Origin of the sequence: Providencia rettgeri, from assembly GCF_013702265.1 — a bacterium.
GTDB classification, from domain to species: Bacteria; Pseudomonadota; Gammaproteobacteria; order Enterobacterales; family Enterobacteriaceae; genus Providencia; species Providencia zhijiangensis.
Window position 1 is genome coordinate 1 of record NZ_CP059348.1, and the last position, 115,343, is coordinate 115,343.

General features: G+C 44.8%; 87 protein-coding genes, 2 tRNA genes, 2 rRNA genes and 7 pseudogenes (1 of these 98 running past the window's edge). 46 read left to right on the forward strand and 52 right to left on the reverse strand.

Annotated features, from left to right (window positions below):
• The first annotated feature begins 401 nt into the window (after nucleotides 1-401).
• The 5 genes from dnaA to H0913_RS00025 all read left to right on the forward strand — a co-directional run bounded on the left by dnaA (nucleotide 402) and on the right by H0913_RS00025 (nucleotide 9,677).
• Nucleotides 402-1,793 carry a chromosomal replication initiator protein DnaA gene (gene dnaA, locus H0913_RS00005; protein ID WP_181477752.1) on the forward strand — a complete coding sequence of 464 codons (1,392 nt, stop codon included), beginning with the start codon at nucleotides 402-404 and terminating at the stop codon, nucleotides 1,791-1,793.
• Between the two features lie 5 nt (nucleotides 1,794-1,798).
• The gene (gene dnaN, locus H0913_RS00010) at nucleotides 1,799-2,899 is read left to right on the forward strand and encodes a DNA polymerase III subunit beta (protein ID WP_132496996.1); all 1,101 of its coding nucleotides are present in this window, start codon (nucleotides 1,799-1,801) and stop codon (nucleotides 2,897-2,899) included.
• A 9-nt stretch (nucleotides 2,900-2,908) separates the two neighbouring features.
• Complete coding sequence (gene recF, locus H0913_RS00015; RefSeq protein WP_036950667.1) at nucleotides 2,909-4,003, forward strand: DNA replication/repair protein RecF; 1,095 nt, start codon at nucleotides 2,909-2,911, stop codon at nucleotides 4,001-4,003.
• 18 nt (nucleotides 4,004-4,021) lie between these two features.
• On the forward strand, nucleotides 4,022-6,436 hold the full coding sequence (gyrB, locus tag H0913_RS00020) for a DNA topoisomerase (ATP-hydrolyzing) subunit B (RefSeq protein ID WP_036950665.1): 2,415 nt from the start codon (nucleotides 4,022-4,024) through the stop codon (nucleotides 6,434-6,436).
• A 253-nt stretch (nucleotides 6,437-6,689) separates the two neighbouring features.
• A complete protein-coding gene (locus H0913_RS00025; RefSeq protein ID WP_181477753.1) occupies nucleotides 6,690-9,677 on the forward strand; it encodes an autotransporter domain-containing protein in 2,988 nt (995 codons plus the stop codon).
• Nucleotides 9,678-9,811: 134 nt separating this feature from the next.
• On the opposite strand, the gene asd is transcribed toward H0913_RS00025, so the two are convergent.
• Complete coding sequence (gene asd / locus H0913_RS00030; RefSeq protein WP_154603205.1) at nucleotides 9,812-10,918, reverse strand: aspartate-semialdehyde dehydrogenase; 1,107 nt, start codon at nucleotides 10,916-10,918, stop codon at nucleotides 9,812-9,814.
• Nucleotides 10,919-11,243: 325 nt separating this feature from the next.
• Between asd and H0913_RS00035 the strand changes: the two genes are divergently transcribed.
• Complete coding sequence (locus H0913_RS00035; protein ID WP_154603206.1) at nucleotides 11,244-12,428, forward strand: MdtL family multidrug efflux MFS transporter; 1,185 nt, start codon at nucleotides 11,244-11,246, stop codon at nucleotides 12,426-12,428.
• Nucleotides 12,421-13,386, forward strand: a complete 966-nt coding sequence (gene yidZ, locus H0913_RS00040) for an HTH-type transcriptional regulator YidZ (protein ID WP_181477754.1) — start codon at nucleotides 12,421-12,423, stop codon at nucleotides 13,384-13,386. The genes H0913_RS00035 and yidZ overlap by 8 nt, the downstream gene beginning before the upstream one ends.
• A gap of 106 nt (nucleotides 13,387-13,492) precedes the next feature.
• Here the strand turns inward: yidZ and ykgO are convergent, their stop codons facing one another.
• The gene (ykgO, locus tag H0913_RS00045; RefSeq protein WP_006660624.1) at nucleotides 13,493-13,618 is read right to left on the reverse strand and encodes a type B 50S ribosomal protein L36; all 126 of its coding nucleotides are present in this window, start codon (nucleotides 13,616-13,618) and stop codon (nucleotides 13,493-13,495) included.
• Between the two features lie 195 nt (nucleotides 13,619-13,813).
• On the opposite strand from ykgO, the gene nagK reads away from it, so the two are divergent.
• The 5 genes from nagK to H0913_RS00070 all read left to right on the forward strand — a co-directional run bounded on the left by nagK (nucleotide 13,814) and on the right by H0913_RS00070 (nucleotide 23,670).
• Complete coding sequence (gene nagK / locus H0913_RS00050; protein WP_181477755.1) at nucleotides 13,814-14,725, forward strand: N-acetylglucosamine kinase; 912 nt, start codon at nucleotides 13,814-13,816, stop codon at nucleotides 14,723-14,725.
• A gap of 395 nt (nucleotides 14,726-15,120) precedes the next feature.
• On the forward strand, nucleotides 15,121-15,759 hold the full coding sequence (locus H0913_RS00055; protein WP_154637885.1) for an OB-fold-containig protein: 639 nt from the start codon (nucleotides 15,121-15,123) through the stop codon (nucleotides 15,757-15,759).
• A 74-nt stretch (nucleotides 15,760-15,833) separates the two neighbouring features.
• Nucleotides 15,834-18,035 carry a flotillin family protein gene (locus tag H0913_RS00060; RefSeq protein ID WP_154603209.1) on the forward strand — a complete coding sequence of 734 codons (2,202 nt, stop codon included), beginning with the start codon at nucleotides 15,834-15,836 and terminating at the stop codon, nucleotides 18,033-18,035.
• Between the two features lie 119 nt (nucleotides 18,036-18,154).
• A complete protein-coding gene (locus tag H0913_RS00065) occupies nucleotides 18,155-23,092 on the forward strand; it encodes a DNA repair ATPase (protein WP_181477756.1) in 4,938 nt (1,645 codons plus the stop codon).
• Nucleotides 23,092-23,670, forward strand: coding sequence for a rhomboid family intramembrane serine protease (locus H0913_RS00070; protein WP_181477757.1), 579 nt, complete (start codon nucleotides 23,092-23,094; stop codon nucleotides 23,668-23,670). Before H0913_RS00065 ends, H0913_RS00070 begins: the two co-directional genes overlap by 1 nt.
• On the opposite strand, the gene H0913_RS00075 is transcribed toward H0913_RS00070, so the two are convergent.
• Nucleotides 23,662-24,333 carry a helix-turn-helix transcriptional regulator gene (locus H0913_RS00075; protein ID WP_154603214.1) on the reverse strand — a complete coding sequence of 224 codons (672 nt, stop codon included), beginning with the start codon at nucleotides 24,331-24,333 and terminating at the stop codon, nucleotides 23,662-23,664. The genes H0913_RS00070 and H0913_RS00075 overlap by 9 nt on opposite strands.
• A gap of 74 nt (nucleotides 24,334-24,407) precedes the next feature.
• Between H0913_RS00075 and H0913_RS00080 the strand changes: the two genes are divergently transcribed.
• Nucleotides 24,408-25,838: an MFS transporter gene (locus H0913_RS00080; RefSeq protein ID WP_181477758.1), complete on the forward strand. Its 1,431-nt coding sequence runs from the start codon at nucleotides 24,408-24,410 to the stop codon at nucleotides 25,836-25,838.
• A gap of 30 nt (nucleotides 25,839-25,868) precedes the next feature.
• Here H0913_RS00080 and H0913_RS00085 read toward each other — a convergent pair whose 3' ends face one another.
• Nucleotides 25,869-27,368, reverse strand: coding sequence for an MFS transporter (locus tag H0913_RS00085; RefSeq protein WP_181477759.1), 1,500 nt, complete (start codon nucleotides 27,366-27,368; stop codon nucleotides 25,869-25,871).
• A 93-nt stretch (nucleotides 27,369-27,461) separates the two neighbouring features.
• Here H0913_RS00085 and H0913_RS00090 point away from each other — a divergent pair, with 93 nt between their 5' ends.
• Together H0913_RS00090 and H0913_RS00095 are read left to right on the forward strand one after the other, a co-directional pair.
• Complete coding sequence (locus H0913_RS00090) at nucleotides 27,462-28,001, forward strand: TetR/AcrR family transcriptional regulator (protein WP_154603219.1); 540 nt, start codon at nucleotides 27,462-27,464, stop codon at nucleotides 27,999-28,001.
• Between the two features lie 69 nt (nucleotides 28,002-28,070).
• Nucleotides 28,071-28,940 (forward strand): hypothetical protein, encoded by an 870-nt coding sequence (locus tag H0913_RS00095; RefSeq protein WP_181477760.1) that lies wholly within the window; start codon nucleotides 28,071-28,073, stop codon nucleotides 28,938-28,940.
• A gap of 75 nt (nucleotides 28,941-29,015) precedes the next feature.
• Here the strand turns inward: H0913_RS00095 and H0913_RS00100 are convergent, their stop codons facing one another.
• A complete protein-coding gene (locus H0913_RS00100; protein WP_036950634.1) occupies nucleotides 29,016-30,092 on the reverse strand; it encodes a nitrilase-related carbon-nitrogen hydrolase in 1,077 nt (358 codons plus the stop codon).
• 559 nt (nucleotides 30,093-30,651) lie between these two features.
• On the opposite strand from H0913_RS00100, the gene H0913_RS00105 reads away from it, so the two are divergent.
• Nucleotides 30,652-31,944, forward strand: coding sequence for an MFS transporter (locus H0913_RS00105; RefSeq protein ID WP_154603226.1), 1,293 nt, complete (start codon nucleotides 30,652-30,654; stop codon nucleotides 31,942-31,944).
• 53 nt (nucleotides 31,945-31,997) lie between these two features.
• Here the strand turns inward: H0913_RS00105 and H0913_RS00110 are convergent, their stop codons facing one another.
• The 3 genes from H0913_RS00110 to H0913_RS00120 form a co-directional block, all read right to left on the reverse strand.
• Nucleotides 31,998-32,642, reverse strand: coding sequence for a 3-keto-L-gulonate-6-phosphate decarboxylase UlaD (locus tag H0913_RS00110; RefSeq protein ID WP_154603227.1), 645 nt, complete (start codon nucleotides 32,640-32,642; stop codon nucleotides 31,998-32,000).
• Between the two features lie 50 nt (nucleotides 32,643-32,692).
• Entirely contained in the window at nucleotides 32,693-33,160 is a 468-nt protein-coding gene (locus tag H0913_RS00115) for a PTS sugar transporter subunit IIA (RefSeq protein WP_154603228.1), read from the reverse strand.
• 66 nt (nucleotides 33,161-33,226) lie between these two features.
• Nucleotides 33,227-34,999, reverse strand: a complete 1,773-nt coding sequence (locus H0913_RS00120; protein ID WP_154603229.1) for a PTS ascorbate-specific subunit IIBC — start codon at nucleotides 34,997-34,999, stop codon at nucleotides 33,227-33,229.
• Nucleotides 35,000-35,426: 427 nt separating this feature from the next.
• Between H0913_RS00120 and ulaR the strand changes: the two genes are divergently transcribed.
• The 5 genes from ulaR (at nucleotide 35,427) to H0913_RS00145 (ending at nucleotide 39,460) form a co-directional block, all read left to right on the forward strand.
• The gene (gene ulaR, locus H0913_RS00125; RefSeq protein WP_036950625.1) at nucleotides 35,427-36,182 is read left to right on the forward strand and encodes an HTH-type transcriptional regulator UlaR; all 756 of its coding nucleotides are present in this window, start codon (nucleotides 35,427-35,429) and stop codon (nucleotides 36,180-36,182) included.
• 115 nt (nucleotides 36,183-36,297) lie between these two features.
• Nucleotides 36,298-37,365: an L-ascorbate 6-phosphate lactonase gene (gene ulaG, locus H0913_RS00130; RefSeq protein ID WP_154603230.1), complete on the forward strand. Its 1,068-nt coding sequence runs from the start codon at nucleotides 36,298-36,300 to the stop codon at nucleotides 37,363-37,365.
• Between the two features lie 161 nt (nucleotides 37,366-37,526).
• Nucleotides 37,527-38,213, forward strand: a complete 687-nt coding sequence (locus tag H0913_RS00135) for a hypothetical protein (protein ID WP_154603231.1) — start codon at nucleotides 37,527-37,529, stop codon at nucleotides 38,211-38,213.
• Nucleotides 38,214-38,228: 15 nt separating this feature from the next.
• Nucleotides 38,229-38,753: an RNA polymerase sigma factor gene (locus H0913_RS00140; RefSeq protein WP_181477761.1), complete on the forward strand. Its 525-nt coding sequence runs from the start codon at nucleotides 38,229-38,231 to the stop codon at nucleotides 38,751-38,753.
• On the forward strand, nucleotides 38,738-39,460 hold the full coding sequence (locus H0913_RS00145) for a hypothetical protein (protein ID WP_181477762.1): 723 nt from the start codon (nucleotides 38,738-38,740) through the stop codon (nucleotides 39,458-39,460). The genes H0913_RS00140 and H0913_RS00145 overlap by 16 nt, the downstream gene beginning before the upstream one ends.
• Nucleotides 39,461-39,517: 57 nt before the next feature.
• Here the strand turns inward: H0913_RS00145 and H0913_RS00150 are convergent, their stop codons facing one another.
• The 3 genes from H0913_RS00150 to H0913_RS00160 form a co-directional block, all read right to left on the reverse strand.
• On the reverse strand, nucleotides 39,518-40,813 hold the full coding sequence (locus H0913_RS00150; protein ID WP_154603233.1) for an SLC13 family permease: 1,296 nt from the start codon (nucleotides 40,811-40,813) through the stop codon (nucleotides 39,518-39,520).
• A 413-nt stretch (nucleotides 40,814-41,226) separates the two neighbouring features.
• Nucleotides 41,227-42,051: a hypothetical protein gene (locus H0913_RS00155; RefSeq protein WP_181477763.1), complete on the reverse strand. Its 825-nt coding sequence runs from the start codon at nucleotides 42,049-42,051 to the stop codon at nucleotides 41,227-41,229.
• 203 nt (nucleotides 42,052-42,254) lie between these two features.
• On the reverse strand, nucleotides 42,255-46,118 hold the full coding sequence (locus H0913_RS00160; protein WP_181477764.1) for a hypothetical protein: 3,864 nt from the start codon (nucleotides 46,116-46,118) through the stop codon (nucleotides 42,255-42,257).
• Between the two features lie 312 nt (nucleotides 46,119-46,430).
• Here H0913_RS00160 and H0913_RS00165 point away from each other — a divergent pair.
• A pseudogene (locus H0913_RS00165) lies at nucleotides 46,431-47,512 on the forward strand (IS3 family transposase).
• Between the two features lie 902 nt (nucleotides 47,513-48,414).
• The gene (locus H0913_RS00170; RefSeq protein ID WP_001353740.1) at nucleotides 48,415-48,654 is read left to right on the forward strand and encodes a BrxA family protein; all 240 of its coding nucleotides are present in this window, start codon (nucleotides 48,415-48,417) and stop codon (nucleotides 48,652-48,654) included.
• Between the two features lie 187 nt (nucleotides 48,655-48,841).
• Here H0913_RS00170 and intI2 read toward each other — a convergent pair.
• Nucleotides 48,842-49,819 (reverse strand): annotated as a pseudogene (intI2, locus tag H0913_RS00175) (class 2 integron integrase IntI2).
• A 385-nt stretch (nucleotides 49,820-50,204) separates the two neighbouring features.
• On the opposite strand from intI2, the gene lnu(F) reads away from it, so the two are divergent.
• The 6 genes and pseudogenes from lnu(F) to H0913_RS00205 all read left to right on the forward strand — a co-directional run bounded on the left by lnu(F) (nucleotide 50,205) and on the right by H0913_RS00205 (nucleotide 54,300).
• Nucleotides 50,205-51,050: a lincosamide nucleotidyltransferase Lnu(F) gene (gene lnu(F) / locus H0913_RS00180; protein WP_070342364.1), complete on the forward strand. Its 846-nt coding sequence runs from the start codon at nucleotides 50,205-50,207 to the stop codon at nucleotides 51,048-51,050.
• Complete coding sequence (gene dfrA1 / locus H0913_RS00185; protein WP_000777554.1) at nucleotides 51,047-51,520, forward strand: trimethoprim-resistant dihydrofolate reductase DfrA1; 474 nt, start codon at nucleotides 51,047-51,049, stop codon at nucleotides 51,518-51,520. Before lnu(F) ends, dfrA1 begins: the two co-directional genes overlap by 4 nt.
• Nucleotides 51,521-51,536: 16 nt before the next feature.
• Nucleotides 51,537-52,375: pseudogene (gene aadA1 / locus H0913_RS00190) on the forward strand (ANT(3'')-Ia family aminoglycoside nucleotidyltransferase AadA1).
• Nucleotides 52,376-52,491: 116 nt separating this feature from the next.
• On the forward strand, nucleotides 52,492-52,839 hold the full coding sequence (locus tag H0913_RS00195) for a quaternary ammonium compound efflux SMR transporter QacE delta 1 (protein WP_000679427.1): 348 nt from the start codon (nucleotides 52,492-52,494) through the stop codon (nucleotides 52,837-52,839).
• Nucleotides 52,833-53,672 carry a sulfonamide-resistant dihydropteroate synthase Sul1 gene (gene sul1 / locus H0913_RS00200; RefSeq protein ID WP_000259031.1) on the forward strand — a complete coding sequence of 280 codons (840 nt, stop codon included), beginning with the start codon at nucleotides 52,833-52,835 and terminating at the stop codon, nucleotides 53,670-53,672. Before H0913_RS00195 ends, sul1 (H0913_RS00200) begins: the two co-directional genes overlap by 7 nt.
• A gap of 127 nt (nucleotides 53,673-53,799) precedes the next feature.
• Nucleotides 53,800-54,300 carry a GNAT family N-acetyltransferase gene (locus H0913_RS00205; RefSeq protein WP_000376623.1) on the forward strand — a complete coding sequence of 167 codons (501 nt, stop codon included), beginning with the start codon at nucleotides 53,800-53,802 and terminating at the stop codon, nucleotides 54,298-54,300.
• A 175-nt stretch (nucleotides 54,301-54,475) separates the two neighbouring features.
• On the opposite strand, the pseudogene istB reads toward H0913_RS00205, so the two are convergent.
• Nucleotides 54,476-55,045, reverse strand: a pseudogene (gene istB / locus H0913_RS00210) (IS21-like element IS1326 family helper ATPase IstB); the annotation flags it as partial.
• 52 nt (nucleotides 55,046-55,097) lie between these two features.
• Nucleotides 55,098-55,802, reverse strand: coding sequence for an IS6-like element IS26 family transposase (locus H0913_RS00215; protein ID WP_001067855.1), 705 nt, complete (start codon nucleotides 55,800-55,802; stop codon nucleotides 55,098-55,100).
• Nucleotides 55,803-55,858: 56 nt separating this feature from the next.
• Here H0913_RS00215 and H0913_RS00220 point away from each other — a divergent pair.
• Nucleotides 55,859-56,149, forward strand: a pseudogene (locus tag H0913_RS00220) (helix-turn-helix domain-containing protein); the annotation flags it as partial.
• Nucleotides 56,150-56,338: 189 nt separating this feature from the next.
• On the opposite strand, the gene H0913_RS00225 reads toward H0913_RS00220, so the two are convergent.
• From H0913_RS00225 to H0913_RS00235, 3 genes are all read right to left on the reverse strand, one after another.
• Nucleotides 56,339-57,223, reverse strand: coding sequence for an Mph(E) family macrolide 2'-phosphotransferase (locus H0913_RS00225; RefSeq protein WP_000155092.1), 885 nt, complete (start codon nucleotides 57,221-57,223; stop codon nucleotides 56,339-56,341).
• Between the two features lie 55 nt (nucleotides 57,224-57,278).
• The gene (msr(E), locus tag H0913_RS00230; RefSeq protein WP_000052512.1) at nucleotides 57,279-58,754 is read right to left on the reverse strand and encodes an ABC-F type ribosomal protection protein Msr(E); all 1,476 of its coding nucleotides are present in this window, start codon (nucleotides 58,752-58,754) and stop codon (nucleotides 57,279-57,281) included.
• 449 nt (nucleotides 58,755-59,203) lie between these two features.
• Nucleotides 59,204-59,908 (reverse strand): IS6-like element IS26 family transposase, encoded by a 705-nt coding sequence (locus tag H0913_RS00235; protein WP_001067855.1) that lies wholly within the window; start codon nucleotides 59,906-59,908, stop codon nucleotides 59,204-59,206.
• 220 nt (nucleotides 59,909-60,128) lie between these two features.
• Between H0913_RS00235 and H0913_RS00240 the strand changes: the two genes are divergently transcribed.
• On the forward strand, nucleotides 60,129-60,884 hold the full coding sequence (locus H0913_RS00240; protein WP_012372818.1) for a 16S rRNA (guanine(1405)-N(7))-methyltransferase RmtB1: 756 nt from the start codon (nucleotides 60,129-60,131) through the stop codon (nucleotides 60,882-60,884).
• A gap of 80 nt (nucleotides 60,885-60,964) precedes the next feature.
• Here the strand turns inward: H0913_RS00240 and H0913_RS00245 are convergent, their stop codons facing one another.
• The 4 genes and pseudogenes from H0913_RS00245 to H0913_RS00260 all read right to left on the reverse strand — a co-directional run.
• A complete protein-coding gene (locus H0913_RS00245; RefSeq protein WP_181477765.1) occupies nucleotides 60,965-61,273 on the reverse strand; it encodes a hypothetical protein in 309 nt (102 codons plus the stop codon).
• A 210-nt stretch (nucleotides 61,274-61,483) separates the two neighbouring features.
• Nucleotides 61,484-63,025 carry an IS91-like element ISCR1 family transposase gene (locus H0913_RS00250; RefSeq protein ID WP_000050481.1) on the reverse strand — a complete coding sequence of 514 codons (1,542 nt, stop codon included), beginning with the start codon at nucleotides 63,023-63,025 and terminating at the stop codon, nucleotides 61,484-61,486.
• A gap of 404 nt (nucleotides 63,026-63,429) precedes the next feature.
• Nucleotides 63,430-64,269, reverse strand: a complete 840-nt coding sequence (gene sul1, locus H0913_RS00255) for a sulfonamide-resistant dihydropteroate synthase Sul1 (RefSeq protein ID WP_000259031.1) — start codon at nucleotides 64,267-64,269, stop codon at nucleotides 63,430-63,432.
• Nucleotides 64,263-64,421: pseudogene (locus H0913_RS00260) on the reverse strand (SMR family transporter); the annotation flags it as partial. The pseudogene H0913_RS00260 and the gene sul1 (H0913_RS00255), both read right to left, overlap by 7 nt.
• 457 nt (nucleotides 64,422-64,878) lie before the next feature.
• Here H0913_RS00260 and H0913_RS00265 point away from each other — a divergent pair.
• Nucleotides 64,879-65,754: an extended-spectrum class A beta-lactamase CTX-M-3 gene (locus H0913_RS00265; RefSeq protein WP_011091028.1), complete on the forward strand. Its 876-nt coding sequence runs from the start codon at nucleotides 64,879-64,881 to the stop codon at nucleotides 65,752-65,754.
• A 46-nt stretch (nucleotides 65,755-65,800) separates the two neighbouring features.
• On the opposite strand, the gene H0913_RS00270 is transcribed toward H0913_RS00265, so the two are convergent.
• From H0913_RS00270 to H0913_RS00280, 3 genes are all read right to left on the reverse strand, one after another.
• On the reverse strand, nucleotides 65,801-66,277 hold the full coding sequence (locus H0913_RS00270; RefSeq protein ID WP_013023839.1) for a WbuC family cupin fold metalloprotein: 477 nt from the start codon (nucleotides 66,275-66,277) through the stop codon (nucleotides 65,801-65,803).
• Between the two features lie 258 nt (nucleotides 66,278-66,535).
• Entirely contained in the window at nucleotides 66,536-67,396 is an 861-nt protein-coding gene (locus H0913_RS00275) for a broad-spectrum class A beta-lactamase TEM-1 (RefSeq protein WP_000027057.1), read from the reverse strand.
• A 182-nt stretch (nucleotides 67,397-67,578) separates the two neighbouring features.
• A complete protein-coding gene (locus tag H0913_RS00280; RefSeq protein ID WP_001235713.1) occupies nucleotides 67,579-68,136 on the reverse strand; it encodes a recombinase family protein in 558 nt (185 codons plus the stop codon).
• A gap of 163 nt (nucleotides 68,137-68,299) precedes the next feature.
• Between H0913_RS00280 and H0913_RS00285 the strand changes: the two genes are divergently transcribed.
• Complete coding sequence (locus tag H0913_RS00285) at nucleotides 68,300-71,305, forward strand: Tn3-like element Tn3 family transposase (protein WP_001143760.1); 3,006 nt, start codon at nucleotides 68,300-68,302, stop codon at nucleotides 71,303-71,305.
• A gap of 303 nt (nucleotides 71,306-71,608) precedes the next feature.
• Here the strand turns inward: H0913_RS00285 and H0913_RS00290 are convergent, their stop codons facing one another.
• The 4 genes from H0913_RS00290 to aac(6')-Ib form a co-directional block, all read right to left on the reverse strand.
• Nucleotides 71,609-72,061: an NAD(+)--rifampin ADP-ribosyltransferase Arr-3 gene (locus H0913_RS00290; protein ID WP_001749986.1), complete on the reverse strand. Its 453-nt coding sequence runs from the start codon at nucleotides 72,059-72,061 to the stop codon at nucleotides 71,609-71,611.
• Nucleotides 72,062-72,145: 84 nt separating this feature from the next.
• Nucleotides 72,146-72,778 carry a type B-3 chloramphenicol O-acetyltransferase CatB3 gene (locus H0913_RS00295; protein ID WP_000186237.1) on the reverse strand — a complete coding sequence of 211 codons (633 nt, stop codon included), beginning with the start codon at nucleotides 72,776-72,778 and terminating at the stop codon, nucleotides 72,146-72,148.
• A gap of 137 nt (nucleotides 72,779-72,915) precedes the next feature.
• Nucleotides 72,916-73,746, reverse strand: coding sequence for an oxacillin-hydrolyzing class D beta-lactamase OXA-1 (locus H0913_RS00300; protein ID WP_001334766.1), 831 nt, complete (start codon nucleotides 73,744-73,746; stop codon nucleotides 72,916-72,918).
• Between the two features lie 130 nt (nucleotides 73,747-73,876).
• Nucleotides 73,877-74,431: an AAC(6')-Ib family aminoglycoside 6'-N-acetyltransferase gene (gene aac(6')-Ib / locus H0913_RS00305; protein WP_064765190.1), complete on the reverse strand. Its 555-nt coding sequence runs from the start codon at nucleotides 74,429-74,431 to the stop codon at nucleotides 73,877-73,879.
• 291 nt (nucleotides 74,432-74,722) lie between these two features.
• Between aac(6')-Ib and intI1 the strand changes: the two genes are divergently transcribed.
• Nucleotides 74,723-75,736: a class 1 integron integrase IntI1 gene (gene intI1, locus H0913_RS00310; RefSeq protein ID WP_000845048.1), complete on the forward strand. Its 1,014-nt coding sequence runs from the start codon at nucleotides 74,723-74,725 to the stop codon at nucleotides 75,734-75,736.
• Nucleotides 75,737-76,010: 274 nt separating this feature from the next.
• Here the strand turns inward: intI1 and H0913_RS00315 are convergent, their stop codons facing one another.
• Nucleotides 76,011-76,715 carry an IS6-like element IS26 family transposase gene (locus tag H0913_RS00315; protein ID WP_001067855.1) on the reverse strand — a complete coding sequence of 235 codons (705 nt, stop codon included), beginning with the start codon at nucleotides 76,713-76,715 and terminating at the stop codon, nucleotides 76,011-76,013.
• 24 nt (nucleotides 76,716-76,739) lie between these two features.
• On the opposite strand from H0913_RS00315, the gene H0913_RS00320 reads away from it, so the two are divergent.
• Nucleotides 76,740-78,314, forward strand: coding sequence for a PAS domain-containing methyl-accepting chemotaxis protein (locus H0913_RS00320; RefSeq protein ID WP_071538080.1), 1,575 nt, complete (start codon nucleotides 76,740-76,742; stop codon nucleotides 78,312-78,314).
• 188 nt (nucleotides 78,315-78,502) lie between these two features.
• Here H0913_RS00320 and H0913_RS00325 read toward each other — a convergent pair.
• The 19 genes and pseudogenes from H0913_RS00325 to asnC form a co-directional block, all read right to left on the reverse strand.
• Nucleotides 78,503-79,114, reverse strand: a pseudogene (locus H0913_RS00325) (TniQ family protein); the annotation flags it as partial.
• A 2-nt stretch (nucleotides 79,115-79,116) separates the two neighbouring features.
• Entirely contained in the window at nucleotides 79,117-80,784 is a 1,668-nt protein-coding gene (locus H0913_RS00330; RefSeq protein ID WP_001276994.1) for an AAA family ATPase, read from the reverse strand.
• Complete coding sequence (locus H0913_RS00335; RefSeq protein ID WP_000267723.1) at nucleotides 80,781-82,889, reverse strand: DDE-type integrase/transposase/recombinase; 2,109 nt, start codon at nucleotides 82,887-82,889, stop codon at nucleotides 80,781-80,783. The genes H0913_RS00330 and H0913_RS00335 overlap by 4 nt, the downstream gene beginning before the upstream one ends.
• Complete coding sequence (locus tag H0913_RS00340; RefSeq protein ID WP_001029679.1) at nucleotides 82,876-83,697, reverse strand: TnsA endonuclease N-terminal domain-containing protein; 822 nt, start codon at nucleotides 83,695-83,697, stop codon at nucleotides 82,876-82,878. Before H0913_RS00340 ends, H0913_RS00335 begins: the two co-directional genes overlap by 14 nt.
• Nucleotides 83,698-83,856: 159 nt before the next feature.
• A complete protein-coding gene (gene glmS / locus H0913_RS00345; RefSeq protein WP_181477766.1) occupies nucleotides 83,857-85,689 on the reverse strand; it encodes a glutamine--fructose-6-phosphate transaminase (isomerizing) in 1,833 nt (610 codons plus the stop codon).
• A 256-nt stretch (nucleotides 85,690-85,945) separates the two neighbouring features.
• Nucleotides 85,946-87,316: a bifunctional UDP-N-acetylglucosamine diphosphorylase/glucosamine-1-phosphate N-acetyltransferase GlmU gene (gene glmU, locus H0913_RS00350; RefSeq protein ID WP_181477767.1), complete on the reverse strand. Its 1,371-nt coding sequence runs from the start codon at nucleotides 87,314-87,316 to the stop codon at nucleotides 85,946-85,948.
• 123 nt (nucleotides 87,317-87,439) lie between these two features.
• A complete protein-coding gene (locus H0913_RS00355; RefSeq protein ID WP_006660646.1) occupies nucleotides 87,440-87,865 on the reverse strand; it encodes a F0F1 ATP synthase subunit epsilon in 426 nt (141 codons plus the stop codon).
• Between the two features lie 21 nt (nucleotides 87,866-87,886).
• Nucleotides 87,887-89,269: a F0F1 ATP synthase subunit beta gene (atpD, locus tag H0913_RS00360; RefSeq protein ID WP_006660647.1), complete on the reverse strand. Its 1,383-nt coding sequence runs from the start codon at nucleotides 89,267-89,269 to the stop codon at nucleotides 87,887-87,889.
• Between the two features lie 34 nt (nucleotides 89,270-89,303).
• Nucleotides 89,304-90,167, reverse strand: coding sequence for a F0F1 ATP synthase subunit gamma (gene atpG, locus H0913_RS00365; RefSeq protein ID WP_006660648.1), 864 nt, complete (start codon nucleotides 90,165-90,167; stop codon nucleotides 89,304-89,306).
• A gap of 55 nt (nucleotides 90,168-90,222) precedes the next feature.
• Nucleotides 90,223-91,764: a F0F1 ATP synthase subunit alpha gene (gene atpA / locus H0913_RS00370; RefSeq protein ID WP_132496978.1), complete on the reverse strand. Its 1,542-nt coding sequence runs from the start codon at nucleotides 91,762-91,764 to the stop codon at nucleotides 90,223-90,225.
• 14 nt (nucleotides 91,765-91,778) lie between these two features.
• The gene (gene atpH, locus H0913_RS00375) at nucleotides 91,779-92,312 is read right to left on the reverse strand and encodes a F0F1 ATP synthase subunit delta (RefSeq protein ID WP_036950613.1); all 534 of its coding nucleotides are present in this window, start codon (nucleotides 92,310-92,312) and stop codon (nucleotides 91,779-91,781) included.
• A gap of 12 nt (nucleotides 92,313-92,324) precedes the next feature.
• The gene (gene atpF, locus H0913_RS00380) at nucleotides 92,325-92,795 is read right to left on the reverse strand and encodes a F0F1 ATP synthase subunit B (RefSeq protein ID WP_181477768.1); all 471 of its coding nucleotides are present in this window, start codon (nucleotides 92,793-92,795) and stop codon (nucleotides 92,325-92,327) included.
• 57 nt (nucleotides 92,796-92,852) lie between these two features.
• The gene (atpE, locus tag H0913_RS00385; protein ID WP_004246596.1) at nucleotides 92,853-93,092 is read right to left on the reverse strand and encodes a F0F1 ATP synthase subunit C; all 240 of its coding nucleotides are present in this window, start codon (nucleotides 93,090-93,092) and stop codon (nucleotides 92,853-92,855) included.
• Nucleotides 93,093-93,139: 47 nt separating this feature from the next.
• Nucleotides 93,140-93,958 (reverse strand): F0F1 ATP synthase subunit A, encoded by an 819-nt coding sequence (gene atpB / locus H0913_RS00390; RefSeq protein WP_006660652.1) that lies wholly within the window; start codon nucleotides 93,956-93,958, stop codon nucleotides 93,140-93,142.
• Nucleotides 93,959-93,991: 33 nt separating this feature from the next.
• Complete coding sequence (gene atpI / locus H0913_RS00395; protein WP_181477769.1) at nucleotides 93,992-94,366, reverse strand: F0F1 ATP synthase subunit I; 375 nt, start codon at nucleotides 94,364-94,366, stop codon at nucleotides 93,992-93,994.
• A 590-nt stretch (nucleotides 94,367-94,956) separates the two neighbouring features.
• Nucleotides 94,957-95,580 carry a 16S rRNA (guanine(527)-N(7))-methyltransferase RsmG gene (rsmG, locus tag H0913_RS00400; protein ID WP_181477770.1) on the reverse strand — a complete coding sequence of 208 codons (624 nt, stop codon included), beginning with the start codon at nucleotides 95,578-95,580 and terminating at the stop codon, nucleotides 94,957-94,959.
• Between the two features lies 1 nt (nucleotide 95,581).
• Nucleotides 95,582-97,471, reverse strand: a complete 1,890-nt coding sequence (mnmG, locus tag H0913_RS00405) for a tRNA uridine-5-carboxymethylaminomethyl(34) synthesis enzyme MnmG (protein WP_181477771.1) — start codon at nucleotides 97,469-97,471, stop codon at nucleotides 95,582-95,584.
• A 376-nt stretch (nucleotides 97,472-97,847) separates the two neighbouring features.
• Complete coding sequence (gene mioC, locus H0913_RS00410) at nucleotides 97,848-98,294, reverse strand: FMN-binding protein MioC (protein ID WP_154603239.1); 447 nt, start codon at nucleotides 98,292-98,294, stop codon at nucleotides 97,848-97,850.
• 91 nt (nucleotides 98,295-98,385) lie between these two features.
• Nucleotides 98,386-98,847 (reverse strand): transcriptional regulator AsnC, encoded by a 462-nt coding sequence (gene asnC / locus H0913_RS00415; protein WP_036950600.1) that lies wholly within the window; start codon nucleotides 98,845-98,847, stop codon nucleotides 98,386-98,388.
• Nucleotides 98,848-99,008: 161 nt separating this feature from the next.
• Between asnC and asnA the strand changes: the two genes are divergently transcribed.
• Complete coding sequence (gene asnA / locus H0913_RS00420; protein ID WP_181477772.1) at nucleotides 99,009-100,001, forward strand: aspartate--ammonia ligase; 993 nt, start codon at nucleotides 99,009-99,011, stop codon at nucleotides 99,999-100,001.
• Here the strand turns inward: asnA and viaA are convergent, their stop codons facing one another.
• Nucleotides 100,002-101,459, reverse strand: a complete 1,458-nt coding sequence (viaA, locus tag H0913_RS00425; protein ID WP_181477773.1) for an ATPase RavA stimulator ViaA — start codon at nucleotides 101,457-101,459, stop codon at nucleotides 100,002-100,004.
• Nucleotides 101,456-102,979, reverse strand: a complete 1,524-nt coding sequence (gene ravA, locus H0913_RS00430) for an ATPase RavA (protein ID WP_154603242.1) — start codon at nucleotides 102,977-102,979, stop codon at nucleotides 101,456-101,458. The genes viaA and ravA overlap by 4 nt, the downstream gene beginning before the upstream one ends.
• Before the next feature lie 392 nt (nucleotides 102,980-103,371).
• Between ravA and rbsD the strand changes: the two genes are divergently transcribed.
• The 6 genes from rbsD (at nucleotide 103,372) to rbsR (ending at nucleotide 109,240) form a co-directional block, all read left to right on the forward strand.
• On the forward strand, nucleotides 103,372-103,791 hold the full coding sequence (gene rbsD / locus H0913_RS00435) for a D-ribose pyranase (protein WP_108479112.1): 420 nt from the start codon (nucleotides 103,372-103,374) through the stop codon (nucleotides 103,789-103,791).
• Nucleotides 103,792-103,798: 7 nt separating this feature from the next.
• A complete protein-coding gene (gene rbsA / locus H0913_RS00440) occupies nucleotides 103,799-105,313 on the forward strand; it encodes a ribose ABC transporter ATP-binding protein RbsA (protein ID WP_181477774.1) in 1,515 nt (504 codons plus the stop codon).
• Nucleotides 105,310-106,272, forward strand: a complete 963-nt coding sequence (gene rbsC, locus H0913_RS00445; protein ID WP_181477775.1) for a ribose ABC transporter permease — start codon at nucleotides 105,310-105,312, stop codon at nucleotides 106,270-106,272. Before rbsA ends, rbsC begins: the two co-directional genes overlap by 4 nt.
• Nucleotides 106,273-106,311: 39 nt before the next feature.
• The gene (rbsB, locus tag H0913_RS00450) at nucleotides 106,312-107,202 is read left to right on the forward strand and encodes a ribose ABC transporter substrate-binding protein RbsB (protein WP_108479110.1); all 891 of its coding nucleotides are present in this window, start codon (nucleotides 106,312-106,314) and stop codon (nucleotides 107,200-107,202) included.
• Between the two features lie 103 nt (nucleotides 107,203-107,305).
• Nucleotides 107,306-108,229, forward strand: coding sequence for a ribokinase (gene rbsK, locus H0913_RS00455; protein WP_154637906.1), 924 nt, complete (start codon nucleotides 107,306-107,308; stop codon nucleotides 108,227-108,229).
• 9 nt (nucleotides 108,230-108,238) lie between these two features.
• Nucleotides 108,239-109,240, forward strand: coding sequence for a ribose operon transcriptional repressor RbsR (gene rbsR / locus H0913_RS00460; protein ID WP_181477776.1), 1,002 nt, complete (start codon nucleotides 108,239-108,241; stop codon nucleotides 109,238-109,240).
• Here rbsR and mdtD read toward each other — a convergent pair.
• Both mdtD and H0913_RS00470 read right to left on the reverse strand, forming a co-directional pair.
• Complete coding sequence (gene mdtD, locus H0913_RS00465; RefSeq protein WP_154603247.1) at nucleotides 109,237-110,643, reverse strand: multidrug transporter subunit MdtD; 1,407 nt, start codon at nucleotides 110,641-110,643, stop codon at nucleotides 109,237-109,239. The two genes, rbsR and mdtD, sit on opposite strands and share 4 nt — an antisense overlap.
• 45 nt (nucleotides 110,644-110,688) lie before the next feature.
• Nucleotides 110,689-111,381 (reverse strand): FadR/GntR family transcriptional regulator, encoded by a 693-nt coding sequence (locus tag H0913_RS00470; RefSeq protein ID WP_154603248.1) that lies wholly within the window; start codon nucleotides 111,379-111,381, stop codon nucleotides 110,689-110,691.
• A 522-nt stretch (nucleotides 111,382-111,903) separates the two neighbouring features.
• Here H0913_RS00470 and H0913_RS00475 point away from each other — a divergent pair.
• From H0913_RS00475 to H0913_RS00490, 4 genes are all read left to right on the forward strand, one after another.
• A 16S ribosomal RNA gene (locus H0913_RS00475) occupies nucleotides 111,904-113,443 on the forward strand.
• 65 nt (nucleotides 113,444-113,508) lie between these two features.
• Nucleotides 113,509-113,585: transfer RNA gene (locus H0913_RS00480), tRNA-Ile, on the forward strand.
• Nucleotides 113,586-113,718: 133 nt separating this feature from the next.
• Nucleotides 113,719-113,794 (forward strand) — tRNA-Ala (locus H0913_RS00485).
• A gap of 201 nt (nucleotides 113,795-113,995) precedes the next feature.
• Nucleotides 113,996-115,343, forward strand: a 23S ribosomal RNA gene (locus tag H0913_RS00490); it runs 1,553 nt beyond the window's last position.
• Together the 16S and 23S rRNA genes with 2 tRNA genes alongside form the textbook arrangement of a ribosomal RNA operon.

The following is a 115,343-nucleotide window of genomic DNA, read 5'->3' on the forward strand; positions in this document are numbered from 1 at the left end:
GGATCCGAAAATATTTTTTGATCTTGGGAGATTATTTCTATATATAGGCTAAAGTTATCCCCAGACATGTGGAAAATTTGTCGTTGCCCGCGATCACCCAGCAAAATTCTCCCCTACCAGAGCCGCCTTATCACATTTGCCTGTGGATAAAAAGCATAAAAACTGTGTAAAAGAATGGAGATCTTGAGTGAATTTTGCGGTATGATCGCAGGTCTATTTCTGATCGGAGGATCAGGAATATGCTGTGGATAGATATGGTGAGTAAAAGTTAGTCAAACACCTTCTCTGGCCCCCTATTCTCTTAGTGACCACGAAAAGTGACTAATGGAATAGTTGCCAGTAAAAAATTCTTAACGAAATCCGTAATTCTTGTTTCATTGACCTTGTTAGGGGAGTCCAACGTGTCACTTTCGCTTTGGCAGCAATGTCTTGCCCGATTGCAGGATGAACTACCTGCCACAGAATTCAGTATGTGGATACGCCCTCTTCAAGCTGAATTAAACGATAATACACTGGCACTGTATGCCCCGAATCGTTTCGTCCTTGATTGGGTGAGAGATAAGTACATCAATAATATCAATGAATTATTGAATGACTTTTGCGGTTCTGATGCCCCTGCTCTACACTTTGAAGTAGGCAACAAACCGATGACCATCGCGCCGGTGAGCCCTCAAGTACGTACTAATAATGAAATGCCTGCGTTCGCCGCGCCATCAGCACCAGTAAAACCAAGTTGGGATAACTCAACTAAAGTTCAACCAGACGTGTCATACCGTTCGAATGTGAACCCAAAACACACGTTTGATAACTTCGTTGAAGGTAAATCAAACCAACTGGCTCGTGCGGCAGCGAGGCAAGTTGCTGAAAACCCTGGCGGCGCATATAACCCACTGTTCCTTTATGGTGGAACGGGTTTAGGTAAAACACACTTATTACACGCCGTGGGTAATAGCATTATGCAGCACAAGGCCAACGCCCGCGTGGTCTATATGCATTCTGAACGATTTGTACAAGATATGGTCAAAGCATTGCAGAATAACGCCATTGAAGAATTCAAACGTTATTACCGTTCTGTTGATGCCTTACTGATTGATGATATTCAATTTTTTGCCAACAAAGAGCGTTCACAAGAAGAATTTTTCCATACATTCAACGCCCTGCTTGAAGGCAATCAACAAATTATTTTGACCTCCGACCGTTATCCAAAAGAGATCAACGGCGTAGAAGATAGATTAAAGTCCCGTTTCGGCTGGGGTTTGACCGTTGCGATTGAACCACCCGAGTTAGAAACCCGTGTGGCTATTTTGATGAAAAAAGCCGATGAGAACGAAATCCAACTGCCCGGTGAAGTGGCATTTTTCATCGCAAAACGCTTACGTTCTAATGTGCGTGAGTTAGAAGGTGCATTAAACCGCGTTATTGCTAACGCGAATTTTACCGGTCGCGCTATCACTATCGATTTTGTTCGAGAAGCGTTACGTGACCTATTAGCACTGCAAGAAAAGCTGGTAACTATTGATAATATTCAGAAAACTGTTGCTGAGTACTATAAAATCAAAGTCGCTGATTTACTTTCTAAACGTCGTTCTCGTTCTGTCGCTCGTCCGCGTCAGATGGCAATGGCACTGGCGAAAGAGCTGACAAACCATAGTTTACCTGAAATCGGGGATGCTTTTGGCGGTCGTGACCACACCACGGTGTTGCACGCTTGTCGTAAAATTGAACAATTACGAGAAGAAAGCCATGACATCAAAGAAGATTTTTCAAATCTAATCAGAACATTATCATCTTAATTGCTATGAAATTTATTATAGAACGCGAGCAGTTATTAAAACCGTTACAACAGGTTAGTGGCCCTTTAGGTGGACGTCCAACGTTGCCTATTTTAGGAAACCTTTTACTTCACGTAAAAGAAGGTGCCCTGCAACTGACGGGAACCGACCTAGAAATGGAGATGATGGCCAATGTTCCGCTCACTCGTGAGCATGAAATTGGTGCCACCACGGTGCCTGCGCGCAAGTTTTTTGATATTTGGCGTGGTTTACCGGAAGGTTCTGAAATCCAAGTCGAGCTTAATGATGACCGACTGCTTGTCCGCTCTGGGCGCAGCCGTTTCTCATTATCTACTTTACCTGCTGCTGACTTCCCGAACTTAGATGACTGGCAAAGCGAAGTCGAATTTTCTCTGCCTCAATCCATACTGAAACGTTTAATTGAAGCGACCCAGTTTTCAATGGCACACCAAGACGTTCGTTATTACCTGAACGGCATGCTGTTTGAAACTGAAGGGCAAATGCTGAGAACTGTCTCCACAGATGGTCACCGCCTTGCAGTTTGCTCAATGGATATTGGTCAAGAATTGCCATCACATTCTGTGATCGTACCTCGCAAAGGTGTCATGGAATTGATGCGCCTACTCGATGGCGGCGACGCATTATTGCAGCTACAAATTGGTAGCAACAATATTCGCGCCCATGTTGGCGACTTTATCTTTACCTCTAAACTCGTTGACGGTCGTTTCCCTGACTACCGCCGCGTTCTGCCAAAGAATCCAGATAAAACCTTAGAAGCTCGCTGTGATTTGCTCAAACAAGCCTTCTCACGCGCAGCAATTTTGTCTAACGAAAAATTCCGTGGCGTGCGCTTATTCTTCAGTGAAAACCAATTACGCATCACGGCGAATAACCCTGAGCAGGAAGAAGCGGAAGAAATTGTTGATGTTAATTACCAAGGTGGTGAGATGGAAATTGGCTTTAACGTCAGTTACATCCTCGACGTCTTGAACGCGCTGAAAAGCGAAAATGTCACACTGTTTTTAACGGATGCCGTTTCTAGCGTACAAATTGAAGACTCAGCAAGCCGCTCTGCGGTCTATGTTGTTATGCCAATGCGTTTGTAATCAGTCCGTATGATCCTTTCGCGTTTATTGATCCGCGATTTTCGTAATATAGAAGACGCCGATCTCTCCCTTGCAACTGGGTTCAATTTTTTAATTGGGCCTAATGGGAGTGGCAAAACCAGTGTACTGGAAGCAATTTATACACTTGGACATGGACGGGCCTTTCGCAGCATTCAGGCGAACAGAGTTATCCGTCATGACCAAGAACAATTTATTTTACATGGTAAACTGGGACACTCAGACACCGAACGTAAAACATTGTCGCTGGGTTTGAGTAAAAACCGCGAAGGCGACAGTAAAGTCCGAATTGATGGTACCGACGGGCATAAAATTGCAGAACTCGCAAAGTTATTGCCAATGCAGCTCATTACCCCTGAAGGGTTTACCTTGCTGAACGGCGGTCCAAAATATCGACGTGCGTTTATCGATTGGGGATGCTTTCATAATGAAGCCCTCTTTTTCTCGACGTGGTCGGACTTAAAACGTTTGTTAAAGCAGCGAAATGCGGCTTTACGACAAGTGACTCGTTATGAGCAAATTCGCCATTGGGATCAGCAACTCGCTCCAATTTCCGAACAAATTAGCCAGTGGCGCGGCGAGTATATTGCAGGTATCGCAGAAAATATTGAGCAAACCTGCAAACAATTTTTACCCGAATTTTCACTTTCAGTCTCTTTCCAACGTGGTTGGGACAAAGAAATTGATTATTCAGAACAGTTAGAGCGGCAGTTTGAGCGCGATAGAGCGTTAACCTACACCGCATCGGGGCCACATAAAGCTGACCTGCGAATTCGAGCCAACGGCATTCCCGTTGAAGATATGCTCTCTCGCGGCCAACTGAAATTATTAATGTGTGCACTCAGGTTAGCGCAGGGTGAATATTTCACCCAACAGAGCGGGCAACAATGCCTGTATCTACTGGATGATTTTGCTTCAGAACTTGATTCTGGTCGCCGGCAATTATTAGCGGCTCGACTCAAAGCTACGCAAGCACAAGTGTTTGTAAGTGCTATTACACCGGCGCAAGTCAATGATATGATTGATGCCAACAGTAAGATGTTTAGTGTAGAGCAAGGCAAAATAGAAGTTCAACCTCAGGAATAGAAAGAGCAGGAAACGTTGATGTCGAATACATATGACTCCTCAAGTATCAAGGTATTAAAAGGACTGGATGCGGTGCGTAAGCGCCCTGGCATGTATATCGGTGATACCGACGATGGAACAGGTCTTCATCACATGGTCTTCGAGGTTGTGGATAACGCTATCGATGAAGCCTTAGCAGGTTTCTGTGACGATATCGTCATCACTATCCATGCCGATAACTCCGTCTCTGTCCAAGATGATGGACGTGGTATCCCTACTGGCATCCACGAAGAAGAAGGTGTCTCCGCTGCAGAAGTTATCATGACCGTTCTGCACGCTGGCGGTAAATTTGACGACAACTCCTATAAAGTTTCCGGTGGTTTGCACGGTGTAGGTGTTTCGGTTGTTAACGCCTTATCTGAAAAACTTGAATTAGTGATCCGCCGTGACGGTAAAGTCCACGAACAAGTGTACAAACACGGTGAACCACAAGGTCCTCTGACTGTCGTCGGTGAAACTGACCAGACAGGGACTCGCGTACGTTTCTGGCCAAGCATGGATACCTTCAAAGGTGTCACTGAATTCGAATACGACATTCTGGCAAAACGCTTACGTGAACTTTCATTCTTAAACTCAGGGGTTTCCATCCGTTTAATTGATAAACGTGATGGCAAAGAAGACCATTTCCACTACGAAGGTGGGATCAAGGCCTTCGTTGAGTACCTGAGCCGCAACAAAACCCCAATTCACCCATCCGTATTCTATTTCTCCACTGAGAAAGACGGTATTGGCGTGGAAGTTTCCATGCAGTGGAACGACGGTTTCCAAGAGAATGTTTACTGCTTTACTAACAACATTCCTCAGCGCGATGGCGGAACCCACTTAGCGGGCTTCCGTGCTGCGATGACCCGTACCCTAAACAACTACATGGAAAAAGAAGGCTACCAGAAGAAAAGCAAAGTCAACGCAACAGGTGACGATGCGCGTGAAGGCTTAATTGCCGTTATTTCTGTGAAAGTGCCAGATCCAAAATTCTCTTCTCAGACCAAAGAAAAACTCGTTTCTTCAGAAGTGAAAACCGCTGTAGAAACCATGATGAACGAGAAGCTGGTTGAGTATTTATTAGAAAATCCAAACGACGCTAAAATCGTTGTGGGCAAAATCATTGATGCTGCGCGTGCCCGTGAAGCTGCACGTAAAGCGCGTGAAATGACCCGCCGTAAAGGGGCATTAGATTTAGCAGGCTTGCCGGGTAAACTGGCAGACTGCCAAGAACGTGACCCTGCATTATCTGAATTATACTTAGTGGAAGGGGACTCTGCGGGCGGCTCTGCAAAACAAGGTCGTAACCGTAAGAACCAAGCAATTTTGCCACTGAAAGGTAAAATCCTGAACGTGGAAAAAGCGCGTTTCGATAAAATGCTCTCTTCTCAAGAAGTTGCGACACTGATCACCGCATTAGGCTGTGGTATTGGTCGTGATGAATATAACCCAGACAAACTGCGTTATCACAGCATCATCATCATGACGGATGCCGACGTCGATGGTTCGCACATTCGTACGTTACTGTTGACCTTCTTCTACCGCCAAATGCCAGAAATCGTTGAACGTGGTCATATCTTTATTGCTCAGCCACCACTGTATAAAGTGAAACGCGGTAAACAAGAGCAATACATTAAGGACGACGAAGCGATGGATGACTATTTGATCTCTATCGCGCTGGATGGCGCTGAGCTGCACTTAAGTGCAGAAGCCCCAGCCATGAAAGGTGAACAACTGGAAAAACTGGTTGTTGAATACAATGCAGCGCACCGTATTATCCGCCGTCTTGAGCGCCTGTACCCACAAGCGCTGCTGAACAGCTTAGTGTATCAATCCACACTGACTGAAGAAGCACTGAAAGATAGTGCGCAAGTTGAAGAGTGGGCGAAAACCTTAGTGGCGCGTTTAGAAGAGAACGAGCAAGCGGGTAGCTCTTACAGCTATATCATTCACGAAAACCGCGAGCGTCAGCTATTCGAACCAACCATTCGTATCCGTACCCATGGTGTTGATAGCGACTACAACCTCGATTTCGACTTCGTTCATGGTAGCGAATACCGCCGTATCACCGAATTAGGTGACATCATCGGTGGATTAATCGAAGAAGGTGCTTATATTCAACGCGGTGAACGTCGCCAGAATATCGACAACTTCGAGCAAGCATTAGATTGGTTAAGCCGTGAATCTCGTCGTGGTTTATCCGTGCAGCGTTATAAAGGCCTTGGTGAAATGAACCCAGAACAACTTTGGGAAACCACCATGAACCCCGAAACTCGCCGCATGATGCGTGTGACGGTCAAAGATGCCATTGCAACTGACCAGCTGTTCACTACCCTGATGGGGGATGCGGTTGAGCCTCGCCGTGCCTTTATCGAAGAGAACGCCTTAAAAGCCGCGAACATCGATATTTAATCGATTTTCCAGCCAAGTCATTGAATAACCCTATACTTCGGTATAGGGTTATTTTTTTATTTAATTTTAATCTTAAATATCTATTTATTATTAATTCCAATTTGAATTTAATTAAATAACTAAATGAATTTAATTAATAGAATGAAGAATAAAAATAAAGTTTGTCTCATTTTATTTTCTATTTATAGAAAATAAAAAATAGCGCATTAAGATGAAATAGATTTTATCCTCTCTAAAAATCTATAGGTCTATAATGAATAAAATAACTCCCGCGGTATCGCTCGGTCTATTTGCTCTATTTAACGCCCAAATTACCTTTGCAAACTCAAATTATATTGATGCCAGTGAACTCATCATTAATCAGCGAAATCAGCGACTTGAAGAACTAAGGGATCAGGTAATACCACCATACCCAGCCCCGCAATCTCAAGCGGCGCAATGGGATAAAGATGTTAGCCAGCAGGCAACCCAATTAACGGGAAAACGTAAAAAGAATGCAGAAAAAGACAAAAAAAGTACGCCAGAATATCTTTTTAATATTTACCGAGAATACGTATTTAATCAAAAAGGATTTAATTATAATGATTTTAAAGAAATTAAAGCCTATAAACGTTTAGATAATTTATTCCATTTAGCCACCTTTGCAAATGACCCAATTCAAAATCGAACTCGCTCAATGGATTTTATTCTCAAAGACTATTATTTACGTGGTCGCCCAAATCAAGTACTCGATGATAAAGGTGAATATCTCCCAAACTATGTCGATATTACAGGCTCCTCTTACCCAAGCGGACACACTTGGAATGGATTCAAACAAGCCGCTATCTTTGCCACGATTTATCCAGAAAAAGGCGCTCAATTCTTTGATAGAGCCATAGGCTATGGAGAAAGCCGCGTGATTGTCGGCGCACATTTCCCAACTGACACCATTGCCTCACGGGCAGCCAATTATTATCTTCTCGCCCATTTACTAAAAGAGGATAAAACCGCCAATATACTGATTAGCCACGCCAAAGAAGTACGCCAAGAGCTAAACAATCAATGCACCATCAGTGATAAGAAATGTAAACCGCCAATAGGCTCTCTCCCCTCTTTTAATGAAAACCTAGGTTATTACGCTCAGCAGAGTGAACAGCCTTCCCTAGCACTCCGCGTTGACCAAATTCCCGCTGATGCTGCGTATTTGCTACGCTCTCGCTTTGCCTATCTTAACAAATCACAGTGGCAGCAGATTATTGCAGGCACCGCTTATCCTACAAACTCTTTAGCAGGCTGGGGCGTTAAGCCGGATCAACCGGAAAGCTATTGGGGACTGATTAACTTATCCAAAGCTTACAAAGGGCCTACGCATTTCGCTGAAGATTGGGTCGTCAATCAACGGGTAACTCAAAATGACGTTGCAAACGTCGGCATTACTGATATTTGGAGCAATGACATCGATGGCAAAGGGCGATTAATCAAACAAGGGGATGGCTCATTAACCTTAGCTGGAATTAACCGTTTTGCAGGGCTTGAAATACAGCAAGGTCGTGTGGTTTTAACGCAAGAAAACCACTTAACAGGCCCCGTCAATGTCAATGGTGGAAAGCTTGAGGTCAAACACATCCTACATGCGCCAGTTGACGTCACCAATGGCACATTACAGCTCAGTCACAGCATCAAAAATACGGTGACATTAAACCAAGGAGCCCGATTTATAGCTTCTGGCACGGTTGATGACTTAGTGGTTAACAGCGGCGCTATCTTAGCCCCTGGAGATAATACTAGAGACCCGACAAGGCATATCAGGGTGAATAACACCGCCATATTCCAGCCCGGCAGTGAATTCCATGTGAGTATTCAAAAAGATGTAATACAGGAATTTGACGCCCTACATGCTGGCGGTACAGTGACCATCAACGGGGGCAAGGTCAACGTGTTCTTCGCTGAAGAATCAGAACCATTCAATGAACGGATACCTAGTCAAGATGAAATTCAGGGTCGATTCCGCACTCAATATGAAATTATTCGCGCCCCCAATATTCAAGGGAAATTTGACAGTATCGAACCTAACTATCTATTTATTGGTACTACATTAAATTATGGTGCAGATCCTCGTTCACCCACGATGCAACGTGTCACACTCAACGTCGGTCGTAGTGGCCTGACTTTTGATGCCTTTGCAAAGACGCCAAACCAAACCGCCATTGCTCACGCCCTTGAAGATCTCCCATTGAATAACACCCTGTATAAACGTTTAATCCTCAGCCAAACCACCGCAGGGGTTAACGATCTTCTTCGAACCTTATCCCCACAAATTCATATTGATACCCTTGCTAGCCAGTTAAATAACCATCGCCAATATCACGGTACGCTGCTGCAACAAACACGCGCATCAGAAAATATCGTCAAAGAGCGTGGCGATAACCGCGGTAACGTCTGGGTAAACGTGCCTTATCATTGGGATAGAACCCAAAGCGACGGCAACGCATCCGGCTTTACCAATAGCAATTATGGGGTGTTCTTAGGAGCAGATAAGCATTTCTTTAATGATGACTTTATCTTTGGAATGAGCTCCGGTTTTACCAAAAACTCCGTATCAGGCGGTGTCGGTCATAGCCATAGCAACAACTATTATTTAACAGCTTATGGCTCATTAAAATTAGCGCCAATCACCTTACGCGCAGGGCTTGGGCACACATGGCACACCATCAAAACGGATAGAACAGTCACCTCATCCATCTATTCCGATCACAATACCGCCGATTATAAAGGCAAAACCAACCACCTGTTTATAGAGGCAACTTATCCGTGGAAATCGGCATTCATCAATGCCGAGCCGTTTGCCAACTTTGCCTTTACCAATGCAGAAAGCCATGGATTTAGAGAAAAAGGAGAAAAAGCCTCGTTCGTTACAGGTCGCCAATCCCTTGATGCCACCACCACAACGCTGGGATTACGTTTAGATAACCAGTGGAAAGTGGGTAAATCATCCTCAATCGATGTACATGGGGAACTCGGCTGGCAACATCAATATGACAAGCGGGAGCGTGAAATGGCATTTAGATTCTCCCAGCGCGACCTACTTGCGTCACCGCTTAACTATCATGGTGTGAATGCACCGCAAGATGGGATGGCACTCAAGCTAGGATCGAATATTCAGATTACCGACAATACCAAGCTATCCGTGGATTACAGCCAATTTACGGCCAAGGGATATTTAGAAAATAATCTTGATGCCAAATTGTTAGTATCGTTTTAATTCGTTAGTCTCGTTGTAATTCATCAACACGATAATTATCAACACAGTAAGCATCAATACAATAAAGCAAAATGGCACCGGAGCGTTGAATCACTCCGGTGCCATTCCTATTTAGGTTCGTTAAGAAAAGCGAACTACAGCAGAATTCTCAACATGCGGCGCAGAGGCTCCGCAGCACCCCATAGCAACTGGTCACCCACAGTAAATGCGGACAGATACTCAGGGCCCATATTCAATTTACGCAGACGCCCTACTGGTGTGCTCAGAGTGCCTGTCACTGCTGCAGGAGTCAGTTCACGCATCGTGATTTCACGGTCATTTGGCACCACTTTCACCCACTCATTATGGGAAGCCAGCAGCTGCTCCACTTCATTCAGTGGCACATCTTTTTTCAGTTTCAGCGTGAACGCTTGGCTATGGCAGCGTAATGCGCCCACACGAACACATAAGCCATCAACCGGAATAATATTGCTACCCGTTGCCAGAATTTTGTTGGTTTCCGCCTGACCTTTCCACTCTTCGCGGCTTTGGCCATTTTCTAACGCTTTATCAATCCACGGGATCAAACTACCCGCTAACGGAACGCCAAACGCGTCCGTTGGCATGGAACCACTACGCGTAAAGTCTGTGACTTTTTTCTCGATTTCTAAGATAGCCGATGCCGGATTTTGCAGCTCTTTCGCCACTTGCGCATGTAAAGAACCCATTTGTGACAGCAGTTCACGCATATTACGCGCACCCGCACCGGATGCCGCTTGATACGTTGCAACAGAAGCCCACTCAACCAAGTTATTTGCAAATAGGCCGCCCAGTGACATCAGCATTAAACTCACCGTACAGTTACCGCCGACGAAGGTCTTAATGCCTTTATTTAAGCCGTCTTGGATATGCTGGTGGTTCACTGGATCTAAAATAATAATCGCATCGTCTTTCATACGCAGTGCAGACGCGGCATCAATCCAGTAGCCTTTCCAGCCTGCTTCACGTAATTTTGGATACACTTCATTAGTATAATCGCCACCTTGGCAGCTAATAATAATATCCAGTGCGCTCAGAGCATCGATATCAAATGCATCTTGCAACGTGCTGCGATGACCACCAAAAACAGGCGCTTCAGCCCCGTGTTGGGAGGTGGTAAAAAAGACCGGGTGAATAACGTTAAAATCCCCTTCTTCTACCATTCTTTGCATCAATACGGAACCGACCATTCCACGCCAGCCAATAAACCCTACATTTTTCATTCTCTTCACCCTGTCTGTTTACATACATCACCCAAAAAATTTCTACCTTCGACTTTCACTTTGCCAATCGAAGCGGGAAATTTTTCGGAAAGATGAAATTCAGAAACCATCAATCAACCGTATTAAACGTGACAAAATATGAACCAGTGTGCAAGTGAATTTCATCACTAATAGCAAGAAGATTAGTAATAACGCTAATAATTAGTAAAAACTTATTGATTGATAATTTCCATTTTGGAAAATACTATTTTCCAATTAATCCATACATTCCATCACTCAACCCAATTAAGATTAGCGGGTTAATCCTCACAAAGTAGCGTATCTCATGACCAAATATGTCCTTTTTAGTTTCTGGATCGTCCTTATCTATCCTTTGGGCGTCGACCTCCATTTAACCGGTATTCCTTATATTGCCGCCGATTTAAATGCCAATGAAAGCCAGCTCCATGTGGCATTTTCTATCTATTTAGCGGGTATGGCATCCACCATGTTAATTGCCGGATGGTGCGCCGATCATATTGGTCGAAAACCAGTCGTTTTAGTTGGTACGATGGTATTTGCCATCGCCTCTGTTATCGCCGGAAATGCCACATCCATCGATACCTTCTTAATAGCACGATTCTTCCAAGGGATTGGTGCAGGCTTTTGTTATGTCGTGACCTTCGCTATTTTGCGTGATGTATTGACGCCGCAGCGACGCACCAAAGTGCTCGCCGCAATGAATGGCGTAACCTGTATTGCGCCCGTGTTAGCGCCTGTCATTGGATTTGCCATTTTACTGATCTACCACTGGTCTGTGATGTTCTACTTTATGGCCGGTTATGCGGTGATCAGTATGCTATTTTGCTTAATCTCAATTAAAGAGACAAAGCCCTCTTCAGCATCACCAACAGAGCAATCGAATACCCAACCAGCCACAGAAGAAAAGTTATTTAGCACCTTCTTTGTCACACGCTTGATTATTTCCTGCTTCGGCATGGGTGTGATCCTGACTTACGTTAACGTCGCCCCAATTATCTTGATGGAAAACCTCGGTTTCACAACCGGTCAATACTCAACCGCCATGACCTTGTTGGCGATGGTGAGTATGGGAACCTCATTCTTGATGCCAAAACTGATTTCGACATTTAATAGCCGAACCTTACTGAATACCGCGTTAAGTCTATTTTTGGTCAGTGGCGTCCTGCTTTCCATCTATCTATTTGCCTTCCCATATTTGGCGATGCTGTACATCGTTTTCGCCTTCTGCGGTGTTGGTTTCTCAATGCAGTTCGGCATTATCATGAGCCAAGCGCTATCGCCATTTGCCAAAAAAGCGGGTATTGCCAGTTCTGTATTGGCCATCTCACAATTAAGCTGCGCCTCGGCGTATATTTGGGTGATGGGTGTGATGGGCGTTCCATCAATCAGTATGTTGTTAATTATCTTGCTTGCAGCGGGAATGATTGGCATGGTGTTGCTAAGAGTACCCACCACGCAAGTCAACCAACAGGTCGCTACATGTGAATAAGCAACTGCATCGATTAGACTTAAATTTACTGGTTATTCTGCAGTATTTGATGGAAGAACGCAGTGTTAGCCTTGCGGCTAAGCGCTTGGCAATCACCCCATCTTCGGTCAGTAAATCCTTGGCAAAATTACGCCAATGGTTTGATGACCCCCTATTTATCCGCAGCCCGCAAGGGCTGCTTCCTACCCCACTCATGCTACGCATTGAAAAATCACTGCCTGAGTTTTTAAATCTCTCACACTATATTGCTGAAATTCGTGATACCGAGAAACCCAGCGGGATGACTTTCCGCTTAATGATGGAAGCCCCGTTAAACTTAATCATGCTTCACGATTTATCCCTGAATATCCTCAATCAATACCCAGAATCGGAGGTTATTGTACGGGATTGGGATTATAACTCGTTGGCAGCACTGATTGCGGGGGATGCGGATATCGGGTTAGTCGGTCGTGAAAGTTTTCATTTATCCAGAGAGTCGATAAGCCAACTCCCCGATATTCTAAATTTTGAAGTGTTATTCACCGATAAACCGCTGGCGTTTATCCGCAGTGACCACCCGATTTTGCAAGAAGAATGGACACTAGCGAATTACTTAAAGTACCCGCATATCAGTACTGAATTTGGCAACCGTATTCCGTGGGCGCTCGATGATTTACTGGAAACCATGGGATTACATCGCCAAATCCATTTATCCTTTTCGACCTTTGAACAATCCCTCTTAATGGCGTCTCGCCCCGATCATAACCTGATCACAAGCTCCCCCGGCTATTGCCAACACTATGTTAATGATTTCAATCTTGATTTAGTCTGCCTTCCTCTTCCTGTTGATGACATTCTCTACCAGCAGCTCGAAATTCCTTTTTTAATGCTGTGGCACAAGCGCAATTCCTATAACTCAAAAACTCTGTGGCTCAGAGAACAGATCAAAAACAGTACGCTTGAATTTGTGAAACCCTGACTTTGTGAAACTTTAAGCTTGTAAAACCCTAAAAAAACGCCCTAGCAAGGAGTATGAATTGCTAGGGCGAAAGCAAGGATGCGAAGAAACAGAGACTAACGGAATACTAACCTTGTACAGCTTTGAAACGAGGATTGGTTTTACAAATCACGTAGATACGACCACGACGGCGCACAACTTGGCAATCAGGGTGGCGCTGCTTAGCGGTTTTTAATGAACTGAGAACTTTCACGGTAACTCCTAATAACAGTTTAGTGTGAATAAAAATCAATGTAATGTTATAATATAACAATAAAGGAATTCCAATTATCCCGCAATCATTTTCTGGGAAACTTTTGTATAATTAAGCTATTACTGACTTCCCGTCATTACTTATCAAATAGATACATTTCTATTTAATGAAATAGACCAATTTGAGGAAGATGAAATGTATTACGGCTTTGACATGGGCGGCACCAAAATTGAGCTAGCAGTGTTTGACCAAGCGCTCAATCAAGTGTGGCAAAAACGTGTTCCAACCCCCAAAGATGACTATCTCGCATTGCTCAATGCTTTTCGTGATTTAACAGCTGAAGCGGATGCGCAGTTTAACTGCCAAGGTAAAATTGGTATTGGTGTTCCGGGGATCGTCAATCACTCAGAAGGCGTGGTATTTACGACCAATGTCCCAAGCGCACAATACAAGCCTTTCATTCATGACCTAACCAAGCTGTTAAATCGTCCAGTTAAAGTTGAAAACGATGCCAACTGCTTTGCCCTATCAGAAGCGTGGGATCCTGAATTCAAGCGTTATCCTAGCGTTTTAGGTTTGATTCTGGGTACTGGTGTTGGTGGCGGTTTCGTCATCAACGGCAAGGTTTTATCGGGAAAAAATGGCATTGCAGGGGAAATCGGGCACATGAATATGAGTGTTCGTGCGGCAAAATATCTCGGGGACACCGTACCTGAAATTGTCTGTGGTTGTGGTCAAACCGCCTGTTTTGAAACCTACCTTTCAGGCCCCGGCTTCGAACGCATCTATGCTGCATTTGCCGGTGAGAAGCGCTCTGCCATCGAGATTATTGAACGTTATCACAACGGTGATATTGCCGCTAAACAGCATGTTGAACGCTATATGATGGTGCTGGCGATGTTTATGGGGCAAGTTATCACCGTCTTTGATCCTGACTTAGTGGTGATTGGTGGCGGTCTGTCGCAATTTGATGAGATTTATCGCCTATTACCGGAAATAGTACCTCAATATCTTTATGGCATTGCGAAAATGCCAGCTATCGAAAAAGCCCGTTACGGAGCCTCTGGCGGCGCCCGTGGCGCTGCATTTTTGAATCTCGTCGACTAATTTTCCGCACATTATTATTTCCGCATATTGTTCCACAATCGCATCTCTACTCTTTCGACTTATCGAGAGTAGAGATGACCAATACCTCAAAATTACCAAAATATAATTGAGAATGGTTATCATCTTTGTTAAATTTAATTAAATTGACTAATAATCAATAAGTTGAACCTATTTTTCTTTTTCAGATTAACTACAGAAAATTAACCATAGAAATCAGCGAGATAATCTAGAAACTAGACTTGTCCTATATTGTTCATTTGAAAAGCGCTTATGATAGATTCAGTTCTGCTCATTTTTTGATAGGTGAGTAATAAAAACACAATTAAAGGTCATATTCGCAGCCGACAGATACCCGCTAAAGTCACATTCAGCCACTTAACTAAAGAGAAAAATAAATGAATTTGTTTTTAGAAAATTGCTTGGCTTTTCCGACCATTATCTTTAGCGGTTTACTGATTATTGTTCTTTTTTACTGGCTCTGTGCCGCTTTTGGCCTGTTAGATATTGATTTATTTAATATCGATACCGAATTGGATGCTGATGGCCTCGATCTTACTGGCTTTGCTGGCTGGCTAACAAAACTCGGTTTAGCTGGTATCCCCGTCACCATTATCTTGACATTATTTACCCTCTTCGGCTGGTTGATTAGCTACTTTGCTGCGCATTTATTCCTACGTTTCATTGATATGACCTTGCTGCGTTACGCCGTCGGCGTCACATCACTGGTGATCACCGCCTTTATCTCCCTGCACTTAACCGCCATTTGCTTAAAACCAATCCGTAGCCGATTGGTTAACTTTAATAAACCCAAAACGGTTCATCAGCTAATGGGAAAATTGGCAACAGTGCGCTCAGGGACAGTCACTGAACAAAATGGGGAAGCCACCTTAGAAGATGGTGGTGCAGGGCTGATTTTGCAGGTTAGAGCACCTAGTGCTGAAAATATTAAACGCGGAGATCGCGTCGTTATCATCAGTTATGACCCACAATCCCACAGCTACCAAGTTGTCACCGAAAACGAATTCAGGCAGTAAACACAAAAAATAAACTACCTACTTTGCTAATTAATAAAGAATGACGATATCGTCAGAACCCATGGAGAAGAAATATGGATTTGGCTGAATACATGCCTTTTTTAACGGTTGTTGGGGGAGTGATCATCATCATTCTTGGGTTCTTTGGTTTATTTAAAGCCTTCTACATCAAAGTCCCTCAAGGTACCGCTCTGATTGTCAACGACATGTCCTCACAACCCAAAGTGCATTTTACGGGTGCATTAGTGTATCCCGTTATCTACAAAAAAGAGTTTATGCGCATTTCGCTACTGACTCTGGAAGTGGACCGCCGTGGTAAAGATGGCTTAATTTGCCAAGATAACTTACGTGCCGATATTACCGTTGCCTTCTATCTACGTGTGAATGAAACCACCGAAGACGTATTAAAAGTAGCTAAAGCTATCGGTGTTGAGCGCGCATCTGACCATCAAGCCGTCAGTGCTCTATTCAGTGCTAAATTCTCAGAAGCCCTGAAAACCGTAGGTAAGCAATTAGAATTAGCCAAACTGTTCGAAGACCGCCAAAGCTTCCGTGATCGTATTGTGGACGTGATTGGTAAAGATCTTAACGGTTATGCGCTAGAAGACGTGGCAATCGACTATTTAGAACAAACGCCGAAATCTGCCCTCGACCCAAATAATATTTTCGACTCCGAAGGTATTCGCAAAATCACCGAAATTACCGCTATCCACAATATCGAAACTAACCAAAAAGAGCGCGACCAAGAGTTAGCTATCAAAAAGAAAAATGTGGAAACTCGTGAAGCGAGTCTGGCATTAGAGCGCCAACAAGCCGATGCGGAAGCCCGTCAAAAACGCGAAATTGATAATATTCGTGCGCGTGAACAAGCCGAAACGCTACGCGTTCAAGAAGAAGAGCGCCTCAAATCCGAACAAGCTCGCATTCAAACTCAGCAAGAAATTGAGATCCGCGAAGAAAACCGCATGCGTGAAGTGGAAGTGGCTCAACAGAACCGCACCCGCGCCGTGGCTATCGAAGAAGAGCGCGTAAACCGTGCTCGCGAGCTCGAAATTGTCGCCCGTGAACGTGAAGTTGAACTCCAACGAATTGAAAAAGAAAAAGCATTAGAAGAAGAACGTAAGAATATTTCTAACGTGATCCGCGAACGCGTCGCCGTTGAAAAAACCGTTGCTCAAGAAGAAGAACGCATCAAGGAAGTCCGCGAAATTTCAGAAGCTGAGCGTATGAAGCAAGTTACCGTGATCAACGCCCAAGCAGAAGCAGAAGAAGCGTTAGTTCGTCAGGTGAAAAAAGCCGAAGCTGATGAAGCCAGTGCCAAACACCGTGCAGAAGAAATCAGCACCATGGCACAAGCCGAATTGGAAGCGTCCGCCAAACAGGCTGAAGCCAAAAAACGCTTAGCGGAAGGGATTGAAGCAGAACATGCCGCACTTGGTTTAGCAGAAGCCCGCGTTCGCCAAGCGACCGCTGAAGCTGAAGAGAAAGAAGGTCTGGTTCAAGCCAATATCACCGCAGAAAAACTGTTAGCCGAAGCCCGTGGTCTGAAAGAAAAAGGCTTAACCGAAGCGCAAGTGATGGAAGCCAAAGCCAATGCCGAACGCGAACAAGGTTTCGCCGAAGCGAAAATTCTGGAAGAAAAATTGGCAGCGCAGGCGCGTGGTGAAGAGCAACAAGCCAATGCGAAAGAAAAACTGGGCTTGGCGGATGCCAAAGTCTTGGAAGAAAAACTGGCAGCCCAAGCTCGCGGTGAAGGCCAATTAGGCGCAGCGCAAGCTGAAGTTATCCGCCAGCGTCTGAAAGCGGAAGCTGACGGTCTGACTGATAAATTCCAATCAATGGATCACCTCAGTGACACAGCGCGTTCACACGAAGAATTCCGTATGCGCCTTGAGAAAGAGTTCGAGCAATCCATGGCATCCATTGAAGCGAACAAAGAAATTGCTCGCGAACAAGCGGATGTACTGGCTGCAGCGCTCAGCAAAACCAACATCGAAATTGTGGGCGGCGATGGCGACTTCTTTAACACCTTCTCCAAAGCACTAAGCTTAGGTAAAGCCGTTGATGGGTTTATGGATAAAAGCAGCTTTGCCAAAGATAACCTTGAAAAGTTAGTCAATCGCGTCACAGAAGAGAAGAAAATTGATATCGCATCCTTACTGCAACACCCTGAAGTCAAAGAGTTAATCAATGGCTTTATGGCAGCAAAAGGCGCGCCACAAACAGCGAAAAACATCGTGAGCAAACCCGTGTCTTACGATGATAACCAAAGCTAATTCATCAATATTCAGGCTTTTCAGGTAAGTTTTATACCTCATCCCGCCAAGTTGCAGCACACAGGCAACTTGGCGTTTATGAGCGTATCTCTTTTTAAGACCAAGGAAATTCGTTAAACATGTCAGAAACCCAAGATGTGAATCGCGAACAGGAAATTCTCGACAGTGCCGTCGCAGAAGGTGGCGCGTACGAAATATTACGCAAGCGCCTAACCGAACAAGGGCAGCAACTTCACCAAAAAGCAGCTCAACTCAACGACAGCCGGTTGACTGAATTTGGTCAAAGCCAGATGGACATCATCGGGCGTATCCGTATTCGTACCGAAAATAATTGCCAAGCAAGGGACATTGTCCGTGTCGGTGATTGGCTGCTATTTGGCTATAACGTTTTTCTGGGTCTGAAAAAAGAAACTCACATTGAAGATGTTTTTTCACTATATCAACTGACTGAAAATGAAGGTGATTTTGATGTAATCTCTGTCCCTTACGAAGAGACATTCCTCAATGACACCCGCTTTGTTCAAGATTTTACTGAGCTGTATACCTATTACAAAAACACGCAATTACTGCAATTGGTCGAGCGTGATGGCAAGCTGTTAGCCAGCTTTCAAATTGGTGATCGGTTAACCGATGTGCGTGTTTTCCGCTGGTCAATTTCCAGCGATAAATCCCGCATCGAATACATAGATAACCGTGGCGAACGCGATATTGCCCTGCCGCCAACCAATGATTTCGAATGGGTGCGCACCACGCGGGAAAACACCGTTAATGGTCGCTATCCTCACATTAATATACTCGATACCGTCTTTGTGGAAACCATCGGCGGCGACCTAACCATCAAATGTGAAAATAATACCGAAGATGGGTTAGGCATCTACCGCGAAGCGGTACTCGATAAAAACCAATCCCTCGATGACGCCCAGATTGAATATGCGCAGACGGGCAGCCTGATTTTACTCAAAATCTTGCCATACCGCGAAGAAAGCTGGCGCTATCTGGTTTACAACATTCTCAACCAAACCGTTCAACGCATTGATGCCATTGGACAAGCATGCGTGCAGTTGCCGGAAGATCACGGCATTATCTTCCCAGGGGGTTACTACCTGCAAAATGGGGAGTATAAAACCTTCGAGCAACCAATGGATGGCATGCGTTTTCGCCGCCTGCGTCGTTCGCCTAACGGGGAGGATGTGCTGTATGTATTTTATTCCCCAAACCAAGGTCGTATCGCCCTTTTCAATTACAACCTGATTGAACGTAAACTCGCTGTACCATTAATCGGCCACGGTTATGCCATGCTCGAAGATGGCAAAATGGTACTGTTCGAAGGGGAAGGCGATGAAGCCACCCGCGTACACCCAATGCAGGTGTGGCAAACCCCATTCTATTCTGATGAATTTGCTGATAAGCAACCTCCACGGGGTGGGTTTCTTGGGCGTATCGGTAATGCCGATTTAGTCCGTGGGATTTCCGAGATTCTCCATGTCGCCAAAGAAATTGAAGGCAACCAAGTTTCCGTTTCTCGATATGAACAACTCAGCCAGCAACCGAAAAACTTGCTGGATATTTTCTATTGGTTTAATGACGACCAATGCTTAGGCATTGGCAAACTCTTAAAAGAGATCGCCCAAACCAGTGAGCTGGTGCTCGACGAATACGAAAAAGTCGAAAGCATCCGCCAACAATCCGTCAAATCCATGAATGAGGCGGTCACTCGCCAACGCTCTTTACTGTCCCTCACATTGCCGGAGGGATGGACGGATATTCAACAATTTGTGGATGGGCTAAACGCCTTAAACGCCCAACAAGGGCACCTGATTTCATTGCGAGAATTTCGCTATATGGATCTCACAAAACTCAGTGAGATGGAAAATGAAATCACCGAAGCACAGCAACGCGTCTCCCAAGGTACTGCGCAGTTTCTTGCCAGCGACAAAGCTCTGCAACCGTTTAAAACTCAGCTCGCTACCTTTGAAGAGTTAATTGAAAAGGCACAAACTAGCGCTCAGTTAGATGTCCCAATGAATGACATGGAAAAAATGTCAGCGGATTTGGATATGCTCTCTAACTTAATGGCTTCCTTGAGTTTTGATGATGTCACTTTACAGACCCATATCATCGATGCCATTTCGCACATTTATGCCCAATTAAACCAATCTCGCGCCCGTTTACAGCAAAAACGCAAATCCCAAACCAGTGTTGAGAGCGTGGCGCAATTTGGGGCGCAGTTCCGCCTATTTAGCCAAGGGATCACTAACGCACTATCCCTCGCGACTGACCCGGAACGTTGTGATGATCAGTTATCCCGATTACTGGTTCAATTAGAAGAGCTAGAAAGTCAGTTTAGTCATCATGATGAATTTCTTGATGATATTCTGGCAAAACGTGAAGAACTACTGGAAACGTTTGAGTCCCATAAACAAGTTCTGATTGATGACCGCCAGCGCCGTTCGCAGAATTTATTAACCGCCGCCGACCGCTTGTTAGAAAGCCTTCAACGCCGCACTGTACGCTTACAAAACCAAGATGAACTGAATGCGTTTTTTGCCACCGACCCACTCGCGCAGAAAACCCGTGAAATCATCGAAAAACTTCGGGAAATCAACGATAACGTTAAAGCCGACGATATCGACGCCAGACTCAAAGCCTCTCGCGACCAAGCCATTCGTATTTTGCGAGATAAAACCGACATCTTTGAAGATGGTGGAAACATTATTAAGCTGGGTCGCCACCGTTTCAGTGTGAACACCCAAGAGCTTGACCTGACTATATTGCCAAAAGATAACCAGCTGTGGGTGTACCTCACCGGAACGGATTTCCAAGAACCGATTGATAATGCTGAACTTGCTGAATTACAGCCTTATTGGACCGCTAATCTTGAGTCCGAATCTGATACCGTTTATCGTGCTGAATACCTTGCGTATTCCATCATTTATGCCGCGGCAAAACGCCAAGATGGCTTGGATTACGACACCTTAAAAAGTGCTCTGTCTGCTCCTGAGAAAATCGATAAACTGGTGCGTGATTTTTCGGCGCCACGCTACAAAGAAGGCTACGAAAAAGGGATCCACGACCACGACGCTATCGCGATATTGAAAAAGCTGATCCCGATTGGTGAAAGCGCGGATTTACTGCGTTTCAACCCAACGGCTCGCGCTATCGCGACGATTTTCTGGCATCACATTCAAAACAACGAATACCCTGCCCAATGGCCAGAACGTGCCAGAACCGCGATGAATATCCGCCAGCTATTCAATAACGATGATGCCCTTTTAGATCTTCAAGCGGAGATCGAAGCCGATATCAGCTTATTCCTGCAAGATAACCCAATTAATTGCCAAGCTCATGAGCAAGCTCAAGCCGCGGAATACCTCAGTTTTGCATTAGCAAGAACGCCGATTGAATTGGTGTACAGCAAATATGCACGGGACTTAGTGGCAGCACTACAAACGCGCTTAGAAGACGCCCATATGTGGCTAGACTTCAATCATTCACAGCAAAACCTTGGCACTCGCTATGCTCAGCGCTGGGCGCTGTTGCAAAATTGGCTGCAAGGGCTGTGTTCTATTGATGAATTTACACACTTACGCCCGTACATTCCGGGCGCCATCGCCATTATTATCTTAGATAAAATGGCATCGGCACGTTATAGCGAAGCCGATTTATACTTTAAGGTTACTGGATTACTGGGGGATCACCCCACAATCCACAACCAAACTCTCTCGTTAAGTTTGGATGACTTTTTCAGTCGAATGCGCGAACAGCGCAAGCAATTTATTCCGGCCTTCCGTCAATACCAAGCGCTACGTCAACGCATTGTGAGTGAAGAGCGCAGCCGCCTAAAACTCCATGAGTTCAAAGCTAAGCCACTGAGTTCATTTGTGCGTAACAAGCTGATTAATGATGTTTATTTACCGATTATCGGTGACAACATGGCGAAGCAAATTGGTGCTCTAGGCGAAAACAAACGTACCGATTTAATGGGCTTGTTACTGATGATCTCCCCGCCAGGTTACGGTAAAACCACCCTGATGGAGTACGCGGCTGACCGTCTTGGTCTAATCTTTATGAAGATTAATGGTCCTGCACTTGGGCATGATGTGTTGTCCCTCGACCCAGAGCAAGCCCCGAATGCTACCGCCAGACAAGAGCTGGAAAAACTCAACCTCGCCCTCGAAATGGGCAACAACGTGATGCTGTATGTGGATGATATTCAACATACTCACCCTGAGTTTTTACAGAAATTTATCTCCCTGTGTGATGGAACCCGTCGCATCGAAGGGGTATGGAAAGACAAAACCAAAACCTACGATATGCGCGGTAAAAAATTCTGCGTGGTAATGGCGGGTAACCCATATACCGAATCTGGCGAAGTGTTCCGTATCCCTGATATGCTCGCCAACCGTGCGGATATTTATAACCTGGGTGAAGTGCTCGGTGGGATGGATGAAGCCTTTGCGTTGAGCTATATAGAAAATAGCCTAACCTCAAACCCAGTATTGGCACCGTTGGCGCTGCGCGATTTAAACGATTTGTACTTGCTAGTGGATAAAGCCATGGGCAAATCAGTCTCCACTAACGCACTCAGCTACCCGTACTCTGATGCAGAAGTCAATGAAATTACTGCGGTTATTTCCCGATTACTCAACCTGCGTGATGTGGTACTGAAGGTAAACCAGCAGTATATTGCCAGTGCAGCACAGTCAGACAAATACCGAACTGAGCCGGCATTCCGTCTGCAAGGCAGTTACCGAAATATGAACAAACTCAGCGAGAAAGTCTCTTCCGTTATGAATGATGATGAATTGGAGAGATTGCTGGATGACCATTATCTTGGGGAAGCGCAATTATTAACGACCGGTGCTGAAGAGAACTTATTGAAGCTGGCAGAATTACGCGGAAGGCTGAATGAGAAAGATGCCGCTCGCTGGCAGCAAATCAAGAAAGACTTCTTGCGTAACAAAGCATTAGGTGGTGATAATGCCAATGTGGGCGATCGCGTTGTGACTCAGCTCGCCCAACTGGTTGAAAGCGTACAATCTCTCGGACATCGATAATGCAAACTTGGCTAAGCCCGCGAATTAAATTACTGATTACCCTTGCGGGTTTGCTGATCACGATCCAAATCGCCAATAGTTTAAGTGGCTACGCGCTTGTTGGGTTCGGTATCCAACCCAGAACGCTGCACGGGCTGGTGGGGATTATCTTCGCCCCACTGCTCCACGGGGATTGGGCGCATCTTCTGAGTAATCTGCCGCCATTACTGGTGTTAAGCGCCCTACTGCTACATGATTCCATTCGAAAGTACGCTTACGCCAGCGCCTTTATTATTGTGGTTGGCGGCTTGATTGTCTGGCTAGTGGGCAGAAATGCACTGCACATTGGCGCTAGCGGCTGGATTTTTGGGCTTTGGGGTTTATTGATTGCCCAAGGTTTTTTCCGCCGCAAACTATTAGATATCATTATCGCCCTGTTGGTACTGTTCTATTTTGGCGCGATGGCAAGCGGGTTATTGCCTGTTCATCAACAAATATCGACAGAATCCCATATTGCTGGTGCCATCGCCGGAATTGCTTATGCGTGGTTTGCCAATAAAAAACTAAGAACAACACCAACAACTACACGTTCAAAGTAACTCGCTACACACTGTAACCCTATACACACAACGCCCTGCGCCATCAAGCAGGTATTGTTCCCGCTCAACATTCACTTGGCTCCCTAATACTTCTCGAAATAGCGCCAATTCCGAACGACAAAAGTTTTGGCACGCGGTTGCCGCCGCGCAGATAGGGCAATGATTTTCGATAAATAACCAGCTATCGCCTTCCTGCTCAACCTTCGCCATATAGCCCTCTTCGCTACGAACCTCGGCGAGTGCAGCTAAACATTTTTCCAATGGCAACCCTTGGCAACGCTCTAAATATTTACTGCGGCTTTCCGCCTCTCGCTGTTCAATCAGTTTTTCTAGCCCCGCATCACCAAAAATGGTTTTCACTGAATCAATGAGCTGCAAAGCCAGCTGGGCATGAGTATCGGGAAAACGTTGATGTCCCAGTTCCGTTAATACCCAGTTTTGTCGAGGACGCCCAGCACCTGATTGAGCGGTACACTGGACACCTTCCACCAGCCCCAGAGATGTTAATTTATGGATATGCTGGCGGGCTGCTTCCCCCGTTAAACCCAGGTCATGAGCAATCACAGCCGTGGAAACGGGTCCTTTGGTTTTGATGCAAAACAGCACCTTATCCACTGCTTGAGTGAGATTTAGATTATCAAAGTATTTACTTGCTTTATTCATAGTGTGATTTTATTATCCAAGCAAATACTTGGATAATACCCTTTTCTTTACTCTTTCGTCCAGCAGGTCTGCGTATGAGCAACAAAACTGTCTCCGAACCCAATGAAACAGGCACAGAACATCAAGGAAAATGGGCCGATTTACTCAGCGGCACTAATGCATTATTGACGATAGCCCTCACAGGTGGCGTCGCACTTCATGCTATCAATATTTATATTGTCACCACGATTTTACCAAGCGTCGTCAATGATATTGGAGGTCTTGAATATTATGCGTGGAACACCACGCTGTTTGTGGCAACGTCCATTATTGGTTCCGCATTATCCAGGAAAGTACTGGATAGCCTAGGGCCTAAACTTGCCTATCTTAGCGCCCTCACACTATTTTCCTTGGGCGCCATTTGGTGTGCATCCTCACCGTCCATGCTCACCTTATTGGGTGGACGTGCCTTGCAAGGGCTTGGCGGCGGAATGTTATTCGCGCTTAGCTATGCGCTGATCCGCATTGTCTTCACGCCAAACTTGTGGTCTCGCGCCATGGGGGTGATATCCGGTATGTGGGGGATCGCCACTTTGTGTGGTCCTGCTATTGGCGGTATTTTTGCTCAAGGGGGTCATTGGCGCTGGGCTTTTTGGGCTTTATTGCCCGTGGCGGTTGTTCTGGCAATGATTGTTATCAACCAATTGCCAGGGAAAAAATCTCAGCAAGCCCAAACAACAAAAATTCCAGTTCTGGCGATTTCACTGCTGGTTATCTCCGTACTTGCTATCTCAATCGGTAGCTTATCAGAAAGCTTGCTCAGTAATCTTGTCGGGTTACTCATTGGTATTGCCTTGCTCATCACCATTGCGTTTATTGATGGCAAGAACGGGAAGCGTTTACTCCCTACAGGGGCTTACTCCCTGAAAACTCAACTTGGGGTTATTTTCCTGACAATGTGTCTGCTAGTGGGGGGAATGACCACCGAAATTTATGTCCCTTACTTCCTGCAAACCATTCACCAGTTTTCACCGTTGATGGCGGGTTATTTAACCGCCGTGATGGCAGCTGGGTGGACGGTGGGTGCTTTACTCAGCGCCAATAAAACAGGCACCATCGTTTTACGTATTCTCAAGATAGGCCCTGTTATCATATTGGTATCATTGGTTATTCTCGCGATACTGACCCCTAACCTTGCCTTAGTCACCTCCATTTCTTTATTTATTCTCTATTTAATCGCCATGATGGGGGTTGGATTGGGGATTGGCGTTTGCTGGCCTCATTTAGTTCTGCGGGTCTTTAATGCGGCGCCTAAAGGAGAGGAAAACTTAGCATCCTCTTCAGTGATTACGATCCAATTGTATGCAACCGCCTTATCTGCGGCATTAGTGGGCGTGGTGGTGAACAATAGCGGGTTGATTAATCCTGGCGGGTTAGTTGGTGCTCAACAAGCCTCTGTCTGGCTATTTACCTTGTTTGCTATTAGCCCATTCTTGGCAGCAGTTTTAATTCGCAAAGTTAAGTAATAAAAAAGGAGCCACTGGCTCCCTTTTTATTTAGTAAGCGGTATTGACATTTTTACTGCGAAAGAAAAAAGGTAACACAACAATACTCACCACCAGCACGATTATCGTCGCCATCATGACAGACATAAATGCGCTATCAAATGCCATACTCGCCTGATTTACTAAAAGATTTGCACTATCTTGCGGTAACCCTTCCGCCACAATTAACGCTTCATCAAGGCTATCATAGGCTTTGTCTGCTACCATTAAACCTGCCGGTAATACCAGCTTGGCAGTATAAACCGCACTCATCAAGCCACCCATAAATGTTACGCCGAGCACGCTACCTAGCTCGTAAGCCACTTCTTCAATCGAGGCTGCCATTCCTGCTTTTTCATCTGGCGCGTTTAACATGATGGTGGTTGATGCTGTGGTAAAAATGGCACCTAACCCGAACCCAATACAGAATAGAAATGACAGTAATACCAAGCCAGTTGAGGTTTTGAATACCCACGCAACCCCAATAACCCCCACTAATGTGCAAGCAAACCCTAAAATCATCATCAGCTTAGCGCCGACTTTATGCAAATACATGCCCGCTAATGGAGCCGCTAACACGGACGCAATCGGGATCGGAATAATGTATAACGCCGCCTCGAATGGGGTATAACCTAATACCAACTGCAAGCGCTGACTTAGCAGAAGTTCGACACCGACGATAATCACGATGGATAAAATCGCCATCATAATGCCCGCAAAAAACCGTGAGTCGCCAAGTAATTTGAAATCAATCATTGGCGATTCTGATGCTAATTGTCGACGGCTAAAAATAACCAAAAAGACAATGCCGATCGCACCAGCAATGAGTAACGTGAACCAATCAATATTGGCTTTTCCAAGCTCTTTCAAGGCGTAAATTGAACCAATCAATCCCACCAGAATAAATAAAGAACCTAAATAATCAATTGGTTGCTGCGAATTTCTCGTACTTTTTGGTATTAAAGAAAGTGCAAATGGGATCACCAACAGCACCACCGGCACGTTGATTAAAAAGACAGAACCCCACCAAAAATGATTGAGTAACACGCCGCCGACTAATGGCCCAATTGCAGCACCGCCCGATGCCACCGCAGACCAAATACCAATCGCCAGCGCTCGTTCTTTCGGGTCTAAAAAGACTTGGCGAACAATGGCTAATGTCGCCGGCATACTAATCGCGGCACCCACCGCTAAAAATCCGCGAGATAAAATTAAGCTCAATGCGCTCGGTGAAAATGCTGCGCACAAAGAGGCCAATGCGAATAAGGGCAACCCTAGTACAAACATTCGCTTATGACCCACTTTATCACTTAACATTCCCGCTGCAGGCAATAGCCCCGCCACGACTAACGGATAAGCATTCATGATCCATAATTTTTCAGACGCTGTTGCGCCTAGGTCATGAGTGAGCTTAGGCAGTGCGGTATATAGCACGGTAACATCAATGACGATGAGAAATAAAACACTCGATACTAAGAGTAGGATAATCCAACGTTTATAATCTGCTATCATAAAATCTTCTCAACTTGTTTAATTGATCACCTTTATGGATGATCGTGCTATAATATAATTCCATACGTACGTATTGAAAAGAGGTTTTTTTAAATGGGACGTCAACGAACAATCGATCGCGAAAAAGTACTAGAAGCAGCGGAAGAGATTGTCATTAATCAAGGTGCTACCGCGCTAACGATTGATGCAGTCGCCAAATCAATGGGGATTTCGAAAGGGGGAGTCCAATACTGCTTTGGTAATAAAGAGGCCTTAATTGATGCTATGTTTGAGCGCTGGAGCCACTCTTACGATGAGATTTTCAGCCGCATGATTGCTCAAGATAATTCCCCAGAAGGCCATGTAGTTGCCCATATGAAAGCCACAGCGGAGCACGATAAAACCAGTATCGCCAAGGGTGCTGCGTTAATGGCTTCTTTGCTGCAAACACCCGAATATTTAGAAAGTACCCGTAAATGGTATCGAGAACGCATTGCTAATTTAGACTTATCAACCGAAAGCGGCAAGCGAGCTCGATTAATGTTTTTAGCCACTGAAGGTACTTTTATTTTGCGCCATTTTGGTTTGATGGATATTGATGATGCAGAATGGCAGTCAATCTTCAGTGATATCGAAAACACCTTTAAATTTTAGGTGAAAATCCATTTTTGATATCTCTAACACTCTCTTTTTTATATTTTTATCTAAAAAGGAGAGTATTCAATGAATAGAATAAATAATGGGTGCAGAGATAAAGTATCTCAGTCATATATTGAACAAAACCAATCCACTTTAGCGCAACCTAAAAATGGAAAAAACCTGTTTATAGAGAGACTAAACAGATTATTTAATACCGGATTGTTCAATAAATTGCTAAAACATCCCAAGAAAACAAAAAATACCAAAATAATCCCTCTCCATCAGGGTTTCGTAAAGCTGGCAATACCTGAAGTTATCCCTCTAAAGACACTCAAAAATACGAATTTAGCACCGAATAAAGTACATATTGAGCCTATAATCGCGAAAACGGCACCAAGCGAAATAGACCAATTCACAGAAAAATTACATCGCCTCAATATCATCTTTAAAAATGATGCGTTCGGCGCTGATCATCGACCTACCTTTTTAGTCAAAAATAACCCTACATGTCGCACAATCACCCTCAACAGACATAATTATCTTGGTAAGGGGGAATATGGAACCGCCTATCGCATTGGTGACTTTGCGATTAAAATTCCTCATCGCGATTTAATATTTAAATACAATAAATATGCGGAGTACGATCGCTGCGTCAGAGTATTAAATGAAATAAATCAAGATATTAATTTTGCTCGCTCGACTACGTTAGCAAACGGCAATGTTGTTTTAGTCACTAAGTTTATTGATGGGAAATCGATAAAAGGCAAGGAAGCTTTTGATTTTGTTAAATCAAGAGGACGCACTCTTTTTGATCCTGGCTCCGAAGGTAACGTAAAAAAAGACAGGCACAATAATCTGTTTTTAATTGATGCTGATTTTGCTGCCCAGCCTAAACAGCTAAATCGCACCCTGTCTATAGGTACCATTGAAATCTATAAGCGTTATAGAAAATAGCGATACCCGTTAGCTTAGAATTAAAAAAAACCAACAACGTAATACACGCTGTTGGTTTTTGATTAATCGCGGTCGTTATTGCTTATCATACACACTCGGCACAAACACATTTCGCTCGATCATTTTCTCGATTTGCTTATTTAAAATAGTCTCTCGATAGTGTTTATGATTGCCTTGTGGCTCATGTAAGTAGGTATTTTTCGGGTAAATTGGTGTTTCATAAATGAGCTGAGCGCATTCAGTTCGAATATCTTTCAGCCAGTTACTCACCGAGGCATTTGCGCGGTGATGGCGCATCGCTTCAATATCAATCACCCCATAAACATAGGTTGAACCGTTAGTATCCTCTTGTTTACCCACAATTTTACCCTTGTAGTCCACAATCAGTGAGCGACCACCGCCACAGTCAATTGGTGCTTGTGTAGTCGGGAACATATACATTGAGCCAATATTCGGTGCCACAACATAGAAGTTATTTTCCAACGCACGGGCGCGGTTAGAAATTTCAAACAGGTCATTTTCAGTAAATGGTGTCGGTAATGAGGCGCGATACACCACCTCTGCCCCATTTAATGCCAGACCACGACCGTTTTCAGGGAAGTTGCCTTCCATGGCCATCATTACCCCTAATCGACCAATTTCAGTATCAACAACTGGCCAAAAAGATTGTAATGAGCGCCCATATTTTTTTATCCACTCATCGTACAGATCATGAGGCGATGCCGAACGCTCACACGGCAGCAAAGAGGACATTTTATGGTGTTTCAGGATAATGTTGCCTTTGGGATCAATAACAAACCCAACGTTAAACATAATTCCCGGCCAATCAGGATCACGGGTTTTCGCTTGCGCCATGATGTACACATTTTGAGATTTAGCTAACTCTCCCAGCCTGTCAGTCTCTGGGCCAGGGATATCAATGGCGCCATCTTTTAAAAATTCAGCAATCGGTAAATCTAGGGCTTCATCGTTGAAACCTTGTAAAGCCCCTTCAGGAAGAACGAGTAAACGAACAGGGAGATCCAATGAAGATAGCCACAGCGCACCATGAGATAGCTCTTCAAGATGGTCGATATTTTTCATAATATCGCTACGCGTTTTTATTCCCCACGTTGTTGGCACTAAACCCACTACACCATATGGCTTTATCATAATAATTCTCCGATTCTATTTTCGATTTACCTGCATTTGGTATTGTTCAAAAATCAAACTTATCGAATATTATTCACATGTTAAATTTATGTCAAATAAATATTAAATTTCATTTTTTGGATATTCACTCTTAATCTGTTCAATATTTAAGACTAATATTTAAAATAAAAAATCAGGCTATAAACATATTAACAATCTAGCAATTATCTTATTAATTATAAATATAACCTTGCGTTATTTTATTTTAAAATCATTTAATATCAATATCATGCAATTTTGTTATTATTTTTAATTTCCGCTTAAAACTAATATAGGAAAGCATTTTCATTCTTAAAAATAGAAACAAAAATAGTGAGTAAATATAAGATTTATTAATATTTAATCCAAAAACAAAAACTGCAATAAATATCCTATTCCTGCATTTATTGTACATTTCATTAACATTTCTATTGTGATTTAACTTAAAAAAGTAAAGTGTAATGTCGGCTTTTCAGATTTAAAAAATATACGTACTTGCCATTAAAAAAATATCGGTCGAATAACGATTAGAGAGTGATTTATGACAATACAAACATCTGAAATTACATCTGTCTCCTCAAAGCGCACGACCTTCAAAGTCATGCTGGTTTGCTGGCTAAGCATTTTATTTGAAGGTTATGACGTGGGGGTGATGGGTGCTGTTTTACCGACACTCTCTGAATATAAAGAGTGGAATTTAACCCCTATTGAATTAGGCGCCTTGAGCAGTTACACCCTCGTGGGAATGTTCTTTGGTGCTTTTATTATTGGAACATTAAGCGAGTTATATGGTCGACGACGCATGCTATTAATCTGCGTTACGCTATTTTCGTCCACCATGTTAGCCACTGCTTTAGCGCCAACACCTTGGTTTTTTGGATTAATGCGTTTTATCGGCGGAATCGGACTTGGGGGCGTGATCCCTGTCGCAGCCGCGCTCACCATTGAATATTCACCAACCGAAAAACGGTCGTTTAACTATGCCATTATGTACTCAGGCTACTCTCTGGGTATCTTATGTGCCGCCTTAGTCGCGATTGCTATTCTTAGTCAATTTGGTTGGCGTGGTGTGATGATAGTTGGGTCGTTGCCCTTATTATTAATTTGGCCAATGTCCCGCCTGTTACCAGAGTCAATTGAATACCTCAATAACCGAGGGCAACACGAAAAAGCGAGAAAACTGGCGGAGAAACTTGAAGTCACCTATCACGAACCCGTGAAGCTAGAAAAGCAGGCTTCTCGTAGCCTAAAAGAAGTCGTCGCGATTATCTTTTCCAAAGATTACCTGCGAGCAACTTGCTGTTTTTGGGTCGCGCTGTTCTGTGGAGGCTTCATCGTTTACGGCTTAAATACGTGGCTGCCATCCATCATGCGTAAAGAAGGTTATGATCTTGGCTCCAGCTTAACGTTCTTAGTGGTGTTCAGTTTATCTTCTGCGCTAGGCGGGTTATTCCTTGGGAAAGTCGCCGATAAATGCGGCGCTCGCGGCACAGTTGCATTCTTCTTTATGCTCGGTGCTATGGGGATTGGATTGATGGTCTTCAAGCAAAATATCTATATGAATTATTTGCTTGTTGGTCTCGCGGGGATTGGCTGTATTTCTGCACCATTAATTTTGACCGGCTATGTCGCCCATTTCTATCCATCCAGTGTGCGAGCTTCTGCAACAGGTTGGACAATGAGTATCTCCCGTGTCGGAGCCATGTCAGGCCCTATGTTTGGTGCCTATATTGCCAGCCTTGGGGTCACCAGTAGTTGGAACTTTGCCGCGTTCTCTGCGGTAACGGTAATAGGCGGTATTGCCGTAATGCTACTGCCAAGTAAACGCTTATAAACCCAAAAACAAAATCCCCTCGGTAATTTCGAGGGGATTTTTATCAATACCAATTACCAGAAACGAGCAATTTGTTCACGCAGTGCTTCTGCGGTGGCTTTTCCTTTTTCCCCAACCAATGCACGCCCAGCAATAAAGGCTTTAGCTTTGATATCTTCGAAAAGGTGAATATCTTCTGGCACAATCCCGCCAGTTATCGACAGTTCGAGTCCTAAATCAGAAAGTTGGCGCATTTTAGTGAGATCTTCAGGTCCCCAGCCCACGCCAGCGAGCTCAGCATCACGAGAACGGTGGTAAATCGCCTGTTTGATCCCTAAGTCTACCCAGCGCTTCGCATCGTCTAATGTCCAGTTACCATACAGTTCAATTTGGATTTCACGACCAAATTCATCCGCTACTTTTTTACATGCCGTGATAGTGGCAATATGCGCCGCTGCCGAAACCGTGATCCAATCCGCGCCTGCTTCGAACGCCATTTTCGATAAAATCGCACCGCCGTCCGTGGTTTTCATATCGCAAACAATAATGTGTGATGGATGATTTTTACGTAGGGTTGAAACCGCATTCATGCCTTCCGCAAAAGCCAAAATAGTACCAATTTCAATCACATCAACAAAAGACTCCACATTGTCAGCAACCGCCAGCGCATCTTTCAGATTGGTTTGGTCTAATGCAATTTGAATTAAAGGTTTAGTCATTTGATTATCCTAGTGTTTTAGATTAAATCGGGTATCTGGTGAATAATGGCCTAAGCCAATGCCGCATCAATCACCTGATAGACCTCATCTGCACTGGTGCAGCGGCGAATTTTATCGAGGTCAATCCCCGTTTCGCTCTCTTCATCATCCAATACTTGAGTCACTTCCATTAAGCCTTCCATATGTTCATCAGAAGAACTTCCCGCGAGTGTAATGAGGACATCCACAGGCTCACTTTCCCCATCAAATAAAATCGGTTCTTTTAATGTCACCAAGGCAAATGCGGTTTTTAAAACACCATTTTCTGGGCGGGCATGAGGTAAGGCTAAATTAGGTGCAATACAGATATAAGGGCCTAACTCTTTGACGCTGCTAATAATGGCTTCATGGTAATCCGGCAAAATCGCCCCAGATGCGATGAGCATATCGGTGCCAATCTTAATTGCATCCTGCCAATTATCCGCTGAGGCATGTAATTTAATGGAATTGTTATCCATTAGAGATTGTTTGAAACCCATGGCATTGCTCTCCTATCGTCATGGGCATACATCACTGAATCCCCATGACAAATTTAGTTATTGGATTTATTTCGATTCACTAAAGTTATTATGAATAATCGCCAGTAATTCATCGCCAAATGAATTAGGATTTAACATATTCTGCACACCCAGTACGAATTTACCTTCCCCCGCATCCATTTCAGAAGAGAGATGCTTGGAAGAGACAATAATGTCTGTATTCGCCAATTTTGATTTGTAATCAGAGACGGCGCAGGAATCCATCACATGAGGAATGCCTTTACCTTCAAGGTACTTAGCAATTTTCATTTTCATCATCATCGATGAACCTTGCCCATTACCACATACCGCGAGAATACTGACGGGTCTAGCTCCCGTTGAAATAGGCTGTTCTGTCGCTTCAACTGACGTATTTTCAACACTCAGCTCCACTTGTGGCTCTGCTGCCGCAGCGGCTTGTGCATCTTCTTCCGCACGCAATCTTTTCGACGCAAAGTACATGTAAACAAACGACAGTCCAATCAAGACAAAGAAGAAATATTTGGAGAAGGAAAGCCCCTGCATCACTGGTGGGAAAACTAACGCCCAGTCGGCCATGCCCATCCAACCGCTAAAATCCGTTCCTTGCTGGCTAAATAATGAAATTGCCCATGCAGACCCAACAACTTCAATAATTCCCATCACGAAACAGATTTTCATGACCGCTTTCCAGCCACCGAAATGGTTGGCAAATACCCCAATTGTCGCATTGGAGAAGAACATCGGGATAAAACCGGGAATAATCATGATCGGGGAACTTAATCCCAACATAATCAATACCGCAGTAAACTGTCCCAACGCCCCCCACATAAAGCCGAATACCATGGCATTAGGAGAGAAAGCGTAAATTGCGGCACAGTCAATGGCGAGTACCGCGTTAGGAATAACGCGCTCGGAAATCCCTTTAAACGCTTCAGAAAGCTCAGCAACAAACATCCGCACGCCAGTAACAATAATCTGAATGGCAACCGCGAATTTCAAACCCGTTTCGAGAATATAGATAGTCCAATGGGTTTTCCCTGCCATTTCTTGTAAGTTAGTTAACCCAAAGGAAAGAAGAATAATGCCGAAGAAAACGGTCATCACAATCGCGGTGGCAGCGATGCTATCATGGAAAATATGCAGCCATTTCGGTAGTTTAAGATTATCAACGCTATCGTTTTTATCACCGAGTTTATGGGCAATTTTAGTGGCAACCCATGATGCGACTTGCTGCTGGTGACCGATTGAAAACCCTGCTCCACCTGTAACAGATTCCGTTGGCTTAAACATAATATTGGATGAAATGCCCCAATACAGCGCCATGAGAACGGCTGAGTAGATAATGGTTTCCCACATGCTGGTGCCCAGCACAAAATAGAATACGGCGATCAATCCCGCTTGCTGGAACATGATATGCCCCGTCAGCATTATGGTGCGGATCCCCGTAATACGGCGGAAAAGTACCAAAAGAATATTAATCGCCAATGCAATCAGAACCGTATATCCAACCCATGAATAGTTATCCCCCATGGTTTCCATGGTGGCCATCATTGAGGTGTATGGGTCGATAACTGAACCGGTAAGGTGATGATACTCTGACATTTTTGCAATGACAGGTTTGAAGCTGGAGACTAATGTATCGGCTCCCACTTGCACTAACATAAAGCCGACAATCGTTTTTATGGTTCCCTTCAGGATGGTTGTGCCATCTCTCTTTAGAAGCCAGTAGCCAATCAATGTCACTAATCCCAGTAATAACGGGGCTTTGGTCATCACTTGGCTGTAAAAAATATAGAATGAGTCATACAGAAAATCCATATTTTTACCCCTAAATCAAATTTAGTGTGAATTATTATCTTATTTAAAATTACATTACCCTGATCACAGACAAGCATTCTCACGCTATAATCAAACAGTTCATCAATTTAATCACTCAAACACATTTTGTAATCATAAGTAATCACAATTTGCTCATTTATGATTATTTGAAGTGACACTTTTTGACCAGTAAAAAACCCTACATTTGTTGAGTCGATCACAACAAATATAGTAAAAATCAATATTTACATATAGTTAAAGAATTAATTTGGCATGGGTAATTTTTGAATTTAGTGAGTTGACAATTTTCACCATGATCATATAGAATCAAATTCAATCATTTTAAATCAAAAGTTGTCATGATACTGTGATTATAATAATCATCACTAAAGACGAAAAATGATTATACAGAAATAAGGCGCTACACATGAATGAGACACAAAGACATCATGAAATTTTGTCTTTATTGAAAGAAAATCAAATCATTAACGTATCTTTTATCACAAAACATTTTGATATCTCGCCTGCAACTGCTCGCCGAGATATCGCCAAGCTGGACGAGCAAGGCAAACTCAAAAAAATACGTAATGGTGCAGAGCGCATTGAAGAAAAAAGACTCAGATGGTCACCGCTGAATATCAACAGCACCGACCATTATGAGGAAAAATCACAAATCGCCATGAAAGCGGCAGAACTTTGCCAACCGGGAGATAGCGCCGTTATCAACTGTGGATCCACCGCATTTTTGCTAGGACAGCAACTGTGTGGAAAAGGCGTCCAGATAGTGACGAACTATTTCCCTCTCGCCAGCTATTTGATTGAAGAAGAACATGAAGATGTGGTTCTGATTGGCGGGCAATATAACCGAACACAAGGTATTTTCCTCAATCCAGCATTAAGCACATTGATGGGATATGCCGGAAACTGGATGTTTACTTCAGGGAAAGGTTTAACCGAAACAGGGCTGTACAAAACAGATATGCTGACTGCGGTCGCGGAGCAACAGATGCTCGATCGTATTGATAAATTGGTTGTTGTTGTGGATAGCTCAAAAGTTGGAAGTCGAACAGGCATGTTATTTTGCCCTGCCGAAAAAATTGACTATCTCATCACTGGTAAGAACGCCGACCCGAAAATTATCAAAGCCATCGAAGCCCAAGGCACGCAAGTCATCCTTGTATAATTAGATTAACTATCTAATTCAACGAATTAACAAATTTATTCTGTATTTCGCCTTATTTTCATGAATAAGGCGCTAATCCCTTACATTTGAAATTCTGGATAGGAAAGGTGTTGCTATGAGTAAAGTAAATGAAATTACCCGTGAATCTTGGATTTTAAGCACATTCCCTGAGTGGGGAACCTGGCTCAATGAAGAGATCGAAAAAACCGTCGTAGAACCCAACACATTTTCTATGTGGTGGCTGGGCTGTACAGGTATTTGGTTGAAAAGCGAAGGTAACACCAACATTTCCATCGATTTTTGGTGTGGAACTGGCAAAAAAACCCAGAAAAACCCACTGATGAATCAGCAGCATCAAATGATGCGTATGGGTGGTGTTGAAGCCCTGCAACCCAACTTACGTACCTCAATTTTTCCGCTCGACCCATTTGCGATTAAAGATGTCGATGCCATTTTGGCATCCCATGACCACGCTGACCATATTGATGTCAACGTTGCGGCAGCAGTACTACAAAACTGCGGAGACCACGTTAAATTTATTGGTCCACAAGCCTGCGTCAACCTATGGACAGGTTGGGGTGTACCGGAAGATCGCTGCATTGTGGCCAAAGTGGGCGATGTGATTGAAGTCGGCGATATGAAAATCCGTGTTTTAGACTCGTTCGACCGTACAGCGCTAGTGACCTTACCAAAAGGCGTTTCTTCCTATGACAAAGCCATTTTGGACGGTATGGATGAGCGTGCAGTAAACTATTTGATTGAAACCACTGGTGGCTCGCTGTATCACTCTGGGGATTCTCACTATTCCAACTACTATGCGGCGCACGGCAACCGCTACAATATCGATGTTGCCCTGCTTTCTTACGGCGAAAACCCGCGCGGTGTCACCGACAAAATGACCTCTTCCGATATTTTGCGTGCCGCAGAATCACTAGATTGCACGACGGTTATTCCATTCCACCACGATATTTGGGCTAACTTCCAAAATGACCCTCGTGAAATTGAAGTGCTATGGAATATGAAAAAAGAGCGTCTGCAATATAAATTTTCCCCATTCTTCTGGCAAGTTGGCGGGAAATATACCTACCCAACCGATAAAGGGCGCATGCATTATCAGCATTTCAGAGGCTTCCAAGATATCTTTAAAAACGAACCTGAATTGCCGTACAAAGCCTTTTTGTAAGATTGTTCACATCGTTTTATTGCGCTTTTTAGACCTGATAATCAACATTATCAGGTCTTTTTTAATCAAAAAACGCCCTGAAAATTATTTTCAATTCCCTGCATCCAAATTCATTTCCTTGTCGTCTCTCTTATTGATACCCATACAACAAGGAAATAATAATGAACATTCGCATCGCAGCCACGCTGTTAAGCCTGTTTGCCTTTTCGGCAGCAGCCTCCGATATTTCAACCCAACAAACCGCGTTGGGTCAGGTTTATACCAATAACCAAGGTATGACGCTCTATTACTTTGACAATGATAAACCCGACCAATCCGTTTGCTATGATGATTGCGCCAAACTCTGGCCACCATTATTAGTGAACGATGAAACATCATCCCTACCCGGTTTAAATAAAATCCAACGTAAAGATGGAAAAATGCAGTGGACAATGAACCACCAGCCTCTCTATTTGTGGAGCAAAGATCAAAAGCCCGGTGATGTCACAGGTGCAGGGGTTAAAAATATTTGGTCAATTGCTCGAGCAGACAGTGTCCCCGTTAATGTATATAGCACCGATAACGGTAAAATTTTAACCAATAAAGCGAAGATGTCGCTCTACACCTTCACTAAAGACAGTGATGGACTATCATCATGTAATGGTGATTGCGCAATTAAGTGGCCACCATTAGCGGCACAACAAGGTGATGTAGCCAGTGCTCCATTTAGCGTTATCACTCGCCAAGATGGTTCCTATCAGTGGGCTTACCAAGGCAAGCCATTGTATACATGGATAAACGATCAGAAACCAGGTGATATCACAGGCGATAAAGTGGCAAATGCTTGGAATTTGGTTATTTTGCCATAACGTTATGAGGTGAACGTGAGCGCAGAAAACAATGAGCTAGAAACGTTATTTTCGCAGATAAAAATGGGAGATCAGCACGCTTTTGAGCGCTTTTATGGCCTAACAAATCGTAAGTTATATGGGCTGCTGGTCAATATCGTTGCTGACAGAGATATCGCGGCGGATCTCCTGCATGAGGGATATCTCAAGATCTGGTTCTCAGCATCGAGCCATTATGTAATATCGCCTTGGGCATGGTGCTGCCAGTTAATGCGTAATTTAGCGATAGATCATGTCAGAAAACAGAGGCGCATGCCGAAGTTTGAAGATATCGAGCTCTCCCCAGAGATTGCTATTGATGACCCTGTTTCTGAGGATTCACAGAAGCTCGACCGCTGTTTTCTCGCGCTCACCACTGAAAAACAGCAAGCCATAAAGCTTGCTTATATTCATGGTTATTCTCATGAAGAAATCGTGAAGCGCCTTGCTCACCCTCTAGGCACTATCAAATCATGGATACGACGAGGCTTAAAGGAGCTAAAACAATGCATAAGCGCCTAACACCGCTTCGTTATAGCAACCCAGCCATACGCGAACATTTGGTGAGCCAGTATGTGCTCGGCACATTATCAACCAACGCCAGAAAGCGCTTAGAATCCTTGATGGCTAGCGATACCTCTTGGGCTGAATTAGTCGCTCAGTGGCATGCATATCTTTATAGGCTAGAACCAATGGCAGTTGATAAGCCACCATCATGGGTATGGAAAGATATTGAATCGGTGATCAGTAAAAAAGAAAAAATACCGTTTTATCACCGTGTTTGGCAATACAAATGGTCACTCATCCCATGGAGGTGTTCTCTCTTTTTGTTCGTTTTTTCCAGCGTGATGTTACTGCAACCAACCCCTCAAGTTGCTACGCCGAGCTATATCGCGACCATGTCATCTCAAGAGAGAAATGACCATTTTGTACTAATGGCATACAAAGGGGATAAACCCGGAAAATCTCGCCTTCAATTGGAATGGAACAGCCAATATCCATTACCAGAAGGTAATCTGGGAAATGCAATGATTTGGGCTAAGGACAAGGTAACTGGGGAAATTTCATTGCTGGGGCGTTTTAATGAATTGCAATCCACTCGCTTACTCACCCCTACCGAGTGGAAAATGATCAAAAACAGTAGTGAGCTGTTGATCACCGAAAATAGTGAGCCAAATAGCACTGTCTTATTTAAAGGGGCCTGTATTGAGTTACTCAGTTCCACTTAATACCGCCACACTTCATTGAAAAAAGTCAGCATTTTTTACGATGCTGACCTTACTCCATTAAGGGATCACACCCAGCAATTTAAACCAGAAATAATCCAGCGGCACCAAGAGGAAAAAGGTCAAAATAAACAAGATTAGACATAACCTTACCCCATCCATTAACGGCACTTTCCCCATTCCCATCGCAACAACAATCGGAGACGCTTGATAAGGTAATAAAGGTGTCGAATAACCGATAACTTGTACCATGAGAACCGCAATCAGCGGTAAGCCCGTGGCATTAGAGAGCGATTCCGCTAACGGGGTATATAGCGCAGGAACACCGTTTGCCGTCACCACAAAGTTTAAGCCGCTGGTCAGTCCCACTAAGCTACCAAAATCCATAAATGGGCTATTTGGGTCAAGTGGCAGCATCTTTTGTAAGTAAGTACCAACCACCATCCCAACATTGGAATAACTCACCAATGTTGCTAGGCTCAAAATCCCTGCGACATAAATACAAGTGCGGATATTCACAGCTTTAACAAACTCGTCATTAGTGACAAAACCGACTTTAGGTAGCAAGCAGAAACATGCCGCGACTAACCCCACCCATGCCGGTGAAATACCGTGTGTGGTATCCGTTATCCAGAAAAGCAAGGTGACTGCCAACACAACACCGAGCTTTTTCTCATCGCGGCTCATAGGTGGTAAGGTTTTTTGCTCAACCACCTGCTGCAATTTGGCGGGAAACAGGAAATAGATACACAACACCACCAGCGCACCTTTAATCAGTCCCAAGATTGGCATGTGCAAGAACAGGTAATTTAAATAGGAAAGTTTAAGGTGATAAGTGGTTTCTATCGCCCCCGCCATAACAAGGTTGGGAACGTTTGCAGGCAGCACGGTTGCAGAAAGTTGGAAGGTACCAAAACCGACCGCCAACGCTAACCCGATGCGCCCTCGGCTGCCACTTTCTAGCCCGACTTTATCCGCGATTGCCATTACAATCGGCATCAGTAACGCAATTCGTCCCATATTCGACGGCATAATAAATGCCAACCCATACGCGAGGATCACCACGCCAATGATCAATGAGAGCCAAGATTTGGTAAAACGTCCTGAGATATGCTGCGCAATACGTTCCGCCAGCCCCACTTTATTGATGGCAAACCCAAGAATAAAGCCGCTTAAAACGAGCCAAAATGCTTCTGAGGTGAACCCCGAGAAAATCACATTGGTTGGCGCTAAATGTAAACATGCCGCTGCTGCTAAAAACAGTAGTGCTACTAAATATTCTGGTAGTTTTCCTGTCGCCCAAAACCCTATTGTGATTGCGATGACAACCGCACTTAACCATTCAATCTCTGCCATCCACGTAACCTTCTGCTGATTTTTATTGTTGTTTATTATTGCTCAATACTGCATCAAGAAAATTAAGTATACGTGAAATTGAGAGCAAATAGATGCATACCCAATCACCTAATTAACATCGGATTGTTATAGTTCAGCGGGGGAATTTTAATGGCGAGTAAAGGATCGTGGGACAATAAAAAGCCGGTGTACTTTTACAGGACACCGGCTGGTGTATGAGAGTAATAAAGTTTCATACTAATTCAACCTACCTTAGATAATCATTATTTAAGGTAAATAATTTATAGCTTATTAAACTTAAGTAAATTTTTTGTTATAGCTTGGGGAAGTTCTACCCTGAGTAGGAGGTGAGCATAAATATGCTCACCTCCGACAGCACCTCGCCCCCATATAGGGTCCAGGGAGTTGCTCATTCACAACCTTCGTAAAGGGTCAGGTTGTGGTTGTGCATTTGGAGCTTTTAACTTCGTGTGACCGTCACATATTTCAAAGTTATTATTTCTCCAAGAAATACTATCTAAATGTCGTAGATTGTCGATGTGTGCACCTAGGAAGTATCGTCGATTTTTATGTATGACACCGAAAGTTTGCGCAACTGAATCAGGTTTACGAATGATTCCTACAAGTTGTGGAGCACCGCCCACAGACAATTCTGTTGTATGACCTAGTGTATCACAAAAGCAATGAAAAACAGCACGGCTTGTACCCGAATTAGTACCTTCACTATAACGTTTTAAGTTTTCCTCAAAGTGTTTTGCTCCCGTGCCTAGAACAAATAGAACTTCAGATTTAGAGGGAAACTCAACCTCCGTACCGTACCATCCCTTCTTTTTTGACCATCTATAACTATGGCAGAAGAATTTTTTGTGATCAACTTGATCACGAGAACAATGTATTATACTAAGAGAACTCTCTGCTATCCCTGAATGGAATTGTGGATACTCGCGGAAAAGATCATTTAATTTGTCAGCTATAGCTTGAAACTTTTGCTTACAAGTAAAAGTTTTTTCAAAAAGTAATCCAGCATCTGCCAAATTAACAATTTGGTTCAAAACGATTGATGGAAACAAAACATCTCCACAATAGCCTAGAATATCTGGCCATTTCTGAAAAGCAAAAACTTTTCTTCCGAAATCGAAACTAGCTCCAGCCTTCCAAGAAATTCGGCTATCACTTGCAATGTAAACTGAAGATGGACCATGTGTATCAATGCCAGCCCAAGCAACTAATAATGTCATTCACTACTCTCTTACCTTAAAAATAATTATTTAATTATAGCTTCTACTAATAACTGGGTTAGCAAATAGTGCGTTTTACATTAATTTTTGCTAATCATTCGTATGAGTTAACAAGTATATAATTCAATATCTTATAAAAATCAATAGTAAGTAACATTACTATTGACATGTGTGAGCTAAATTATTTTTTTAAATTCGTAGTTTTACTCCGCTAATTTCATTTGAAACCAGTTATCTAGAGCATCAATTTGAATAAAATTAATATCAACCTGTATAGGAGGGTTTCTAAACCACCAATATGTATTTATAGAAATATATAAATTTAATATTTGAGGTGAATGTTGACATGAACTTTCAGGCCATTTTAGTAAACCACGAACATATTCTAAATTGTTTTCTAAATATTCAGCTCTTTTTTGAATTTTGCTAATATGACTTTGTCTAGTACCTTCACCCAAAAATACAGTATTTCTTAACCTTTTCATGTCTTTTAGACAATAATAAGGTTTGTTGTACTTACACTCTAAATTGATCCAAATATTTTTTTCTGGAATATAAGCTAACACATCAAAATCGCCAATATCAGGGACATCCTCTTTAAGAAAACGCTTTCTTAAATCAATCCCTCTCTCAGTGAGTTTGATAAATCTTTTTGTAACCTCTCCCGCACGGACCTCAAGTTCCTTTTCTACGCCTTCTTTTAATTTACGAACATAGCTATTAACCGACTTCCAATTAAAATCAGCAGGTAAATAACCGTTGGCAATATGGTTAAACCATATAGTTAAACTACGGTGGCAAGCAGCAGGCCCCCAAATTAAATTACCATCTGCTAATTCAATAATAGGTCTAATATTTAATCTATGCTCACGCTTGTTATGATCAGATACAGGCACATCAAACTCTAGAGTATCTTTACCTAATAAACGTTTAACTTTAGAGCCATCTAGTATCAGGAAGCTTAAAATTTTTCTAATCTCATCCAAATTAGTATCAACAAGTATTTCATTACATTTATTTTCAATATTTTCTAAATTATCTTGATAAATAGGTTGCGGTGCAATTTTAGTGTAACTAGCCCAATTAGAAAGTATATCAAGTATTGTTAAAAGTTGAGAAAACTTAAAGCTAAGGTCTGTTTGGAAGACCTTATCTATTGGATCAAAATTCCCATCAAACAATGAAGACGTGACCTCATCCTCAGAACTGATACCTTCGCGAGATAGATGGTAATTTGCTTGCTCATTCGTAAATTCTACTTCTGCATCTTTACGAGTAGGATTATAGAAAATTTCTGGAATATACTCAGAATCTATATTTAACCCCCCCACTTCAATATCATTATGAAGAGTATCACTAGCTTCATATAAGACCAATAACCAATCAATATGTGCAATTAAATATAAAGCAGAATCTTCTGAAAACCATTTATTATTTTTATTCTCAGAGGATTTTATTGCTTCTATTAAATATCGGTAATTTTTTGAATTCCTTATAAAATTATTTTTAATCTCTGTAAATCTTTCTTCTCTATTGTAAGTGACTTCATGTTGTAAACTCAGCTTTAATCTAGTATTTTGGATATAATTTTCCGATATATAGGCATCATGATTCACAAGGGAAAATTTTAGTAACAAATCATGATCAATATTATGGATTTTGTAATAAATTATATCTTTATATTGATTAGAAATTTCGTTGATAATTTCTTTGGCTTCAGTTAACTCATATCTTCCTGGTTCAATATTATTACTTTTAAACAATAATGCTAATTGCTTCCTTGCATGCAGATATTGTGTACTAGTAGGTTCTATTGGTTTACTATTATGTGAGTCAAAAGGTTGAGTTTCATGAGTTAATTGAACTCTTTTTGGCCATTTTCTAGTCTCATTTAGTTCATTTATAATCTTAGACTCAATGCTATTTTTAGTTATATCTACAATCTTTGCTAATACTTCTATAAGAATTTCTACTTGGGCATTTGCTCCCGATGAACTTTTTAATAAATAACAAAAAGCTTTTAAGTTTATAAATAATCCAATATCTAATAAACCTTGTTCATCATGTTTTCTGTATTTTAAAAGGTTTGCACTAGTAATAATCTCTTGCTTGATAAGTGGTGACCTTTCCTCTAACTCTAGATAGCTTTGTGGATCTGGTAAGATATGGAAAGTAATTCTACTAAAATTAATTAAAAAACTATCTTTAAGTTGATCTTTTCTCTGGGAGAATGCATCACATAAACACTCTAAAAATAACTCATTAATATGAGCACTTTTTTCTCGTTGTTCTTTAATCAGAGTTTTAAAATCACTATAACAATGAACACTACAAGTTAAGATTTCCGTAGACCAAGACATAGCAGCGTAATTTTTTGCGTATAGTTTTATATTGCCCTCATATTCACTTTTAAACTCCCATTTTTTCAAATTTGTTGGAGTATTTTTAGGGATATGTAGCCAATAATTTTTTAAATAATCAAATCTACCATTAGATCCAGTATGAGGATCTAGCATCACATTGTGATATGTAATAGCCCCCTGTTCTAATACTGAATGAGTATTTCTAAATGCAAAAAATCTATCGTTAAGACTACTAAATCCAAACACCTTTTTTTTATTTTGTTTATCAAATTCAATGAATTGTAAAAACTCTTCATCAGTGCTAAGGGAATCAAAAACTGTACAGAAAGTAGCTAGATCAAATACCATCGAATGAGGTTGGCTATCAAAACCTATAAAACCATTCACTGTAGATACGTTATTTGAAACAGCGACTATATGGATATTCTTAAATTTAGGTTGAACTTTTTTGGAGTTTTCAATCTTCATTCCAAATGTATTTTCAGTAGATATCAAATGCCATTCAGCAGATTCAATATATCTCTGAATATTTATTTCAAGCAATATTAAACTTTTTGGGCTTTCTCTATCAAAAGTAGTAAAGAAAATTATTTTTTCACCAAAATTCCAAACTGAAAAAAACTCATGATCTAAGACTGGTGGATTTTTAGTTGGATTTCCTATCTTAAATATAAAAGGAAAGTTGCTTTTAAAACGTAAATTAATATATGACTTTAGCTGTTCATTCAGTGTTGATAAATCGCAAGGAGTATCATAGTGATCAATAATTACACCTGGCATTTGTCTAATTGATAATGGGAGAAAAATCTCATTTTTTTTAATAAAGTTAAATGGTAATGCTTTACCTTGCGTAAAAGCATCAAAAAAAGCATAATTACTATTAAACTGATTAATATTATTTAAAGAGCATACTAAATTTGAGTCGATATCATATTCTGAGGAATTAATATGTGTATTGATCTCAGAAATAATCTTTCTGCTTTCAATCCAAAATTTTTCATCAGGTAAGTGAATAGTGCCAGGTCTAAGTTTCACAGATTCATCAAAATTATTTGAGCTTATAGAATTGATGAGATAGTTTTGTAATTTTAGCGACTGTTCTAATTGTAATAACGCATTGGTATCTGTGGAATGTGAAAGTCTAAAAGCATCTATAAAATCAGTGATTCTCTCAACGGCTCCACCATAGAGTATTTTGTATTGCTTATCATCCCATTGGTATTTAATTTCTCCCCAGTCTATTTCTGGAATAAAATCCTCTACCATAGGGTTGTTAGGCAGTAAATTATATAAATTTCCAATTAAAACCTTGAAATCATTATAATTAGATATTTGATCATTCTGATTAAAGTCTTGCTCTTCAAGGGAGATACAACAATACATTGCTAAACAATGTTTGAACATGCTTGATATATTTGGTAACCAAAGATCAGAAATGTTTAGAGATTGATAGATATCATTAAAAGAGTATCTTCGAAATAGTGAGCAGATATTACCCGTAAGTGCCAAAAACTCTGAATCTTCTTTATTTGTTTCTAAGGTGGAGTTTTCAAAATCATAATTCCCCAAATTAAAAAGATTTTGAAATGATCCCATATCAAACATTTTTTCTATTGAATCAATATTTTCTGGAAAATTTAATGTGCTTTGTGCTTGTTGTTTTGCTAGCTGTCTTTCTTTTTTTAAGCGCGATTTTTTACCCATATGAATTCATCCGATTTTGATTAGCTTACAAAATACTGAGATTAAAAGTTAAACTAAGTAACTATTTTTGTTTAATTTATCATCAAACCTAGTATTTATAAATAAAAGAATCTGTTTTGAAGTATGAGAGTAGTTTAAATTTCTCAATAGGTAAAACAGTCAAAACCCTAGATATATTAAGGTTTAGAAAAGAATGAAAATTAATTTAGAATAATGGTTGCTAATCGACTCCTCCATCCTTGGATTGTCCACCTCCCCTAAAATAAGACAGCTATAATTATATTTTCTACCCTAACCATTGCAGAGGTCATGATGAAAAAAGCCCGTTTTACTGGTTAATATTTTAAAACTCGCTGATTCAGGTATGAAAATGGAAGATATTTGTCGCCATAACGTCACTGATTATAATTGGAAATAAAAGTATGGTGGCATGGAAGCTAATGATGTTAAACAATTAAAAGAGCTTGAAGATGAAAACGCGAAACTGAAAAATCTCTTTGCGGAAGTTAGCCTTAAAAATCACGCGATGAAAGAGCTTTTCGCAAAAAAGAGTTGGTAGTGGCTGAAAAGAAATCCTGTGCTCGGTCATTAAAAGCAGCGGGTTTATCAGTCATTAAAGCATGTAAACTCACATCGCTACCTCATGCTTCGTTTTATCGAAAAACTCAAAATTGGCGCGAGAAAGATAAAATCGTCATCGATGCCATACAATCCGTTTTAACGAAATCGCCACAATCAGGATTCTGGAAATGCTATTTCCGACTGAGATTTCAAAGTTATCCTTTTAATCATAAACGAGTTTACTGTGTTTATTGTCGATTAGGATTGGATCTGAAATGACGGGTTAAAAAAGTGCTTCCGATGTATGAAAAAAGACCATTAGTGATTGAAAAAGTCCCAAATATTCAATGGGCATTGGATTTTATGCACGACGGTTTATATTGCGGCAAATGCATCAGGACCCTCAACATTATTGATGAAGGAACGCGTGAATGCCTAGTGATCGAAGTTGATGCGTCCTTACCGGCTGAACGTGTCATTAGGGTGCTTGACCGTTTAACAAACAAAATAGGATTACCAAAACAACTTCGAGTCGATAATGAACCTAAACTTACTTCAACTCATTGAATTATTGTGAAAATAACCAAATTTCGCTGTGCCATATTCAACCAGGAAAACCGCAGCAAAATGGGTTTATCGAACGTTTTAATGGCTCGCTCCGTCGTGAATTTTTAAATGCGTATTTATTTGAATCGCTAAGCCAAGTTTGAGAGTTGGCGTGGTTTTGGCTGCAAGATTATAACCAAAATCGAACTAACGAAAGTTTAAATCACCTCCCACCGGAGGCCTATAGTAAACAGTTAGAAAACTCTAAGTTAGTGTGTCTCAATTAAAGGGGAGTGGACAAGTGATTTCAATTTTTTGATCAAGATCTAAAGGATATTGCTCTCTGATATCCGTCGTGGTAGGGTTTCATTCTAATAATAAAAATGCAGCTAATTCTAAATCTGAAGTAGATGATACGTTCTTTGTGATTTGTGACCATATATACGCGATGAAATCTCCCATCAGAGCTAACGTCTCTAATCGTGATCCATTGTTTATAGCTAAGCCCGAAACTTTGTCTACGGCCTTCATTTTTGTATTTTTAAATTTTTAAATTTGTTTTATACGAATCTTTTGAATCAGGTATTAAAAAATCCACACAGCCATGCTTTTCTAGAGCATATCTTATGTGGATTTTTTGAGCAATTCAGTCTTATACTTTATTACTCTCATACAGCTGGTGTGGGCGGACAAAATAGTTGGGAACTGGGAGGGGTGGAAATGGAGTTTTTAAGGATTATTTAGGGAAGAGTGACAAAATAGATGGGAACTGGGTGTAGCGTCGTAAGCTAATACGAAAATTAAAAATGACAAAATAGTTTGGAACTAGATTTCACTTATCTGGTTAACTAATCTAGCTAACCTGCCGCTCAGCTTAGTACGATCCTATATCCAACTGATCATAATCCTTTCATCAGTATCCCAAATTAAATCCCCCTCCTAGACTGCCTCACCAACACTTTACAGTGATCCCGTATTTCCGGACAGGTGATTGATTTTTTTCGCTTGTACAGGTGTTAAGCCACAGTTATCTTGATGTGGACATTATGCATTGTAATAGCCCATTAACATGCGCTAAGAGCATAAATTAATATACAGTAACAAGCATTACGAGGTGCTAATGTTTGGAAAGCAGCCTCTTCCAACTACAATAATAAGTTAACTATCCTCCACCCACAAATAATTACAAATGACCCCTTTCCGCTATAACTCCGATCTCACCAGCGGCTCGCTACAAACCCGAGAGTGTCGCATTATTACTGGCTTGTTACTCCAAGAGCTTGATGAAGCTGCCTGGGATAAAGCCATGTATAAGGAAAATGTGCTTCAGAAACGCACGCAATCTACGGTAAGACGTATTTCTTCAGCGCTTAGAAAACGCCTAGAACACCTAAGCTCTGACTTTTGGGCTTTTGCGTTTTTATGTTAGGCATTGTCTGGCAACTGGAGGAAGTGTAATGACCATGAATGGTCACTGTGATTGACAGTATCTTGCTTAAACTTATCTGAACAATGGTAGAACTGGCTCATATTTATCCCCTCTATGATTGTTTATCTTTTTCACCATAAAAAGTATCAGGGGCTACTCAGGGCTACATAAAGATATTTATCTACTTTTACTGATTGATAAGTAGCATCAGTCCATCCGCAGGACTGGTGGTGCCGGCAAAATGCTGACCCAACACATGCGTATAGATTTGCGTGGTCTTAACATCGTTATGCCCTAAGAGTTCTTGCACAGTGCGAATATCACGCCCCGCTTGTAATAGATGCGTAGCAAACGAGTGACGAAATGTATGACAAGTGACACGCTTGCTAACGATGCCTGCTTTTTGTACGGCTGCCTTCAATGCCTTTCGCGCAACGGAGTCATGCAGATGATGGCGGCATAATTTGCCGTTATACGGGTGGTTGCAGAGCGTGCTGGAGGGAAAGACAAACATCCACGCCGCTTGTCGATAAGCAGAAGGGTATTTGTGATCTAAAGCAAAAGGCAGCGATGGCCCTACGCCTTGTAAGTTGTCGTCTTGCTGAATAAGCCGCGCTTGCTCAATGAGTTATTTTATTGCTGGGATTAGGCGCGTGGGCAGTAGGCTGTTTCTGCTTTTCCCACCCTTACCGTCATGCACAGTGATGCAGCCATTATCAAAATCAAAATCTTTAACCCGCAAACGCAAGCATTCATTAATGCGCAAACCTGCACCATACAGCAGCGTAAAAATAACTTGGTTGCGAGTATCCATAACCTGCAAAATGCGTTGCACTTCATTTGCAGAGATAACAGAGGGTAGCCGTCTAGGCTTGCTTGCAGGGATATAATCAATATCGCCCAACGGCTGTTGTAAAAACCTGTTGTACAAAAAAGCTAGGGCATTTAAAGCGATTTTCTGCGTGTTTATGGCTACATGTCTGCTGTTTGCTAAGCTGGATAAAAACAGCCTGACCTCTTCACTGCCCATGGTCTGAGGATGACGTTTTTTGTGAAACAGAATAAAACGCTTAATCCAGTGCAGGTAAGTTTTTTCAGTTTTCAGCGCATAACCTTTTTGTCGCATATCCGTGCGTATAGAATTTAAAAATGGACTGTTAGACATAAAACGCTCCTTGTCTTGCAACTGTCTGCCTATACAGCCTATTCTAGCTGGGATTTAAAAAAGTGCCTGTTTTTTACGCCTAGAGATGCTTGTTTACCGGTAGAGTTTTAATTTAATGCTAAATAAATTAAAATGTTATGAGTTCTTTGGGTGAGATAATGTGCATCGTGCAAGCAGGATAGACGGCATGCACGATTTGTAATAACAGAGTGTCTTGTATTTTTAAAGAAAGTCTATTTAATACAAGTGATTATATTAATTAACGGTAAGCATCAGCGGGTGACAAAACGAGCATGCTTACTAATAAAATGTTGTGCGTAAGAATAAAACAAAAGCTGCGTATACCTTTCCGCAGAATCAGTGGCTTCAACAAAAGGATGTTTCAATGCTTCAGCAGAAAATGATCGAACGCTTCAAGGAAGCTTGCCATGAGGATGCACGAATAATCGCGGCGCTGATGTTCGGCTCATTTGCTATCGGAGAGGGTGACGAGTTCTCTGATATCGAATTTGCAGTGTTCATCCAGGATGATCATTTTGAAAATTTCGATCAGCGCTCGTGGCTTAATGCTGTAAGTCCGGTTGCAGCTTACTTTCCGGATGACTTCGGCCACCACACCGCGCTTTTTGAAAACGGCATTCGCGGTGAATTCCATTTCATGCGAAAATCGGACATACCGGTCATTTCCACTTGGCAAGGCTACGGGTGGTTTCCCTCGCTTGAGGAGGCTGTTTTGTTGGACCGATCAGGAGAGTTGTCAAGGTACGCGAGTGCTCTCGTGGGCAGTCCCCCGAAACGTGAAGGCGCGCCGCTGGTGGAAGGACTTGTATTGAACCTCATCAGCCTGATGCTCTTTGGGGCAAATCTTTTAAATCGGGGAGAGTATGCTCGCGCCTGGGCTTTGCTCAGCAAAGCACATGAAAACTTACTCAAGTTGGTTCGCCTCCATGAAGGGGCAACAGACCACTGGCCGACACCTTCACGCGCGCTCGAAAAGGATGTCTCGGAGGACTCGTATAATCGCTACCTGGCATGCACAGGCAGCGCGGAACCAAAAGCACTATGTGTAGCCTATCATGAAACGTGGAAGTGGAGTCTCGAATTGTTCAGGAGTGTGGCTGGACCTCTGAATATCGAGCTTCCGAGAATTGTAATTGCGCAGACAAAAAGGTTGCTAAATGAATCTGCGACGCCGCACAATAAAATGTTAACCTCTGAGGAAGAATTGTGAAACTATCACTAATGGTAGCTATATCGAAGAATGGAGTTATCGGGAATGGCCCTGATATTCCATGGAGTGCCAAAGGTGAACAGCTCCTGTTTAAAGCTATTACCTATAACCAATGGCTGTTGGTTGGACGCAAGACTTTTGAATCAATGGGAGCATTACCCAACCGAAAGTATGCGGTCGTAACACGTTCAAGTTTTACATCTGACAATGAGAACGTATTGATCTTTCCATCAATTAAAGATGCTTTAACCAACCTAAAGAAAATAACGGATCATGTCATTGTTTCAGGTGGTGGGGAGATATACAAAAGCCTGATCGATCAAGTAGATACACTACATATATCTACAATAGACATCGAGCCGGAAGGTGATGTTTACTTTCCTGAAATCCCCAGCAATTTTAGGCCAGTTTTTACCCAAGACTTCGCCTCTAACATAAATTATAGTTACCAAATCTGGCAAAAGGGTTAATAAAATGTTAAACATCATGAGGGAAGCGGTGATCGCCGAAGTATCGACTCAACTATCAGAGGTAGTTGGCGTCATCGAGCGCCATCTCGAACCGACGTTGCTGGCCGTACATTTGTACGGCTCCGCAGTGGATGGCGGCCTGAAGCCACACAGTGATATTGATTTGCTGGTTACGGTGACCGTAAGGCTTGATGAAACAACGCGGCGAGCTTTGATCAACGACCTTTTGGAAACTTCGGCTTCCCCTGGAGAGAGCGAGATTCTCCGCGCTGTAGAAGTCACCATTGTTGTGCACGACGACATCATTCCGTGGCGTTATCCAGCTAAGCGCGAACTGCAATTTGGAGAATGGCAGCGCAATGACATTCTTGCAGGTATCTTCGAGCCAGCCACGATCGACATTGATCTGGCTATCTTGCTGACAAAAGCAAGAGAACATAGCGTTGCCTTGGTAGGTCCAGCGGCGGAGGAACTCTTTGATCCGGTTCCTGAACAGGATCTATTTGAGGCGCTAAATGAAACCTTAACGCTATGGAACTCGCCGCCCGACTGGGCTGGCGATGAGCGAAATGTAGTGCTTACGTTGTCCCGCATTTGGTACAGCGCAGTAACCGGCAAAATCGCGCCGAAGGATGTCGCTGCCGACTGGGCAATGGAGCGCCTGCCGGCCCAGTATCAGCCCGTCATACTTGAAGCTAGACAGGCTTATCTTGGACAAGAAGAAGATCGCTTGGCCTCGCGCGCAGATCAGTTGGAAGAATTTGTCCACTACGTGAAAGGCGAGATCACCAAGGTAGTCGGCAAATAATGTCTAACAATTCGTTCAAGCCGACGCCGCTTCGCGGCGCGGCTTAACTCAAGCGTTAGATGCACTAAGCACATAATTGCTCACAGCCAAACTATCAGGTCAAGTCTGCTTTTATTATTTTTAAGCGTGCATAATAAGCCCTACACAAATTGGGAGATATATCATGAAAGGCTGGCTTTTTCTTGTTATCGCAATAGTTGGCGAAGTAATCGCAACATCCGCATTAAAATCTAGCGAGGGCTTTACTAAGCTTGCCCCTTCCGCCGTTGTCATAATCGGTTATGGCATCGCATTTTATTTTCTTTCTCTGGTTCTGAAATCCATCCCTGTCGGTGTTGCTTATGCAGTCTGGTCGGGACTCGGCGTCGTCATAATTACAGCCATTGCCTGGTTGCTTCATGGGCAAAAGCTTGATGCGTGGGGCTTTGTAGGTATGGGGCTCATAATTGCTGCCTTTTTGCTCGCCCGCTCCCCATCGTGGAAGTCGCTGCGGAGGCCGACGCCATGGTGACGGTGTTCGGCATTCTGAATCTCACCGAGGACTCCTTCTTCGATGAGAGCCGGCGGCTAGACCCCGCCGGCGCTGTCACCGCGGCGATCGAAATGCTGCGAGTCGGATCAGACGTCGTGGATGTCGGACCGGCCGCCAGCCATCCGGACGCGAGGCCTGTATCGCCGGCCGATGAGATCAGACGTATTGCGCCGCTCTTAGACGCCCTGTCCGATCAGATGCACCGTGTTTCAATCGACAGCTTCCAACCGGAAACCCAGCGCTATGCGCTCAAGCGCGGCGTGGGCTACCTGAACGATATCCAAGGATTTCCTGACCCTGCGCTCTATCCCGATATTGCTGAGGCGGACTGCAGGCTGGTGGTTATGCACTCAGCGCAGCGGGATGGCATCGCCACCCGCACCGGTCACCTTCGACCCGAAGACGCGCTCGACGAGATTGTGCGGTTCTTCGAGGCGCGGGTTTCCGCCTTGCGACGGAGCGGGGTCGCTGCCGACCGGCTCATCCTCGATCCGGGGATGGGATTTTTCTTGAGCCCCGCACCGGAAACATCGCTGCACGTGCTGTCGAACCTTCAAAAGCTGAAGTCGGCGTTGGGGCTTCCGCTATTGGTCTCGGTGTCGCGGAAATCCTTCTTGGGCGCCACCGTTGGCCTTCCTGTAAAGGATCTGGGTCCAGCGAGCCTTGCGGCGGAACTTCACGCGATCGGCAATGGCGCTGACTACGTCCGCACCCACGCGCCTGGAGATCTGCGAAGCGCAATCACCTTCTCGGAAACCCTCGCGAAATTTCGCAGTCGCGACGCCAGAGACCGAGGGTTAGATCATGCCTAGCATTCACCTTCCGGCCGCCCGCTAGCGGACCCTGGTCAGGTTCCGCGAAGGTGGGCGCAGACATGCTGGGCTCGTCAGGATCAAACTGCACTATGAGGCGGCGGTTCATACCGCGCCAGGGGAGCGAATGGACAGCGAGGAGCCTCCGAACGTTCGGGTCGCCTGCTCGGGTGATATCGACGAGGTTGTGCGGCTGATGCACGACGCTGCGGCGTGGATGTCCGCCAAGGGAACGCCCGCCTGGGACGTCGCGCGGATCGACCGGACATTCGCGGAGACCTTCGTCCTGAGATCCGAGCTCCTAGTCGCGAGTTGCAGCGACGGCATCGTCGGCTGTTGCACCTTGTCGGCCGAGGATCCCGAGTTCTGGCCCGACGCCCTCAAGGGGGAGGCCGCATATCTGCACAAGCTCGCGGTGCGACGGACACATGCGGGCCGGGGTGTCAGCTCCGCGCTGATCGAGGCTTGCCGCCATGCCGCGCGAACGCAGGGGTGCGCCAAGCTGCGGCTCGACTGCCACCCGAACCTGCGTGGCCTATACGAGCGGCTCGGATTCACCCACGTCGACACTTTCAATCCCGGCTGGGATCCAACCTTCATCGCAGAACGCCTAGAACTCGAAATCTAACGTCCGTTCGGGCATCGAGGTCCATGTCGGGGTGGGACGGGCCCGTGGCTTCAAGATCACTTGCAGTCCGACCGCGATGTCTTGGTTGCGCGAGAGGTTGTCGATATCTGTTGATTTGCACCCAAATTTGACCCGGGATTTGCATTGAATTTTGACCCACCCCTTGTTGTCAGAATTATGTCTCGATTTTCAGTTTGCGGGTCTGTTTTTCCTCCTGCTTATTCTGAGTTGAACTGTGTTTGAAGCGGTAACTTTCATTGCCGGTTTCCAGGATGTGGCAGTGGTGGGTTAGTCGGTCCAACAACGCTGTTGTCATCTTTTCATCGCCAAACACTCGGCTCCATTCCGAGAAGCTCAAGTTGGTGGTCAGTATCACGCTGGTTTTTTCGTACAGCTTTGAGAGCAGGTGAAACAGCAGTGCCCCACCGGTTTGGCTAAAAGGCAAATATCCCAGCTCATCCAGAATCACCAAATCGGCATACAACAGACGGTTTGCGATTTGTCCCTGACGCCCAGATGATTTCTCTTGCTCCAGTGCATTGACCAAATCCACGGTGGAGAAGAAACGCACCCGTCGGTTCAAGTGCATCACTGCTTGTGTACCAATGGCTGTGGCCAGGTGAGTCTTGCCTGTGCCTGGCCCACCAATCAGCACCACGTTCTGGGCTTGTTCCATGAAGTCGCACCGGTGCAATTGTTTGACCGTGGCCTCATTAACCAGGCTTTGACTGAAGTCAAAGCCCACGGCACTGTTGCAAAGTTAGCGATGAGGCAGCCTTTTGTCTTATTCAAAGGCCTTACATTTCAAAAACTCTGCTTACCAGGCGCATTTCGCCCAGGGGATCACCATAATAAAATGCTGAGGCCTGGCCTTTGCGTAGTGCACGCATCACCTCAATACCTTTGATGGTGGCGTAAGCCGTCTTCATGGATTTAAATCCCAGCGTGGCGCCGATTATCCGTTTCAGTTTGCCATGATCGCATTCAATCACGTTGTTCCGGTACTTAATCTGTCGGTGTTCAACGTCAGACGGGCACCGGCCTTCGCGTTTGAGCAGAGCAAGCGCGCGACCATAGGCGGGCGCTTTATCCGTGTTGATGAATCGCGGGATCTGCCACTTCTTCACGTTGTTGAGGATTTTACCCAGAAACCGGTATGCAGCTTTGCTGTTACGACGGGAGGAGAGATAAAAATCGACAGTGCGGCCCCGGCTGTCGACGGCCCGGTACAGATACGCCCAGCGGCCATTGACCTTCACGTAGGTTTCATCCATGTGCCACGGGCAAAGATCGGAAGGGTTACGCCAGTACCAGCGCAGCCGTTTTTCCATTTCAGGCGCATAACGCTGAACCCAGCGGTAAATCGTGGAGTGATCGACATTCACTCCGCGTTCAGCCAGCATCTCCTGCAGCTCACGGTAACTGATGCCGTATTTGCAGTACCAGCGTACGGCCCACAGAATGATGTCACGCTGAAAATGCCGGCCTTTGAATGGGTTCATGTGCAGCTCCATCAGCAAAAGGGGATGATAAGTTTATCACCACCGACTATTTGCAACAGTGCCTTCAAACCAGTGACAGCATTACTCATTCAATCTTGGAACTCATCAACAATATGTTGATTGATCTTCTGGCAACAATGGCCCGCCTAGACAATGAGAAACGTATAGAACGTATTAAGCAGGGCCTGGCACGTTCGGGTTACAAACCAACAGGCAAGAAGGCAAATGAGGCTAAACATAAACGAATAAAAGAATTGCTAGTAGTTGGCAATATGACTAAGGAAGAAATTGCCAAAGCAGTGAATTGTGGAGTTGCAACTGTCTATCGAGTTGCTAAAGTTATCTAAAAGAGGCTTATCTCAACGCGCCCCCAATGGGGCACCGCTGCATTCAGGTTACTTCACATAAGAAATTTTATGTTAAATGATTGTTAGAAATGCCCCTTGATCGAGGCATTTTCTATAAAGAATACTAAAAACTAATTAAAGCCAACCAAGTTTCAAAACAAGGCAGTTCTCAGCAATCATATTTTTAAATTATATAACTCCCAACTGAGCTTTTGCTCCAACGATAAGGCTTTCATTTTGAGTTTCTAAGGCAAATAAACCATACATCAAAGGAGAGGCCGCTGCTCTTTCTAAAGTCTGTTCATATAGTTTATTCCAAACTTTACCCCCTAGTTTTTCATACTCGATGATTAGAGTTTTGAGGCTTTCTTCTCCAAACAAAGTTACATGCCCAGCAAAATCAATCGCTGGGTCATCTATATGGGCTGTTGACCAATCAATAACGCCTGAAACAGCTCCATCCTTTGAAGCTAGTACATGCCCAGCATATAAATCGCCATGTATAAATTGGGTGAAATCTGCCCATAGAACATCATTATCCAACCATTTTCTGTAGCGGGTTTCCAATTGCTCACTTATACCAATTTCAGATTTTACTAACTGCAAATTGTTTGCTATTTCAGGTCTTAAATCTGAAGGTTTCATAATTTTCAAATCATTTTCCCGAACTTCTTTTTCAGGAATACTATGGATTTCAAATAAGGTTTTTGCCAAAGATGTTATGTATTTCGGGCTATCTTTGTCCATATTCCAAATTATTTCATAGGTTTCAGCATCCAAATTTAAAACAGGATTATCTTTAAGTATGGGATAAGCCACTAATTCTGTAGATGAAATTCTCCAATCAGGAACCTCTACAGAAAGATGTTTTTTTACCAATTCTAAAATGCGTTTTTCTTTCTTGATTTGTTCCCTCATGCCATCACGACGAGGAATACGCAGCAACCATTGTTGCCCCTTTGTATCAAGAGCAAAAACGACCTTAAAATCAATGCCCATTTCATTGAAATTCATTTTGTCCGTAAGCAACAAGCCGTGTGCTTCAGCAAGTGATTGAATATCTTGAATTGTCATTTTTAATTTCCTTTAAAGAGTTCAATAATTAATGTTCGGATTAGATTGGCTATCATTAACAATCTCTCTCAAAAGTCTTGATGATTTTGTGGTCTTTGATCTCGTAGATAATGTCAGCAATATTATCGACCAATTGCTTGTCATGAGATACGAAGATAATAGTTCCTGCATAGGACTTCATCATTGTTTCTAATGCGGCAATACTTTTTAGGTCAAGATAGTTTCCTGGTTCATCCATAAGCAAAATATTATATTTTCCTAAAAGCATTTTGGATAAAAGCAGTTTGATGATTTCACCTCCCGATAAGTCGGATAAGTTTTTTTGAATATCATTCGCTCCGATCCCCATTGAAGCCAATACTGCACGAATTTCCGCAACTGTGTACTCGCACTCTTCCTGCATAAAGGAGAGCACAGATTTATGCGTGTTAAATTTATATCCTGTTTGTGTAAAGTAGCCAATTTCAGCTTTTGGAGATATGGTTAATCCATCAGCACGTTCTGATATCATTTTTAACAAGGACGTTTTCCCTGTTCCATTCGATCCAGTTATAGCGACTTTAGCGCCAAGCGGTATTATAAAGTTAGCGTCATCAAAGATAGTACGGCTACCAAATTTTAAGCTCAGACCATCTGCCGTAATCGGGAACTTATTGTGCAGTTCTAGGGCTGAACTTTGACGAAAACGAATAGAACGCAAATGCTCTGGTGCTTGAATATCTTCTAATGCAGCCAAACGCTTTTCCATACTCTTAGCTGCCTGATACAGTTTTCTTTGCTTGGTGCCAGTCATTTTTGCATGCCCAAGTCGTCCAGCACTTTCGGTAGAGTTTTTGGATTTTTCTCCTTTTTTCTTATTGTCTAATCGATTAGCTTGCTGGCGTTTTTCTTGCACAGCAGATTCTAATCGCTCCCGTTCCTTCATCATCAGCTCATATTCTACGGCTTGGTGTTGTCGCTCTTCTTCTTTTTGACGCAAGTAATCCGAGTAACCACCCCAATATTCCGTAATTTTACCGTCTTTTAACTCCCATATCTTGTCTACAACCATATCAAGAAAATATCGGTCATGACTGATAACAAGTAATGCTCCATCAAATGCTTTAAGTTGACCAATAAGTAGATCTATTCCATTGAGATCAAGGTGGCTGGTTGGTTCATCCGCTAGAATGCCATGTACTTGTTGGGAAAATGCGGCAGCAATTTTTGCACGAGTTTCCTCTCCGCCACTCATTGTGTCGTTTTGTACATTGGAAACACCAAGGCGAGATAACATTGCCCGGTCTTCGACCGTTTCTATTTCGATTCCGCCCAGTTGGCTGATATGTGCAAAATCACCAAAACGCTGTAATGTCGCTTCGGCTAAAACAATTTCGCCATTAAGTACTTTGAGTAAACTACTCTTTCCTGCTCCGTTATCACCCACAAGACCAATACGGTCATAAGAGTGAATTTCCAATTCATCAATATCCAAAACATCACGCCCAGCATAATCCAAGCGTATGTTTCTCGCTTTAATAATTAAACTCATTTTTATTTACTCCTGTTTAGCTCTTGAAATTTTTTATGCAGCAAACAGGATTTAGGTGAAAACAAAAGCTAGCATCACAGTGTCCTCCCAAAAAAAAAGCTATTCATCCACAGGGTGGACAAATAGCTAGTCAATTAAGTTATAACTGGAAACTATGCACTAAAAGCATACTTATAAATTAAGCATACTTTTACTTTATATATCCGCATATATTCTTAAAGACACAACAAAAGCCCACCATTATAAAATAGTGTCACTATGCAAATAGTTGTGTCTTAACGAATGCGGATAGAATGCATAAACTTACCTAAAAAATAAAATTCAGTTTTATGATAACTTTACTGTTAAAAGAAGTCTAGACAACCTTGTTTTATGCTTGGATATAAGGCTTATTTTAGGCACTGTTGCAAAGTTAGCGATGAGGCAGCCTTTTGTCTTATTCAAAGGCCTTACATTTCAAAAACTCTGCTTACCAGGCGCATTTCGCCCAGGGGATCACCATAATAAAATGCTGAGGCCTGGCCTTTGCGTAGTGCACGCATCACCTCAATACCTTTGATGGTGGCGTAAGCCGTCTTCATGGATTTAAATCCCAGCGTGGCGCCGATTATCCGTTTCAGTTTGCCATGATCGCATTCAATCACGTTGTTCCGGTACTTAATCTGTCGGTGTTCAACGTCAGACGGGCACCGGCCTTCGCGTTTGAGCAGAGCAAGCGCGCGACCATAGGCGGGCGCTTTATCCGTGTTGATGAATCGCGGGATCTGCCACTTCTTCACGTTGTTGAGGATTTTACCCAGAAACCGGTATGCAGCTTTGCTGTTACGACGGGAGGAGAGATAAAAATCGACAGTGCGGCCCCGGCTGTCGACGGCCCGGTACAGATACGCCCAGCGGCCATTGACCTTCACGTAGGTTTCATCCATGTGCCACGGGCAAAGATCGGAAGGGTTACGCCAGTACCAGCGCAGCCGTTTTTCCATTTCAGGCGCATAACGCTGAACCCAGCGGTAAATCGTGGAGTGATCGACATTCACTCCGCGTTCAGCCAGCATCTCCTGCAGCTCACGGTAACTGATGCCGTATTTGCAGTACCAGCGTACGGCCCACAGAATGATGTCACGCTGAAAATGCCGGCCTTTGAATGGGTTCATGTGCAGCTCCATCAGCAAAAGGGGATGATAAGTTTATCACCACCGACTATTTGCAACAGTGCCGTTTACTCATATATACTTTAGATTGATTTAAAACTTCATTTTTAATTTAAAAGGATCTAGGTGAAGATCCTTTTTGATAATCTCATGACCAAAATCCCTTAACGTGAGTTTTCGTTCCACTGAGCGTCAGACCCCGAAAACGATTTAGGAGACACCGATGAACATCAACGATGCCCTCACCTCCATCCTGGCCTCAAAAAAATACCGCGCCCTTTGCCCGGATACCGTGCGGCGCATCCTGACTGAGGAATGGGGGCGGCATAAATCCCCCAAACAGACCGTAGAGGCTGCACGCACCCGGCTGCATGGAATTTGCGGGGCATATGTCACCCCGGAATCGCTCAAGGCTGCTGCCGCCGCGCTTTCTGCGGGCGATGTAAAAAAGGCATTGTCGCTGCATGCCTCCACCAAGGAGCGACTGGCCGAGCTGGATACCCTGTACGATTTTATCTTTTCAGCCGAAACTCCCCGCCGCGTGCTGGATATCGCCTGCGGTCTTAACCCCTTGGCGCTATACGAGCGCGGCATTGCATCCGTGTGGGGCTGTGATATCCACCAGGGATTGGGGGATGTCATCACCCCCTTTGCTAGGGAAAAAGATTGGGATTTTACCTTTGCCCTGCAGGATGTGCTGTGTGCGCCGCCCGCCGAAGCCGGCGACCTGGCGCTGATTTTTAAGCTTTTGCCCCTGCTGGAGCGGGAGCAGGCCGGTTCTGCCATGGCACTTTTACAATCCCTCAATACCCCGCGCATGGCTGTCAGCTTTCCCACGCGTAGTTTAGGCGGGCGTGGAAAAGGCATGGAGGCGAACTACGCCGCATGGTTCGAGGGCGGCTTGCCCGCCGAGTTTGAGATTGAGGATAAAAAGACCATCGGAACAGAACTTATATACTTGATAAAAAAGAATGGATAAGCCAATCAGAAGGCAAATCATCTAAAAAAGAGGAACGAAAAATATTTTTCGTTCCTCTTTTGTTCTATCGAACAAGCACACTACGACTGCTGTTTTTGAAGCAGCCTTTTATAGCTCAGCTCGATGCCCAACGCCCCCAGCGGCGCTGTAAGTATAATGGCAAGAACCGCCACCGCAAGTATGGTTTCCCCACTGCCAAGCCCCATCGCCAGCGGAATAGCGCCGATTGCAGCCTGCACCGTTGCCTTGGGCAGATAGGCAATCATGCAGAACAGGCGCTCCTTCCGGGATAGGTCTGTACCCAGCGTACTCATCCACACGCCCAGCATGCGAAACAGCAGCGCAGCTGTGATCAGCAGCATGCCGCGGGTATAGGAAGTATAAACCACCTTTTTGCTCCTCATCCGAAGTATCTTACCTGAAATTCCCTCACTCGTTTACCGCTCAAGCCCCAATTTTAACTGCCGGTCCAGCCTAAACCGCTCTAATAAGGTTCGATTTGGCGGTAAAATCTCTAGCCTGATAGCTCGAGAGATACAAACTGCCCCACCGCCCCGTTTAAAAGTTGGCAGTGTTGAGCAGTGTTGGATTTGGGGTCGTCAGTCAAAGAGACGACTCTGTGATGGATCGAACAGGCTGGGAGTCAGTGGCGGCGCTCGTTCTGGTGGCAGCTCACGCTGCTTGGCGGCATTCGCCTTGGCTGTTTTCTGTTTCAGATGCTTGAGAATCTGCTCAATGACCTTCGGATCTTCGATGCTGGCAATCACTTTGACGTGACCGCCGCAGTGTTCGCAGACTTCAATATCAATATTGAAGACTCGCTTGAGGCGTTGCATCCAGGTCATGGCGCGGTGGCGCTCTGCAGGACTCTTGTCACGCCAGTTAGTATCGAGACCTTCCGATTTGTCGGGCTTCTTGCCCCGCTTGGCGGGTGTTACTTGAACTCGGTGTTTGCTGTTCGGTGCAAAGACGCCGTGGAAGCGTGTGAGGTTGACTCGCGGCTTAGGTACCAACGCAGCGAGTTTGGCGATGAAGTCCAGCGGCTCGAAGATCACATGGGTGGTGCCATTGCGGTACGGAGTTTTGAGCTCGTAACGCACCTGCCCATTGGCGGTTAATGCCAGACGTTTTTCTGAAACCGCTGGCCGACTAATGTAGCGACACAAGCGCTCAAGCTTATCCCGCTGATGCGCTTCGGCCATCACACCGGCGTGTAGCGAGAAACCAGCATGGTTGGCTACTCGACTGCTTGAGTCGGCTTTATCCTCACGCCCTGGCAAGGTTTGCAGGGTGAAGACTTTGCGCCCTTGCTGGGGGCCGACGGCAATGCGATACGTAACCGAAGCACCATGTAATTGAGTCAGCGTATCGTCTTCGCCCTCTTCCAGTGTCAACCACGTATTCTCGGCATCACGCTCCAAAATCCCACGCTTTTCCATGCAGCGAGCGATGCGATGGCTGAGGGTGTGAGCGAGCGTATTCAGCTCATCGTAAGTGGGTGCCTTGACACGATGGAAGCGTTGCTTGCCATAGTCATCTTCGGCATAGACACCATCGAGAAACAGCATGTGGTAGTGGACATTGAGATTTAGCGCGGAGCCAAAGCGTTGGATAAGAGTCACTGAGCCAGTTTGTGCAGAGGCTTTGGTGTAACCGGCTTTTTTGATCAGATGAGTTGAGAGTGTACGATAGACGATACTCAAGACCTGGCCCATCAGCTGGGGATGGCGAGCCAGCAAAAAGCGTAGCTGGAAAGGAAAGCTGAGCACCCACTGGCGAATGGGCTCCTTGGGGAAGACTTCGTCTATCAGCAGCGCCGCACTCTCGGCCATCCGGCGGGCACCGCAGCTAGGGCAAAAGCCGCGTCGTTTACAGCTGAAGGCGACCAGACGCTCGTGATGACAATCCTCGCAGCGAACCCGCATGAAACCATACTCCAGACGGCCACATTGGAGGAGGTCGTTGAATTCTTGTTGGATGTAGCGAGGCAGGTGTTGACCTTGGGCTTCGAGTGAGGCTTTGAAGGCTGGGTAGTGCTGCTCAACCAGCTGGTAGAGCAGCGTCTGGTCAGGTTGGTGGCGTTCGTAACCGTTTGTTTGAGTGGGCGATTGACTCGCCGTGGCGTTCCTTGCCAGCGACATGGGTATCCTCCGCTGATACTGTGGTTATGTACAGTATCAGCGGCTTGCGTTCAGACGTCCAGTCTGGCCCTAGACATCGCTAAATGCTTAACCCGCAATAGCCCTCACGAGTTGTTATCAGCCACTACCGGTTGAGCGAGAAGGTTTTGGGTTCAGGGTGCTATTGCTCCACCAATCACAATACTGAAGCCCCAACTGTTATCAGTTGGGGCTTTTTCTTGTCTGTTTGCGGCGGTTGCGTTTTATCGGTAGTCGTCGAGCTCTGCACCATCCCACATAAGAGCTTAACGGTGCGATCTTCAACGCCATCACACAAAACTTTCTTTTTCACGCACAGTCAACTTATTGGATGTTTTATTAACAACCCAAAAGGAGATATTTAGCGGGCGGCCGGAAGGTGAATGCTAGGCATGATCTAACCCTCGGTCTCTGGCGTCGCGACTGCGAAATTTCGCGAGGGTTTCCGAGAAGGTGATTGCGCTTCGCAGATCTCCAGGCGCGTGGGTGCGGACGTAGTCAGCGCCATTGCCGATCGCGTGAAGTTCCGCCGCAAGGCTCGCTGGACCCAGATCCTTTACAGGAAGGCCAACGGTGGCGCCCAAGAAGGATTTCCGCGACACCGAGACCAATAGCGGAAGCCCCAACGCCGACTTCAGCTTTTGAAGGTTCGACAGCACGTGCAGCGATGTTTCCGGTGCGGGGCTCAAGAAAAATCCCATCCCCGGATCGAGGATGAGCCGGTCGGCAGCGACCCCGCTCCGTCGCAAGGCGGAAACCCGCGCCTCGAAGAACCGCACAATCTCGTCGAGCGCGTCTTCGGGTCGAAGGTGACCGGTGCGGGTGGCGATGCCATCCCGCTGCGCTGAGTGCATAACCACCAGCCTGCAGTCCGCCTCAGCAATATCGGGATAGAGCGCAGGGTCAGGAAATCCTTGGATATCGTTCAGGTAGCCCACGCCGCGCTTGAGCGCATAGCGCTGGGTTTCCGGTTGGAAGCTGTCGATTGAAACACGGTGCATCTGATCGGACAGGGCGTCTAAGAGCGGCGCAATACGTCTGATCTCATCGGCCGGCGATACAGGCCTCGCGTCCGGATGGCTGGCGGCCGGTCCGACATCCACGACGTCTGATCCGACTCGCAGCATTTCGATCGCCGCGGTGACAGCGCCGGCGGGGTCTAGCCGCCGGCTCTCATCGAAGAAGGAGTCCTCGGTGAGATTCAGAATGCCGAACACCGTCACCATGGCGTCGGCCTCCGCAGCGACTTCCACGATGGGGATCGGGCGAGCAAAAAGGCAGCAATTATGAGCCCCATACCTACAAAGCCCCACGCATCAAGCTTTTGCCCATGAAGCAACCAGGCAATGGCTGTAATTATGACGACGCCGAGTCCCGAAAGACCTTTCGTTTGAAGTATGTATTTCTTGCAGCAAAAATAATCAAAACCGCAAGATATGTAATCATGAAGTTGTCGGAAAACTATCCGTACAAGGGAGTGTATGAAAAATGTCTGGTATAATAAGAATATCATCAATAAAATTGAGTGTTGCTCTGTGGATAACTTGCAGAGTTTATTAAGTATCATTGCAGCAAAGATGAAATCAATGATTTATCAAAAATGATTGAAAGGTGGTTGTAAATAATGTTACAATGTGTGAGAAGCAGTCTAAATTCTTCGTGAAATAGTGATTTTTGAAGCTAATAAAAAACACACGTGGAATTTAGGTTTCATTCTGGCGACGTCCGTATTTGCCTTTCGGAAGCATAAAATCGGACGCGTTGTGGCTCGCTTCAGGTAAAATATTGACTATTCATGTTGTTGTTATTTCGTCTCTTCCAGAATAAGGAATCCCATGGTTAAAAAATCACTGCGCCAGTTCACGCTGATGGCGACGGCAACCGTCACGCTGTTGTTAGGAAGTGTGCCGCTGTATGCGCAAACGGCGGACGTACAGCAAAAACTTGCCGAATTAGAGCGGCAGTCGGGAGGCAGACTGGGTGTGGCATTGATTAACACAGCAGATAATTCGCAAATACTTTATCGTGCTGATGAGCGCTTTGCGATGTGCAGCACCAGTAAAGTGATGGCCGCGGCCGCGGTGCTGAAGAAAAGTGAAAGCGAACCGAATCTGTTAAATCAGCGAGTTGAGATCAAAAAATCTGACCTTGTTAACTATAATCCGATTGCGGAAAAGCACGTCAATGGGACGATGTCACTGGCTGAGCTTAGCGCGGCCGCGCTACAGTACAGCGATAACGTGGCGATGAATAAGCTGATTGCTCACGTTGGCGGCCCGGCTAGCGTCACCGCGTTCGCCCGACAGCTGGGAGACGAAACGTTCCGTCTCGACCGTACCGAGCCGACGTTAAACACCGCCATTCCGGGCGATCCGCGTGATACCACTTCACCTCGGGCAATGGCGCAAACTCTGCGGAATCTGACGCTGGGTAAAGCATTGGGCGACAGCCAACGGGCGCAGCTGGTGACATGGATGAAAGGCAATACCACCGGTGCAGCGAGCATTCAGGCTGGACTGCCTGCTTCCTGGGTTGTGGGGGATAAAACCGGCAGCGGTGACTATGGCACCACCAACGATATCGCGGTGATCTGGCCAAAAGATCGTGCGCCGCTGATTCTGGTCACTTACTTCACCCAGCCTCAACCTAAGGCAGAAAGCCGTCGCGATGTATTAGCGTCGGCGGCTAAAATCGTCACCGACGGTTTGTAATAGCGGAAACGGAATGGGGAAACTCATTCCGTTTTTGTTTATCGCCTTAGACGGCAAAAGTGCTGTCGCCCACCTGCGCTTGCGCATACCAGGCCATAAGCTCCGTGGTTCCTGGTTCTCCTTCCGCTGGAGCCCAGTGCGCATAGTCATCGGCAGCCACGGGTTGATAGCCACCGTGTTTTACTTCAAAAATTATGCCACCGGTATCCAGCGACAGCACGGCATGCCAGGTTCCTGCGGCCATCTCCAGCACCGTACAGGTTTCCCCCAATATCGCCCGATGGGTGACGGTACCCCGATCGTCAAAATTCAGCACCACGAAACGACCCCTTAATGGCAACAGTAGCTCGAAGGTGTGAGGGTGTCGGTGCGGGCGCACGTAGGTCCCAGGTTCCATGGCAATAGCCAGACGTTGGACCGAATCGCTTAATTCTGGATGGAAATTACGGTGCGCGCGGAGCCGAGGCGATTGCACAGCCGCTGCGCTCTGTTGCTGCATATCGCTCATGGTAATTTGTTTCATCAGGATGACCTTGTCGATTAATGAATTGGGGGGGATTACCGTATGACGTCAGGGTGACAGAACCCGCAGAGCAAGTGAAGAACTGGGTTTGCCAATTTTTCCCTATCCTGATTTACTGAAATGGTATTGACGGTAGTGCTGATATTCAGGCCACTTTTTTAGTTGATAAAAGTCTGTAATTCTTTTTACCGTCTGGGAAAAATTTACGGTGGTAATCACCCCCCAATTATTTCAGTATGAGTAAACTTGGTCTGACAGTTACCAATGCTTAATCAGTGAGGCACCTATCTCAGCGATCTGTCTATTTCGTTCATCCATAGTTGCCTGACTCCCCGTCGTGTAGATAACTACGATACGGGAGGGCTTACCATCTGGCCCCAGTGCTGCAATGATACCGCGAGACCCACGCTCACCGGCTCCAGATTTATCAGCAATAAACCAGCCAGCCGGAAGGGCCGAGCGCAGAAGTGGTCCTGCAACTTTATCCGCCTCCATCCAGTCTATTAATTGTTGCCGGGAAGCTAGAGTAAGTAGTTCGCCAGTTAATAGTTTGCGCAACGTTGTTGCCATTGCTGCAGGCATCGTGGTGTCACGCTCGTCGTTTGGTATGGCTTCATTCAGCTCCGGTTCCCAACGATCAAGGCGAGTTACATGATCCCCCATGTTGTGCAAAAAAGCGGTTAGCTCCTTCGGTCCTCCGATCGTTGTCAGAAGTAAGTTGGCAGCAGTGTTATCACTCATGGTTATGGCAGCACTGCATAATTCTCTTACTGTCATGCCATCCGTAAGATGCTTTTCTGTGACTGGTGAGTACTCAACCAAGTCATTCTGAGAATAGTGTATGCGGCGACCGAGTTGCTCTTGCCCGGCGTCAACACGGGATAATACCGCACCACATAGCAGAACTTTAAAAGTGCTCATCATTGGAAAACGTTCTTCGGGGCGAAAACTCTCAAGGATCTTACCGCTGTTGAGATCCAGTTCGATGTAACCCACTCGTGCACCCAACTGATCTTCAGCATCTTTTACTTTCACCAGCGTTTCTGGGTGAGCAAAAACAGGAAGGCAAAATGCCGCAAAAAAGGGAATAAGGGCGACACGAAAATGTTGAATACTCATACTCTTCCTTTTTCAATATTATTGAAGCATTTACCAGGGTTATTGTCTCATGAGCGGATACATATTTGAATGTATTTAGAAAAATAAACAAATAGGGGTTCCGCGCACATTTCCCCGAAAAGTGCCACCTGACGTCTAAGAAACCATTATTATCATGACATTAACCTATAAAAATAGGCGTATCACGAGGCCCTTTCGTCTTCAAGAATTTTATAAACCGTGGAGCGGGCAATACTGAGCTGATGAGCAATTTCCGTTGCACCAGTGCCCTTCTGATGAAGCGTCAGCACGACGTTCCTGTCCACGGTACGCCTGCGGCCAAATTTGATTCCTTTCAGCTTTGCTTCCTGTCGGCCCTCATTCGTGCGTTCTAGGATCCTCCGGCGTTCAGCCTGTGCCACAGCCGACAGGATGGTGACCACCATTTGCCCCATATCACCGTCGGTACTGATCCCGTCATCAATGAACCGGACTGCCACGCCCTGAGCGTCAAATTCCTTTATCAGTTGGATCATATCGGCAGTGTCGCGGCCAAGACGGTCGAGCTTCTTAACCAGAATGACATCACCTTCCTCCACCTTCATCCTCAGCAAATCCAGCCCTTCCCGGTCTGTTGAACTGCCGGATGCCTTATCGGTAAATATACGGTTTGCTTTCACACCTGCGTCTTTGAGTGCTCTGACCTGAAGATCAAGAGACTGCTGACTGGTTGAGACCCGAGCGTAACCAAAAAGTCGCATAAAAATGTACCTTAAATCGAATATCGGACAACTCATGTCTATTATTACAAATTTACGATTTAATAGACATATTAATGTAACAGTTTTACGATGTCCGATAATTTATAACATTTCGTACGGTTGCAAAAATGTTACTAAATGCCCGTCAGGCAGGGAGGCCGATATGCCCGTTGACTTTCTGACCACTGAGCAGACTGAAAGCTATGGCAGATTCACCGGTGAACCGGATGAGCTTCAGCTGGCACGATATTTTCACCTTGATGAAGCAGACAAGGAATTTATCGGAAAAAGCAGAGGTGATCACAACCGTCTGGGCATTGCCCTGCAAATTGGATGTGTCCGTTTTCTGGGCACCTTCCTCACCGATATGAATCATATTCCTTCCGGCGTCCGGCATTTTACCGCCAGACAGCTCGGGATTCGTGATATCACCGTTCTTGCAGAATACGGTCAGAGGGAAAATACCCGCCGTGAGCATGCAGCGCTGATACGTCAGCACTATCAGTATCGTGAATTTGCCTGGCCCTGGACATTTCGCCTTACCCGTCTTTTATATACCCGGAGCTGGATAAGCAACGAACGTCCTGGCCTGCTTTTCGATCTGGCGACAGGGTGGCTTATGCAACATCGTATTATTCTCCCCGGAGCCACTACGCTGACCCGGTTGATTTCAGAGGTAAGGGAAAAGGCGACGTTGCGCCTGTGGAACAAACTGGCACTGATACCGTCAGCCGAACAGCGTTCACAGCTGGAGATGCTGCTGGGGCCAACTGATTGCAGCCGCCTGTCTTTACTGGAATCACTGAAAAAGGGCCCTGTGACCATCAGTGGTCCGGCGTTTAATGAAGCAATTGAACGCTGGAAAACTCTGAACGATTTTGGCCTGCATGCTGAAAACCTGAGTACACTCCCGGCTGTGCGCCTGAAAAATCTCGCACGTTATGCTGGTATGACTTCGGTGTTCAATATTGCCAGGATGTCACCGCAGAAAAGGATGGCGGTTCTGGTTGCCTTTGTCCTTGCATGGGAAACGCTGGCGCTGGATGATGCATTGGACGTTCTGGACGCCATGCTGGCCGTTATCATCCGTGACGCCAGAAAGATTGGGCAGAAAAAACGGCTCCGCTCGCTGAAGGATCTGGATAAATCTGCATTGGCGCTCGCCAGCGCATGTTCGTACCTGCTGAAAGAAGAAACACCGGACGAATCGATTCGTGCTGAGGTGTTCAGCTACATCCCAAGGCAAAAGCTGGCTGAAATCATCACGCTTGTCCGTGAAATTGCCCGGCCCTCAGACGATAATTTTCATGAAGAAATGGTGGAGCAGTACGGGCGCGTTCGTCGTTTCCTGCCCCATCTGCTGAATACCGTTAAATTTTCATCCGCACCTGCCGGGGTTACCACTCTGAATGCCTGTGACTACCTCAGCCGGGAGTTCAGCTCACGGCGGCAGTTTTTTGACGACGCACCAACGGAAATTATCAGTCGGTCATGGAAACGGCTGGTGATTAACAAGGAAAAACATATCACCCGCAGGGGATACACGCTCTGCTTTCTCAGTAAACTGCAGGATAGTCTGAGGCGGAGGGATGTCTACGTTACCGGCAGTAACCGGTGGGGAGATCCTCGTGCAAGATTACTACAGGGTGCTGACTGGCAGGCAAACCGGATTAAGGTTTATCGTTCTTTGGGGCACCCGACAGACCCGCAGGAAGCAATAAAATCTCTGGGTCATCAGCTTGATAGTCGTTACAGACAGGTTGCTGCACGTCTTTGCGAAAATGAGGCTGTCGAACTCGATGTTTCTGGCCCGAAGCCCCGGTTGACAATTTCTCCCCTCGCCAGTCTTGATGAGCCGGACAGTCTGAAACGACTGAGCAAAATGATCAGTGATCTACTCCCTCCGGTGGATTTAACGGAGTTGCTGCTCGAAATTAACGCCCATACCGGATTTGCTGATGAGTTTTTCCATGCTAGTGAAGCCAGTGCCAGAGTTGATGATCTGCCCGTCAGCATCAGCGCCGTGCTGATGGCTGAAGCCTGCAATATCGGTCTGGAACCACTGATCAGATCAAATGTTCCTGCACTGACCCGACACCGGCTGAACTGGACAAAAGCGAACTATCTGCGGGCTGAAACTATCACCAGCGCTAATGCCAGACTGGTTGATTTTCAGGCAACGCTGCCACTGGCACAGATATGGGGTGGAGGAGAAGTGGCATCTGCAGATGGAATGCGCTTTGTTACGCCAGTCAGAACAATCAATGCCGGACCGAACCGCAAATACTTTGGTAATAACAGAGGGATCACCTGGTACAACTTTGTGTCCGATCAGTATTCCGGCTTTCATGGCATCGTTATACCGGGGACGCTGAGGGACTCTATCTTTGTGCTGGAAGGTCTTCTGGAACAGGAGACCGGGCTGAATCCAACCGAAATTATGACCGATACAGCAGGTGCCAGCGAACTTGTCTTTGGCCTTTTCTGGCTGCTGGGATACCAGTTTTCTCCACGCCTGGCTGATGCCGGTGCTTCGGTTTTCTGGCGAATGGACCATGATGCCGACTATGGCGTGCTGAATGATATTGCCAGAGGGCAATCAGATCCCCGAAAAATAGTCCTTCAGTGGGACGAAATGATCCGGACCGCTGGCTCCCTGAAGCTGGGCAAAGTACAGGTTTCAGTGCTGGTCCGTTCATTGCTGAAAAGTGAACGTCCTTCCGGACTGACTCAGGCAATCATTGAAGTGGGGCGCATCAACAAAACGCTGTATCTGCTTAATTATATTGATGATGAAGATTACCGCCGGCGCATTCTGACCCAGCTTAATCGGGGAGAAAGTCGCCATGCCGTTGCCAGAGCCATCTGTCACGGTCAAAAAGGTGAGATAAGAAAACGATATACCGACGGTCAGGAAGATCAACTGGGCACACTGGGGCTGGTCACTAACGCCGTCGTGTTATGGAACACTATTTATATGCAGGCAGCCCTGGATCATCTCCGGGCGCAGGGTGAAACACTGAATGATGAAGATATCGCACGCCTCTCCCCGCTTTGCCACGGACATATCAATATGCTCGGCCATTATTCCTTCACGCTGGCAGAACTGGTGACCAAAGGACATCTGAGACCATTAAAAGAGGCGTCAGAGGCAGAAAACGTTGCTTAACGTGAGTTTTCGTTCCACTGAGCGTCAGACCCCGATTACTTCGCCAACTATTGCGATAACAAGAAAAAGCCAGCCTTTCATGATATATCTCCCAATTTGTGTAGGGCTTATTATGCACGCTTAAAAATAATAAAAGCAGACTTGACCTGATAGTTTGGCTGTGAGCAATTATGTGCTTAGTGCATCTAACGCCGCCATAAACGGCGACAGGGTGGCGCGCCTATTGCGCATAAAATGGCGAAGCCATGCGCAACAGGCGCGGAATCTCTGGCGTCCGGTTTGATGGCTTTGTTATGCAAAGGACTAGTCTTCAATGACGTGTAAACCACGGCGCTTTAAGTCCTCCAACGAATCCAACATTCCCCTTATTAATTCAACAGGATGCCCCTCCCAGTCTTCAACAACGCCAACAATTCTCAAGGGTTCGCAGGTTCTATAGGACTGTGTTGGATTACCGGGAAATCTTTTGTTCGTAAGATTCGGATCGTCTTCGAACGGTCCTGTTGGCTCAACTATGTATATGTAGCCGCGACCCTCGAGGCCAGACAGTGACATAGCAAGTTCAGCTCCCCAAACTGCTGGCTCCATCAAGGCTGAAAAGTAGATGTGCTTAAGAATACGACCGTCCTCGAAATGAGAGATGAACCCTGTGGTTAGCAAGTCACCAATCGCCAAATTGGCTTTGGTTCCATGATAGAACGGTCCTTGCACCTGCTTGTAATTATCATGAGAGATGGGAATCCAATCTTTTACCATTTTAAGACCCTTAATTGTTGGGATTTGGCTGCATAACGCCTGAAATAAGCCGTGCCGCGAAGCGGCATCGGCTTGATTGAATTGTTAGACGGCAAACTCGAGCCAATACTTGTGCAGGCCAACAATATTAGACGAGCACAGCATGGGCATTGCCGCTTTGATCTTCTCCAGTGACCAATTCCACCACTCCATCTCCAGAAGCAATGAAATTTCCTCATCGGTGAAGCGTTTCTTAATCTTCTTAGCGGGATTGCCGCCAACGATAGCGTAAGGCTCCACATCTTTTGTCACCAACGAGCGGCTGCCTATCACCGCACCGTGCCCGATCTTGATTCCGGGCATGACCATTGCCTCAGAGCCGATCCAAACGTCATTGCCAATGACAGTATTACCTGCTTTTTGGAAGGCATCGAGTGCGCTTGAGAATGCAGGTTCTTCCTGCATATAAAAGAACGGGAAAGATGATGCCCAGTCGTACCGATGCCCCTGATTGCCAGCCATGATAAAGGAAGCCCCACTCCCGATAGAGCAGAAACTACCGATGATCAACTTATCAACGTCATCACGGTCCGGAAACAGATACCGTGCGCAGTCATCGAATGAGTGCCCATGATAGTAGCCAGAGTAATAGCTGTACCGCCCAACTTTGATATTGGGGTTCTTCACTTGCTCAGAAAGCAGCTTGCCTTTGAAGGGGCTATCAAAGTAGTTGGTCATAAGAGATCCCGCGGTCTGTGACTTTGCCGTCTAACGTTTGAAATAAGGGGCGCCGAGCGCCAGCGAGGGGAGCCAAAAGCTTGCTTTTGGCCGTCCCGACTTGATTGAAGGGTTGGGCGATTTTGCCATTAGATTTTTTATAAATTTAGTGTGTTTAGAATGGTGATCGCATTTTTCTTGGCTTTTATGCTTGATGTTAAATTCGACCCCAAGTTTCCTGTAAGTGCGGACACAAAAACATATTTATGTCCTGATTTGCTTATAATAAACCCTTCAAACCATCCGTTTTGTAAGGTTCTATTTGCTGTGAATCCTGCACCAGTTTTCCCATACAGTTTTGTACTATTATCCAGATCTTGTAGATACATGTTCTCTATGGTGTTTTCTATGGCTGAGTTTTTAACTGGGAGATTGTGATTAATAATTTTACGCAGGAATTGAATTTGTTCTTCTGGTGAAATTTTTAAGCTACTTTCGAGCCATGCTTCTGTTAATCCGTTGTTTCTTTCTTTATCTCCAGAGAAGTCTTGATTTCCATAATCAAAATCTTTGAGATAATTCTTGATTTTATTTAATCCAATTTTTTGGGTTATTTCTTGCGAAACCCAAACAACAGAAAATTGCATCCACGTCTTTGGTGTATGATTGCTGTTCCAGATCTCCATTCCTTTGGGGGTTTTATCCCATTTGAATATGGTTTTCTGATCTATTATTTCCGCATCAAATGCCATAAGTGATAATGCGATCTTGAAAGTTGAATCTGGTGCCATTTGCGTTGCACACTTTGCTTTATTGAATTGAGCAATTTCAGCGTTTGTGGATGCATCGTAAAGTAAAAAACAACCTTCAGTTCCTTCAAATAATGGAGATGCAACAGTAGAGATATCTGTTGATGCACTGGCGCTGCTGTAGATAATATTTGCAATTATTAAAAAAATAGCGAAGTTGATATGTATTGTGTTTTTCATAATAAGTATTGGTTTGGTAAAGGGCTTAATTTTAACGGCTAACAATTAATGAGGCTCCGGGTTCGCCCAACGTTTGACATGAGGGGCGGCCAAGGGCGCCAGCCCTTGGACGTCCCCCTCGATGGAAGGGTTAGGCATCACTGCGTGTTCGCTCGAATGCCTGGCGTGTTTGAACCATGTACACGGCTGGACCATATGGGGTGGTTACGGTACCTTGCCTCTCAAACCCCGCTTTCTCGTAGCATCGGATCGCTCGCAAGTTGCTCGGCGACGGGTCCGTTTGGATCTTGGTGACCTCGGGATCATTGAACAGCAACTCAACCAGAGCTCGAACCAGCTTGGTTCCCAAGCCTTTGCCCAGTTGTGATGCATTCGCCAGTAACTGGTCTATTCCGCGTACTCCTGGATCGGTTTCTTCTTCCCACCATCCGTCCCCGCTTCCAAGAGCAACGTACGACTGGGCATACCCAATCGGCTCTCCATTCAGCATTGCAATGTATGGAGTGACGGACTCTTGCGCTAAAACGCTTGGCAAGTACTGTTCCTGTACGTCAGCAAGTGTCGGGCGTGCTTCTTCTCCGCCCCACCACTCGACGATATGAGATCGATTTAGCCACTCATAGAGCATCGCAAGGTCATGCTCAGTCATGAGGCGCAGTGTGACGGAATCGTTGCTGTTGGTCACGATGCTGTACTTTGTGATGCCTAACTTTGTTTTTGCGTTGCTCATGATGTCTAACTCCCAATTTGTGTAGGGCTTATTATGCACGCTTAAAAATAATAAAAGCAGACTTGACCTGATAGTTTGGCTGTGAGCAATTATGTGCTTAGTGCATCTAACTTTGTTTTAGGGCGACTGCCCTGCTGCGTAACATCGTTGCTGCTCCATAACATCAAACATCGACCCACGGCGTAACGCGCTTGCTGCTTGGATGCCCGAGGCATAGACTGTACAAAAAAACAGTCATAACAAGCCATGAAAACCGCCACTGCGCCGTTACCACCGCTGCGTTCGGTCAAGGTTCTGGACCAGTTGCGTGAGCGCATACGCTACTTGCATTACAGCTTACGAACCGAACAGGCTTATGTCCACTGGGTTCGTGCCTTCATCCGTTTCCACGGTGTGCGTCACCCGGCAACCTTGGGCAGCAGCGAAGTCGAGGCATTTCTGTCCTGGCTGGCGAACGAGCGCAAGGTTTCGGTCTCCACGCATCGTCAGGCATTGGCGGCCTTGCTGTTCTTCTACGGCAAGGTGCTGTGCACGGATCTGCCCTGGCTTCAGGAGATCGGAAGACCTCGGCCGTCGCGGCGCTTGCCGGTGGTGCTGACCCCGGATGAAGTGGTTCGCATCCTCGGTTTTCTGGAAGGCGAGCATCGTTTGTTCGCCCAGCTTCTGTATGGAACGGGCATGCGGATCAGTGAGGGTTTGCAACTGCGGGTCAAGGATCTGGATTTCGATCACGGCACGATCATCGTGCGGGAGGGCAAGGGCTCCAAGGATCGGGCCTTGATGTTACCCGAGAGCTTGGCACCCAGCCTGCGCGAGCAGCTGTCGCGTGCACGGGCATGGTGGCTGAAGGACCAGGCCGAGGGCCGCAGCGGCGTTGCGCTTCCCGACGCCCTTGAGCGGAAGTATCCGCGCGCCGGGCATTCCTGGCCGTGGTTCTGGGTTTTTGCGCAGCACACGCATTCGACCGATCCACGGAGCGGTGTCGTGCGTCGCCATCACATGTATGACCAGACCTTTCAGCGCGCCTTCAAACGTGCCGTAGAACAAGCAGGCATCACGAAGCCCGCCACACCGCACACCCTCCGCCACTCGTTCGCGACGGCCTTGCTCCGCAGCGGTTACGACATTCGAACCGTGCAGGATCTGCTCGGCCATTCCGACGTCTCTACGACGATGATTTACACGCATGTGCTGAAAGTTGGCGGTGCCGGAGTGCGCTCACCGCTTGATGCGCTGCCGCCCCTCACTAGTGAGAGGTAGGGCAGCGCAAGTCAATCCTGGCGGATTCACTACCCCTGCGCGAAGGCCATCGGTGCCGCATCGAACGGCCGGTTGCGGAAAGTCCTCCCTGCGTCCGCTGATGGCCGGCAGCAGCCCGTCGTTGCCTGATGGATCCAACCCCTCCGCTGCTATAGTGCAGTCGGCTTCTGACGTTCAGTGCAGCCGTCTTCTGAAAACGACAATGGAGGTGGTAGCCGAGGGGGCACTGTTGCAAAGTTAGCGATGAGGCAGCCTTTTGTCTTATTCAAAGGCCTTACATTTCAAAAACTCTGCTTACCAGGCGCATTTCGCCCAGGGGATCACCATAATAAAATGCTGAGGCCTGGCCTTTGCGTAGTGCACGCATCACCTCAATACCTTTGATGGTGGCGTAAGCCGTCTTCATGGATTTAAATCCCAGCGTGGCGCCGATTATCCGTTTCAGTTTGCCATGATCGCATTCAATCACGTTGTTCCGGTACTTAATCTGTCGGTGTTCAACGTCAGACGGGCACCGGCCTTCGCGTTTGAGCAGAGCAAGCGCGCGACCATAGGCGGGCGCTTTATCCGTGTTGATGAATCGCGGGATCTGCCACTTCTTCACGTTGTTGAGGATTTTACCCAGAAACCGGTATGCAGCTTTGCTGTTACGACGGGAGGAGAGATAAAAATCGACAGTGCGGCCCCGGCTGTCGACGGCCCGGTACAGATACGCCCAGCGGCCATTGACCTTCACGTAGGTTTCATCCATGTGCCACGGGCAAAGATCGGAAGGGTTACGCCAGTACCAGCGCAGCCGTTTTTCCATTTCAGGCGCATAACGCTGAACCCAGCGGTAAATCGTGGAGTGATCGACATTCACTCCGCGTTCAGCCAGCATCTCCTGCAGCTCACGGTAACTGATGCCGTATTTGCAGTACCAGCGTACGGCCCACAGAATGATGTCACGCTGAAAATGCCGGCCTTTGAATGGGTTCATGTGCAGCTCCATCAGCAAAAGGGGATGATAAGTTTATCACCACCGACTATTTGCAACAGTGCCCCAAAAGATGCCAATATTCTTTCGACTACCTCCCCTCAAAGCCATATCACGTACGTTAATCCTGACTTCATTAAAATCAGTGGTTTCACTGAGGAAGAACTATTAGGCCAGCCTCACAACATCGTAAGACACCCAGATATGCCGCCTGCTGCATTTGAGCATATGTGGAGTACATTAAAATCTGGCCGCTCATGGATGGGGCTAGTAAAAAATCGCTGTAAAAATGGCGACCACTATTGGGTAAGTGCTTATGTAACGCCAATAGCTAAGAATGGTTCGATTGTTGAATACCAGTCTGTAAGGACCAAGCCTGAACCTGAGCAGGTTTTGGCTGCGGAAAAATTATATGCTCAATTGAGAAGCGGGAAGGCCGCGAGGCCGAAATTGGCTGCTAGCTTTTCCGTGAAAATACTCTTGCTCATATGGGGTAGTATTATATCAAGCGCAATGGCTGCCGGCATGCTTACTGATACATCAATAAGCAGCTTATTGTTAGCCACTTTAATGTCAGGAAGCTTAAGCTCTGTTAGTGTTTTGGCTATTCTCTCTCCTCTTGGAAGACTGGTTGAAAGAGCCAGGAATATTTCCAATAACCCATTAAGTCAATCCCTCTACACTGGGCGCACCGATGAGTTTGGCCAAATAGAGTTTGCTTTACGAATGATGCAAGCTGAAACAGGCGCCATAGTAGGTCGCATAGGTGATGCATCAAATCGGCTTAGCGAACACACCCGAGGCCTACTAAAGGATATTGAGTCAAGCAATGTACTTACAGTTGAGCAGCAGGCAGAGACAGATCAAATAGCAACGGCAGTAAACCAAATGGTGGCAAGCATTCAAGAGGTTGCGAGCAATGCACAGCATGCTGCAGATGCGGCCGGAAGAGCAGACACTGAGACGGCATCTGGCCAGCGTCTGGTAGCCCACACAAGCCAGTCAATCACTGCCCTTGAAGGTGAAATTAGGCAAGCCACTCAGGTTATTCATGAGCTTGAAGGTCAAAGTAACGAGATATCAAAAGTTCTTGACGTTATACGAGGGATCGCCGAGCAAACGAATTTGTTGGCACTCAACGCAGCAATTGAGGCCGCGCGTGCTGGTGAGCAGGGGCGTGGTTTTGCTGTTGTCGCCGATGAGGTTCGCAGTCTTGCTGCTCGCACACAGCAATCGACAACGGATATTCAAAGCATGATCAGCGCTCTACAAGAGCGAGCGCAATCCGCTGTTACAGTCATGGAGCAAAGTAGTCGGCAAGCGCACACGAGTGTAGCTCACGCAGAGGAAGCAGCTACAGCTCTTGATGGAATTGGCCAACGCGTTAACGAAATTACCGACATGAACGCGCAAATAGCGACTGCGGTCGAGCAGCAGGGAGCAGTAAGTGAAGACATAAACCGCAGTATTATCAATATACGCGATGCTGCTGATACCAATGTACAGACCGGGCAGAATAATTTGCAAAGTGCGAAATCTGTCGCTCAGTTAACTAGCGCTCTGAGCGAACTGGCAAAACAGTTTTGGGAAAAACGAGGATAACGCTTTTCAGTATCTCGACAGGGATAACTTACTTTACCATCGGTTATCCCTTTTAGCCGCACAAATTTTAGCCATGGCTTTTCAGGAAGTCAGGGCTATCAGAATGGCCTTAGAAAGCCTAGTCAAAGAGCTGTCACGAGAACACCGTTAGCTTAGCGTACGATTTTTTCCGAATTCTGCGGTTCCCCCTCTAACAGAGGGGCTATATAAGCAGCTAGTGCTGTTAATTGAGATAGGGAGTCTTTGGGGTAGTCTGAAAGCAGCTCAGTATGACCCAAAGCCCAAAATTGATGTCGGTGATCATCTACAGCTCTATCAAAGAAGACTAAAGCACCGTGTTTTGGACAATATGGCAAAGCGGGCAAATACCAATCTCGTTGCCAAAAGGCTTCCCCATACCTATTTAGCTGAAGAGCAACGCAATCAGGGCAGTATCTAAAGCGGTTATCGCTCTTAACTCTAGAAGCAGCGACTCCTAGCATTAAATGCACCGCACCTTGCGCTTGGTACTCCATTAACCGAATAGCTTCGTCTCGGCGCTCCTTGCCTACAAACGGAGCATATAAAGGGAATAAGGTATGCTCATAAATAAGCTGCTGAACAGCGTAACGTCCTGTTTGATGTAGATGTCTTGCTATCACACCTAAATGCGAGGGCAGACCTAAGGTAGCGACCACCTTGCGGTTGCCATACACCTCATCCAACAGCTGCTTAGGACTAACAATCCCTTGATAAACGCCTGCCCGTGCAATAGTGCTATAAATCAGCTCATTCGAGTACGGAACAGGAAAGTTTCTCATGGCTAACCTGCTTGTTTAAATAAGCTCGCCATATCCACTATTACCCCTTTCCCTTTTAACCGTTCATGCATGGTTTTTTCAGGTTGGCGTTGTGAATAGATATAACGTAAATCCGTATCAGGCAAGCTATCCCAGTCGCTGGGCTTGACTACCTTTATAGCCGAAACCTTTTTACTCTTGGAGGGCTTTTCTAGTTCTGACACTACCGTTTCGCCTTCCATCAACCACTGCAAAACAAGAGGCAGTAACTTTTGTCTTGTCATCGTTGGATTCTGGCTAAACGCTTTTTTAATAGTGGGAATTAACAGGCTTGAATCGTAATCCTCTTTCAGCATCAGATATAAATGACGCTGATCTTCGGTATCTAACTCTTGAAGGGCTTTTTCTTCTGGTGTTTGTTCTTGTATCGCTGCGATATCTAGCTGAAGTTGGATTAACCGTTTATCAATCTCGGGAACGACTAGATCAGAATAACGAGCAATGCGTTCTGGGATACCCGAGCGTAATGCCTCTAGCATGGGGTGCACAGGCTTTAACTCATCTTGATACACTTGCCGCAATAAACCAGCGGTAATACGCTCATTGCCTAAAGCTAGCGCACGGAGCTGAGCGAGTACAAAAAGTTTTACTACAATGTCCATCACTCCTTGGCTTAGCTCATACCACACATCACGGACCTCATCCGATAACAGCGCATCTTTGCGTTGTAAAAGCTGTAATTGCCAAAGATTATCCGTAAAAGCGATCCACTCTTGATTGGGCTTTCCACGTTGCGTTTGTTGTATAGGATCCCAGAATATAGCTCCAAACCCTGCCCCTCTACGTGCAGACCGCAAATCAGCCTCAAAAATCTCTCGTGCTTTAGGGGTACCAATCAACATCACTGGTACGCCAATAATATTCACCATCGTCACAAAAAAGTTCAGCATCTCTTGAGATCCACCCGAACGAGAGCGGCTTAAATGCTGAATTTCATCAATAACCAACAACCCTAAAGCATGTGCATTGGCTATTTGCGACATCAAAGCCAACATGGTTTCTATACCATGACGTTTTAAGCCATAACGACGCTCATAGTTCGAGCCCAAGGCTCGATCCAACGCTCTGAAAAAATTCAAGCAGATTTCTTTTAGCGAACCATTATGCGAGCAGTCTATTTTCAAATACACCACCTGCTCTACATTGAGTTCACGATGGTAAATCACCTGAGGATACGTGGCTAGAATACGATGAAGAGAGGTCGTCTTCCCACTACCAGAACAACCAATTAACAATAAGCTTTGTGCCGTAGATCGTGCCTCCTCAAAGCGAAATGTCTCCAACTCTCCCGTTTGAACACGCTCATAACCATTTTGTAAATGCTTTTGTAAATCTCCTGTTTTAGGATTTCTGCCTACGTAGCCACCTCGAATCATGACCGAAATACGCTCACTTAGTAGCAAATGCGTACCTAATGGCTGAAAATAGTCATCTGGAATACGACAAATGGTATGAGCTCTGATAACACGGGACTTTTGCAAGTCAGAGGAAGTAAGCTGTAAAGAGGATTTCAGTGATGCAGCACTATTCACTGACTCTTGTAATGGTGGTAAGGCCTCGATAAAAGGATTATCACGATAAGCCTCTACCCCCGTATCACGATAAACTGCTTGAATCCGGGTAGCACTCATGACTCATCCTTTTCTGGTGGATCCTGAAATAATTCAGGCACGTATGTGGGTAGGCTGTAATCTTCTTGATCATCCGCTTCCACTGCGTTGAAAGGAATAACTTTAGCCTCATCACCTGAAGAGCTTGGCTTCAAATGCTCCGCACGTTTTTTACGCTCCGAGGTCACGGCTTCTTTTTTATTAGTTTTAATCTGCTTAATGCGTGTTGATTTGGGCTCAGTAGTACTGGGCGTTAACTTATTCGCTTTCTGAATGGTTTGCTGAATAAACGCCTCAAGCTCCCTGCGTTTAGTTAACTCATCCTGCTTCGCATTGGCTTTATTGTGTTTTTCTTGTGCTTGTATATCCCAAACCTCCCAAAATGAGAGACCTTTAAACTGCCGACTACGTTCCGTCAGATTACAGCGCCAAAATACACGGCTGCCAACTTGCGGAAACAAATAAATCGTATCAACCAGCACTGGGTCATAAGCCGCTTCTAAATGTTGAGGTCTAGCTATATCAGTGCTCCGCTGCAACCAACCCTCACGCAGAATCTCTGACCCCGAGTAATACAAACCCCACAAATTAACGCCAAATGAAGAAATAGAGACCTTTCGGCGAGGCAGTAACGCTACTCGCAACTGCTCTTGCTCCACAGCCCTTAAACTACCTGTACGATGCTGCATACCCCATTGCCATAGCTGGACAGGAATAGACGGTAAATCTGTAGGAAAATCAGCATCTCGATCGTATTTATCCATCACCAGATGGTTATTTCTGAATAAGATCGTACGCAAAATAATTTGTGTGAACTCAAATACCGACAGAGATGCATCTAACCTATAGTCTGTTTCACCATGGCTTTTGATCCGACTGCCCTCTACAATGCCAGGTGCAAAGGACTTAAACTCGGCTTGTAGTGTTCTAAAAGTGCTTTCCACTATGCCTTTAGCATCGCCACGTCTAGGTGGAGCACTTTCCACTCGCACATTAAAACTAGAAACTAAGGCTTCGACCTGATGACTCATTAATTCGCCACGGTCCGCTAGCAACACATCTGGCAAACCTACACACGGCCAGTCTGAGCTACTAATCTCAATATCATGCTGGGCACAAATGGCCGTTTTGTCAGAGCAAGCATTTACAAAAGCCTGCATCGCCACCACATAAGACGGATTTTCAAAGCCGATATAAAAGCCCGTGATCATCCGACTAAACACATCAATCACAATGTAAAGCGTTGGTCTTCCTATGATTTTTTGGCGATCATGATGATCCACTAAATAAATATCAGCAATCGTGGCATCAATCTCATAACGACTCCCAGGGCCTAACGCCTGAGAAGTGGCTGTACTACTTAAGGGTCGTACGTCTTTTTTATATACCCCTGCTTTAACTCTAGACTTTAAGCGCTGAGCTTTAGGGTATTCTCGATCATAAAAATAACGAAACTGACGTAGTGTTGGGTAATCCTCTTGGGGAATGCGAGGAAAATACTGAGCAAACAAGTCCACAAATCGTCTATAGGCAACGGTGGTCTTTGTACCTTTTTGATTTAACAGGTGCTTTTCTATGGTCAACCTAAAAAGGCGTTCAATCTCGGGCGTTACCTTGGTTCCTTCACCCTTACCATATTCTCTGGCTCGGCCAATCTTTGCTGTTCCTGTCGCTGAACGTCTTTCCCCTGGTGCACCGCTGTTTTTGTAGTCAGGAATTAATGCATTAGGCGTTTGACCACGCTGCCAGTAACGGCGTAACAACTTATAAACTGTAGCCTTAGTAACCTTATGTTCTTGGACCACATGCTCAACGAGTTCGCTTCTGACTTTAGGGTCGAAACGATCCTTACTATTAATAATAGGAAGAATTTTTCGATAATCCTCCTCGCGCTTCTGGAAGCTGACAGAATCTACAGACGGCTCTTCTAAATCAAGATGTACATAAGGGTCATCAGTTCTAACTAAGCGGCCTTCATCTAAATACTGCATTAGCAACAACTCAGCCCTAGCTTGTGGAACTCCTTTATCAGCGCTTATTTGCATCCAGACAACTTGGCCATCCTCTATAGCCAAAATGCGATACGGATCATTATCAAATAGCACAACCTCATTAATTTGCCACATAGCGCAACTCCTCCATATTCACTACTTGGCTAATACAGAGATCTGCACACTTATTTGCCCTGAAAGACTTATAAATATTGAACTTAATAAAACCATTTGCGGTTAAGGCTCGTATCTCACTCAATGTTTTGCCTAACTCCAAATCATAAGCAATATCAACCTGCTTACAGACATTGATAATGTTTTCATCTCCTTTTTCTTGCAGGATATGGGCCAATGGGGATAGTTGTGCTAAAAGCTCCGCAGAAACTTCTTCTGTTTTCACTGAATAAAGCCATTCAATATTTTCTTTTACTACGGGATTTATTTCTTTATCAGTAAAAATGAACCAAGGAATTTGCTTTTGCTGCCAATAGCGACGCTCTAGTTCTAGTTTTTCTAAGGTACGCTCGTCTTGTAAGGCTGCTGCAGGTTTGACTTGAATAGCAAACTGCTCAAAAGGACCATCTTTGCAGTCCACTAAAAAATCAGTAGACATAACCTGATCTACACCACGAATAACAGGATGCTTAATACCACTATCTATTGCAATCTGCCTGGTATCACTAGGTAATAAGGGGAACTGCTCGCGTATATCTAGCACGCTGCTCTCCCACTCAAGACTGAGAAAAACAGCAAGCTCTAAGTCAGATAGCAAATGATGGACTCGTCCCGTCTTATGAGAATAAATACGGTGGGAACGACCTGAAGAAGGAACTTCTTGTACTGTTAGCCATGGAATATAGTCTTTACCATGCCCTTGGCCACGCCCCTCTTTAATACGACGGGCAATTTGCACTTCAGAAAATGAAGAGTTTGCTTTAGCCATAACAAAAGTCCAGTATGCTTTTTCACAGCATAACTGGACTGATTTCAGTTTACAACTATTCTGTCTAGTTTAAGACTTTATTGTCATAGTTTAGATCTATTTTGTTCAGTTTAAGACTTTATTGTCCGCCCACAGCTGGATTTTTAAATCAGTGGGCGATTACTCAACAGTCACTGATTTTGCCAAGTTACGCGGTTGATCGACGTCAGTTCCTTTGATTAACGCAACATGGTAAGAAAGCAGCTGCAGAGGAACAGTGTAGAAAATTGGGGCGATCAACTCTTCCACATGTGGCAGGGGAACAATTTTCATGTTTTCACTTGCCACAAAACCAGCATCTTGGTCAGCGAACACATACAGCAGACCACCACGCGCGCGAACTTCTTCAATGTTAGATTTCAGTTTTTCTAACAGTTCGTTGTTCGGAGCAACAATGATAACCGGCATATCTGCATCAATTAATGCTAATGGGCCATGTTTTAATTCGCCCGCGGCATATGCTTCAGCGTGGATATACGAAATCTCTTTCAGTTTCAGAGCGCCTTCAACAGCGATAGGGAACTGATCGCCACGACCTAAGAACAGCGCATGGTTTTTGTCTGAGAAATCTTCCGCTAACGCTTCAATCACTTTGTCTTGAGACAGCATGCTTTCAATACGCGCTGGCAGTGCGTGAAGTGCATGAGCAATACGCTCTTCCAGTTCTGGGTTAGCCCCTTTCAAGCGTCCCATATACGCCACCAGCATCAACAATACCGTTAATTGGGTTGTGAATGCTTTGGTGGAAGCGACGCCAATTTCCGCGCCCGCTTTGGTCATCAGCGAAAACTCAGATTCACGGACTAATGAAGATGCGCCAACGTTACAAATCGCCAGAGACGTTAAGTAACCCAGTTCTTTAGACAAACGCAGAGCGGCTAGTGTGTCCGCCGTTTCCCCTGATTGGGAAATGGTGATCATCAAGCTGCCTTTACGGTGTGCCGGTTTGCGGTAACGGTATTCAGACGCAATTTCCACGTCGCAAGGGATACCCGCCAGTGATTCAAACCAGTAACGCGCAACCATACCTGCGTTGTACGAAGTTCCGCAGGCGACGATTTGGATATGGTCGACTTTAGACAGAATTTCGTTAGCTTTTGGACCTAACTCGCTAAGGTCGATACCATTATCTTGGTTAAAACGCCCTTCGAGGGTGTTTTTAATCGCCATCGGCTGTTCATAAATCTCTTTTTGCATGTAATGGCGGTATGCACCTTTATCACCTGCATCGTATTGAACATTCGATTCGATTTGCTCACGTTCAACTGGTGCGCCTTGCTTATCAAAAATACGCACAGTGCGACGAGTAACTTCCGCAATATCCCCTTCTTCTAGGTAAATAAAACGGCGAGTCACAGGCAATAATGCCAGTTGGTCAGAAGCTAAGAAGTTTTCGCCAACACCCAAACCGATAACCAACGGGCTACCAGAGCGTGCTGCGACTAATAATTCTGGGTTGCGGCTATCCATAATCACGGTGCCATAAGCGCCACGTAATTGAGGGATCACGCGCTGAACCACTTCCAGTAATGTGCCGCCTTGCTGCTGTTCATGATGAACAAGGTGCGCAATCACTTCAGTGTCAGTGTCTGAACTAAAGATATAGCCGAGTTTTTTCAGCTCTTCTTTCAGTTCTAAATAGTTCTCGATAATTCCGTTATGAACGACGGCAATGTAACCCGAGGTATGAGGGTGAGCGTTACGCTCGCTTGGAATACCATGAGTCGCCCAGCGGGTATGCGCGATACCTGTTCCACCAGAAACTGGGGTCTTTTCTGCTTCTTCCGCCAGCATTTGTACTTTGCCGACTTCACGTAAGCGTTGCAGATGACCTTCATGATCAACCACCGCCATCCCCGCAGAGTCATAACCACGGTATTCTAAACGGCGAAGACCTTCTAACAGAATTTCCGCGATATCACGTTGTGCGACAGCACCAACAATTCCACACATATTAAGTTATTCCTAAATAAAGGGGTTATTCCCCTCTTATTGTCGCAACCTGATTATTGTTCAGCTTTCGCTGTTCCCCAGCCTTGTAGAAACGGGGAATTTATTGTTTTGTTTGCTACTTTGTAGCGATTTTTATATTAAAAAATACTGACCGACATTGCTTAGACTGCTAATTCTTAGATAGCTGATTCATTCATAGCTAATCATAGGAGAGACTTGAATATCTCTCCTCTCTATTTACTTATGTTTTATTTACTTATTTTTTCTTTACTGGGCGCTGCCAGTTTTTAATATGAGTCTGTTTCACGCGGCTAACCACCAGTTCACCTTCATTAACATCACGGGTAACTGTGGTGCCAGCACCAATGGTTGCGCCATTGGCTACAGTGACTGGTGCGACTAATTGTGTGTCTGAACCCACAAACACATCATCACCAATAACCGTTTTAAATTTATTCGCGCCATCATAGTTGCACGTAATGGTACCTGCACCGATGTTCACGTTATCACCAATCTGAGCATCACCCAGATAGCTTAAGTGGCCTGCTTTAGAGCCTAAGCCCAGCGTGGCATTTTTCATTTCAACAAAGTTACCCACATGGGATTTCGCTGCTAATTTAGCACCAGGGCGTAAACGAGCGAAAGGTCCAACAGTACATTCCGTGGATAATTCAGAATTTTCAATCACTGAGTATGGGCTGATAACTGAGTTATCGCCAATCACACAGTTTTTCAGTACGCAGCCAGTTTGGATCTGAACGTTATTACCCAGCGTCACGTTACCTTCGATGATCACGTTAGTGTCGATCACCACATCGCGACCGTGAGTTAAGGTTCCGCGAATATCAAAACGCGCAGGATCGATAAGCATCACACCCGCTAACAGTAATTTTTCAGCTTGTTCTTTTTGGTAGATGCGCTCTAACGCCGCTAATTGCAGACGGTTATTAACCCCTTCCATTTCACTGAGGTGGCTTGGGTGAACAGTCGCAATTTTATTACCTTCTTTATGAGCAAGGGCAATGATGTCGGTGATGTAGTATTCACCTTGGGCATTGTTATTGTTCAGTTGGCTCAGCCAGCGATTAAAGTCTTTGCCGCTTGCGACCATAATACCGGTGTTGATTTCTTGGATTTTACGCTGCTCTTCGCTGGCATCTTTCTGTTCGATGATACCAACGACTTCGCCGTTTTCACGGATAATGCGACCATAACCGGCTGGGTTATCGAGGATAACTGTCAGTAAGCCAATGCCGCCTTCTGGCTTAGCTTCTACCAGTCGTTGTAATGTGTCTTTCGCAATCAGAGGTACATCGCCATACAGCATGACAATGTCTTCGTCATCTTGGAAGTGGGGAGCGGCTTGCTGCATTGCGTGACCGGTACCCAGTTGCTCTGCTTGCAGAACCCAATTGAGGTTTTGTTCACCCAGTTTTTCTTTCAGTAAATCACCGCCATGTCCGTATACCAGATGAATATCCGACGCACCGATTGATTTCGCAGTATCAATCACATGCTGAACCATTGGTTTACCTGCGAGTAAATGCAGAACTTTAGGTAAGTCTGAATACATCCGTGTGCCTTTACCGGCAGCTAAAATCACGACACTTTTTCTTTGCACAGTCATATTTTCCTGAAACTCCAACTTTGGGGTGAAAGTAAACCTATTTCCTGCATAAATTACTACATATTTCGCACAAATAAAAAAGCCAGTTAGTCAAACTAACTGGCTTTTTCTATATTGCTATCATTACATAAGCTTTTTAGTTAACTCGATAACTCGAAGTTTCGCTATTGCTTTTGCAAGTTCTGCTGATGCCTGAGCATAATCAACATCGCCGTGTGCTTTGCGGACATGTTCTTCCGCTTTGCGTTTAGCTTCCACTGCACGAGCTTCGTCTAAATCTTTACCACGGATCGCTGTATCAGCGAGTACGATAACACCAGTTGGTTGAACTTCTAAGATACCGCCGGAGAGGTAAATTAGTTCTTCTTCACCAAACTGCTTCGTAATGCGTACCATGCCCGGTTTTATGGCAGTCAGCAGCGGGGTATGCTGCGGATAAATCCCCAACTCACCTTCACTACCTGTCACCTGAATTTTTTGTACTAAGCCTTCAAACATCTGTTTTTCCGCGCTTACTACTTTCAGGTAGTATGTCATTGCAGCTACCATATCAACCTCTCGTCAGATGGATTAAAGCTTTTTCGCTTTTTCCACAGCTTCTTCAATGGTACCAACCATGTAGAACGCTTGTTCTGGCAGGTGGTCGTAATCACCGTTCAGGATGCCGCTGAAGCCACGGATAGTGTCTTTCAGAGAAACGAACTTACCTGGTGAACCGGTAAAGACTTCTGCAACGAAGAATGGTTGAGACAGGAAGCGCTGGATCTTACGAGCACGAGCAACAACCAGTTTGTCTTCTTCAGACAGTTCATCCATACCCAGGATTGCAATAATATCTTTCAGTTCTTGGTAACGTTGCAGAATAGACTGAACGCCACGAGCAACATCATAGTGCTCTTGACCAACTACCAGTGGGTCTAATTGACGGCTGGTAGAATCCAGAGGGTCAACCGCAGGGTAGATACCCAGAGATGCGATTTGACGGCTCAGAACTACAGTTGCGTCTAAGTGAGCAAAGGTGGTTGCTGGTGATGGGTCAGTCAAGTCATCCGCTGGTACGTATACCGCTTGAACGGAAGTGATAGAACCAGTTTGAGTTGAGGTAATACGTTCTTGCAGAACACCCATCTCTTCCGCCAGCGTTGGTTGGTAACCTACTGCTGATGGCATACGACCTAACAGTGCTGATACTTCAGTACCTGCCAGTGTATAACGATAAATGTTGTCAACGAACAGCAGTACGTCACGACCTTCGTCACGGAATTTCTCAGCCATAGTCAGACCAGTCAGCGCAACACGCAGACGGTTTCCTGGTGGCTCGTTCATCTGGCCATAAACCAGTGATACTTTATCCAGAACGTTTGAGTCGGTCATTTCATGATAGAAGTCGTTACCTTCACGGGTACGCTCACCAACACCGGCAAACACTGAGTAACCTGAGTGCTCAATCGCGATGTTACGGATCAGTTCCATCATGTTTACTGTTTTACCAACACCCGCACCACCGAACAGACCTACTTTACCACCTTTCGCGAATGGACAGATTAAGTCCATTACTTTGATACCGGTTTCCAGCAGTTCAGTTGAGTTAGCTAACTCTTCGTAGCTTGGTGCAGCACGGTGAATAGACCAGCGCTCTTCTTCGCCGATATCACCTTTCATGTCGATTGGTTCACCCAGAACGTTCATGATACGTCCCAGAGTTGCTTTACCGACTGGTACTTCGATTGGGTGCTCTAGGTTTACAACTTCTAAACCACGGCTCAGACCGTCTGATGTACCCATTGCGATACAACGGACAACACCACCACCTAACTGTTGTTGAACTTCCAACACCAGTTTTTCTTTACCGTTAATAACCTCAAGAGCATCGTACACTTTTGGTACGTTATCTTGAGGGAACTCGACGTCCACAACGGCGCCGATTACCTGGATAATCTTTCCAGTAGCCATCTTGAATCCTCTACGTAATTCGTAAACCTAGCTGTTAAACCGCGGCAGCACCAGAAACGATCTCGGTCAGTTCCTGAGTAATGCTGGCCTGACGAGCTTTGTTGTAAACCAACTGCAACTCTTTGATCAGGTTTCCACCGTTATCTGTAGCGGCTTTCATCGCTACCATTCGAGCGGCCTGCTCACTAGCTAGGTTTTCAACGACGCCCTGATAAACCTGCGACTCGATATAACGACGCAGCAGGGTATCCAGCAACGCCTTAGGATCGGGTTCATATAAATAATCCCAAGATTTCTTCTTCAGTGTTTCGTCATCGCTTGCAGGCAATGGCAGTAATTGAAGAATTGTTGGCTCTTGAGACATTGTATTGACGAACTTGTTGTTCACCACATACAGTTTATCTAAACGCCCTTCATCATAGGCTTGTAGCATAGAGTTAACTGGGCCAATCAGGTCAGAAAGGGTCGGGTTATCCCCCATTCCGGTTACTTGTGAAACGACATTGCCGCCTACAGAACCGAAGAATGCTACCGCTTTAGAACCGATTAAAGCCAAATCAACCTGAACGTTTTTCTCAGACCACGTTTTCATGTCTGCCAGCAGTTTTTTGAACAGGTTAACGTTCAAACCACCACACAGACCACGGTCTGTTGAAACAACCAAATACCCGACGCGCTTAACTTCACGCTCTTCGAGATATGGGTGTTTATATTCCAGATTACCTAATGCAAGGTGACCAATCACACTGCGCATGGTTTCTGCATAAGGACGGCTGGCCGCCATGCGTTCCTGCGTTTTACGCATTTTGGACGCCGCGACCATTTCCATCGCTTTAGTGATCTTCTGCGTGTTTTGCACGCTTCCAATCTTGGAACGTATCTCTTTTGCGCCGGCCATTTCTGCTTCTCCTTATTAACCAGACGGCCCATAAAAATTCACGGGCCGAATAGTATTACCAGGACTGGGTGGCTTTGAATGATTCGAGCAGTTTATTCAACTTAGCTTCGATATCATCGTTATATTTGCCCGCCAGACCAATTTCGTTCATAAGGTCAGCATGCTCGCGCTGTGCAAATGAAACTAATGCAGCTTCGAATGCACCAATTTTTGCTAACTCAACATCGTCCAGATACCCACGTTCTGCAGCGAACAGAGACAGTGCCTGCTCTGCTACTGACATTGGTGCATACTGTTTCTGTTTCAGCAGTTCAGTTACTTTCTGACCGTGGCTCAACTGTTTACGAGTTGCGTCATCGAGGTCGGAAGCAAACTGAGCAAACGCTGCCAGTTCACGGTATTGAGCTAGTGCTGTACGGATACCACCAGACAGTTTCTTAATGATTTTAGTCTGAGCAGCACCACCAACACGAGATACTGAAATACCTGGGTTAACTGCTGGACGAATACCAGAGTTAAACAGGTTAGATTCCAGGAAGATCTGACCATCAGTAATCGAAATTACGTTTGTTGGTACGAATGCAGAAACGTCACCCGCTTGAGTTTCAATGATTGGCAGAGCAGTCAATGAACCAGTTTGGCCTTTCACTTCACCTTTAGTGAATGCTTCTACGTAATCAGCGTTAACACGAGCAGCACGCTCAAGTAAACGGGAGTGCAGATAGAAAACATCACCTGGGTATGCTTCACGTCCTGGTGGACGACGCAGCAACAGTGAAATTTGACGGTATGCGACAGCCTGTTTAGACAGGTCATCATAAACGATCAGAGCATCTTCACCGCGGTCACGGAAATATTCACCCATCGCGCAACCAGAGTATGGTGCTAAGTATTGCAGTGCAGCTGATTCAGATGCAGTTGCAACAACAACGATAGTGTTTTCCAGAGCGCCGTGTTCTTCCAGTTTACGTACTACGTTAGAGATAGTTGATGCTTTCTGTCCGATAGCAACGTAAACACATTTGATGCCAGAATCACGCTGGTTGATGATCGCATCGATCGCCAGAGCTGTTTTACCAGTTTGACGGTCACCGATGACAAGCTCACGCTGGCCACGGCCGATTGGAATCATCGCATCGACTGATTTATAACCAGTCTGTACAGGTTGATCAACGGATTGACGGTCGATAACACCCGGAGCAATAACTTCTACAGGAGAGAAGCCATCGTGCTCAACAGGACCTTTACCATCAATTGGTTGACCCAGTGTATTCACTACACGTCCTAACAGGCCACGGCCTACTGGAACTTCAAGAATACGACCAGTACATTTAACTTTCATGCCTTCTGCTAAGTCAGCATAAGGACCCATAACAACCGCACCAACAGAGTCACGCTCTAAGTTCAGTGCAATTGCGTAACGGTTGCCAGGCAGAGCGATCATTTCACCCTGCATGACTTCGGCTAAACCGTGAATACGAATGATACCGTCGTTAACGGAAACAATCGTACCTTCATTGTGAGCTTCACTCACAACATCGAACTGAGCAATACGCTGTTTGATCAGTTCGCTGATTTCGGTGGAATTCAGTTGCATATGCTCCAGTCCCCTTAAGACTGCAAGACGTCAGTTAAACGCTCTAAGCGACCGCGGACACTACCGTCAATGACGAGGTCTCCCGCACGAATGATCACTCCAGCAATAACAGACTTGTCAATTTTGCAATTCAGCTTAACTTTGCGTGACAGACGTTTTTCCATCGCGGCAGAAATTTTAGCTGACTGCTGTTCACTCAGTTCGTTCGCAGAAAGAACATCAACTTCAACAGTTGATTCCAGCGTATCGCGCAATTGGATAAATTGAGCTAATACTTCTGGCATCGTTGTTAAACGACCGTTTTCCGCCATAACACGAATCAGATTTTGAACATGCTCGTCAATTTCATCTCCACAAACAGAGATAAACGTTTTAGCTAATGTTTCTGGTGCAATAGAACCAGAAAGCAGCTCACCAACCTGTTCATTGCGCGTCACCTCAGAGGTGAAGGCCAGCATTTCCTGCCATTTAGCAACAGCTTGGTTTTCCACAGCAAAGTCAAAAGCTGCTTTGGCGTAGGGGCGAGCTACAGTAGCGATTTCAGACATGCCCCTCCCTCCTTACAGTTCAGCGACTAGTTTATCAACGATGTCGCTGTTAGCAGCTTCATCCACGGAACGTTCGATGATCTTCTCGGCACCTGCGATAGCAAGCATCGCAACCTGTTTACGTAACTCTTCACGTGCACGTTTACGCTCAGCATCAATTTCAGCTTGCGCTTGTGCTACGATTTTTGCACGTTCTGTTTCTGCTTCAGCTTTAGCTTCATCAATCATTTGAGTGCGTTGTTTATTCGCTTGTTCAATGATGATTTGAGCTTCAGCTTTCGCTTTTTTCAGTCGGTCGGTTGCGTCGGTTTGCGCCAGTTCCAGGTTCTTTTTAGCACGTTCTGCGGAAGATAAACCGTCAGCAATTTCTTTTTGACGTTTTTCTATGGCCGCCATAATCGGTGGCCATACATACTTCATACAGAACAAAACAAACAGGACAAACGCGATAGCCTGGCCGAGGATTGTTGCATTTAGATTCACAGACAATACCTCTTATTTATTAGTTAGTTAATGTTCTTAATGTGTGCCGAACGTTAATTAGGCAACAGCGAACATTACATATAAGCCCAGACCAACAGCAATCATCGGAATAGCATCGACCAGACCCATTACGATAAAGAACTGTGTACGCAGCAGAGGAATTAAATCTGGCTGACGAGCAGCGCCTTCTAAAAATTTACCACCTAGGATGCCGATACCGATCGCAGCACCGATCGCCGCTAAACCCATCATAATAGCGGCAGCCATGTACAGCAGATCCATACTCAGGTTTTCCATGACAGTCTCCAGTTTGTTTCAGTTAATACAATTATTGATTAATAAAATTAGTGCTCTTCAGAAGCCATCGACAGATAGACAACAGTCAGAACCATAAAAATAAAGGCTTGTAGCGTAATAATCAGTATGTGGAAGATAGCCCAAGGCAGGCTTAACAACCACTGTGACCACCACGGAAGCAGAGCCGCGATAAGAATAAAGATCAATTCACCTGCATACATGTTACCAAACAGTCGCAGACCGAGTGATACAGGTTTTGACAGCAGGCTAACCCCTTCAAGAATCAAGTTTACAGGGATAAATACCGGATGGTTGAAAGGCTGCATAGTGAGCTCTTTCGTGAATCCGCCAATTCCTTTCATCTTGATGCTGTAAAAGATTATTAGGATAAACACACCAATTGCCATCGACATCGTGATACTCACATCTGCGGTTGGAACAATACGCAGAGCAGGTAAACCTAAGTAGTGTTCACCGATGTATGGGATGAAATCAATTGGAAGTAGATCCAGAAGGTTCATTAAAAATACCCAGACGAACACCGTTAATGCCAGAGGGGCAATAACTTTGCTCTTCCCGTGATACATATCACGGACTGAGTTATCAACGAAACCAATGATCAGTTCTATTGCAGTCTGTAACTTACCGGGTACGCCACTAGTCGCATTGGCAGCAACTTTTCTAAATAGCCACAGGAATAAAGCCCCGAGAACTACTGAGAAAAAAAGCGAGTCAATGTTTAACGCCCAAAACGTTGGACTAGCGTGGGGATCGACCAACTCAAAGGTACGTAGATCCAACTGAAGGTTTCTCAGATGGTGACCTATGTACTCATTTGTAGTCATCACTTCTCCTGATGCAGACATGATGCCTCTTACCCTTTTGTAGTTTAAAAATACTTACCGTTTTACAACGGCTGGTGCAACAATCTGAACAATCAGCACCGCTAAATAGGTCAAACCCAGTGGTGTTATTGACGCTTTAAACACACCAAAAGCAACAACTAAGACAGTAATAGTTGTCACAACCTTTAACCCTGCTCCTAATGCAAAGAACCAGGCAATGCGGACAGGTTCATCCTCTTCTTTTGCTTTTTCAAGGCGTGATAGCAGCATAAATACGATATTAGGTAACCAGCATGCTAACCCACCAGCAAGAGCAGAGGCCCCCCATTCTATACTATTTGCACAGAAAGCCCCACTGAGGATTACAAAAGTTATTAACTGAATAGACAGTTGCTTAGAAGCATTACTGCCATAAAGGGAAACAGACATAACTTTGTGTACTCCCAGCTCTCTCAGCCTAAGAAACGCTAAGGGTTGTAATAAAACTGCCTTTGCTTAAATGTGTCAAGAGACAAAAACGTGCAAATTATACGGGCAGGCGAAATGAATTCAATCAGTAAGTAGCGAAAAGGTGAATAAATATTTAATTTTTTCGAGATAGCGCAGAATTAAGACAGGTGGGATTAATAATTTATTAACGATTAGTCCCCTAAAAATAACTTTATGTGATTAAGATCACAACAAATCTTAATCTCTTGATTAATAACCACACTCTTTATCTGGTTAGAATCCTGTTTTTAAGCCATAAATCAAATAATTAAATTTGTTATTTTTTAGACAAAAAAATGAAAAGATAATTTGGATATTTCATTATTAATGCTAAAACGATTTAGTAAGAATATTAGATTAGGAATATTATTACCATTAATGTGATTATTTTTGATATATATTCGTTAATATTCTGTAAATAATAAGTGAATTTAAATTATCTTTATTTTAATTATATATAAAAATAGCCGTAACATTGTAAATGTACGGCTACCGCTCTAAAAGATAAAATAATTTTACTAAAAACTACGTTATTTTTTGAATAATTTAACCAAGTGACGCTGTTCGTCTAATTCGGGAATTTTTAGCTCTGTAATGGACTCAATTTCAAAGCCTTCTGGCAACTGTGTGAGTTCTTCATCACGAACTACACCTTTTAATGCATAAAAGCGCCCTTCCCTTGCAGGAAGATGGTGGCACCAACTCAGCATATCGTTGAGTGATGCAAAAGCTCGGCTAATTACGCCATCAAATCCATCTTCAACTGGATACTCTTCTACTCGAGATTGAACAGGCTCAATGTTAGTTAGCCCTAACTCATGCTGAACCTGTTTCAGAAAGCGTATACGCTTCCCTAAGCTATCCAATAAAACAAAGTGAGCATCAGGTCGAATGATCGCTAAAGGAACGCCAGGAAGCCCTGGGCCCGTTCCTACGTCGATAAATTTGTCGCCCTTGAGGTGATCGTTCACCACGATGCTGTCCATGATGTGGCGAACTAACATTTGTTCCGGCTCACGTACCGACGTTAAATTGTACGCTTTGTTCCACTTATGCAATAAACCGACATAATCGACTAACTGCTGTTTTTGCTTGTCAGTCAATTGGATGTCAGCTTTTGCCAATAGCTTTGTCAGTTTGCTGAGTAAATCCATATTATGCACTCCGACGCAACATGCCTTGTTTTTTGAGCCACACTAACAGAATTGAAATTGCTGCTGGTGTGATCCCTGAAATACGAGATGCTTGACCAATTGACGTTGGTTTGTGGTCATTCAGTTTCGCCATGACTTCGTTGGATAAGCCTTTCACTTGCTTATAGTCTAGATCAACAGGGAGTAATGTATTTTCATTACGCAGTTGACGTTCGATCTCTTCTTGCTGGCGAGCAATGTAACCTTCGTATTTCACTTGAATTTCAACTTGATCTGCCGCTTGAGGATCTTCAACACCCGGAGCAAACAGATTTAACGAGGTCAGCATTTGATACGTCATTTCAGGACGACGTAGTAAATCTTCACCATTCGCTTCTTTCGATAATGGAACGGTTAAAATTTGGTCGATTTCTTCATGGTTATCAGATTTAGGGTGAACCCAGATATCTTTTAAGCGTTGGCGTTCTTTTTCGATCATTTCGACTTTGCGGTTGAAGTGCTCCCAACGAACATCATCCACTAAACCTAATTCACGCCCTTTCTCGGTTAAACGTAAATCGGCGTTATCTTCACGCAGCATCAAACGGTATTCCGCACGAGAAGTGAACATACGGTACGGTTCTTTGGTACCTAATGTGCACAGGTCGTCAACTAAAACGCCTACATAGGCTTGGTCACGACGTGGGAACCAACCTTCAAGGTCAAATGCATGTTGTGCAGCGTTAAGACCCGCTAATAAACCTTGAGCTGCAGCTTCTTCATAACCTGTTGTACCGTTGATTTGACCCGCAAAGAACAAGCCTTCGATAAATTTGCTTTCGAGAGTTTGTTTTAGATCACGCGGGTCAAAGAAATCGTACTCAATGGCATAACCAGGACGGACGATCCTTGCATTTTCCATTCCCTTCATGGAATGAACAATTTTCATTTGAACATCAAATGGCAAGCTGGTGGAGATCCCGTTTGGATAAATTTCGTTGCTGGTTAAACCTTCTGGCTCTAAGAAGATCTGGTGAGCGTTTTTATCTGCAAAACGCATCACTTTGTCTTCAATTGAAGGACAGTAACGAGGGCCGATCCCTTCGATGACCCCTGCATACATTGGGCTGCGATCTAAGTTATTACGGATCACATCATGGGTTTGCTCATTGGTATAGGTGATGTAGCAAGGCACTTGTTGTGGATGCTGCTCTTGTGAACCTAAAAATGAGAATACTGGCATTGGATCATCACCTAGCTGTTGAGCTAACTGACTGAAATCAATAGTTCTTGCATCAATACGTGGTGGTGTACCCGTTTTTAAGCGGTTTACACGTAATGGCAATTCTCTTAAACGTTGAGATAACGTAATTGCGGGTGGATCACCAGCACGACCGCCACTGTAGTTTTCTAAACCGATATGAATTTTTCCATCAAGGAAAGTACCTACGGTTAATACCACCGCTTTGGCTTTAAATTTTAAGCCCATGCGGGTAACAGCACCGGTAACTCGGTTATTTTCAACAATCAGATCTTCAACAGGTTGTTGGAAGATCATTAAGTTTGGCTGATTCTCTAATGCAGTTCTAACAGCTTGGCGATAGAGCACGCGGTCTGCTTGTGCGCGAGTTGCACGAACCGCTGGGCCTTTACTTGCATTAAGTGTTCTAAATTGAATACCCGCTTTGTCAGTTGCGGTAGCCATTAAACCACCGAGGGCATCAATTTCTCTTACCAGATGTCCCTTACCGATCCCACCGATGGCTGGGTTGCAAGACATCTGGCCCAATGTATCAATATTGTGAGTCAGTAATAGGGTTTGACGCCCCATACGTGCAGCTGCCATTGCTGCCTCAGTACCGGCATGACCACCACCAATTACGATGACGTCAAATTGCTCTGGATAAAACATGTGTGAACCTTAACGTTAGAAAATGCGGATTCTGCATTCGAGGAGTGAATTCTACTCAAGTTTGATGGAGAGACCAAGCCCTGGCCTCTCGCCTATATAATATAAAGATCTTTTTTATTTAAAGATCTCTTTATTAGATCTTTTATTAGGATCGACGGTTTCTGTGAATAAGTGAATTTTCACTTTAAAGATCATCAAAGTGTAAAGGATCATATACTGTGAATGATCCGTGATCCTTTTGCGTATAAGCTGGGATCAAAACAGGGACTTATGCACAGGCCTTAGACGACCTAAAACTTATAATCTGGATAACTACCGGTTAATACCATGATCTTACCGGAGTTATCCACAGTTGTTTGCGGTTAATTTGAACAGATCAGAGTTCGTTTGCCCAAATTTTAACCCATTCTCCTGCAGGATCTTCAGGAATTTCGTGTTGCTGAACATCAATTTCAAAGCAATCACCGATCCTTTTTGCCCCATGATCCTGTAATAAGGTATCTAGGGTATGGATCGCACCACAAAAAGTGTCATATTCCGAACTGCCAATCCCTACTGCGCCATACTTGATCTTGCTCAGGTCTGGTGACTGAGTTTGAATTGCTTCCGCTAAAGCTTGGATATTTTCGGGAAGATCCCCTGCTCCATGTGTTGAGCTCACCACCAGCCATAACCCTTCAAGTGGTAAGTCATCCAGTTCAGGACCGTGCTGTATATCCGTTTCATAGCCGAGTTCTTCTAAAATCTCTGCCATATGCTCCGCAACATATTCGGCGCTGCCCATGGTACTGCCACTAATTAAGGTTACTTTTGTTACGCTCATGGTTACTCTCTTTCACATTAACAGGGCGCTATTGTACGCTGTGAATGAGCTGGGATCTACCTGTGGATAATGTGGTTATATCATTTTTTTTCTACGGGGTGATCGTTCGCATGATCGGGTTCTGTAAGGAGATCAGCGTTTCGGTTGATTGTATTTCATCGATAGTCTGAATTTTGTTGATAAGTACGTCTTGAAGGGAATCTATCGAGCGGCACATTACCTTAATAAAGATACTGTATTGACCCGTCGTATAGTAAACCTCTACGACTTCCTCTAAAGCATCCAGCTTTTTGAGGGCAGTATGATAATCCTTGGCACTTTTTAAAATGATCCCTATAAAGCAGCAGACATCAAAACCCAACTGTTTTGCGCTGATATCGATACGAGTTCCTTTTATGATCCCAGCCTGCTTCATTTTTTCCACGCGTACATGAATGGTTCCAGGACTTACCGAGAATTTTTTGGCGAGTTCAGCATAAGGTGTACGTGCATTGACCATTAATTCGTGAAGTATGTCACGATCGAGATTATCGATTTGATAATTTTCCGGCATTATTTAGCCCTCATTTTGATGATTATTCATTTTTATACCCATTTTTTTAATCAAAATAAACAGTAAAGGCTTTTTTTAATGATGGATATTGAATTTATACCTCGTTTTGTTGCTTAATCTACACATCGGCTAATTACAGCTAACAAATTATGGGTAAAATTATGGACAAGTCATTCATCGAACATCAGCAACAAATCAGCTTTGTGAAATCCTATTTCTCACGTTTACTTGAAAAAGAGCTTGGCTTAATTGAAGTTCAAGGTCCTATCCTGAGCCGTTTAGGTGATGGTACACAAGACAACTTATCAGGCTGCGAAAAAGCCGTTCAGGTAAAAGTGAAATCAATTCCTGGTTCAACGTTTGAAGTGGTTCACTCCTTGGCTAAATGGAAACGCAAAACCTTAGGTCGTTTTGGTTTCAGCGAAGGTCAAGGCTTGTACACACACATGAAAGCGTTGCGTCCGGACGAGGATCGCTTAACCCCAATCCACTCCGTCTATGTTGACCAGTGGGATTGGGAAAAAGTGATGGCAGATGAGGATCGTACGCTTCCTTATCTGAAGCAGACAGTGGGTAAAATCTATAAGGCAATAAAAGAAACAGAAGCTGCCGTAAGTAAAGAATTTGGACTGGCACCGTTCCTGCCAGACCAAATTCACTTTATCCACAGCGAAGAGCTGCTAAAACGTTACCCTGACTTAGACGCAAAAGGTCGTGAACGTGCGATTGCGAAAGAACTGGGTGCGGTATTCTTAATCGGTATCGGTGGAAAACTGTCAAGCGGCGAATCCCACGATGTGCGTGCACCAGACTACGATGACTGGACAACCGAAAACGAAGATGGCTTCAAAGGCTTAAACGGTGACATCATTGTTTGGAACCCAGTATTGCAAGACGCATTTGAGATCTCTTCAATGGGGATCCGTGTAAGCCCTGAGTGCTTAACTCGCCAACTCGGATTAACGGGTGATGAAAAACGTATGGAGCTGGAATGGCACCAAGCGTTAGTTAAAGGTGAAATGCCACAATCTATCGGTGGCGGTATTGGCCAATCTCGCTTAGTGATGTTACTGCTGCAACGTCAACATATCGGTCAGGTTCAGTGTGGGGTTTGGTCACCTGAAATGGCTGAAACTGTTGAAGATATGCTGTAATTAGCGATTAAAACGGCGCAGTAGTCGGCTTTTTAGCCCTGTATCAAAGCGCCAGATATGATCAAATATCTTCATGATACCGGGCTTCCCATAATTTGAGACTGATACCGCATGGAAGCGGTATTTACCAACCTTCTGAAGGGATTTAATCTTCTGAATTAACTCATCCGGTAAGCGTTGAGCCACAAAGTCTGAAATGACAACCGCATCGGCATCACTCCACTGCTTTGACTCTAATTTTACCGTTGTTTCTCGTAAACATGCCGCCAAGTCTGTTCCACCACGGAATGTTTGATGCAAGAAGCGCATACATTGTTCTAAGCCATCCGCAGAGAGAAGATCGTAATGAACAATTTCAGTGGAAAACAGCATCACGTGGCAAGCTCGGTTATCCGCCAGCGCGATTTTCATTAAGGCCAGACAGAACGCTTTTGCACAGCGTTCATTGATTCCACCCATAGAACCTGAAGTATCGATACACACGACAAATGGCCCTCTGGGCTGGTCTTCATGTTGATGATGGGTGACTGGGCGTAAAACTTTGCGTTCTTGCCAGCTTTCTCCTTGTAAGCGATAAGTAATAAGCTGCTTTTCTAATAACTTGCGGTAGAACTCAAATTCAATATCTTCGAGCCCTAACATCGCAAGCTCAGCCGGTAATAACCGCAGAATATCGTCACTCTGGTTTAAGCCATTCACTTGTTCTGGGACGGTTTCGGGAACTTTTTCCATCACCGTCATTGGCTCAAGGATCACATTATCATCAAGAATAGACTTAGCAGATTGGCTACGTCCGAGTAACTGAGCAATTTTTTCCAGCTCGGGTTGCTGGCGCAAAAAATCACTGTAGCGAGCGATTAACTGATCATTATAAGACGCTGGGTTACTAAACCCTTTACTCAGATCCCATAATCGCCCTGATGAACGTTCATTTTCCCCTAGAATATCCTCAAGATTGCCGCTCAGTGCTAAACGGCGCTGTAATTCCGCCAGCAGTTGCTCTTTTTCTTGCTCTAAGAGTTCTTTATGTAATGTAGTCACCTGCAAAATCAAACTAATACGCCAACGCTGAACAATCAAAGATTGCCGCGCACTGCGATTTTCAATTTTTCCCTTTTGCAGCTGTAGGGCTTCACGGTAAAACGGGGAATCTAACTGCTCGAGCCGTGCTATCACATCGGGTAATTGCGTGAAAAACGTATCAGTGGGGATGCCCAATGACTTCTGATATAGCCCAAACTCTTCAGAAAGTTGCTGAGGAACTAACGCATCTTGCAGCTTCTGTTTAAGGTCTTTTTTCCAACTGGAGAGATCTTTTAATAGTGCCTTTTTCAATCGAGGATGCTTTTCAAAGAAAACTGCCAGCTGTGGGGTGGCGAGAAGGGAAATAATAATCTCTTCAATCAGCTGGCTTTCATTCACTGAAAGCAATAATTCGAGGGACGCTAGGCTCATCATAGTGAATTAGCCACCTTTCCCATAATTTGCTGGCGGAGTTGGGTCAATTTATCGCTCAGTTTAATAAAGCTCTCTTCAACATCAGCGAGCCAATGCGCCTCGATAAACAGGTTAGGTTGCTGCTTCTCAAATTGGTATTTCGCCCCTTGGATCTCGTTTTGGATGGCATCAAGCTTATCTAGCCATTCTTTATTATTGGTTGTCGGCGCCGCTGTAGGGTTTTTATCTTGTAAATATAAGGTCGATGCTTGATGGCTAACATCTAACAGCTGAATTTGGTTTAAATTATTCACTTCAGCCGCCAGCTCTTGTGCGAAACCAATCCCATTAAGATGAGCTGATAAGGTGGTGCCTTTATTGAGGAAATTCACCAGTGATTTTTTCTCGGTGGTAATAAAGGTCACTTTCATATTATGTAGCTGCAATGGACGATGCAAAAATAGGGTTACGCGCCCTTCGCTAATATTATCAGGCAAGACATAAGAGGCTTTTCGCGCAAACATTGCGTTATTTTTTAAAACTTTAAACGCATCTTGGTTATTTTGATCTTGGGTGGATGACATCCACTGTTGGTAAACTTGTTCTATTTCTCGCGTAAATTTACGCTGTTGCCAGCCATCTTCCTGCACTAATGACTTGAGCAATTGCGGCAGTAAGTTCATTGACTGCATATCATGCCATAGGCAATCTTTGAGCAGCACAATATCCAACGGCGAAACTGAGTTTCGACCATTAAAGAAGGCGCTAGCCTGTAATAAATAAACGGCTTTTTTCCAACGTCTATCAGAGACATACAGATTCTTCTCTGTGGCATCAATCTGTTGGCGTAATTGGTAAATCAATTCAAAACAGTGATCGGGCAGCGAAACCTTGGGAATTTCTTTTTGCCATTCTCGATACTCTTCTTCACTGATTTTTAGGTGATCAGGAACCAAATTCTCTTCTTGCTGAGATTTGCCAGTCAGCAACGCGCGGAAATTTTGTTTCTCTTGGACTTTATCCAGCCAAATTCGCAGCAACATCCTATCAAACAGCGCTTCAAGGCTATTATCCGCATCGGGTAGCTCGTTGGATGCAGTGACTAGCAAACGCATGGGGATGTTTTTTTCTTCATCCCCATTACGGAATTTGCGCTCATTAATGGCGGTCAGTAAGGTATTTAAAATGGCAGGGCCTGCTTTCCAAATCTCATCCAAAAACACCACTTCCGCATCGGGCAGGTATCCTTTGGTTAAACGCTCATAACGCCCTTCATCTTTTAAGGCTTGAATGGAAAGTGGACCAAAAATCTCTTCAGGGGTAGAAAAACGCGTCATTAAATATTCAAACGCATTTGCTTGGCGGAAGGCATATTTCATGCGGCGGGCAATTAAGCTTTTCGCTATCCCCGGCGGTCCCAGCAAAAACACACTTTCACCACTGAGCGTGGCGAGCAAACACAAACGAATAGCTTGCTGGCGTTCATACAAACCACCTTCAAGGTAGTTGCTTAATTGGGCTATCCGTTCTGCTAATTGCATAAGGTGTTCCTTTTCTCTAAATAACTCGTCTAAGGGTTAGAGGGAGATGGTTATTGACCACGCTATTGCTAGGTTATCCGTCCTTTTATTCATTGTGCAATCAGTTTTATGATTTTTCTTTGATGTTATTTAGGATAAATAGCAACAAATCTAACTTGTAACGAACAACTGAGTATTAATTAAGCAGGAACGATTCAGCGACAACTTATTCAATAAGTTAGCTTTTTATGCGTAAAAATAGGCTAACGAAACGTTTCGATGGTGATCACAAAACCAAGATAAGAACATTGAGTTGTGACTATTCTTTACTATCATTGTATAAGCGAAACGTTTCGCTCATACAGAGCCGGAACCCAAAAGTAGAAAAAATAGACTAAAAACGGTGGTAAAGAATGAAGAAAGGTATGTTGCTTAACTCAAATGTTGCTTCCGTGATTGCCAAACTGGGTCATACCGACCATATCACGCTGGGTGATGCCGGCCTGCCAATTCCAGCCAGCGCTGAACGTATTGACCTCGCTGTGACGCAAGGACTACCGGATTTTATGTCTGTTTTGCGGGTGATCACCCAAGAAATGCAGGTAGAAAAAGCGATACTTGCTCAAGAAATCAGCAAAATAAATCCGCAAATGGAAAAAGCCATTTTAGCCCATCTTCATGAATTGGAAGCGGCACAGGGAAACCACATTGAAGTCATCTATTGCAGTCATGAACATTTCAAGCAACGCACTCATGAAAGCAAAGCGGTGATCCGAACAGGGGAATGTTCACCATACGCTAATATCATTCTTTGTTCTGGTGTGACTTTCTGAGGTGACTATGCAACCTTTATTAGAACTTATCGGCATTGATAAAGCCTTCCCCGGTGTAAAAGCCCTCTCGGGAGCCGCCTTAAAAGTCTACCCTGGTCGAGTCATGGCGCTGGTAGGAGAAAATGGTGCCGGTAAATCCACCATGATGAAAGTGCTCACGGGGATCTACAACAAAGACGCGGGCGCGATCCGTTACCTTGGTAAAGAAGTGGCGTTTAATGGCCCGAAAAGCTCCCAAGAAGCCGGGATCGGGATCATTCACCAAGAACTGAATTTAATTCCCGAACTGACTATCGCTGAAAACATCTTTCTAGGTCGTGAATTTGTAAATAGATTCGGCAAAATCGACTGGAAAAAAATGTTCAGCGAGTCAGACAAACTGCTCCAACGATTAAACCTTGATTACGATAGCCACCAAACCATCGCGGAATTATCCATCGGTGAACAACAAATGGTGGAAATTGCCAAAGTTCTCAGCTTTCAGTCTCAAGTCATCATTATGGATGAACCGACAGACGCACTTACCGATACCGAAACTGCCTCACTCTTTCGCGTGATTGAAGATTTAAAATCTCAAGGCTGCGGCATTGTGTATATCTCTCATCGTTTAAAAGAAATTTTCGAAATTTGCGACGATGTGACCGTTTTTCGCGACGGTCAGTTTATTGGCGAAAAGCCCGTCAGTGAATTAGAAGAAGAAAAACTGATTGAGATGATGGTAGGCCGCAAACTGGAAGACCAATATCCGCGAGTTGATGTGCCTGTTGGTGATATTCGTCTCCAAGTTGAAAATGTTTCTGGCCCCGGTGTCACCAATGCCAGTTTCACGCTAAAAAGCGGTGAAATTTTAGGTGTTTCAGGTTTGATGGGCGCAGGACGTACGGAGCTGATGAAAATCATCTACGGTGCAGCCCCGAAAAAATCCGGCAATATCCATTTAGAAGGTAAAAACGTTACCTTAAAAACCCCGCAAGATGGTTTGAATAACGGCATCGTTTATATTTCGGAAGACCGTAAGCGCGATGGTTTAGTTCTGGGGATGTCAGTAAAAGAAAATATGTCCTTAACGGCATTAGGTTACTTCAGCCACTTTGGCGGCACATTAAAACATGGCGAAGAGCAAATGACCGTGGGGGATTTTATCCGCTTATTTAATATTAAAACCCCATCCATGGACCAAATCATTGGAAATTTATCTGGTGGTAACCAGCAAAAAGTGGCTATTGCCCGTGGATTAATGACACGACCGAAAGTGCTTATCCTTGATGAGCCAACCCGTGGTGTCGACGTTGGGGCAAAAAAAGAGATCTACCAACTAATCAACCAATTTAAAAAAGAAGGGCTGAGTATCATCCTTGTATCTTCAGAAATGCCTGAAGTGATTGGGATGAGCGATCGCATTTTGGTTATGCATGAAGGGCATATCAGTGGCGAATTCTCTGCCAAAGAAGCAACGCAGGAAGCCTTAATGGCGGCCGCAGTCGGTAAAAATTACGGCTCAGTTCAGGAGTTAACAGCATGAGTTCAACAACCGCACCATCAAAACGCTACTTCAGCAAAGCATGGCTAATGGAGCAAAAATCATTAATCGCCCTATTAGTCTTAATTGCGATTGTTTCAACCCTAAGTCCTAACTTTTTTACGGTCAACAACCTGTTTAACATCCTACAACAGACTTCTGTAAACGCGATTATGGCAGTGGGCATGACGTTAGTGATTCTGACTTCAGGCATTGATTTGTCTGTGGGATCTCTATTGGCATTAACTGGTGCGGTAGCCGCATCGATGGTCGGCGCTGATGTGAATGCCTTTGTTGCTGTCGCGGGAGCATTAGCGCTCGGTGCTGCCATTGGTGCATGCACAGGGGTGATTGTCGCAAAAGGTAAAGTCCAAGCTTTTATCGCCACATTGGTCATGATGCTATTACTACGTGGTGTAACCCGTGTTTATACCGATGGCAGCCCAATCAATACGGGTTTTAGCGATAACGCCGATTTATTTGGTTGGTTTGGTATCGGTCGCCCATTAGGTATTCCTACCCCAGTATGGTTAATGGTTATCGTCTTTGTTGCAGCATGGTATATGCTGCACCACACTCGCTTAGGTCGTTATATCTATGCGTTAGGTGGAAATGAATCAGCGACCCGCTTATCCGGTATTAATGTCGATAAAATTAAAATTATCGTTTACTCCCTGTGTGGTTTATTAGCAGCGCTGGCGAGTGTGATTGAAGTTGCACGTTTATCTTCTGCTCAGCCAATGGCGGGTAACGGTTATGAACTGGATGCGATTGCTGCGGTGGTACTGGGTGGCACAAGCCTCGCTGGTGGTAAAGGGCGCATTGTTGGTACGCTGATTGGTGCGCTGATCCTTGGTTTCTTAAACAATGGTTTGAACTTATTAGGTATTTCCTCGAACTACCAAATGATCGTAAAAGCCGTTGTGATTTTATTAGCTGTACTTGTTGATAACAAAAAATAGTGATTCTGACCCCTACCCGATAACGACAGGAATTTTCTTATGAAACTGAATAAATTAGCGACTTTATTTACCGCTTTTGCACTAACAGCAACCGTCAGTGTGAACGCGATGGCCAAAGAGAGTATCGCGCTGGTTATTTCAACCCTGAATAACCCATTCTTTGTGACCATGAAAGATGCGGCACAAAAAGAAGCGGACAAACTGGGTTATGAACTGATTGTTTTGGATTCTCAAGATAACCCAGCGAAAGAGTTAGCGAACGTCCAAGATTTAACAGTTCGTGGTACTAAGTTAATGCTGATCAACCCAACAGACTCTGATGCTGTGGGTAACTCTATCCTGATGGCAAACAAAGCGAAAATTCCAGTGATCACTTTAGACCGTGCTGCGAACAAAGGTGAAGTGGTGAGCCATGTTGCCTCTGATAACCGCATGGGCGGAAAAATGGCAGCAGATTTTATCGCTAAGAAAACGGGCAATGATGCCAAAGTTATTCAATTAGAAGGAATTTCAGGAACGTCGGCTGCTCGTGAACGTGGTGAAGGTTTCAATACGGGTGCTAAAGAACATAAATTCAACGTATTAGCGAGCCAGCCTGCAGATTTCGACAGAACCAAAGGCTTGAACGTTATGCAAAACTTATTGACGGCACACCCTGCTGTTCAGGCTGTTTTTGCTCAAAACGATGAAATGGCATTAGGTGCATTAAGAGCATTACAAACTGCCGGCCGTGATGATGTGCTAGTGGTTGGTTTTGATGGCACAAATGACGGTATCAAAGCAGTTCAAGGTGGAAAGCTCGGAGCGACAATTGCTCAACGTCCAGATCAAATTGGTATTGTTGGAGTGCAGATCGCAGATAAAGTATTAAAAGGTGAAAAAGTCGAAGCAACAGTTCCTGTTGAATTAGAACTCGTGGTAAAACAATAGTTCTATATAAAATAATTATCCTTGATAAAACAATAAGATTGATAAATCGCCGTGAAACTTTGCGGCGGTTTGTTTAATTGCGTAGCAAAAGGACATAAATGTGATGGCAGCAGCTAAACTGGTTGTTTTAGGTAGTATCAACGTTGACCACATTCTCAATGTGCAGCAGTTTCCCCAGCCTGGCGAAACAGTAAGAGGTGATAGTTACCAAGTTGCTTTCGGTGGCAAAGGTGCCAACCAAGCGGTAGCCGCAGGTCGTAGTGGCGCTGATATCACATTTATTGCTTGTGTCGGTGATGACGATGTCGGTGTTAGTATCAAAAAACAGCTGCAAAAAGATACAATTAAGATTGATTGTATTGATTCAGTTGCTGGTGAAACAACGGGTGTTGCACTCATTTATGTAAACGAGCAAGGCGAAAATATTATTGGGATCAATGCGGGAGCCAATGGTTATCTTTCTACAGAACGACTGGCCGCATATCAGCAAAAAATTATCGATGCTGATGCTTTATTGATGCAGCTTGAATCCCCGATTGAAACTGTTCAAATGGCCGCTGAGATCGCGCGTAAACACCAAACTCAAGTGATTTTAAACCCAGCGCCTGCACAAGCGTTGCCAGATTCGCTACTGTCGCTGGTGGATGTGATCACGCCGAATGAAACGGAAGCGGAGCATTTAACGGGCATCGCTGTTAATGATGAAGAAGGCGCACAAAAAGCAGCGCAAGCACTGCATCAAAAAGGCATTAATAAAGTGATGATTACATTGGGCGCCAGAGGGGTTTGGTACAGTGAATCAGGCAAGCAAGGGAAAATAATTCCAGGCTTTAAAGTGAAAGCGGTGGACACCATTGCAGCAGGTGATACATTCAATGGGGCGTATGTAACTGCGCTACTTGAAGGTCAATCCGATGAAGATGCGATTGTCTTTGCCCATGCGGCTGCCGCAATTGCAGTGACGCGTCCCGGTGCACAACCTTCTGTTCCATGGCGTAATGAAATAGACCAGTTTCTTCTTCAATAGGATTAATTTGTGGCAACAATGAAAGATGTTGCTCGCCTTGCTGGCGTGTCAACATCCACCGTCTCCCATGTTATCAACAAAAATCGCTATGTTAGCGAAAGCGTCACTTCACGGGTAAAAAGTGCCATCGAACAACTCAACTATGCGCCATCGGCCTTAGCGAGAAGTTTGAAGATGAACCGCACCAATACCATCGGAATGTTACTGACCGCCAGTAACAACCCGTTTTATGCGGAAGTCGTGCGTGGTGTAGAACGTAGTTGCTACGAATTGGGTTACAGTTTGATCCTGTGCAACACCGAAGGGGATTTCAAGCGAATGGATCATAGCTTAGAAACCCTTTTGCAAAAACGCGTCGATGGGCTTCTTATTATGTGCACTGAAGCGCAAGGCCCATCCAAAGCCGTATTTTCCCGTTATCCATCTGTTCCGACGGTGATGATGGACTGGTCTCCGTTTGAATCAGCCGGAGATATTATTCAGGATAACTCGTTCCTCGGCGGTGAAATTGCCACGCGTCATTTAATTGATGCGGGTTTTACTCGAATTGCCTGCATTGCTGGCCCTCAAGATAAATCCCCAGCGCAAGCGCGTTATCAAGGTTTCCTTCATGCCATGAAGGCCGCATCTCTCAAGATCCACGAAGAATATATTATCTTTAGTGATTTTGAGTTTTCAGGTGGATTTGATTCGATGAATAAGCTTTTGGCGCTACCAAATCCCCCAGATGCTATTTTTGCGGGGAATGATGCAATGGCGGTCGGTGCTTACCAAGCGATTTACCAAAAAGGCATGAAAGTGCCTGACGACATTTCCATTATTGGTTATGACGATATTGCACTTTCTTCTTATATGATCCCACCACTCACCACTGTTCATCAGCCAAAGGACGAACTTGGTCAGCAAGCGGTTAACCAGCTTATTTATCGAATGGATAACCCAGATGCAGAACCATCCGTTTTAGTCTTAACGCCAAAACTCGTGGAACGCCAATCAGTGAGGAAACGCTAATTCTGCGTTTTCTCAGATTTTTTGCCTTTAATTAAATTATCGCCATCGGTTTTACTGAGTAATAGAAACACAAAGGCAGAAAGTAACGTGATAGCTCCGATAGTAATAAAGGTGTAATGGAAGTTATCCACGACATTACTGTTTGGTTGGTTATCAAAAAAGCTCAAAATGGTGGCGCTCACCGCGATCCCAAAGCTAATCGAAAGTTGCTGAGTTACTGCTAGCATACTGTTGCCGGCGCTAGCATTATTATCCGTTAAATCCGCTAGGCAAATGGTATTCATAGCCGTGAATTGCGTAGACATCACCATTCCTAAAACAAACAATGGAACGATAAGCAGGTAAATCGACATATCTGGAGATTGCAGCGAAAACTGCGAGACCATCAACCCAATAATCACCGTGACAGTAAATAGCGTATTACGGTATCCAAATCGGGTTAGAATTCTTGTGACTGCGGATTTTGCCGTAATCGAGCCAATGGCCAGTGGAGCCATCATCATCCCCGCGACAACGGCTTCATAACCAAATCCCACTTGCAGCATCAATGGCATTAGGAATGGAATGCTTCCAGTACCTAATCGAGTGGCGATGTTACCGCTAATACCGATGGAGAAGGTTCTCGTCTTAAATAAGTTAAGCGGAATAATGGCGTGCTTAATGCGCCTTGCGTGGAGTATATAAAGAAGAAGACAAAGAAAACCGCCCAGAACAATAGCCAAAGGAACATAGCTCGACAGTGATTTATCGCCAAACAGATCCAAACTGACGGAAAGCATGACTAAGCCAAATCCAAATAAAAGAAAGCCAAGGGTATCAAATTTACGTTTTGGCATTTTAAAATCAGGCATATGCTTTAATGCATACACAATCCCAAGTACACCAATAGGGATATTAATAATGAATATCCAATGCCATGTGGCATAGGTGACGAGAATACCACCCAACAGAGGCCCTAAGATGGGGCCGACTAATCCAGGGATAGTGACAAAATTCAATATAGGCAGAAGTTCACTTCGCGGATACGCCCGAATTAATGCAAGTCGTGCCACTGGCATCATCATCGCCCCGCCAATTCCTTGGATAACGCGAGAAATAACTAGCACTGTTAATGAAGGGGAAAGGGCGCAGAGCAATGATCCTAAAGAAAACAGAGAAACTGCAATAATAAAGATACGTCGAGTACCAAACCTATCGGCAAACCAACCACTCACCGGAATTAACAGTGCAACTGTTAGGGTATAGCTCACCACGGCAGATTGCATCGCTAATGGAGAGTGATGCAAACTTTTGGCAATATCGGGCAGTGCCGTATTCAATATCGTGGCATCTAACGCTTGCATAAAGAAAGCCATTGCGGCAATCCATGGCAAACCCGACATATTTTTAGCAGTTTTAAACATCCGTTACCTATCGATAAATTTGGTGAGCGAATTCGTTCTGTTAGCTTATTTGTTCATTGTCGTTAATAAGGTATAGCAGAGATCGTAAGCTTCACGGCTATTGCCATTAATAATAGCATCGGCAAGTTGTTGATGAAGTTCCACTTCAATCGCATCATTTTCTGTTATTGCATCAAAATAAAGCTGATACACAGACCTAAACAGATTCGCGAACGAAATTAAAAAAGGATTACAGCACGCCCGATAGATAGTGAGATGAAAACGAAAATCAATTTTTATCCAGTGAGGCCTATCGAACTCTTTTTCTAAGGTTACCATTTCATTTGATAGTAATTGTAGAGACTGTTTTTGTTCTTCTGTGGCATTCAGTGCAGCGAGATAGCAAGCTTGAGGCTCAATGGCGAGACGAACAACTTGAAAGTGTTTAATCACCACCGACTTTTCTTCGCTGTTAATCCACCAATTTAATAAGTCTTGGTCGAGAAAGTTCCAATTCGATGCGGGCATGACTCGTGTGCCAATTCGAGGACGAGCTAAAACCATGCCTTTTGCAGCTAATGTTTTAATGGCTTCTCTTATGGCGGTTCGGCTGGCATTAAATTGCTTTGATAATTCTAATTCGCTGGGAAGAATAGAGTCAGATAAGTAGGTGCCTTTTAATATGAGCTGTCCAAGACTTCGCGCAATAATAAAAGAGAGGTTTTTTTGTGAGGCATTTTGTTGCTTGCTCAATTCCATAATTCATCTCATACAGATACTAATCAATGATATGTTACGTGAGTAAATCAATTATTGCTGCTGAAATAGTCAAAAAACAGTAGTAATTTACGCTATTAAGCCATATTTGGCTAAAAAAAGCGCGAACGAAATAAATATGTAAAAAAACACTTGCGAGATTTTTCGAGCTCCCTATAATGCGCATCCGTTGTCACGACAAACCGGCTCGAAGAAAACCTCGAAGCCCCGTGATAACAGAGGTGAAGAAAGAAAATAGTTGAAAATAATCGCTTGACTTTCTAAATAAAAAACGTAGTATACGACACCTCGCGACAACGACCTAAAGTCGAAAGATGAAGTCGCACCGCTCTTTAACAATTTATCAGACAATCTGTGTGGGCACTCACAGGACACTATCAAAAAATATTTGATTTTAAGTCTTGAAGAGTGACTAACACGTTAATTCATATATATGAACTAATAGGTAATTTGGTTTCTTCGGAAATCAAACGACAGTAAACATTCTTTGAGCATCAAGCTTTTTAATTGAAGAGTTTGATCATGGCTCAGATTGAACGCTGGCGGCAGGCCTAACACATGCAAGTCGAGCGGTAACAGGGGAAGCTTGCTTCTCGCTGACGAGCGGCGGACGGGTGAGTAATGTATGGGGATCTGCCCGATAGAGGGGGATAACTACTGGAAACGGTAGCTAATACCGCATAATCTCTTAGGAGCAAAGCAGGGGAACTTCGGTCCTTGCGCTATCGGATGAACCCATATGGGATTAGCTAGTTGGTGAGGTAATGGCTCACCAAGGCGACGATCCCTAGCTGGTCTGAGAGGATGATCAGCCACACTGGGACTGAGACACGGCCCAGACTCCTACGGGAGGCAGCAGTGGGGAATATTGCACAATGGGCGCAAGCCTGATGCAGCCATGCCGCGTGTATGAAGAAGGCCTTAGGGTTGTAAAGTACTTTCAGTTGGGAGGAAGGCGTTGATGCTAATATCATCAGCGATTGACGTTACCAACAGAAGAAGCACCGGCTAACTCCGTGCCAGCAGCCGCGGTAATACGGAGGGTGCAAGCGTTAATCGGAATTACTGGGCGTAAAGCGCACGCAGGCGGTTGATTAAGTTAGATGTGAAATCCCCGGGCTTAACCTGGGAATGGCATCTAAGACTGGTCAGCTAGAGTCTTGTAGAGGGGGGTAGAATTCCATGTGTAGCGGTGAAATGCGTAGAGATGTGGAGGAATACCGGTGGCGAAGGCGGCCCCCTGGACAAAGACTGACGCTCAGGTGCGAAAGCGTGGGGAGCAAACAGGATTAGATACCCTGGTAGTCCACGCTGTAAACGATGTCGATTTGGAGGTTGTTCCCTTGAGGAGTGGCTTCCGGAGCTAACGCGTTAAATCGACCGCCTGGGGAGTACGGCCGCAAGGTTAAAACTCAAATGAATTGACGGGGGCCCGCACAAGCGGTGGAGCATGTGGTTTAATTCGATGCAACGCGAAGAACCTTACCTACTCTTGACATCCAGAGAATTTAGCAGAGATGCTTTAGTGCCTTCGGGAACTCTGAGACAGGTGCTGCATGGCTGTCGTCAGCTCGTGTTGTGAAATGTTGGGTTAAGTCCCGCAACGAGCGCAACCCTTATCCTTTGTTGCCAGCACGTGATGGTGGGAACTCAAAGGAGACTGCCGGTGATAAACCGGAGGAAGGTGGGGATGACGTCAAGTCATCATGGCCCTTACGAGTAGGGCTACACACGTGCTACAATGGCGTATACAAAGAGAAGCGACCTCGCGAGAGCAAGCGGAACTCATAAAGTACGTCGTAGTCCGGATTGGAGTCTGCAACTCGACTCCATGAAGTCGGAATCGCTAGTAATCGTAGATCAGAATGCTACGGTGAATACGTTCCCGGGCCTTGTACACACCGCCCGTCACACCATGGGAGTGGGTTGCAAAAGAAGTAGGTAGCTTAACCTTCGGGGGGCGCTTACCACTTTGTGATTCATGACTGGGGTGAAGTCGTAACAAGGTAACCGTAGGGGAACCTGCGGTTGGATCACCTCCTTACCATTGAAGTGTACTTGTGAAGTGCTCACACAGATTGTCTGATGAAATAGAGTAACGGTATCGATAGGCTTGTAGCTCAGGTGGTTAGAGCGCACCCCTGATAAGGGTGAGGTCGGTGGTTCAAGTCCACTCAGGCCTACCAAAATCGAATTGATGCTTCGTTATAACTCAGCTCGTTTACCAAATGTAAACGTCGCCAAGTTATGCCTTGCCTAAATTCAATTTAACTCAAAATTCTTTCTTAATGAAAGACTCGATACTGGAAATACCTTTATGGGGCTATAGCTCAGCTGGGAGAGCGCCTGCCTTGCACGCAGGAGGTCAGCGGTTCGATCCCGCTTAGCTCCACCATAAACTTTCTGATTATTCAGAATAGATTAGAAATAGTCTATTGCGAATAATTATGCTCTTTAACAATCTGGAACAAGCTGAAAATTGAAAACAACGCACATTGTTTATCGCTTAAACAATGTGAGAGTCTCTCAAAAATCTCAACTTGAATGTGTTCAATTGACCGTCGGGTCAGTTGATAAAGACACCTTCGGGTTGTGAGGTTAAGCGACTAAGCGTACACGGTGGATGCCTAGGCAATCAGAGGCGATGAAGGACGTGCTAATCTGCGATAAGCGTCGGTAAGGTGATATGAACCGTTATAACCGACGATTTCCGAATGGGGAAACCCAGTGCAATTCGTTGCACTATCGTTTGATGAATACATAGTCAAACGAGGCGAACCGAGGGAACTGAAACATCTCAGTACCTCGAGGAAAAGAAATCAACCGAGATTCCCCTAGTAGCGGCGAGCGAACGGGGAGCAGCCCAGAGTCTTAATCAGCATTAGCATCAGGAGAACGGTCTGGAAAGGCCGGCAGTAAAGGGTGATAGCCCCGTATCCGAAGGTGTTAGTGTTGTGAACTCGACGAGTAGGGCGGGACACGTGTTATCCTGTCTGAATATGGGGGGACCATCCTCCAAGGCTAAATACTCCTGATTGACCGATAGTGAACCAGTACCGTGAGGGAAAGGCGAAAAGAACCCCGGCGAGGGGAGTGAAATAGAACCTGAAACCGTGTACGTACAAGCAGTGGGAGCACCCTTGTGGTGTGACTGCGTACCTTTTGTATAATGGGTCAGCGACTTATATTCTGTAGCAAGGTTAACCGTATAGGGGAGCCGTAGGGAAACCGAGTCTTAACTGGGCGAATGAGTTGCAGGGTATAGACCCGAAACCCGGTGATCTAGCCATGGGCAGGTTGAAGGTTGGGTAACACTAACTGGAGGACCGAACCGACTAATGTTGAAAAATTAGCGGATGACTTGTGGCTGGGGGTGAAAGGCCAATCAAACCGGGAGATAGCTGGTTCTCCCCGAAAGCTATTTAGGTAGCGCCTCGTGAACTCATCTTCGGGGGTAGAGCACTGTTTCGACTAGGGGGTCATCCCGACTTACCAACTCGATGCAAACTACGAATACCGAAGAATGTTATCACGGGAGACACACGGCGGGTGCTAACGTTCGTCGTGAAGAGGGAAACAACCCAGACCGCCAGCTAAGGTCCCAAAGTCATAGTTAAGTGGGAAACGAAGTGGGAAGGCTCAGACAGCCAGGATGTTGGCTTAGAAGCAGCCATCATTTAAAGAAAGCGTAATAGCTCACTGGTCGAGTCGGCCTGCGCGGAAGATGTAACGGGGCTAAACTATGCACCGAAGCTGCGGCAGCGATATGTAAATATTGTTGGGTAGGGGAGCGTTCTGTAAGCCTGTGAAGGTGTGCTGTGAGGCATGCTGGAGGTATCAGAAGTGCGAATGCTGACATAAGTAACGATAATGCGGGTGAAAAACCCGCACGCCGGAAGACCAAGGGTTCCTGTCCAACGTTAATCGGGGCAGGGTGAGTCGAC

What these genes read in the sequence shown, in the direction of transcription:
- dnaN (WP_132496996.1), top strand. Translation starts at nt 1,799, where the DNA reads ATGAAATTTATTATAGAACGCGAGCAGTTATTAAAACCGTTACAACAG.
- recF (WP_036950667.1), top strand. Translation starts at nt 2,909, where the DNA reads ATGATCCTTTCGCGTTTATTGATCCGCGATTTTCGTAATATAGAAGAC.
- gyrB (WP_036950665.1), top strand. Translation starts at nt 4,022, where the DNA reads ATGTCGAATACATATGACTCCTCAAGTATCAAGGTATTAAAAGGACTG.
- H0913_RS00025 (WP_181477753.1), top strand. Translation starts at nt 6,690, where the DNA reads ATGAATAAAATAACTCCCGCGGTATCGCTCGGTCTATTTGCTCTATTT.
- asd (WP_154603205.1), bottom strand. Translation starts at nt 10,918, where the DNA reads ATGAAAAATGTAGGGTTTATTGGCTGGCGTGGAATGGTCGGTTCCGTA.
- H0913_RS00035 (WP_154603206.1), top strand. Translation starts at nt 11,244, where the DNA reads ATGACCAAATATGTCCTTTTTAGTTTCTGGATCGTCCTTATCTATCCT.
- nagK (WP_181477755.1), top strand. Translation starts at nt 13,814, where the DNA reads ATGTATTACGGCTTTGACATGGGCGGCACCAAAATTGAGCTAGCAGTG.
- H0913_RS00055 (WP_154637885.1), top strand. Translation starts at nt 15,121, where the DNA reads ATGAATTTGTTTTTAGAAAATTGCTTGGCTTTTCCGACCATTATCTTT.
- H0913_RS00060 (WP_154603209.1), top strand. Translation starts at nt 15,834, where the DNA reads ATGGATTTGGCTGAATACATGCCTTTTTTAACGGTTGTTGGGGGAGTG.
- H0913_RS00065 (WP_181477756.1), top strand. Translation starts at nt 18,155, where the DNA reads ATGTCAGAAACCCAAGATGTGAATCGCGAACAGGAAATTCTCGACAGT.
- H0913_RS00070 (WP_181477757.1), top strand. Translation starts at nt 23,092, where the DNA reads ATGCAAACTTGGCTAAGCCCGCGAATTAAATTACTGATTACCCTTGCG.
- H0913_RS00075 (WP_154603214.1), bottom strand. Translation starts at nt 24,333, where the DNA reads ATGAATAAAGCAAGTAAATACTTTGATAATCTAAATCTCACTCAAGCA.
- H0913_RS00080 (WP_181477758.1), top strand. Translation starts at nt 24,408, where the DNA reads ATGAGCAACAAAACTGTCTCCGAACCCAATGAAACAGGCACAGAACAT.
- H0913_RS00085 (WP_181477759.1), bottom strand. Translation starts at nt 27,368, where the DNA reads ATGATAGCAGATTATAAACGTTGGATTATCCTACTCTTAGTATCGAGT.
- H0913_RS00090 (WP_154603219.1), top strand. Translation starts at nt 27,462, where the DNA reads ATGGGACGTCAACGAACAATCGATCGCGAAAAAGTACTAGAAGCAGCG.
- H0913_RS00095 (WP_181477760.1), top strand. Translation starts at nt 28,071, where the DNA reads ATGAATAGAATAAATAATGGGTGCAGAGATAAAGTATCTCAGTCATAT.
- H0913_RS00100 (WP_036950634.1), bottom strand. Translation starts at nt 30,092, where the DNA reads ATGATAAAGCCATATGGTGTAGTGGGTTTAGTGCCAACAACGTGGGGA.
- H0913_RS00105 (WP_154603226.1), top strand. Translation starts at nt 30,652, where the DNA reads ATGACAATACAAACATCTGAAATTACATCTGTCTCCTCAAAGCGCACG.
- H0913_RS00110 (WP_154603227.1), bottom strand. Translation starts at nt 32,642, where the DNA reads ATGACTAAACCTTTAATTCAAATTGCATTAGACCAAACCAATCTGAAA.
- H0913_RS00115 (WP_154603228.1), bottom strand. Translation starts at nt 33,160, where the DNA reads ATGGGTTTCAAACAATCTCTAATGGATAACAATTCCATTAAATTACAT.
- H0913_RS00120 (WP_154603229.1), bottom strand. Translation starts at nt 34,999, where the DNA reads ATGGATTTTCTGTATGACTCATTCTATATTTTTTACAGCCAAGTGATG.
- ulaR (WP_036950625.1), top strand. Translation starts at nt 35,427, where the DNA reads ATGAATGAGACACAAAGACATCATGAAATTTTGTCTTTATTGAAAGAA.
- ulaG (WP_154603230.1), top strand. Translation starts at nt 36,298, where the DNA reads ATGAGTAAAGTAAATGAAATTACCCGTGAATCTTGGATTTTAAGCACA.
- H0913_RS00135 (WP_154603231.1), top strand. Translation starts at nt 37,527, where the DNA reads ATGAACATTCGCATCGCAGCCACGCTGTTAAGCCTGTTTGCCTTTTCG.
- H0913_RS00145 (WP_181477762.1), top strand. Translation starts at nt 38,738, where the DNA reads ATGCATAAGCGCCTAACACCGCTTCGTTATAGCAACCCAGCCATACGC.
- H0913_RS00150 (WP_154603233.1), bottom strand. Translation starts at nt 40,813, where the DNA reads ATGGCAGAGATTGAATGGTTAAGTGCGGTTGTCATCGCAATCACAATA.
- H0913_RS00155 (WP_181477763.1), bottom strand. Translation starts at nt 42,051, where the DNA reads ATGACATTATTAGTTGCTTGGGCTGGCATTGATACACATGGTCCATCT.
- H0913_RS00160 (WP_181477764.1), bottom strand. Translation starts at nt 46,118, where the DNA reads ATGGGTAAAAAATCGCGCTTAAAAAAAGAAAGACAGCTAGCAAAACAA.
- H0913_RS00170 (WP_001353740.1), top strand. Translation starts at nt 48,415, where the DNA reads ATGACCCCTTTCCGCTATAACTCCGATCTCACCAGCGGCTCGCTACAA.
- H0913_RS00195 (WP_000679427.1), top strand. Translation starts at nt 52,492, where the DNA reads ATGAAAGGCTGGCTTTTTCTTGTTATCGCAATAGTTGGCGAAGTAATC.
- sul1 (WP_000259031.1), top strand. Translation starts at nt 52,833, where the DNA reads ATGGTGACGGTGTTCGGCATTCTGAATCTCACCGAGGACTCCTTCTTC.
- H0913_RS00205 (WP_000376623.1), top strand. Translation starts at nt 53,800, where the DNA reads ATGGACAGCGAGGAGCCTCCGAACGTTCGGGTCGCCTGCTCGGGTGAT.
- H0913_RS00215 (WP_001067855.1), bottom strand. Translation starts at nt 55,802, where the DNA reads ATGAACCCATTCAAAGGCCGGCATTTTCAGCGTGACATCATTCTGTGG.
- H0913_RS00225 (WP_000155092.1), bottom strand. Translation starts at nt 57,223, where the DNA reads ATGACAATTCAAGATATTCAATCACTTGCTGAAGCACACGGCTTGTTG.
- H0913_RS00235 (WP_001067855.1), bottom strand. Translation starts at nt 59,908, where the DNA reads ATGAACCCATTCAAAGGCCGGCATTTTCAGCGTGACATCATTCTGTGG.
- H0913_RS00240 (WP_012372818.1), top strand. Translation starts at nt 60,129, where the DNA reads ATGAACATCAACGATGCCCTCACCTCCATCCTGGCCTCAAAAAAATAC.
- H0913_RS00250 (WP_000050481.1), bottom strand. Translation starts at nt 63,025, where the DNA reads ATGTCGCTGGCAAGGAACGCCACGGCGAGTCAATCGCCCACTCAAACA.
- sul1 (WP_000259031.1), bottom strand. Translation starts at nt 64,269, where the DNA reads ATGGTGACGGTGTTCGGCATTCTGAATCTCACCGAGGACTCCTTCTTC.
- H0913_RS00265 (WP_011091028.1), top strand. Translation starts at nt 64,879, where the DNA reads ATGGTTAAAAAATCACTGCGCCAGTTCACGCTGATGGCGACGGCAACC.
- H0913_RS00270 (WP_013023839.1), bottom strand. Translation starts at nt 66,277, where the DNA reads ATGAAACAAATTACCATGAGCGATATGCAGCAACAGAGCGCAGCGGCT.
- H0913_RS00275 (WP_000027057.1), bottom strand. Translation starts at nt 67,396, where the DNA reads ATGAGTATTCAACATTTTCGTGTCGCCCTTATTCCCTTTTTTGCGGCA.
- H0913_RS00280 (WP_001235713.1), bottom strand. Translation starts at nt 68,136, where the DNA reads ATGCGACTTTTTGGTTACGCTCGGGTCTCAACCAGTCAGCAGTCTCTT.
- H0913_RS00285 (WP_001143760.1), top strand. Translation starts at nt 68,300, where the DNA reads ATGCCCGTTGACTTTCTGACCACTGAGCAGACTGAAAGCTATGGCAGA.
- H0913_RS00290 (WP_001749986.1), bottom strand. Translation starts at nt 72,061, where the DNA reads ATGGTAAAAGATTGGATTCCCATCTCTCATGATAATTACAAGCAGGTG.
- H0913_RS00295 (WP_000186237.1), bottom strand. Translation starts at nt 72,778, where the DNA reads ATGACCAACTACTTTGATAGCCCCTTCAAAGGCAAGCTGCTTTCTGAG.
- H0913_RS00300 (WP_001334766.1), bottom strand. Translation starts at nt 73,746, where the DNA reads ATGAAAAACACAATACATATCAACTTCGCTATTTTTTTAATAATTGCA.
- intI1 (WP_000845048.1), top strand. Translation starts at nt 74,723, where the DNA reads ATGAAAACCGCCACTGCGCCGTTACCACCGCTGCGTTCGGTCAAGGTT.
- H0913_RS00315 (WP_001067855.1), bottom strand. Translation starts at nt 76,715, where the DNA reads ATGAACCCATTCAAAGGCCGGCATTTTCAGCGTGACATCATTCTGTGG.
- H0913_RS00320 (WP_071538080.1), top strand. Translation starts at nt 76,740, where the DNA reads ATGATAAGTTTATCACCACCGACTATTTGCAACAGTGCCCCAAAAGAT.
- H0913_RS00330 (WP_001276994.1), bottom strand. Translation starts at nt 80,784, where the DNA reads ATGAGTGCTACCCGGATTCAAGCAGTTTATCGTGATACGGGGGTAGAG.
- H0913_RS00335 (WP_000267723.1), bottom strand. Translation starts at nt 82,889, where the DNA reads ATGTGGCAAATTAATGAGGTTGTGCTATTTGATAATGATCCGTATCGC.
- H0913_RS00340 (WP_001029679.1), bottom strand. Translation starts at nt 83,697, where the DNA reads ATGGCTAAAGCAAACTCTTCATTTTCTGAAGTGCAAATTGCCCGTCGT.
- glmS (WP_181477766.1), bottom strand. Translation starts at nt 85,689, where the DNA reads ATGTGTGGAATTGTTGGTGCTGTCGCACAACGTGATATCGCGGAAATT.
- glmU (WP_181477767.1), bottom strand. Translation starts at nt 87,316, where the DNA reads ATGACTGTGCAAAGAAAAAGTGTCGTGATTTTAGCTGCCGGTAAAGGC.
- H0913_RS00355 (WP_006660646.1), bottom strand. Translation starts at nt 87,865, where the DNA reads ATGGTAGCTGCAATGACATACTACCTGAAAGTAGTAAGCGCGGAAAAA.
- atpD (WP_006660647.1), bottom strand. Translation starts at nt 89,269, where the DNA reads ATGGCTACTGGAAAGATTATCCAGGTAATCGGCGCCGTTGTGGACGTC.
- atpG (WP_006660648.1), bottom strand. Translation starts at nt 90,167, where the DNA reads ATGGCCGGCGCAAAAGAGATACGTTCCAAGATTGGAAGCGTGCAAAAC.
- atpA (WP_132496978.1), bottom strand. Translation starts at nt 91,764, where the DNA reads ATGCAACTGAATTCCACCGAAATCAGCGAACTGATCAAACAGCGTATT.
- atpH (WP_036950613.1), bottom strand. Translation starts at nt 92,312, where the DNA reads ATGTCTGAAATCGCTACTGTAGCTCGCCCCTACGCCAAAGCAGCTTTT.
- atpE (WP_004246596.1), bottom strand. Translation starts at nt 93,092, where the DNA reads ATGGAAAACCTGAGTATGGATCTGCTGTACATGGCTGCCGCTATTATG.
- atpB (WP_006660652.1), bottom strand. Translation starts at nt 93,958, where the DNA reads ATGTCTGCATCAGGAGAAGTGATGACTACAAATGAGTACATAGGTCAC.
- atpI (WP_181477769.1), bottom strand. Translation starts at nt 94,366, where the DNA reads ATGTCTGTTTCCCTTTATGGCAGTAATGCTTCTAAGCAACTGTCTATT.
- rsmG (WP_181477770.1), bottom strand. Translation starts at nt 95,580, where the DNA reads ATGGATTTACTCAGCAAACTGACAAAGCTATTGGCAAAAGCTGACATC.
- mnmG (WP_181477771.1), bottom strand. Translation starts at nt 97,471, where the DNA reads ATGTTTTATCCAGAGCAATTTGACGTCATCGTAATTGGTGGTGGTCAT.
- mioC (WP_154603239.1), bottom strand. Translation starts at nt 98,294, where the DNA reads ATGAGCGTAACAAAAGTAACCTTAATTAGTGGCAGTACCATGGGCAGC.
- asnC (WP_036950600.1), bottom strand. Translation starts at nt 98,847, where the DNA reads ATGCCGGAAAATTATCAAATCGATAATCTCGATCGTGACATACTTCAC.
- asnA (WP_181477772.1), top strand. Translation starts at nt 99,009, where the DNA reads ATGGACAAGTCATTCATCGAACATCAGCAACAAATCAGCTTTGTGAAA.
- viaA (WP_181477773.1), bottom strand. Translation starts at nt 101,459, where the DNA reads ATGATGAGCCTAGCGTCCCTCGAATTATTGCTTTCAGTGAATGAAAGC.
- ravA (WP_154603242.1), bottom strand. Translation starts at nt 102,979, where the DNA reads ATGCAATTAGCAGAACGGATAGCCCAATTAAGCAACTACCTTGAAGGT.
- rbsD (WP_108479112.1), top strand. Translation starts at nt 103,372, where the DNA reads ATGAAGAAAGGTATGTTGCTTAACTCAAATGTTGCTTCCGTGATTGCC.
- rbsA (WP_181477774.1), top strand. Translation starts at nt 103,799, where the DNA reads ATGCAACCTTTATTAGAACTTATCGGCATTGATAAAGCCTTCCCCGGT.
- rbsC (WP_181477775.1), top strand. Translation starts at nt 105,310, where the DNA reads ATGAGTTCAACAACCGCACCATCAAAACGCTACTTCAGCAAAGCATGG.
- rbsB (WP_108479110.1), top strand. Translation starts at nt 106,312, where the DNA reads ATGAAACTGAATAAATTAGCGACTTTATTTACCGCTTTTGCACTAACA.
- rbsK (WP_154637906.1), top strand. Translation starts at nt 107,306, where the DNA reads ATGGCAGCAGCTAAACTGGTTGTTTTAGGTAGTATCAACGTTGACCAC.
- mdtD (WP_154603247.1), bottom strand. Translation starts at nt 110,643, where the DNA reads ATGTTTAAAACTGCTAAAAATATGTCGGGTTTGCCATGGATTGCCGCA.
- H0913_RS00470 (WP_154603248.1), bottom strand. Translation starts at nt 111,381, where the DNA reads ATGGAATTGAGCAAGCAACAAAATGCCTCACAAAAAAACCTCTCTTTT.